Source organism: Salinimicrobium soli (assembly GCF_048323655.1).
Classification (GTDB): domain Bacteria; phylum Bacteroidota; class Bacteroidia; order Flavobacteriales; family Flavobacteriaceae; genus Salinimicrobium; species Salinimicrobium soli.
The window spans coordinates 460,206-575,548 of record NZ_JBLUWW010000003.1 but is presented as its reverse complement, the minus strand read 5'-3'; the positions used below and the strand labels follow the sequence as shown (position 1 = coordinate 575,548).

General features: G+C 40.1%; 109 protein-coding genes and 2 tRNA genes (2 of these 111 cut by a window edge). 29 read left to right on the top strand and 82 right to left on the bottom strand.

Annotated elements, in window-relative coordinates:
* Positions 1–934: the final stretch of an elongation factor G gene (locus ACNORC_RS12030; RefSeq protein WP_418335892.1), read on the top strand. It extends 1,184 nt beyond the left edge of the window; 934 of the gene's 2,118 nt are visible here — the last part of the coding sequence; its start codon lies beyond the left edge, outside the window; its stop codon occupies positions 932–934.
* A 41-nt stretch (positions 935–975) separates the two neighbouring features.
* A complete protein-coding gene (locus ACNORC_RS12025; RefSeq protein WP_418335891.1) occupies positions 976–1,524 on the top strand; it encodes a DinB family protein in 549 nt (182 codons plus the stop codon).
* Positions 1,525–1,540: 16 nt separating this feature from the next.
* On the opposite strand, the gene ACNORC_RS12020 is transcribed toward ACNORC_RS12025, so the two are convergent.
* Positions 1,541–2,272 (bottom strand): CPBP family intramembrane glutamic endopeptidase, encoded by a 732-nt coding sequence (locus tag ACNORC_RS12020; protein ID WP_418335890.1) that lies wholly within the window; start codon positions 2,270–2,272, stop codon positions 1,541–1,543.
* 150 nt (positions 2,273–2,422) lie between these two features.
* Between ACNORC_RS12020 and ACNORC_RS12015 the strand changes: the two genes are divergently transcribed.
* Positions 2,423–3,370 carry an EamA family transporter gene (locus ACNORC_RS12015; RefSeq protein ID WP_418335889.1) on the top strand — a complete coding sequence of 316 codons (948 nt, stop codon included), beginning with the start codon at positions 2,423–2,425 and terminating at the stop codon, positions 3,368–3,370.
* On the opposite strand, the gene ACNORC_RS12010 is transcribed toward ACNORC_RS12015, so the two are convergent.
* Both ACNORC_RS12010 and ACNORC_RS12005 read right to left on the bottom strand, forming a co-directional pair.
* Entirely contained in the window at positions 3,348–3,485 is a 138-nt protein-coding gene (locus ACNORC_RS12010) for a hypothetical protein (RefSeq protein ID WP_418335888.1), read from the bottom strand. The genes ACNORC_RS12015 and ACNORC_RS12010 overlap by 23 nt on opposite strands.
* A 175-nt stretch (positions 3,486–3,660) precedes the next feature.
* A complete protein-coding gene (locus ACNORC_RS12005; RefSeq protein WP_418335887.1) occupies positions 3,661–4,101 on the bottom strand; it encodes a DinB family protein in 441 nt (146 codons plus the stop codon).
* A 108-nt stretch (positions 4,102–4,209) separates the two neighbouring features.
* On the opposite strand from ACNORC_RS12005, the gene xth reads away from it, so the two are divergent.
* Complete coding sequence (gene xth / locus ACNORC_RS12000) at positions 4,210–4,983, top strand: exodeoxyribonuclease III (RefSeq protein WP_418335886.1); 774 nt, start codon at positions 4,210–4,212, stop codon at positions 4,981–4,983.
* On the opposite strand, the gene ACNORC_RS11995 is transcribed toward xth, so the two are convergent.
* Positions 4,980–6,071, bottom strand: coding sequence for a transporter substrate-binding domain-containing protein (locus ACNORC_RS11995; protein ID WP_418335885.1), 1,092 nt, complete (start codon positions 6,069–6,071; stop codon positions 4,980–4,982). The genes xth and ACNORC_RS11995 overlap by 4 nt on opposite strands.
* 444 nt (positions 6,072–6,515) lie before the next feature.
* Here ACNORC_RS11995 and ACNORC_RS11990 point away from each other — a divergent pair, with 444 nt between their 5' ends.
* Positions 6,516–7,409 carry a sulfotransferase domain-containing protein gene (locus ACNORC_RS11990; RefSeq protein ID WP_418335884.1) on the top strand — a complete coding sequence of 298 codons (894 nt, stop codon included), beginning with the start codon at positions 6,516–6,518 and terminating at the stop codon, positions 7,407–7,409.
* Here ACNORC_RS11990 and ACNORC_RS11985 read toward each other — a convergent pair whose 3' ends face one another.
* Positions 7,410–7,880, bottom strand: coding sequence for a DinB family protein (locus tag ACNORC_RS11985; RefSeq protein ID WP_418335883.1), 471 nt, complete (start codon positions 7,878–7,880; stop codon positions 7,410–7,412). It abuts the gene before it with no gap.
* A 41-nt stretch (positions 7,881–7,921) separates the two neighbouring features.
* Positions 7,922–8,428, bottom strand: a complete 507-nt coding sequence (locus ACNORC_RS11980; RefSeq protein WP_418335882.1) for a DUF4251 domain-containing protein — start codon at positions 8,426–8,428, stop codon at positions 7,922–7,924.
* 185 nt (positions 8,429–8,613) lie between these two features.
* On the opposite strand from ACNORC_RS11980, the gene ACNORC_RS11975 reads away from it, so the two are divergent.
* Positions 8,614–9,549: a cation diffusion facilitator family transporter gene (locus ACNORC_RS11975; protein ID WP_418335881.1), complete on the top strand. Its 936-nt coding sequence runs from the start codon at positions 8,614–8,616 to the stop codon at positions 9,547–9,549.
* A 33-nt stretch (positions 9,550–9,582) separates the two neighbouring features.
* Here the strand turns inward: ACNORC_RS11975 and ACNORC_RS11970 are convergent, their stop codons facing one another.
* Complete coding sequence (locus ACNORC_RS11970; protein ID WP_418335880.1) at positions 9,583–11,619, bottom strand: aconitate hydratase; 2,037 nt, start codon at positions 11,617–11,619, stop codon at positions 9,583–9,585.
* Between the two features lie 124 nt (positions 11,620–11,743).
* Here ACNORC_RS11970 and ACNORC_RS11965 point away from each other — a divergent pair, with 124 nt between their 5' ends.
* On the top strand, positions 11,744–12,355 hold the full coding sequence (locus tag ACNORC_RS11965; RefSeq protein WP_418335879.1) for a hypothetical protein: 612 nt from the start codon (positions 11,744–11,746) through the stop codon (positions 12,353–12,355).
* A gap of 158 nt (positions 12,356–12,513) precedes the next feature.
* On the opposite strand, the gene ACNORC_RS11960 is transcribed toward ACNORC_RS11965, so the two are convergent.
* The 13 genes from ACNORC_RS11960 to ACNORC_RS11900 form a co-directional block, all read right to left on the bottom strand.
* Positions 12,514–13,248 (bottom strand): hypothetical protein, encoded by a 735-nt coding sequence (locus ACNORC_RS11960; RefSeq protein ID WP_418335878.1) that lies wholly within the window; start codon positions 13,246–13,248, stop codon positions 12,514–12,516.
* A gap of 81 nt (positions 13,249–13,329) precedes the next feature.
* On the bottom strand, positions 13,330–13,911 hold the full coding sequence (locus ACNORC_RS11955; protein WP_418335877.1) for a 4'-phosphopantetheinyl transferase family protein: 582 nt from the start codon (positions 13,909–13,911) through the stop codon (positions 13,330–13,332).
* The gene (locus tag ACNORC_RS11950; RefSeq protein WP_418335876.1) at positions 13,908–14,162 is read right to left on the bottom strand and encodes an acyl carrier protein; all 255 of its coding nucleotides are present in this window, start codon (positions 14,160–14,162) and stop codon (positions 13,908–13,910) included. The genes ACNORC_RS11955 and ACNORC_RS11950 overlap by 4 nt, the downstream gene beginning before the upstream one ends.
* 32 nt (positions 14,163–14,194) lie before the next feature.
* Complete coding sequence (locus tag ACNORC_RS11945; RefSeq protein WP_418335875.1) at positions 14,195–15,460, bottom strand: beta-ketoacyl-[acyl-carrier-protein] synthase family protein; 1,266 nt, start codon at positions 15,458–15,460, stop codon at positions 14,195–14,197.
* Entirely contained in the window at positions 15,453–15,908 is a 456-nt protein-coding gene (locus tag ACNORC_RS11940) for a 3-hydroxyacyl-ACP dehydratase FabZ family protein (protein WP_418335874.1), read from the bottom strand. The genes ACNORC_RS11945 and ACNORC_RS11940 overlap by 8 nt, the downstream gene beginning before the upstream one ends.
* Before the next feature lie 10 nt (positions 15,909–15,918).
* On the bottom strand, positions 15,919–16,713 hold the full coding sequence (locus ACNORC_RS11935) for an enoyl-ACP reductase FabI (RefSeq protein WP_418335873.1): 795 nt from the start codon (positions 16,711–16,713) through the stop codon (positions 15,919–15,921).
* Positions 16,707–17,759 (bottom strand): type III polyketide synthase, encoded by a 1,053-nt coding sequence (locus tag ACNORC_RS11930; RefSeq protein ID WP_418335872.1) that lies wholly within the window; start codon positions 17,757–17,759, stop codon positions 16,707–16,709. Before ACNORC_RS11930 ends, ACNORC_RS11935 begins: the two co-directional genes overlap by 7 nt.
* 15 nt (positions 17,760–17,774) lie before the next feature.
* Positions 17,775–18,476, bottom strand: a complete 702-nt coding sequence (locus ACNORC_RS11925) for a methyltransferase domain-containing protein (RefSeq protein ID WP_418335871.1) — start codon at positions 18,474–18,476, stop codon at positions 17,775–17,777.
* Positions 18,473–19,594, bottom strand: coding sequence for an NAD(P)/FAD-dependent oxidoreductase (locus ACNORC_RS11920; protein WP_418335870.1), 1,122 nt, complete (start codon positions 19,592–19,594; stop codon positions 18,473–18,475). The genes ACNORC_RS11925 and ACNORC_RS11920 overlap by 4 nt, the downstream gene beginning before the upstream one ends.
* Before the next feature lie 57 nt (positions 19,595–19,651).
* A complete protein-coding gene (locus ACNORC_RS11915) occupies positions 19,652–20,344 on the bottom strand; it encodes a YiaD family glycine zipper/OmpA-like lipoprotein (protein WP_418335869.1) in 693 nt (230 codons plus the stop codon).
* A 3-nt stretch (positions 20,345–20,347) separates the two neighbouring features.
* Positions 20,348–20,824 (bottom strand): lipocalin family protein, encoded by a 477-nt coding sequence (locus ACNORC_RS11910; RefSeq protein WP_418335868.1) that lies wholly within the window; start codon positions 20,822–20,824, stop codon positions 20,348–20,350.
* A gap of 81 nt (positions 20,825–20,905) precedes the next feature.
* Positions 20,906–21,067, bottom strand: coding sequence for a DUF1328 family protein (locus ACNORC_RS11905; protein ID WP_029033028.1), 162 nt, complete (start codon positions 21,065–21,067; stop codon positions 20,906–20,908).
* Between the two features lie 128 nt (positions 21,068–21,195).
* Complete coding sequence (locus ACNORC_RS11900) at positions 21,196–23,205, bottom strand: alpha-ketoacid dehydrogenase subunit alpha/beta (RefSeq protein ID WP_418335867.1); 2,010 nt, start codon at positions 23,203–23,205, stop codon at positions 21,196–21,198.
* A 126-nt stretch (positions 23,206–23,331) separates the two neighbouring features.
* On the opposite strand from ACNORC_RS11900, the gene ACNORC_RS11895 reads away from it, so the two are divergent.
* The 7 genes from ACNORC_RS11895 to ACNORC_RS11865 all read left to right on the top strand — a co-directional run bounded on the left by ACNORC_RS11895 (position 23,332) and on the right by ACNORC_RS11865 (position 30,052).
* Complete coding sequence (locus ACNORC_RS11895) at positions 23,332–24,279, top strand: isopenicillin N synthase family dioxygenase (protein ID WP_418335866.1); 948 nt, start codon at positions 23,332–23,334, stop codon at positions 24,277–24,279.
* Positions 24,280–24,285: 6 nt separating this feature from the next.
* Complete coding sequence (locus tag ACNORC_RS11890) at positions 24,286–24,642, top strand: translation initiation factor (RefSeq protein ID WP_418335865.1); 357 nt, start codon at positions 24,286–24,288, stop codon at positions 24,640–24,642.
* A gap of 10 nt (positions 24,643–24,652) precedes the next feature.
* Entirely contained in the window at positions 24,653–25,588 is a 936-nt protein-coding gene (locus ACNORC_RS11885; protein ID WP_418335864.1) for a DUF1835 domain-containing protein, read from the top strand.
* Position 25,589: 1 nt separating this feature from the next.
* Positions 25,590–26,465 carry a nucleoside phosphorylase gene (locus tag ACNORC_RS11880; protein WP_418335863.1) on the top strand — a complete coding sequence of 292 codons (876 nt, stop codon included), beginning with the start codon at positions 25,590–25,592 and terminating at the stop codon, positions 26,463–26,465.
* 66 nt (positions 26,466–26,531) lie between these two features.
* Positions 26,532–28,583 carry a polyphosphate kinase 1 gene (ppk1, locus tag ACNORC_RS11875; protein WP_418335862.1) on the top strand — a complete coding sequence of 684 codons (2,052 nt, stop codon included), beginning with the start codon at positions 26,532–26,534 and terminating at the stop codon, positions 28,581–28,583.
* Positions 28,580–29,428: a substrate-binding domain-containing protein gene (locus ACNORC_RS11870; protein ID WP_418335861.1), complete on the top strand. Its 849-nt coding sequence runs from the start codon at positions 28,580–28,582 to the stop codon at positions 29,426–29,428. Before ppk1 ends, ACNORC_RS11870 begins: the two co-directional genes overlap by 4 nt.
* Positions 29,429–29,437: 9 nt before the next feature.
* Positions 29,438–30,052, top strand: a complete 615-nt coding sequence (locus ACNORC_RS11865) for a hypothetical protein (RefSeq protein WP_418335860.1) — start codon at positions 29,438–29,440, stop codon at positions 30,050–30,052.
* 2 nt (positions 30,053–30,054) lie between these two features.
* Here the strand turns inward: ACNORC_RS11865 and ACNORC_RS11860 are convergent, their stop codons facing one another.
* Positions 30,055–30,720 (bottom strand): uracil-DNA glycosylase, encoded by a 666-nt coding sequence (locus tag ACNORC_RS11860; protein ID WP_418335859.1) that lies wholly within the window; start codon positions 30,718–30,720, stop codon positions 30,055–30,057.
* 44 nt (positions 30,721–30,764) lie between these two features.
* Between ACNORC_RS11860 and ACNORC_RS11855 the strand changes: the two genes are divergently transcribed.
* On the top strand, positions 30,765–32,936 hold the full coding sequence (locus tag ACNORC_RS11855; RefSeq protein WP_418335858.1) for an endonuclease MutS2: 2,172 nt from the start codon (positions 30,765–30,767) through the stop codon (positions 32,934–32,936).
* Between the two features lie 13 nt (positions 32,937–32,949).
* Positions 32,950–33,363, top strand: a complete 414-nt coding sequence (locus ACNORC_RS11850; RefSeq protein WP_418335857.1) for a thiol-disulfide oxidoreductase DCC family protein — start codon at positions 32,950–32,952, stop codon at positions 33,361–33,363.
* Here ACNORC_RS11850 and ACNORC_RS11845 read toward each other — a convergent pair whose 3' ends face one another.
* The 4 genes from ACNORC_RS11845 to ACNORC_RS11830 form a co-directional block, all read right to left on the bottom strand.
* A complete protein-coding gene (locus ACNORC_RS11845) occupies positions 33,364–34,521 on the bottom strand; it encodes a peptidase MATCAP family protein (protein ID WP_418335856.1) in 1,158 nt (385 codons plus the stop codon).
* 85 nt (positions 34,522–34,606) lie between these two features.
* Positions 34,607–35,917 (bottom strand): dicarboxylate/amino acid:cation symporter, encoded by a 1,311-nt coding sequence (locus tag ACNORC_RS11840; RefSeq protein WP_418335855.1) that lies wholly within the window; start codon positions 35,915–35,917, stop codon positions 34,607–34,609.
* Between the two features lie 20 nt (positions 35,918–35,937).
* Positions 35,938–37,002, bottom strand: a complete 1,065-nt coding sequence (gene aroC, locus ACNORC_RS11835; RefSeq protein ID WP_418336167.1) for a chorismate synthase — start codon at positions 37,000–37,002, stop codon at positions 35,938–35,940.
* A 56-nt stretch (positions 37,003–37,058) separates the two neighbouring features.
* Positions 37,059–39,968 carry an FAD-binding and (Fe-S)-binding domain-containing protein gene (locus tag ACNORC_RS11830; protein WP_418335854.1) on the bottom strand — a complete coding sequence of 970 codons (2,910 nt, stop codon included), beginning with the start codon at positions 39,966–39,968 and terminating at the stop codon, positions 37,059–37,061.
* 136 nt (positions 39,969–40,104) lie between these two features.
* Here ACNORC_RS11830 and ACNORC_RS11825 point away from each other — a divergent pair, with 136 nt between their 5' ends.
* Complete coding sequence (locus ACNORC_RS11825) at positions 40,105–40,572, top strand: hypothetical protein (RefSeq protein ID WP_418335853.1); 468 nt, start codon at positions 40,105–40,107, stop codon at positions 40,570–40,572.
* Positions 40,573–40,620: 48 nt separating this feature from the next.
* On the opposite strand, the gene bshA is transcribed toward ACNORC_RS11825, so the two are convergent.
* The 3 genes from bshA to ACNORC_RS11810 are packed head-to-tail and all read right to left on the bottom strand — an operon-like array spanning position 40,621 to position 45,170.
* Positions 40,621–41,754 (bottom strand): N-acetyl-alpha-D-glucosaminyl L-malate synthase BshA, encoded by a 1,134-nt coding sequence (gene bshA, locus ACNORC_RS11820; RefSeq protein ID WP_418335852.1) that lies wholly within the window; start codon positions 41,752–41,754, stop codon positions 40,621–40,623.
* Positions 41,755–41,757: 3 nt separating this feature from the next.
* Complete coding sequence (locus tag ACNORC_RS11815; protein WP_418335851.1) at positions 41,758–44,685, bottom strand: serine hydrolase domain-containing protein; 2,928 nt, start codon at positions 44,683–44,685, stop codon at positions 41,758–41,760.
* Complete coding sequence (locus ACNORC_RS11810; protein ID WP_418335850.1) at positions 44,685–45,170, bottom strand: ABC transporter ATPase; 486 nt, start codon at positions 45,168–45,170, stop codon at positions 44,685–44,687. The genes ACNORC_RS11815 and ACNORC_RS11810 overlap by 1 nt, the downstream gene beginning before the upstream one ends.
* Before the next feature lie 153 nt (positions 45,171–45,323).
* Between ACNORC_RS11810 and ACNORC_RS11805 the strand changes: the two genes are divergently transcribed.
* Positions 45,324–45,845, top strand: a complete 522-nt coding sequence (locus ACNORC_RS11805) for a hypothetical protein (protein ID WP_418335849.1) — start codon at positions 45,324–45,326, stop codon at positions 45,843–45,845.
* A 63-nt stretch (positions 45,846–45,908) separates the two neighbouring features.
* Here ACNORC_RS11805 and ACNORC_RS11800 read toward each other — a convergent pair whose 3' ends face one another.
* From ACNORC_RS11800 to ACNORC_RS11785, 4 genes are read right to left on the bottom strand one after another with little or no spacing between them, the layout of a single operon-like run.
* On the bottom strand, positions 45,909–46,700 hold the full coding sequence (locus tag ACNORC_RS11800) for a (Fe-S)-binding protein (protein WP_418335848.1): 792 nt from the start codon (positions 46,698–46,700) through the stop codon (positions 45,909–45,911).
* Positions 46,701–46,738: 38 nt separating this feature from the next.
* Entirely contained in the window at positions 46,739–48,112 is a 1,374-nt protein-coding gene (locus tag ACNORC_RS11795; protein WP_418335847.1) for a 4Fe-4S dicluster domain-containing protein, read from the bottom strand.
* Between the two features lie 9 nt (positions 48,113–48,121).
* A complete protein-coding gene (locus ACNORC_RS11790) occupies positions 48,122–49,072 on the bottom strand; it encodes an MlaD family protein (RefSeq protein WP_418335846.1) in 951 nt (316 codons plus the stop codon).
* 54 nt (positions 49,073–49,126) lie between these two features.
* The gene (locus ACNORC_RS11785; RefSeq protein WP_418335845.1) at positions 49,127–50,263 is read right to left on the bottom strand and encodes an N-acetylmuramoyl-L-alanine amidase family protein; all 1,137 of its coding nucleotides are present in this window, start codon (positions 50,261–50,263) and stop codon (positions 49,127–49,129) included.
* A gap of 110 nt (positions 50,264–50,373) precedes the next feature.
* Here ACNORC_RS11785 and ACNORC_RS11780 point away from each other — a divergent pair, with 110 nt between their 5' ends.
* Positions 50,374–53,070, top strand: coding sequence for a putative LPS assembly protein LptD (locus ACNORC_RS11780; protein WP_418335844.1), 2,697 nt, complete (start codon positions 50,374–50,376; stop codon positions 53,068–53,070).
* A gap of 12 nt (positions 53,071–53,082) precedes the next feature.
* Complete coding sequence (locus ACNORC_RS11775) at positions 53,083–53,463, top strand: RidA family protein (protein ID WP_418335843.1); 381 nt, start codon at positions 53,083–53,085, stop codon at positions 53,461–53,463.
* A 12-nt stretch (positions 53,464–53,475) separates the two neighbouring features.
* Here ACNORC_RS11775 and ACNORC_RS11770 read toward each other — a convergent pair whose 3' ends face one another.
* Positions 53,476–57,846 (bottom strand): translocation/assembly module TamB domain-containing protein, encoded by a 4,371-nt coding sequence (locus ACNORC_RS11770; RefSeq protein WP_418335842.1) that lies wholly within the window; start codon positions 57,844–57,846, stop codon positions 53,476–53,478.
* 126 nt (positions 57,847–57,972) lie between these two features.
* On the opposite strand from ACNORC_RS11770, the gene tsaD reads away from it, so the two are divergent.
* From tsaD to ACNORC_RS11740, 6 genes are read left to right on the top strand one after another with little or no spacing between them, the layout of a single operon-like run.
* On the top strand, positions 57,973–58,995 hold the full coding sequence (tsaD, locus tag ACNORC_RS11765; protein ID WP_418335841.1) for a tRNA (adenosine(37)-N6)-threonylcarbamoyltransferase complex transferase subunit TsaD: 1,023 nt from the start codon (positions 57,973–57,975) through the stop codon (positions 58,993–58,995).
* A 4-nt stretch (positions 58,996–58,999) separates the two neighbouring features.
* Entirely contained in the window at positions 59,000–59,713 is a 714-nt protein-coding gene (locus tag ACNORC_RS11760; RefSeq protein ID WP_418335840.1) for a 16S rRNA (uracil(1498)-N(3))-methyltransferase, read from the top strand.
* A gap of 38 nt (positions 59,714–59,751) precedes the next feature.
* A complete protein-coding gene (locus ACNORC_RS11755) occupies positions 59,752–60,396 on the top strand; it encodes a DUF4159 domain-containing protein (protein WP_418335839.1) in 645 nt (214 codons plus the stop codon).
* The gene (locus ACNORC_RS11750; RefSeq protein WP_418335838.1) at positions 60,396–60,911 is read left to right on the top strand and encodes a TrmH family RNA methyltransferase; all 516 of its coding nucleotides are present in this window, start codon (positions 60,396–60,398) and stop codon (positions 60,909–60,911) included. The genes ACNORC_RS11755 and ACNORC_RS11750 overlap by 1 nt, the downstream gene beginning before the upstream one ends.
* 19 nt (positions 60,912–60,930) lie before the next feature.
* Entirely contained in the window at positions 60,931–62,019 is a 1,089-nt protein-coding gene (locus tag ACNORC_RS11745) for an AI-2E family transporter (protein ID WP_418335837.1), read from the top strand.
* A gap of 2 nt (positions 62,020–62,021) precedes the next feature.
* Positions 62,022–63,197 (top strand): class I SAM-dependent methyltransferase, encoded by a 1,176-nt coding sequence (locus tag ACNORC_RS11740; protein ID WP_418335836.1) that lies wholly within the window; start codon positions 62,022–62,024, stop codon positions 63,195–63,197.
* Here ACNORC_RS11740 and ACNORC_RS11735 read toward each other — a convergent pair whose 3' ends face one another.
* From ACNORC_RS11735 to ACNORC_RS11725, 3 genes are all read right to left on the bottom strand, one after another.
* Complete coding sequence (locus tag ACNORC_RS11735; RefSeq protein ID WP_418335835.1) at positions 63,198–64,304, bottom strand: glycosyltransferase family 2 protein; 1,107 nt, start codon at positions 64,302–64,304, stop codon at positions 63,198–63,200. It lies immediately after the preceding gene.
* A 573-nt stretch (positions 64,305–64,877) separates the two neighbouring features.
* Positions 64,878–64,952 (bottom strand) — tRNA-Pro (locus tag ACNORC_RS11730).
* 60 nt (positions 64,953–65,012) lie between these two features.
* Positions 65,013–65,097 (bottom strand) — tRNA-Ser (locus tag ACNORC_RS11725).
* A gap of 277 nt (positions 65,098–65,374) precedes the next feature.
* On the opposite strand from ACNORC_RS11725, the gene ACNORC_RS11720 reads away from it, so the two are divergent.
* Positions 65,375–67,021, top strand: coding sequence for an ABC1 kinase family protein (locus ACNORC_RS11720; protein ID WP_418335834.1), 1,647 nt, complete (start codon positions 65,375–65,377; stop codon positions 67,019–67,021).
* Between the two features lie 6 nt (positions 67,022–67,027).
* On the opposite strand, the gene ACNORC_RS11715 is transcribed toward ACNORC_RS11720, so the two are convergent.
* Positions 67,028–68,365, bottom strand: coding sequence for a capsule assembly Wzi family protein (locus ACNORC_RS11715; protein WP_418335833.1), 1,338 nt, complete (start codon positions 68,363–68,365; stop codon positions 67,028–67,030).
* Positions 68,366–68,462: 97 nt separating this feature from the next.
* Here ACNORC_RS11715 and ACNORC_RS11710 point away from each other — a divergent pair, with 97 nt between their 5' ends.
* A complete protein-coding gene (locus ACNORC_RS11710; protein ID WP_418335832.1) occupies positions 68,463–69,215 on the top strand; it encodes a tyrosine-protein phosphatase in 753 nt (250 codons plus the stop codon).
* Here the strand turns inward: ACNORC_RS11710 and ACNORC_RS11705 are convergent.
* Genes ACNORC_RS11705 through ACNORC_RS11675 form a run of 7 tightly spaced genes read right to left on the bottom strand, consistent with a single transcriptional unit; the run spans position 69,199 to position 77,979 of the window.
* Positions 69,199–71,595, bottom strand: coding sequence for a GumC family protein (locus tag ACNORC_RS11705; protein WP_418335831.1), 2,397 nt, complete (start codon positions 71,593–71,595; stop codon positions 69,199–69,201). The genes ACNORC_RS11710 and ACNORC_RS11705 overlap by 17 nt on opposite strands.
* A gap of 3 nt (positions 71,596–71,598) precedes the next feature.
* On the bottom strand, positions 71,599–72,408 hold the full coding sequence (locus ACNORC_RS11700; protein ID WP_418335830.1) for a polysaccharide biosynthesis/export family protein: 810 nt from the start codon (positions 72,406–72,408) through the stop codon (positions 71,599–71,601).
* The gene (locus tag ACNORC_RS11695; RefSeq protein ID WP_418335829.1) at positions 72,409–74,391 is read right to left on the bottom strand and encodes a polysaccharide biosynthesis protein; all 1,983 of its coding nucleotides are present in this window, start codon (positions 74,389–74,391) and stop codon (positions 72,409–72,411) included.
* A gap of 25 nt (positions 74,392–74,416) precedes the next feature.
* Positions 74,417–75,562 (bottom strand): DegT/DnrJ/EryC1/StrS family aminotransferase, encoded by a 1,146-nt coding sequence (locus ACNORC_RS11690; RefSeq protein ID WP_418335827.1) that lies wholly within the window; start codon positions 75,560–75,562, stop codon positions 74,417–74,419.
* Positions 75,549–76,163 carry an acetyltransferase gene (locus tag ACNORC_RS11685; RefSeq protein WP_418335826.1) on the bottom strand — a complete coding sequence of 205 codons (615 nt, stop codon included), beginning with the start codon at positions 76,161–76,163 and terminating at the stop codon, positions 75,549–75,551. Before ACNORC_RS11685 ends, ACNORC_RS11690 begins: the two co-directional genes overlap by 14 nt.
* Position 76,164: 1 nt before the next feature.
* On the bottom strand, positions 76,165–76,770 hold the full coding sequence (locus ACNORC_RS11680; protein WP_418335825.1) for a sugar transferase: 606 nt from the start codon (positions 76,768–76,770) through the stop codon (positions 76,165–76,167).
* Between the two features lie 42 nt (positions 76,771–76,812).
* The gene (locus ACNORC_RS11675; protein ID WP_418335824.1) at positions 76,813–77,979 is read right to left on the bottom strand and encodes a glycosyltransferase family 4 protein; all 1,167 of its coding nucleotides are present in this window, start codon (positions 77,977–77,979) and stop codon (positions 76,813–76,815) included.
* Positions 77,980–78,147: 168 nt separating this feature from the next.
* On the opposite strand from ACNORC_RS11675, the gene ACNORC_RS11670 reads away from it, so the two are divergent.
* Positions 78,148–79,128, top strand: a complete 981-nt coding sequence (locus ACNORC_RS11670) for a glycosyltransferase family 2 protein (RefSeq protein WP_418335823.1) — start codon at positions 78,148–78,150, stop codon at positions 79,126–79,128.
* Here ACNORC_RS11670 and ACNORC_RS11665 read toward each other — a convergent pair.
* The 38 genes from ACNORC_RS11665 to ACNORC_RS11480 all read right to left on the bottom strand — a co-directional run.
* On the bottom strand, positions 79,081–80,046 hold the full coding sequence (locus ACNORC_RS11665; protein WP_418335822.1) for a polysaccharide deacetylase family protein: 966 nt from the start codon (positions 80,044–80,046) through the stop codon (positions 79,081–79,083). The genes ACNORC_RS11670 and ACNORC_RS11665 overlap by 48 nt on opposite strands.
* 198 nt (positions 80,047–80,244) lie before the next feature.
* Entirely contained in the window at positions 80,245–81,147 is a 903-nt protein-coding gene (locus ACNORC_RS11660; RefSeq protein WP_418335821.1) for a hypothetical protein, read from the bottom strand.
* A 297-nt stretch (positions 81,148–81,444) separates the two neighbouring features.
* Complete coding sequence (locus tag ACNORC_RS11655) at positions 81,445–82,368, bottom strand: GNAT family N-acetyltransferase (protein WP_418335820.1); 924 nt, start codon at positions 82,366–82,368, stop codon at positions 81,445–81,447.
* A 57-nt stretch (positions 82,369–82,425) separates the two neighbouring features.
* Entirely contained in the window at positions 82,426–83,535 is a 1,110-nt protein-coding gene (locus tag ACNORC_RS11650) for a glycosyltransferase (RefSeq protein ID WP_418335819.1), read from the bottom strand.
* Positions 83,536–83,588: 53 nt separating this feature from the next.
* Positions 83,589–84,677, bottom strand: a complete 1,089-nt coding sequence (locus tag ACNORC_RS11645) for a glycosyltransferase family 4 protein (protein WP_418335818.1) — start codon at positions 84,675–84,677, stop codon at positions 83,589–83,591.
* 94 nt (positions 84,678–84,771) lie between these two features.
* Positions 84,772–85,998, bottom strand: coding sequence for a glycosyltransferase (locus ACNORC_RS11640; RefSeq protein ID WP_418335817.1), 1,227 nt, complete (start codon positions 85,996–85,998; stop codon positions 84,772–84,774).
* Entirely contained in the window at positions 85,991–87,052 is a 1,062-nt protein-coding gene (locus tag ACNORC_RS11635) for a polysaccharide pyruvyl transferase family protein (RefSeq protein WP_418335816.1), read from the bottom strand. Before ACNORC_RS11635 ends, ACNORC_RS11640 begins: the two co-directional genes overlap by 8 nt.
* A 131-nt stretch (positions 87,053–87,183) precedes the next feature.
* Positions 87,184–87,951 carry a glycosyltransferase family 29 protein gene (locus ACNORC_RS11630; RefSeq protein WP_418335815.1) on the bottom strand — a complete coding sequence of 256 codons (768 nt, stop codon included), beginning with the start codon at positions 87,949–87,951 and terminating at the stop codon, positions 87,184–87,186.
* A complete protein-coding gene (locus ACNORC_RS11625; protein WP_418335814.1) occupies positions 87,948–88,577 on the bottom strand; it encodes an HAD family hydrolase in 630 nt (209 codons plus the stop codon). Before ACNORC_RS11625 ends, ACNORC_RS11630 begins: the two co-directional genes overlap by 4 nt.
* On the bottom strand, positions 88,555–89,244 hold the full coding sequence (locus tag ACNORC_RS11620; protein WP_418335813.1) for an acylneuraminate cytidylyltransferase family protein: 690 nt from the start codon (positions 89,242–89,244) through the stop codon (positions 88,555–88,557). The genes ACNORC_RS11625 and ACNORC_RS11620 overlap by 23 nt, the downstream gene beginning before the upstream one ends.
* Positions 89,245–89,248: 4 nt before the next feature.
* Positions 89,249–90,787: an aldolase catalytic domain-containing protein gene (locus ACNORC_RS11615; RefSeq protein ID WP_418335812.1), complete on the bottom strand. Its 1,539-nt coding sequence runs from the start codon at positions 90,785–90,787 to the stop codon at positions 89,249–89,251.
* Between the two features lie 187 nt (positions 90,788–90,974).
* A complete protein-coding gene (locus ACNORC_RS11610; protein ID WP_418335811.1) occupies positions 90,975–92,789 on the bottom strand; it encodes an ABC transporter ATP-binding protein in 1,815 nt (604 codons plus the stop codon).
* A gap of 9 nt (positions 92,790–92,798) precedes the next feature.
* Positions 92,799–94,262, bottom strand: coding sequence for a capsular polysaccharide export protein, LipB/KpsS family (locus ACNORC_RS11605; RefSeq protein ID WP_418336166.1), 1,464 nt, complete (start codon positions 94,260–94,262; stop codon positions 92,799–92,801).
* Positions 94,263–94,276: 14 nt separating this feature from the next.
* Complete coding sequence (locus ACNORC_RS11600; protein WP_418335810.1) at positions 94,277–94,972, bottom strand: acylneuraminate cytidylyltransferase family protein; 696 nt, start codon at positions 94,970–94,972, stop codon at positions 94,277–94,279.
* Positions 94,969–96,021 (bottom strand): nucleotidyltransferase family protein, encoded by a 1,053-nt coding sequence (locus ACNORC_RS11595; RefSeq protein ID WP_418335809.1) that lies wholly within the window; start codon positions 96,019–96,021, stop codon positions 94,969–94,971. The genes ACNORC_RS11600 and ACNORC_RS11595 overlap by 4 nt, the downstream gene beginning before the upstream one ends.
* Entirely contained in the window at positions 96,021–96,692 is a 672-nt protein-coding gene (locus tag ACNORC_RS11590; RefSeq protein WP_418335808.1) for a PIG-L deacetylase family protein, read from the bottom strand. Before ACNORC_RS11590 ends, ACNORC_RS11595 begins: the two co-directional genes overlap by 1 nt.
* Positions 96,689–97,570 (bottom strand): methionyl-tRNA formyltransferase, encoded by an 882-nt coding sequence (locus tag ACNORC_RS11585; protein ID WP_418335807.1) that lies wholly within the window; start codon positions 97,568–97,570, stop codon positions 96,689–96,691. Before ACNORC_RS11585 ends, ACNORC_RS11590 begins: the two co-directional genes overlap by 4 nt.
* Positions 97,567–98,739: a UDP-N-acetylglucosamine 2-epimerase gene (gene neuC / locus ACNORC_RS11580; protein ID WP_418335806.1), complete on the bottom strand. Its 1,173-nt coding sequence runs from the start codon at positions 98,737–98,739 to the stop codon at positions 97,567–97,569. The genes ACNORC_RS11585 and neuC overlap by 4 nt, the downstream gene beginning before the upstream one ends.
* On the bottom strand, positions 98,736–99,740 hold the full coding sequence (gene neuB, locus ACNORC_RS11575) for an N-acetylneuraminate synthase (RefSeq protein ID WP_418335805.1): 1,005 nt from the start codon (positions 99,738–99,740) through the stop codon (positions 98,736–98,738). Before neuB ends, neuC begins: the two co-directional genes overlap by 4 nt.
* The gene (locus ACNORC_RS11570) at positions 99,737–100,360 is read right to left on the bottom strand and encodes an acetyltransferase (RefSeq protein WP_418335804.1); all 624 of its coding nucleotides are present in this window, start codon (positions 100,358–100,360) and stop codon (positions 99,737–99,739) included. Before ACNORC_RS11570 ends, neuB begins: the two co-directional genes overlap by 4 nt.
* Complete coding sequence (locus ACNORC_RS11565; RefSeq protein ID WP_418335802.1) at positions 100,350–101,492, bottom strand: LegC family aminotransferase; 1,143 nt, start codon at positions 101,490–101,492, stop codon at positions 100,350–100,352. The genes ACNORC_RS11570 and ACNORC_RS11565 overlap by 11 nt, the downstream gene beginning before the upstream one ends.
* Positions 101,492–102,688, bottom strand: a complete 1,197-nt coding sequence (locus ACNORC_RS11560) for a UDP-N-acetylglucosamine 4,6-dehydratase (RefSeq protein ID WP_418335801.1) — start codon at positions 102,686–102,688, stop codon at positions 101,492–101,494. The genes ACNORC_RS11565 and ACNORC_RS11560 overlap by 1 nt, the downstream gene beginning before the upstream one ends.
* 24 nt (positions 102,689–102,712) lie before the next feature.
* On the bottom strand, positions 102,713–103,924 hold the full coding sequence (locus tag ACNORC_RS11555) for a hypothetical protein (RefSeq protein ID WP_418335800.1): 1,212 nt from the start codon (positions 103,922–103,924) through the stop codon (positions 102,713–102,715).
* Between the two features lie 23 nt (positions 103,925–103,947).
* Positions 103,948–104,874 carry a glycosyltransferase gene (locus ACNORC_RS11550; protein WP_418335799.1) on the bottom strand — a complete coding sequence of 309 codons (927 nt, stop codon included), beginning with the start codon at positions 104,872–104,874 and terminating at the stop codon, positions 103,948–103,950.
* A complete protein-coding gene (locus ACNORC_RS11545; protein WP_418335798.1) occupies positions 104,868–105,269 on the bottom strand; it encodes a GtrA family protein in 402 nt (133 codons plus the stop codon). The genes ACNORC_RS11550 and ACNORC_RS11545 overlap by 7 nt, the downstream gene beginning before the upstream one ends.
* Positions 105,253–106,359 carry a DegT/DnrJ/EryC1/StrS family aminotransferase gene (locus ACNORC_RS11540; RefSeq protein WP_418335796.1) on the bottom strand — a complete coding sequence of 369 codons (1,107 nt, stop codon included), beginning with the start codon at positions 106,357–106,359 and terminating at the stop codon, positions 105,253–105,255. The genes ACNORC_RS11545 and ACNORC_RS11540 overlap by 17 nt, the downstream gene beginning before the upstream one ends.
* On the bottom strand, positions 106,356–106,898 hold the full coding sequence (locus ACNORC_RS11535) for an acyltransferase (RefSeq protein ID WP_418335795.1): 543 nt from the start codon (positions 106,896–106,898) through the stop codon (positions 106,356–106,358). Before ACNORC_RS11535 ends, ACNORC_RS11540 begins: the two co-directional genes overlap by 4 nt.
* Positions 106,895–107,311 carry a sugar 3,4-ketoisomerase gene (locus ACNORC_RS11530; RefSeq protein ID WP_386779802.1) on the bottom strand — a complete coding sequence of 139 codons (417 nt, stop codon included), beginning with the start codon at positions 107,309–107,311 and terminating at the stop codon, positions 106,895–106,897. Before ACNORC_RS11530 ends, ACNORC_RS11535 begins: the two co-directional genes overlap by 4 nt.
* Positions 107,286–107,705 carry a sugar 3,4-ketoisomerase gene (locus ACNORC_RS11525; RefSeq protein ID WP_418335794.1) on the bottom strand — a complete coding sequence of 140 codons (420 nt, stop codon included), beginning with the start codon at positions 107,703–107,705 and terminating at the stop codon, positions 107,286–107,288. Before ACNORC_RS11525 ends, ACNORC_RS11530 begins: the two co-directional genes overlap by 26 nt.
* Positions 107,702–108,565 carry a glucose-1-phosphate thymidylyltransferase RfbA gene (rfbA, locus tag ACNORC_RS11520; protein ID WP_418335793.1) on the bottom strand — a complete coding sequence of 288 codons (864 nt, stop codon included), beginning with the start codon at positions 108,563–108,565 and terminating at the stop codon, positions 107,702–107,704. Before rfbA ends, ACNORC_RS11525 begins: the two co-directional genes overlap by 4 nt.
* Before the next feature lie 200 nt (positions 108,566–108,765).
* A complete protein-coding gene (rffA, locus tag ACNORC_RS11515; protein ID WP_418335792.1) occupies positions 108,766–109,908 on the bottom strand; it encodes a dTDP-4-amino-4,6-dideoxygalactose transaminase in 1,143 nt (380 codons plus the stop codon).
* Positions 109,909–109,963: 55 nt separating this feature from the next.
* Entirely contained in the window at positions 109,964–110,125 is a 162-nt protein-coding gene (locus ACNORC_RS11510; RefSeq protein WP_418335791.1) for a hypothetical protein, read from the bottom strand.
* 11 nt (positions 110,126–110,136) lie between these two features.
* On the bottom strand, positions 110,137–111,396 hold the full coding sequence (locus ACNORC_RS11505; RefSeq protein WP_418336165.1) for a sulfate adenylyltransferase subunit 1: 1,260 nt from the start codon (positions 111,394–111,396) through the stop codon (positions 110,137–110,139).
* A 1-nt stretch (position 111,397) separates the two neighbouring features.
* Positions 111,398–112,303, bottom strand: coding sequence for a sulfate adenylyltransferase subunit CysD (gene cysD / locus ACNORC_RS11500; protein WP_418335790.1), 906 nt, complete (start codon positions 112,301–112,303; stop codon positions 111,398–111,400).
* Complete coding sequence (gene cysC, locus ACNORC_RS11495; protein WP_418335789.1) at positions 112,296–112,892, bottom strand: adenylyl-sulfate kinase; 597 nt, start codon at positions 112,890–112,892, stop codon at positions 112,296–112,298. The genes cysD and cysC overlap by 8 nt, the downstream gene beginning before the upstream one ends.
* 14 nt (positions 112,893–112,906) lie before the next feature.
* Entirely contained in the window at positions 112,907–113,359 is a 453-nt protein-coding gene (locus ACNORC_RS11490; RefSeq protein ID WP_418335788.1) for a DUF2061 domain-containing protein, read from the bottom strand.
* Positions 113,349–114,152: a 3'(2'),5'-bisphosphate nucleotidase CysQ gene (cysQ, locus tag ACNORC_RS11485; RefSeq protein WP_418335787.1), complete on the bottom strand. Its 804-nt coding sequence runs from the start codon at positions 114,150–114,152 to the stop codon at positions 113,349–113,351. The genes ACNORC_RS11490 and cysQ overlap by 11 nt, the downstream gene beginning before the upstream one ends.
* 76 nt (positions 114,153–114,228) lie before the next feature.
* A protein-coding gene (locus ACNORC_RS11480) for a UDP-glucose 6-dehydrogenase (RefSeq protein ID WP_418335786.1) crosses the window boundary here: on the bottom strand, positions 114,229–115,343 show its 3' portion. The gene runs 280 nt beyond the window's last position; only the last 1,115 of its 1,395 coding nucleotides appear in the window; the start codon falls outside the window, past its right edge; it ends in the stop codon at positions 114,229–114,231.

Here is a 115,343-nt window from a genome sequence, read left to right as displayed (position 1 = left end):
ACCGGCACGAATAAGAAGGGCTGTTTCTGCCGTAAACACGAAAGATGAGGAAAAACTCAGTGATGCCCTTAAAAAGATCCATGGCCAGGATCCAACAGCGGTGATCTCTTATTCCAAAGAATCCCGGCAATTGATACTTGAATGTCAGGGTGAGCTGCATTTGTCAACTATTGATTGGATCCTTAATAACATCTACGGAGTAGAGGCAAAATTTGAAAATCCGAAGATCTCCTTCCGGGAAACTATTCAACGTTCTTCAGCATCGAACTACCGCCACAAAAAACAATCGGGTGGTTCAGGTCAGTTTGGAGAGGTGCACATGAAAATAGAACCCTGGTATGAAGGAATGCAAGAACCGGAAGGTTTTAACATTCGTGGAAAAGAAGAAATAGATCTGCCCTGGGGAGGTAAACTGGTTTTCTATAACTGCATCGTAGGCGGGGTGATAGATCAGCGTTACCTGCCATCCATTATGAAAGGAATCTTGGAGGTAATGGAAGAAGGTCCATTAACAGGTTCTTATATACGCGATGTTAGAGTAATGGTCTATGACGGTAAAATGCACTCTGTGGACTCCAATGATATTTCTTTTAAAATTGCAGGAGCTCATGCCTTTAAAGAAGCATTTTTAAATGCCAATCCTAAGTTACTCGAACCTACCTTGGAACTCACTGTTAAGGTTCCGGAAGATGTGGTGGGGAACGTAATGACCGAACTGCAAACTCGACGGGCGATCATCCAGGGAATTGACAGTGCCAATAACTATCAGATCTTAAAATGTATAGCCCCTGAAGCTGAACTCTTCGGATTTTCAACAGATCTGCGCTCCCTGACCAAAGGGCGAGCCACTTTTAAAACTTCATTTTCTTCCTATCAACCTGTTCCGAATAATGTGCAAAACGAACTGGTGAACAAAAAGGAACTTGTGAAGTAAATTTTGTTTTAGATTTAGGTTGTTTTATAAGATCCTTCCACATGTGGAAGGATCTTTTTTCTTCTTTCTATGAGGATAGGGGAATTGTTTTTATCCGTAACTTGCTCCTCAATAATAAATCTATGGCTTTAAAAACAGGTGCGCTGCAGGCGCAATTACAAGAATTAAAAGAATATCTTCCTAAAAAGGAACTTACCAACCCCAAGGTATCAAGTGCAGCGGTAGGGTGGCATATTTCACACATCCTTCAGGTAATAAATAACATTTTTGACTCCCTCAAAAATTCGGATCCTGAGGATTTTAAAAGAGATTTCAGTTTTTGGAAGACTGCTGTTTTCATGTTCCGGAAAATTCCGCGGGGAAAAGCAAGGTCACCAAAAGTTGTGTTACCACCTGATGATATTGAAATGGAATTCCTTCAGCAGCAAATGGAAGAAGCCCAGGCAAATATTTTGCTGATCAATAATTTTCCAAAAAAGGCACATTTTGCACACCCTTTCTTTAATCATCTCAACCGGAATGAAACAAAAAAATTCCTCGAGATCCATACCGAACATCATTTAAAGATCATTCGGGATATACTAAAATAGACTAAGACTGGCTTGTTTAGTGAACAGCTCCCAGTGCCACAGCTAAAAAGCCAAAAGCACCAAATACGGCGTGTACAAGAATACCAACGCTGGTGTTTCCGGTTCTTTGCACTACTGCTGGTAAAACAAAGAAGATAGGAAGGGAAGCTATAACAAGCCCAAGGCCCATTGGCAAATGCCACAAGGCCCAAAAAAGTCCCTGAACAATATATGTTAGTTTACCATATAATACTTCCTGACGTGGTTGCAGGTATCCTCTCCAAAAGAATTCCTCTCCAAAAATGTTGAAGAAAAAGAAAATGGGCCACAGGTAAAGAATGAAGAGTGTCTGATGATTGAGTGGAAGGTTCCGGAAGAAAAAAGGGGTAGCGTCTAGCCCTACAAGCGGCATTAGAACCTTAGCTATAAGAAAAGAGGCTAGACAAAGAAAAATAAAGGAACCAGTCGCCCATTTTAGGTCTCGGGAATTCAATTTCTTAACCCTCATTCTTGTCAATATACCGGCCAAATCACCTGTTCTAGCTTCCCTTTTACTCAAAATCAACGACAACAAAAACATGGGTAACAAAACCAATCCTCCCACACAGAGAAAATATATGACTTCGATCAATAGATCCGTATGCTCTTCTAAATACGGAATAGCTATTCTACACGCGAAATAATTGGCAAAAATTGCCAGTCCTATGATCCAGTATTGTTTTTTAAAGGAAAAAGGTATTTGAGTTTCAGAATTTATTTCTTTCTGCACCTGTATTTAATATTTAACCGGACGAATATATAATTAATTCCAGTATACGATCATCGATTTTCAAAAGTTAGGTGCCTTGACTAAAAGAAATTGAAATTCTGAGGAGTTTTATTTCTAATATTGCAGGACCTTTTGAAACGGCCTTTTGCTATGAGTCAAGCACCTAAAACAGCCCTGGTCATTCTGGCCTTTTTTGCGATCTATGTGATCTGGGGTTCAACCTATTTGCTCAACAAAATAGCGGTGACCGAGCTTCCTCCATTCATGCTGGCATCTATACGCTTTACCACAGCCGGAGTTCTCATATTCATTATTTGTAAAGTACTGGGAAAGAAGATCAGCATCACCCGAAGGCAATTCTTAAACACCGTAATTGCCGGATTTCTTTTCCTGGCTTTCGGAAATGGGGTTGCTGTTTGGGCCTTAAAGTATGTTGACAGTGGATTTGCCGCCCTTGAACTTTCAGCTCAACCTCTGGTGGTTTTGATTCTCATGAGAATACTGGATGGCAAAAAGATCAAACCCATGTCAATGGTAGGAGTGGGACTGGGAATCATTGGAATCTACCTCTTGGTAAGTCAGAAAACCATTACCTCACAGGATAATTCAGTGATAGGTATGATCATGTTGTTCGCTTGCCTGCTTAGCTGGGCCTATGGAAGCCTTTTTGTTTCAAAAGCTAACCTCCCTGCCAATTATTTTGTAAATACCGGGTACCAGATGCTTACCTCGGGATTCCTTCTCTTTATTGGGAGTTTCCTCTTTGGAGAAGAATGGAGTTCACCCTTATCCTGGACTGCACCCACTCAATACTCCTTAATTTTACTGATTCTCTTCGGAAGTATTGTAGCTTTTACAGCCTTCAATTACCTTCTACAAGTTGTATCTCCGGAAAAAGTCGCTACCTCGAGTTATGTAAACCCAATTATTGCTCTAATTCTGGGATGGTATTTTCTGGATGAGCAGATCACTTTTCAGTCGGGAATAGCCGCACTGGTATTACTTACTGGCGTCTATTTTATCAACACCAGTAAAAGCCTTGCCATTCCTTCCCGTTTCAGGAGGAATAAGAAGATCATTCCAAGGCCGCGGATCTAAAAATCAAGTATTTTTCGTTCTTGTAGATCTTTCCATCTTTCATCACGAACTGCACCTGCTTCATAGTTGAAATATCTTCGGAAGGATCTCCGTCTACCGCGATAAGATCGGCCAAAAAATTACTTTTTACCAACATTTATATTCCCCGTCAAAAACGCGGTCAGGTTTCAGTAAAATCTATACCTGAAGTGTGAAAACGGAAAGTAAAAGAAGCGTGAAGCTTATAATTTTCATAGATCGATATATTTTTAAAGTGCATGAGATTAACAAAGCGGGTAGGGGAGGCAGGTTCACCGTTTATAGAAAATATAATCAGTGACAGGCGGTTCTATCTCCTGTTGCCTGAGATCAGAAATTAACTGCCCTTTATGATGTGTGGAGTGATTGGCAATATGGAACAGGATCTCCTGAACTGAATTTTCAAATTTGTCCCCCTTCGAATTTCGATACTGAATTCGATTCATCAGATCGAATTCATCGAGGATCTTCAAGGTGAGTTCAAAATTTTCATCATCGAGCAATTTGCAGTCATCCAGGCTGTGTACTTCCTGAACTTGGAGAGTTTTCGTATTCAGTATTCTGGAATTCCATATCTGGTGGGCGTTCAACACGTGAGAAAAAAGAGGGATCGTACGGGTGCTGAGCCTGTCCTGATTTCTTTGGAATATTTTCAATAATTCCTGATTGAAATGATGATGGTAAGTGAATATATCTATAAAAAAATCTTTCATATTTACTTCTTGACTATAAATATAAAGGATTTTCTAATCAAGATGAAAGGAAGTGGATTTCAGAAATAGCCTCAAAAAACGTAACTTTTGGAGTACTTAACCAAAGACATGAAAATAGCTACCTATAACGTCAACGGAATCAATGCGCGCTTACCTGTTTTGTTGCGCTGGTTGGAAACCTCAAGACCTGATATTGTTTGTTTGCAGGAGTTGAAATCTCCCCACGAAAAGATCCCGGAAAATGCCATTTCTGAAGCAGGATACAATGCCATCTGGCATGGTCAAAAGAGATGGAACGGTGTGGCGATCCTCACCCGCGGACTTGAGATAGAGGAAGTGAGCAGGGGACTGCCGGGAGATCCGGAAGACGAGCAAAGTCGCTATATTGAAGCTAAAGTTAGTGGAATTCGAATAGGATGTCTTTATCTACCGAATGGTAATCCGGCTCCGGGACCAAAATTCGATTATAAACTGGAGTGGTTCCGTCGCCTCCAACAGCACGCTCAGGATCTTCTGAAAAGGGAAGAACCGGTAGTTCTTACCGGCGATTACAACGTCATGCCCACAGAAAAAGACGTGTACAAACCGGAAAGGTGGGTCGATGATGCCCTTTTTAGACCCGAAGTAAGAACCGCCTTTAAAGAACTGCTCGACCAGGGTTGGACAGATGCGATCAGAAAATTATATCCTGACGAAACTATTTATACGTTTTGGGATTATTTCAGGAATGCATTTGACCGGAATGCGGGCTTAAGAATTGATCACTTCTTACTGAATCCAAAGCTTGAAAACCGGCTGAAAGCAGCAGGAGTGGACCGGGAGGTAAGAGGCTGGGAAAAGACCAGCGATCATGCACCGGTATGGATCGAACTAAAGGATTAATTCTCCGGGACAAATCGTTTTAATTCCTGCTGCCAGACTTCAGAGCGAAGGATCTTCAGCAGGGAACTATTGATCTTTTCCCGGAATTGGTTGTTTGAAGGAAATCCGAAGGCGTAGAGCTTTTCAGGAGCTTGAACAGATCTGGCCTGCAGCGAATTGCCTGACCCGTTGCTCAGTTCAAACCGAAGGGAGGGTAAACTGTGAAATACCAGGTCCTGTTTTTTGCTTTTTACAGCCTCAATGGCAGATGCCGCATCGGGAAATTCGTCGGCTGAGATTCGTTCCATTTTAAGATATTCCGCAGCATCAGAATTTTTTACCACAGCAACTTTTTTATTCCGAAGATCATCGGGAAAATGAATGGTTTGATCAGAAGACTGTCCAACTACTGAAACAAGGGAGGCAGTCAATACAGCAGTTACAGCCATTGCTACCAGCATCCACAAGAGGGCAATGGCCCGACCAAAAAAAGTAATAGGTGCTTTATCCCCATAACCAATGGTGGTCATGGTCACGCCTGCCCACCAGAATCCGGCGCCAATTCCGTGCGCGATCGAACGTTCTCCACCAAAATTATCCTCATTTTTCCGTCGTTCAACAAAATAAATAATGGTACCCACAATAAGAAGAAGAATAGAAAGTATACCCACTATGTACCAGAAACGCTTGGTAAAAAATCCCTTCGCAATAGCAGAGAGACTCAGGTCACCCGAAGAGGCTATACCGGGCCTCGATGTATAGTAGACATGGCTAAAATCTACGATTTCTTCGGCTTCTGCTGTAACTTCACCTAAAAGAACAACATCAGCTTTACCGTTTTCCAGAGCAGAAATGTTAGCGTCTTCCGGAAGTTCTACAAATTTATAATTAAGGTTCAGATCCTCGGCAACGGTACGCCAAAGACGAATACTTAAGCCATCCAAAACTCCTTTTTCTCCCTTATAAATGAAAGGTGGTTGTAGATTTACTCCAACACGCAGTTCTTTTTGAGAAAGTGGGGAAAGAGTATCGGACTGTGCTTGCAGAGGTCGAGAAAGAACTCCACTTAGCAATAGAATAAAGAATATTAGTCCTTTAATTAATCGCATATTTTAAAATGTTTAATCTTCTGATTCAGAGAGGTTAAATTCGTAGATCACGTGAAGGCTGCCCATCCAATCTGAACTAAGCATCAGCAGAAATAATTGGAATTTTTTCATATTACAATTTTTGTTGGAAGTTTCTTTTCATAAATGATAGATTCTAAATTAATGTTTTTGAGACTTTAGAGATAGGTCTTTCAGTTTCCTTTAACGTGAAAGGGCTGTAAAGCTGCAATTTTTTGGTATTCTCTTAAGAGAGAAACTGAAATTGGTACTCCCCTTGAAATTATCAGCATAACATCATTTGCACTATAATTTATATTATGTAAAATAGAATATTTAGAAATACATGAAGTTTCTATAAATGATTCTACCTATATCTTCCTTAAGGCTTCCCTCCCAAAATTCCTTCAGGAATTACTATTTTTAAGAAACAGCAACTCCTCACTTATGAAGGTTTTACAAATTGGTGTACCTAAGTCCGGAAATTTTTGGCTTTACCAGATCCTTGAAGAAATTTTCAAGAGATCGGGAAACTTGCAGCCCAGCTTCATTCAGCAGCATCCCATCCACGAACTGGCCAGGAATTGGGAATTAAATTATCCCACGCAGGCCGACATCGATATGGTCAACATTACAGATCTCCAGGTCATTTATAGAATAAGCAGCATATTCCAAATGCCCATTGAAGATTTTTCTAAATACATCCAAAAGACCAATCATGTGTGGACACATTCTCCCATCTGTTCCAAAAGTGAGGAAATTTTTCGCTTTTTTGACAGGAAAGTCTATATCATTCGCGATCCGCGGGATGTGGTTATTTCAGCTTCAAAGTACTATTGTTCAGATTACATGCTGAAATATTTTCCGCAGCAAGAAAGTGATCCGAAGAAATTCCTTCAACAGAATTTGGACCAACTCCTCTACAAATGGGTTTGGCACGTATGGGACCACTTAAGACTTCGGAAAAAATTTAATATACATATCAGCTTTTTTGAAGGCTTCAAAATGGAATTTCAGAAGGAGTTATCACTCCTCCTCCAATACCTTGATATTGAGCTTTCTTCCGAAGAAAAAAATGAACTGGAACAGGCAGTTAGTTTTAAAGAACTTAAAAAAGAAAATCCGAAGCATCTCAAAAAAGGTGAATCCGGTTACTGGATGGAGCAACTTACTGAATATCAGGTTAAAAAAACTAATCTAATTACAGGGCCACTTCTGAAATATCTAGGGTATCCTGAAAGGGAGGAAAAAATGCAATTTTCCAGAGAGCTTCCCTCCTGCGACTTTGAAAAACTAAAAAATGAAATTATTGCTTCTCAAGAACAACTACGACATTTTTGATCACCACACCCCTAACTGCCTGCCAATCGTCTTCAATTGACCAATATGATATCCCGTGTGGTGTAAAAGCGTGAGTGCGGCCCAGGAGATCGTCTTTCCATTCTTACATATCTTAAAAAGCGGCTTTTTTGGGTCTTTTACCAGGTCTATTACCTTGTTAAGGTCCTTTTCATAGGATTCTATTGCAGTTTCCCATTCCTGACGTGACTTCGGTTCATAATTTTCGGGCCAATGCCCTTCCGGCCACACCTCAGGATAACCATCAGGATTTCTCATAAAATTGTAAAGTACCTGCTGTCGCGCATGAATATGCCCCAGAAGGATCCATGCTGAAAAATGTAACCCATCCAAAATAATTCCTGCTTTCTTGTGGTCAAACTCCCGTAAGAGGATCACATTTGGGGCAAAACCACCTTCCAGCAGCTCTACCAGTTGCTGCCTTAATAAAAGTTCCTTGTCGATATTCTGCATTTTGATTTAAAAGTATTCTACGGAAGCCCTCTACTCTACTGCTATTCAGATTTCGATGCAGTAATCTCACCCCGGTACGAAATGGTGGACCTTTGAGATGAGTTGACTGAGGTGGTGGTCTTTCCGTTAGGAAAAAGGGTCATTATAAAATTATAATTTTCTGATCCCTGTTGTCCCTCAAATTCCAGGATCATACTATTCGCCTTTTCACTTACCTGAAAATTCCTGGCAGGTCCCTCATAACGTATACCGCCTTCGGTATTATAACCGCCGGAATAGCGTTCTCCAAAATATGGTAATGCGATCTTTACGCTATCCCCTTTAAAACGAATATAATTGGGATTTCCAATAAGGTTCACGTTACTGCCAGAAAGTGGAACTGCCCAATCGTTTTGCACCTCAAAATCCCTGTTCGCAACCAGGTTTTGAAGATCATTCATGTCTCCTTTCCCAGCTGTATCTCTGCTACTGCCACAACTTATTAAGAACAGCATGAAAAAATTGAGTAGAAAAAAACTTTCCAGAATTCGTTTAATTACAGGTTTCATGACTATGGCGTTTGAATGGTTAATCAAATAATTTACGAATTTTTACAGAGCCTCCGGAACAGGAAAAATTAATTATTTCTGAAAATTTCCCGGAACACTTCAGGATTATTAAAAAATTCTAAAACTATCTCCTTTGCTCCTCCTGTTCCTTCTAAAAATTGTAATTTTCATTAAAACCCGTATTTATGGCTGCAGGAGGCTCAAATATTGCCATTTATAGTGCCATTGGCGCTAATCTTTTAATTGCGGTTAGCAAGTTCATCGCTGCATCATTTACAGGAAGTTCTGCTATGATCTCTGAAGGGATACATTCCATGGTAGATACCGGAAATGGTCTTTTGTTACTATTGGGCATCAAACGTTCCAAACAACGACCCGATTCCCTTCATCCTTTTGGGTATGGAAAAGAGGTTTACTTCTGGAGTTTTGTGGTAAGCGTTCTTATATTTTCACTTGGAGGTGGCTTTGCTATTTACGAAGGAATTCATGCTTTGCAGGACCCTCACGTTATTGGAGATGCAACCTGGAATTATGCAGTTCTCTTTGCTGCAATAATATTTGAAAGCATTGCACTTTACCTGTCACTCAAGACCTTTAATAAATCCCGAAAAAATTCCCGCAATCTGATTTCGAACATTATTAAAAGTAAAGATGCTGCAACCTTTGCGGTAATAATAGAAGATACTGCTGCATTAGTAGGTTTAACTATTGCTTTATTCGGGGTATTTCTGTCACAACAATTACAAAACCCGTATATAGACGGAGGAGCTTCTGTACTCATCGGACTGTTACTTCTGGTAGTAGCCACTTTCCTCGCAAGGGAAAGTAAGCACCTGCTTCTTGGAGAAAGCGCAACGCCCGAAACTTTAGCGAACATTGAAAAAATACTTTCTGAAAATAATAAAGTAAAAGAATGGTGTGTGCCACAAACCATGCATTTTGGCCCCGACAATATTTTATTAGTAGTAGAACTGGACCTGATCGATAACCTGGAACTGGAAGAGGCCGAAGAAACAATGGACCAGCTGCGGAAGGATATCAAAGAAAAACAACCCAAGATATCACAGGTTTATATTCAAACCCGAAATTTGACTGAATCAAAAAAGGCCGCTGCTAAATAAGCCCCGGCCTTTTTTCAGACTTTCTGGAGTCTTCTATTTTATCTGTTGCCTTTCATTATCTGTAATGGTGTTTTTATCTACGGCATGCACATCCTGATTTCTCAATCGTTCCTTGAATTCATTGATGATCCCACCCTTCAGTAATATTTGGATCTGCCGGTCACTAAGACTGTGTTTAGTCTCAAACTCTATTGGCTTCGCTCCTTTTTCCGCTTTTTCGACCATCACCCGAATGTTATTTCGGTTTTGCACATCTTCCCTTAGATTTTTAAAGCAAACAAGATCGCCTTGTTCAATTTTGTCGTAATCGGCAATATCAATGAATTCCAACGGAAGTATTCCGAAATTGACCAAATTCTGCCATGCAATTCGGGCATACGAATTGGCAATCACAGCCACTTGTCCCAAGTATTTAGGAGCAAGTGCCGCGTGTTCCCTGCTCGACCCCTGTGCGTAATTGTCTCGGGCTACCACGATATGTCCGCCAGAATCTGTTTTGGCTTGCTGCGCCCTATCGTAGAAGGTATCATCAATAACTGAAAAAGAAAATTTACTGATCTCTGGAAGGTTACTACGGAAAGGCAGTACCTCTGCTCCTGCTCTTAAAATTTCATCGGTCGAAATATTATCTCCCATTTTTAGGAGAACCGGAACATTATAGCTCTCCCTTAAAGGCTCGATGTACGGAAGAGACTTAATATTCGGACCTTTTTTGAGTTCCACCTTGGTACCGTCTTCGGGAGGTTTTACCAGCATCATGGTGTTGATGATCTCTATTTCGGGATACTCATATCTCGGATATTTCATATCGTACAACTTCTCCAGGTCCCGCGGATCTGTGATCTTTCCTGTGAGTGCCGAAGCAGCAGCCGTTTCAGGACTGCATAAATGTACCCGGTCATCCTCGGTTCCCGAACGACTGGGGAAGTTACGGGGCATCGTCCTAAGGCTTATAGTATCTGATGCCGGGGCCTGTCCCATTCCTATACAACCCATACATCCGGACTGATGAAATCGTGCTCCTGCGGCTATAAGGTTTTCAAAACCTTTATTATCTATCAGGTTTTGTATGAGCTGCCGGCTAGTTGGATTTATGTCAAAAGAAACTTCCTCCCGGGTGGCTTTTCCCGCTACTATAGCTCCAGCGGTCCAGAAATCCCTGATCCCCGGGTTTGCAGATGAACCTATTACCACCTGCCCAATTTCCTGCCCTTCGACTTCCCTTACCGGCACCACATTCCCCGGACTCGTAGGTAAAGCTATTAGAGGAATGAGGTCGTCAAGAATGATCTCATCTTCAAGGTCATATGTGCAGCCTTCATCGGCAATCAACTCGGTCCAGTCCTCTTCCCTCCCCTGACTTCTCAGGAATCTTTTGGTTTCCTGGTCACTGGGAAATACTGTAGTGGTAGCCCCAAGTTCGGCGCCCATATTGGCAATCACATGTCGGTCCATGGCGCTCAACTCTTTGAGACCGTCTCCATAATACTCAATTACCTTACCCACCCCGCCTTTTACATCATAGCGCCTAAGCATTTCAAGGATGACATCTTTAGCACTCACCCAGTCCGGTAACTTTCCGGTAAGTTTTACTCCCATTACCTGGGGCATTTTTACGAAATAAGGTTGTCCGGCAATGGCTGCTGCCACGTCCAGACCACCGGTTCCAATAGCGAGCATTCCCAATGATCCCGCTGCAGGAGTATGACTGTCAGATCCAACCATTGTTTTCCCCGGCTTTCCGAAGCGTTCCATATGGACAGGGTGACTTACTCCATTTCCCGGGCGGCTGTACCAGATCCCAAAGCGTTGGGAAGCTGACAACAGGAATGCATGGTCATCTGCGTTCTTGAAATCTGTTTGAAGAAGGTTGTGATCCACGTATTGAACGGCTACTTCTGTTTTGGCCTTATCCAGGCCCATGGCCTCCAGTTCGAGTTGTACCAAAGTTCCTGTAGCATCTTGTAGAAGAGCCTGGTCTATTTTAATTCCTATTTCCTTTCCGGGAGTCATTTCTCCCTTTAGTAAATGGCTTTTAATCAGTTTTTGGGTAACATTGAGTTTGGACATGATCTTTAGCTTTTCTTTCCTTCAAATTATCAAAATTCGGATAGACCTTTGGGCGGTTTAACAATATCTTATAGTAATTTAATAGAGAAAGATTTAACTTCAGAATTACCAAAAATTCGAGTCAATGAATCTTATCGTTAAACGGGCAATTGCTGGTGGAGCTGTATCTACAGTAATTTTGGGAACCGCTACCTATATACTTGGGGAAGTTTCCGGTTACCACGCAAAAGAATTGCTCACCTCTTCCCTTTCCGGAATAAACATTTTATGTAATACGGTGATTTTAGGAGGATCAACTATTCTTGCCTTAATGCTTACTCTTATAAGCCTTAGCCGATCGGCAAAAACACGGCTTTCCAATGCTCATTATTCACACGTACTTACTGTAGCGAAGTCAGATACCATCCTGATTGTTGCCGCCGTTCTTACCTTTCTGGTCCTAAACCTGCCCATTACCGAATCTGAAGAGGTACCGCAGTCCTGGTTCTCCATTATTTATTATGTGAGCCTTACCATGTCGGCTATTTTGGGAGGTGGTTTTATTGCTGTCATCACAATGCTCTACGGAACTATAGCAAATGTGATAGAGATTGTAGGCTTCAAGAAGACCGATCATCCTTTAGTAGATAGTGATTCTCAAAATGAAGATCCAAATGAAAGCCAATCTAAAAATAAAGACAGAGAACAGGAAGAAAGGGTAAAAAAAGCCGAAGAGGAAGTGAAAAGCGATCAATAAACAGAAGAGAGGCTATCCGAAAAGCAAATTCTAATCGTTACCCGGAATTTTCTTTCCTAAAAGGAATCAACTATCAAAAATTGGGAATAACGTAAACTTACTTCAGGAATAGCCCTTTTCAAGATCCTCAAAAATTAGATTTCCGGGATATAGTATTCCTATAAATTTGGATTGCTACCACCGATGCTTTCTGTACTTCCCAGCTTCACAATCAGGTCTTTTTGTTGCCCTTCAGAAAGGTTGAATTTTGGCTTTCCCCTGTAGGGAAATAAATATCTAAACTCTCTCATATAGGTTCTCCAACTTTCGGAAAGGCTATAGTTCTTATTTTCACTTTTCAGGTCAGGCTTTTTGATCTCATTCCCTTCCTGGTCGTACGGAGTAGCTTCAACACTGTTTCCGGCAAAGATCATTCCCTCATTGATCTCAGAATACACAACGGCAGTTTCTCCTGAAACCGAAGGAAAATCGGTGAGCGAAACAGAAAAGTGCTCAAAAATGTCATTTTTGGCATTGATGTCCCGCACGTTAAAACTGGAGTCTACATTATTTACCGGATGGCTAAAAATAGGTGCTCCCCCGGCATCTTCAGAAATAGTCTTCAAAGGAGCGTAGGTCTTTTGAAGCGCCTCCTTATTCGTGACCAGTATTCCTTTGATCTTATAACCTTCTTCCACCAGGTGCTTAATACCTTTGTCAGCTCCTTTTTTAGTGGTATCAATAAGAAGCATATCCTGCCTGTTCAGGTGCCGAATTGCATAGCCCTGAGTGCCATCTTCCATCTTAATAATAAAAGTATCGGGGATCATCTTCAGGAACTTACCTTCTTCCCCTTGTTGAATAAATTCAGCCGACTGGCTGCTTATCACTTGCTTCTTATCTACTTCCTTCATTGATTTTCGTTTTTGGGTTCATTTTAAATATACAACCACACCTAAATCCAGCCAAAGCATTTAGGAGTGTTTAACTGGGCTTTAGCAGTTCATTAACGCCCGGCTAAAAGCAGCATATTTCCCGTGGCTACTCAGTGAAAAAGCAGTAAAAAAAGGATGATTTTTGTAGTATATTGTTGGAATCCCTTCGGAATTTTTCTGCAGGCACAGAAGCTCTAATTCAACAGAAAAATCTTTGCTGATATCCTGGAGGAATTTTTGTTTCATTACTTCTGAAGAGGCTTCAAAAATGAGCTTTTTAGAACCTCTTTCTGAAGGATCAATAGCAGTGGTATGGATGTAGTGTTGCGTGACCTCTGAAAATGTGTAATAAACTTTTCCCAGGTGCTCCACTTTTCCTGTAACCTCTCCCCTTTCGTTCTTTTCTACGAAACAGATCAGATCCCGCCAGGACAGCCTTCTGGGAAGATCAAACTTTCGCTGGTGGGCCTTGTAGACAGCTTCTTTCATGCTCCACAGCAGCCACACCATTTTGTGAGGATCTTCAGAATTTCTGATCAATGCCTTCTCTTCCGAAGAAAAGACCTTTTCCAGAAATCCTTTCCGGCTCCAGTTACTTTGTTCGGCGGCCACGGCCAGATCTACCACATCGTTGCCTATCACTGCTCTTTTTGCTTCTGTTTGATAATATGAACAGCATCCTGCACGGTGAGCATACTATCCATGGATTCATTATCTATGGCGATATCAAATTCATCTTCCACATCCAGAACAATATCTACCAAATTGGCAGAATTGATCTCGAGGTCTCTCACAAAATCTGTATCCTTTCCAAATTCCTGAAAAGCCAGGTCATTCTGAACATATGGTTTCACGATCTTTTTGAGGCAGTAAATAATTTCTTTTGTTTCCATATCATAATTATTTATTTGGGGTTCATCCATGTTTAAAGGCTTCTAAAAACCACGACTCCGTTGACGTCACCAAAGCCGAAACTGGCTTTAATGACTGTATTGACTCTTCTAAAATGTGTTTTTGTCGGCACATTTCTGCGCCCGGTAATTGCTTTAATGTCGGGATGCAGGTCCTCACAGTTCGCATTCCCAAAGACAAAATCATTTTTGATCTGCAATACTGCAGCCACGCATTCCATACTTCCGGAAGCACTTAACCCATGGCCGGTCCAGCCTTTAAGGCTATTTATTAGTGGAAAATCATTTCCTTTTCTCTGCAGCGCCTCGCTCCAGTTCCTGATCTCGGTAGTATCTTTTCCAGTGGCCGTAAGATGCCCGTTGATACTGTCTATTTCTCCAGGAGAAACTCCTGCTTCTTCCATAGCTTTTTGAATACAACGCACCACCGCTTCTGAATTTGGGGCCGTCATGCTTCCACCATTCCGCTGGCCTCCGGAATTTAAATGGCCGCCCAGAACCTCAGCATAGATCTTTGCTCCCCGCTTCCTAGCGGATTCATATTCTTCCAATACCAATGCCCCTGCTCCACTTCCCGGAACAAAACCTGCAGCTGAAGCACTCATTGGTCTAGAGCTCTCCTGCGGCCGTTCATTGTACTGGTAAGGAAGAATGCGCATGGCATCAAAACCGCCCCAGATGTATGGGCCACTTTCGCCACAACTTCCGGCTAAGATCCTTTTCGCTTTTCCGCATTTTATCCGTTCATACGCCTGTATCACTGCTTCTGTTCCTGTAGTACAGGCCGAAGAATTGGTGGTGACCATATTTCCGCAGCCGGTCTTACTGTTCAAATAAGCGCTTATTCCGCTGGCCATGGTTTGCACCACACTGGTACTACCCAGGCGACGGGTATTCTTATCATCAATTAGATGAATGGCTTCCCTGAATTTATCCACACCTAAAATGCCCGTACCGAAGATGATCCCTGAGTCGTAATCTGTTTCATCACTATCTCCTTCCAGGCCTGCATCCCTCCAGGCTTCCATACCTGCCAGAACTCCATATACTATTCCGCTGCTGTTTAGATCTTTGAGTTCCAGTGAGGTGAAATTGTTTTGCAGCATCTCTTCAGTCACTTGCGGTCTTCCGGCAACCTGGCATCTGAATTTAAGTTTTTCCAGTTCAGGCTCTTTTCTAATTCCGCTAATCCCTTCCTTTAAAGCTATTTCAAAGGCCGGTAAACCTATTCCATTCGGGGCGGTGATCCCCATTCCGGTAATAACCACTCTTCTATTCATAGTTTCTGATCATTCCTGAGATCTCTCCGCGTCCAACCAATTTTCCGGCTGCGTTCTTCATTTCAACTTTACACTTCAATTTTTGAAACCGGAAATATTTCTTTTCCGAAGTCACCCAAACCTTCTCCCCGGGAAATACCGGCAGGTAAAAATGTACATCAGTATGAGACAAAGCGACCTGTCTTTCTTCAGATTCTTCAGCTCTGAGTAAATAAATACCCAGAGAAACCAGTCCGATCTGGGCCATACATTCGGTCAAAATCACCCCGGGAGTTACCGGTTTATCCCGAAAATGTCCTTTGTAAAAGAATTGATCAGGGGAAAAAGTGAAAGTACCGGTCACTCCATTATCATGCACCTCTTCCAGTTCATCTACAAACAAAAAAGGAGATTCATACGGGAGCTGATCGATTATTTCCTGGTGCATTCTGGGAAGTTCTGTCGCCATAGAGTTGATCCTATTTGAGATGTTCTCCACCATTCACGGGTATCACGGTTCCGGTGATCCAACTTGCCTCATCCTTGCTAAGCAAATACACGGCATTACCAACGTCGGCAGGAGTTGTAAGCCTACGGAATGGATTTCTCTTCAGCGCATGCACCCTGAGAGTCTCATAACCCGGAATCATTTGGAAGGAACGGGTGACAGTAACCCCGGCTTGAATACAGTTGGCCCTGATACCTTCAGGAGCAAATTCCAGGGCAATGCTCCTGGTTATTGCTTCCAGGGCGACCTTGGCAGCTGAAACCGCAGCGTAATCTTTCCAGGCCTTTGTATTGCCTTCACTCGTAAAGGAAAGAATTCTACCGTCTTTGGCAAAAAGACCGTGATCAAATACAAGTTTGGTCCAATCATAGAGACTGATGGCCATGGCATCTATGGTTTGCTGAAAGTCGTCATTCTTTAAAGTAGGCTCGTCTCCCAACATGGACTTCAAATTACCCTTTGAGATGCTGTGCAAAAGTGTCCTTATTTTCCCTTTTTCACCCAGGATCTCTTTCATTTCATCAACGATCTCCTCTCTACGTTCCCGGCGTGTGGCATCCACGTTAAAAGAATGAACCAGTACACCCAGATTCCTAATCTCTTCAAAAGATTCCTTGATCTCGGGGAGATCATCTTTCCTGTCGCGGTGAACGATTATGATGTTCATTCCGTGTTGCGCGAGTTTTTTGGCTGAGGCGAAACCAAGGCCACTACTGCCTCCGAGGACAAGGCCCCAGTAATCTTTTCCTTCAAATTCTTTTACCATTGCAAGAGTATTTTTTGGGCAGAAAATCCCGGGCCAAAGCTCAGCATAAAGCCCTGTTCCCCTTTCGGGATTGGTTTTTCCATGAAACGTTCCAGAACATAGAGTACAGTAGCGCTGCTCATATTGCCAAATAACCGCAGTACCTCTTTCGTGTCATCTATATTCTTTCCTAAGTTACCAAAAAGATCTTCAACCGTTTGCACGATCTTCTTTCCACCGGGATGAAAAATTAGATGATCTACTTTTTCAATACTGCTGCCATACTTTTCCAGGAACGGGTGGATGATCTCCGGAAAATGTTCGGCGATGGTTTCTGGCACTGCAGGATCCAGGATCATTTTGAGACCGTTGTTGGTGAGGTCAAATCCCATAAGATGTGTAGCATCAAAAAAGTGATACATGTCGTGACCAATTATTTCGGGCCCTTCAGCGTTTTCTTCCGAAGATAACAAAGTACACGCGGCACCATCTCCAAAAATGGCGGCGCTCACCATATTGGCCATAGAAAAATCATCGAGTTGTAAAGTGGCGGTGGGACTTTCTACAGCCACCACGGCTGCTCTTTTCCCTTTGTGAGCTTTTAAAAAATTACTGGCATAAATAATTCCGGAAATTCCGGCTGCACAACCCATTTCGGTCACCGGTAAACGAACAATATCCCGTCGCAATCCCAGTTCGTTGATAAGATAGGCATCCAGTGAAGGGATCATGATCCCGGTACAACTAACCGTAATAATATAATCCAATGAATCTGCTTCCCAATTGGCTTTTTTAAGTGCCTTCCGTAGAACATCAGTTCCCAATTTCTTTGCTTCCCTACAGTAAATGGCATTCTTTTCTTCAAAAGAGGTCGCAGTAAATACTTCTTCGGGAGCCATAATGGAATATCTTTTGTCTACTGCAGCCCCTTCAAAAATTTTAATCACTTTTCTTCGGAACCTTTCCTCCTGCCCTTCCAACCAGGTTTTCACAAAGGGAATAACTTCGGGAGTCTCACGGGAATATTCCGGAACCTGTTTTGTCACTTTGGTAATTCGTACACTCATAAACCGGGGGATTATTTACTTCCACAATATCCATTGATAGCGAAAAGCCCATTTCCAGGAGATTTTCTGTTTTCTTACCTGCAGCCCACGCCCAAATTCCTTAAGCTCCCCTCTGCGGAAGGCTTTTTGGATAGAAGTGAGACCGTCTTCACGTGCTATTTCATTCCTGATGAACACTGCACAAAACAACTGAAACAATAGGTAGGCGAGCCTGCTTCGCTGCAGGTCATTTACAACGATTCCCATTATACACATATCCGAAAATCGCTGCATTAAAACTTTGATCTCGTTATCTTCAAAATGGTGCAGCGTTAAGGTACATAAAATTATATCAGGTCTTTGATTGGCAAAGGTTTCGGTGAAAATATTTTGTGTCTCAAATGTGATTTCCGGAAACTCTGTGCAATTTTCCTTCGCTATTTCAACGGCATGAGGATTGGCATCAATTCCTTTCAATTGCATCGCAATTCCTTTCCTTCTTCCCATTTGGGCAACTTCCTTCAGAATACTACCATTTCCGCAGCCCACGTCCAGAATGTTTACAGGTTGTGCAAAACAGGCACTGCTGAAGATCCTGTCAATTCCGTCAAGAGTGATCTTATTTCCACCCAGCCATTTATTGACCCGGTCAAGATCATCCAGTGTTTTCTTTAACTCCGGCCCCTGCAGGTCAAAGTCATCCATGATCTCGGTCTGTCTGCTTCGGTCAGCTCTCATACCACCAATTTTCCGTGGGTTTGTTTAATAATAGCAGGTAGCAAAAAAGGCATTTTTGAGATCAATTTTTGGGACATCTCTGCCAGGGAATCATTCAGAAGAACCTTCTGCAGCCATTTTCCGGCTGTCAACCTTCGGTGGAATTCCCTGTTCCATTTTTTGGTGTACTGCTGTTCTAAAACTTCCCGGTCCAAAGTACCAGATCCAAAAGCATTAATAATACTTTCCGAAGCCAGTTTAGCGGAATGTATTGCCATAGCCATTCCGTTGCCACATAAGGGATGTATGAGGCCTGCAGCGTCTCCCAACATCAGCACATGGTCCTGTACCGCATTTTTCCTACTAAAGGATATCTGCGCAATGGTCAGCGGTTTTTTAAAAAGCTGTTCTGATTCCTCAAAAAACTGCTTCAAAAAAGGATTTTTTTGAAGCACCTCTTTTTGATGAGTATCGAGGTCTTTAGCAGCCTTGAAACTTTTGTAGGTGGAAAGGTAACAGCAATTTACAGCACCAGATTCCGTTTTTGAGAGGCCACAGTAACCACCTTCAAAATTGTGAAGCGCAACCAGATCATTGGGAAAAGTGTCATTTTTAAAATGGCTTTTCACGGCCACCCAGGGTGCCGGTTCCTTAAAGAACGGCCGCTCCAGTTCGCGATCCAATCCGGATCTTTTGCCATAAGCTCCCAGAACTATATATGCAGAATAATTACCTGCAGTGGTGTTTATTTTGAAACCATTCTCCTCATAAGACACCTGCAGTACTTTTTCCTGCAACACCTCTACTCCATTTTCTAAAGCAGTCTGGAAGAAAAGATTGTCGAGGGCATACCTGCTAACACCCAAGCCTCCCATGGGAAGTTCAGTATCCAGGGAGCTCCCGTTCACGGTGCTAAACTGCAGCCGATTAATGCGCACCGGGTTCAAAGCCTCCAAAGGAATTTTCAGATATTCCAGGTATGGCAGTACTTCAGCAGACAAATATTCCCCGCACACTTTGTGGTGAGGATAACTTTCCTTTTCAAAAACAGTTATTTTGTGGCCAGTTTTGGACAAATGGATGGCAGCAGTTAAACCTGCCAATCCACCACCCACTATAACTATTTTTGGTGTTTTCAATTTAAATTGGATATAAAAAAACCCGGCAAGCCGGGCCTTTTTCAGTGGTTATTTCTCTTAGTTTCCGGCTTTTTGTTTTGCCTCCTCGATTAATTCTTCATTAGCTACAATAGCTAATTCCACTCTTCTGTTCTTGGCTCTTCCTTCAACAGTAGAGTTGTCATATTTTGGCTGACTTTCACCGTACCATTTTGTGGTGACACGGCTTCCGGAAATTCCCTGTGCAACAAGGAAATTGGTAACTGCCTGTGCACGATTCTTAGAAAGCGTAAAGTTATATGCATCGCTACCTGTGCTGTCTGTATGACCTTCCACAAGGATATTGGTCTTTGGATATTCTTTAAAAATATTTGCCAAAGACATTAAAGCCTCACGGGACTGTCCTTCAATAGCATATTTATCTGTAGCGAAATAAACACCACTCTTTTCATCAAAGGTGACGTTGATACCTTCCCCTACACGTTCTACTTCAGCTCCGGGGATCTCTTCCTCTATACGTTGGGCTTGTTTGTCCATTCGGTCTCCAATATAGGCTCCGGCAGCACCACCTACAACACCACCAATAATGGCGCCTAAAGCAGTATTTCCTTCTCCTACCTGGTTTCCAACAACACCGCCAATAACGGCACCACCAGTGGCACCAATAACGGCTCCTTTGTCTTTATTACTTGCGTTTTTGGCCGCATCACAGCTAAATAAGAGGGCTGCAGCAAAAAAGATTGCAAAAATTCTGTTTATTCTCGTTTTCATAGTTTAAAGTTTATTAAAGTTCATTCGAATTGTAAAGGGCTGTCCTTCAAAAGTGATGGTTTGTTCCCAAACCATTTGGGTTGCCGTAAGGTTAACAAGATTGATCCTGTATCCTTTATTGTTCATCGTAGAATCATAATCGGCATCAGTAGGTTTTAGCATAAGGTCATAATTCCCTGCAGCGGCATCCATTTCTGTAATGGACCATATAAAGAAGTTTGGTCCACTGGTACAGGACATACCTGCAGGTTCGTAGGAACCTGTATTATTACTGGTTCTAAAGAACCATTTACTGTTTTCCAGACATTCCGAAGGAACGTCATTAAATAAAGTAACATCAAGGTTTTCTTCATTGCCCGGATAATTAATACTTGTAAGGCGCCAATCACCTTTCATTGTTTGGGTGGCTTCCTTTACAACTGCACTGGTTCCACAGGATACCAGGAGCAGACTTATAAGGGCTACAACAATTCTTTTCATATTTATTTTTTTTAATATTTAAAAAATCCAATGTCAATACGGATCAATAACCCTCATATCAACATTGGATGTGATGTTCAATTATCTTCTAAAAAGTCGGCTAATCAAAGCGATGACAAGCAGAACAAGGAAGATGTAGAAAATGATCTGGGCAATATCCGCAGCACCTTCTGCAATTCCTCCAAATCCGAAGATGGCAGCAATAATTGCAATGATTAAGAAAATTACGATCAGTCGTATCATAATGTAAGTTTTAGTGATTAGTTGGTCTAATTTACATTCCGACTGTCCGCTAAACAAAAGATTATTACTTATTTAACAATAAATTTGTAAAGAAATACTAACAAGCTGCTCCTGAAGCTAATTCTTTCTTAATAATGCAATAAAGAAAGGAGTTCTTTCTCAAAACGGGCCTTTGGAAGGTATCCTTCTTCTAAAGCTGCTGAAAAAGGTACCGGCGTCTCCAGACTTCCTACCCGCTTCACAGGCGCATCAAGGGATTCAAAGCATTCATCAGCGATCAAGGCAGCAATATCTGATGCCAGACCTCCAAAAACTGAATCTTCCTGCAGAATGATGACTTTTCCCGTCTTTCTAACCGATTCAAAAATGGCTTCAGTATCCAGCGGCTGCAGAGTGCGAAGATCCAAAAGGTCGGCGTTTATATCGGGATGGTTTTCTAAAGTTTTCAACGCCCAATGCACTCCGGCGCCAAAAGTGACAATTGTGATATCGCTTCCCTCCCTTAGCTTTGCGGCTTTTCCGAAAGGAAGTGTATAATAGTTCTTCGGAACTTCCTGCCGTATACTCCTGTACAGGGCTTTGTGCTCAAAGAAAAGCACCGGGTTGGGATCATTAAAGGCTGTATTTAAAAGGCCTTTGGCATCATATGGAAAAGCAGGATAAACAACTTTAAGGCCAGGAGTCTTGGTAAACCAGGCTTCATTGGTCTGACTATGGAAGGGACCTGCCCCCACTCCTGCCCCACAAGGCATCCTGATGACCACATCTGCACGTTGTGCCCAACGATAATACGATTTGGCGAGGTAATTCACTACCGGATTAAAGCCCGAACTGATGAAATCTGCAAACTGCATCTCCACCATAGACTTCATTCCCTTAATAGAAAGGCCCATGGCCGTTTCCACTATTCCCGATTCACAAATAGGCGTATTACGAACACGATCTTTCCCGAATTCTTCCAAAAAACCTTCGGTTATTTTAAATACTCCTCCATATTCCGCAATGTCCTGCCCCATCAGTACCAGGTCCTGGTGACGCTGCATAGACTGTCTCAACCCCTGCGAAATAGCATCTATCAAACGTAATTCTTCAGTTTCAGATTCAGGCGCAAACTCCTGATATTCAAAACCTTCAAAAACATCATTTAACTCATTCCTTTCATCGAATTCTATAATAGCTTCGGAATTTACCATTTTTAAGGCCTCTTCGATCTCCTCTTTAATTTCCTTCCTGTATTCCTTGTCAAGCTCTTCGGAAAGTACACCTTCCGAAAAAAGGAAATTCTGATAGTTATCTATTGGATCCTTTTTAGCCCATTCTTCCATTAATTCCGCAGGAACATATTTAGTACCACTCGCCTCTTCGTGACCACGCATTCTGAATGTCTGAAACTCCAGAAGCACAGGTCTCGGATTTTCCCTCATGCTTTCTGCCAATTCGCTCACCGTTTTGTATACCTCTAAAATGTTATTTCCGTCTATAATATGTGCTTCCATTCCATAACCCTTTGCACGGTGAGCCAGGTATTCGCAGCGATATTGTTCAGAAGTGGGTGTTGAAAGTCCGTAGCCATTGTTCTCTATACAGAATAATACAGGAAGATCCCATACCGAAGCTATGTTCAGGGCTTCATGAAAATCTCCCTCGCTGGTTCCTCCTTCTCCTGTAAAGACAGCAGTTACCTGCTTTTCCTTTTTCAGTTTAGAAGCCAGCGCGATACCATCGGCAACTCCTAATTGGGGACCCAAATGGGAGATCATTCCAATGATCTTGTATTCCTGGGTTCCGAAGTGAAAACTACGATCCCGTCCTTTGGTAAAACCCGAAGCCTTTCCCTGCCACTGGCTAAAAAGTCGGTGTAATGGAATATTCCGGTTGGTGAACACTCCCAGGTTGCGGTGCATTGGTAAAATATACTCATCATACTTCATTGCCAGGGTCACACCGGCTGCAATGGCTTCCTGTCCAATTCCGCTAAACCATTTAGAGATCCTGCCCTGTCTCAGGAGCACCAACATCTTTTCTTCAATAAGCCGGGGCTTGAGCATAGCCTTGTAAAGTTCGAGCAAACGGTCGTTCGAAAAATGCTGTTTTTGATATGCGATCATTTCTGAAGGTTGGGGGGAATGTGTGTTCATATTTAAAATTTACCACCTCAAATGTACTTAAAATAGCCTTCCTCTTTATTAAGAAATGCATAAACCGAAGCTAACTCCTAGGAATTTCTTTAACTTTGTTGTTTAAATTAATTGAACCGTATGGAGATGCAAAATATTCCAAGCGTAGATCTGGCTGATTTTCTGTCAGATGATCCGCAACGCAAACAGAAATTCGTAAACGAGATTGGGAAGGCTTATGAGGAGATAGGGTTTGTTGCCCTTAAGAACCACTTTTTAAGTGATGATCTTGTGGACGAATTGTATAAAGAAGTAAAATCATTCTTCGCTCTGCCCCTGGAGACCAAGAAGAAATATGAAATCGAAGGTCTGGCCGGGCAGCGTGGATACATTTCCTTCGGAAAAGAGCACGCTAAAGGAAAAAAAGAAGGCGATCTCAAGGAATTCTGGCATTTTGGACAGGAACCTACCAAAGACGCTAATTTAACCGAAGAGTACCCTCCAAATGTGCAGGTTGAAGAACTGAAAGATTTCAACCATACCGGGATGGAAGCCTACAGAATGCTGGAAAAGACCGGTATCTATGTGCTTCGCGCTCTTGCTCTTTACATAGGACTGGATGAACATTATTTTGATCATTGGGCCAGCAATGGAAACAGTATATTAAGACCTATACATTATCCTCCAATTACTGAAGAACCTAAAGGAGCCGTACGTGCAGGTGCACACGGAGATATAAACCTTATCACCCTTTTGATGGGAGCTTCTACAGGTGGTTTACAGGTACTGCGTAAAGATGGAGAATGGATTGATGCCATTCCAAAAGAAGACGAACTGGTGATCAACGTGGGAGATATGCTCGAAAGACATACCAATAACAAACTGCGTTCAACCATTCACCGCGTGGTAAACCCACCAAAAGAAGAATGGGACACTCCACGATATTCAATTCCGTTCTTTATGCACCCTCGCAGCGAGATGCCGTTGAACTGTCTTGAAGAATGTATAGACGAAGATCATCCAAAGGCCTATCCTGATATTACTGCAGGAGAATTCCTTCACCAGCGCCTTGTAGAAATCGGTCTGAAAAAATAATCAGCCATGGCAAAGAAAAAACTCGGACTGGAAGACCTGGGAGGATTTGTTTTTTCTACAAATGATGGTTTTGATCCCGATCAATATAATGAGGCCGATCAGGATGAAACCCTAAAACCTTCTGAACAGCTTCTCGAGGCCCACTACAGTTCCAAAGGACGTGGTGGAAAGACCGTGACTGTGGTCAAAGGTTTTATTGGCTCTCAGGAAGACCTTAATGCACTTGGCAAAGAGCTCAAAAAAAAGTGCGGAGTTGGGGGCTCGGTTAAAGATGGTGAGATCATTATTCAGGGTGATGTAAGGGATAAGGTGATGGCCCATTTGAAAGAAAAAGGTTTCCGCGTAAAACGAATTGGCGGTTAAATAACACTCCATGGAAGAAGTAAAATATTTGCATATCACCAACGGCGACGATCTTACAGATAAGATCCAGGGCCTTGATATCAACGGTGATCTAATCACCTGGCGAGAAATGTTATGCGAAGGACCTGCTTCTATGGATGTGGGAGATGAAGAATTCATTAAACTGCGGAAGACTTTCCTCAAAGAAGCTTACAACATTCCGAAAAAGGAGTATGACGAAAAGTTTGTGGCGCAGCTCAAAAAACTGGCGGCCTTAAACAATTATGAAGAGATTGTTCTATGGTTTGAATTTGACCTCTTTTCTCATATGAATATGCTGGCATTGATCAGTTTTCTTCAGCAGAACAAAAAATTGCAGCCATTATCGCTCGTTTGCAGCAGGAAACTTAAGGGAGAAGATGAAATGTCACCGCTCTCAGAACTTTCCGGAAAGCACCTTATGCAACATTACGAACACCGTATCCCTCTGAGCGAAGATGATGTAAGCACCGCGCAGTTGATCTGGGAATTGTATTGCAGTAAAAATCCGAAACGACTGGCATCTGAGATCAAAAGGACCACCAATTTTGAATACCTCTCCAGTAGCATCCGTGCTCATATTGAAAGATTCCCCAATGCGAATACCGGATTGAATTCCCTCGAGGTGAATGTGCTGAAACTTATCCAAATACACGAAATCACTTCTGTGCACCACTTGCTTGGTTATGCTCTGAAATACCAGGGCTACTACGGCTATGTAGATGTGCAGATGCAGCGGGTGATCCATAAATTGAGACCTTTCTACACTACATCGGCCAACGGAGTGAGTATTAATAAGGATGGGATCAAAGCACTGGAAGGCACCCAAAACTTCTACCAAATTTTAAAAGACAATGAATATTATGGGGGCGTACGGAAATATGACTTCCTGTATGACTCCGAAAATCACGACCTACTAAAGTTATAAAATGAATCATTTAGCAGCTTCAGAATTAATTCTGAATAAAGATGGAAGTATCTATCATCTTGCCCTACGACCCGAACAAATTGCAGATACAATAATAGTTGTTGGAGACCCTGACAGGGTTGATAAACTCACCCAATATTTTGACAATGTAGAACACGTTGTAAAAAAGCGTGAATTCCATACCCAGACAGGAACCTACAAAGGGAAGCGCCTTACAGTACTCTCCACAGGAATTGGAACCGATAATATTGATATCGTTCTCAATGAACTGGATGCACTGGTGAATATTGATTTTGAAACCAGGCAGATAAAGGAGAAAAAAACCAGCCTCAATATTGTTAGAGTGGGAACCTCGGGATCCATTCAAAAAGATATACCCGTAGATGCAATCGTATCCAGTAAACTTGCAGTGGGATTTGATACGGTTCTGCATTTTTACCAAAGTGACGATGTGCAGCTTCATGATTTCAATAAAGCCCTGGAAGAACACCTTGATCTAAATCCTGCAAACAGTAAACCTTATGTGGTGGAAAGCGATCAGGAATTTGCCTCCATTTTCAATTCTCCAGAAGTCTTTGAAGGATTCACCGGATCCAATGTTGGGTTTTATGCTCCACAGGGACGGGTTCTAAGACTTCCTTTACGCGACCAGAATATGAAAGAGCGGCTTTCAAGCTTTGAGTTCAAAGGAAAAAGGATCACGAATTTAGAGATGGAAACTTCTGCCATTTTTGGACTCTCAAAATTATTAGGACATAAGGCTGCTTCTCTTAACGCGATCATAGCTAACAGGGCTACCGGTAATTTTTCAAAGGATGCTGCAAAAGCCATTGACAACCTTATTCGGTATACACTGGATAAGCTGGCCGCCTCGTAAATTCATTTAACAGAATATTAAAACCGGAAGTACCTCATATTTGTATTTTTGGGTAAATCCCCATATATGCTAAAGCCTGAAGAAATACATTTAAGGCACCGTGATCTAAATTGGTTAAGTTTTAATGACAGAGTACTTCAGGAAGCAGAAGATCCCACTACCCCACTTTACGAAAGGCTGAAGTTCCTGGCGATCTTCTCCATGAACCTCGATGAATATTTTCAGGTAAGGGTTTCCCAGTTAAGGCAAATTAAAAGGGTTAAGAAAAGTATCCGGAAGAAACTGGCTCTAAAACCCAGTAAGACCGTCAAGGAAATACTTCATGAGGTGAAGCTGCAGCAGGACAAGTTTGGGAAAGTCTATAACAGATCTATCCTTCCTGAACTCGAAAAAAACGGGATCTTTCTAATTCACAGGGAGCAGTTTTATGAACACCAGGAAAAGTTTGCTGAAAGATATTTCCGGAAGATCTCTAACTGCATAAAACCAATCACCGTAAAATACGAGGAGGGCGGCGACCTTTTTTTGGAAAATAACCGCCTTTATTTCCTGGTTACCTTCCGAAATGAAGACAATTTTGGTGTAGTAAATATTCCAGTGGAGGAATGTGGCCGGTTTGTTTCTTTTTCTTCAAATACAGAAGAGCATAAAATCACTTTTTTGGATGATCTTATCAAAGCCCGGGTTCCGGAAATATTTCCTGAACATGAGGTGGAAGGGATATTTGAGATCAAGATGTCCCGCGATGCCGAGCTATATATAGATGATGAGGTAGACGGGGTTTTGGCAGAGAAGATCTATGAATCTTTAAAACAGCGCACCGATGGACAACCTACCCGGTTGTTGTACGACGCCGAAATGCCTGAGAAGGATCAAAAGATCCTGCGAAAAACCCTCGGACTTGGTAAAATTGATATGATGCCGGGAGGGAAATACCACAATTTCAGTGATTTTTTCTCCTTTCCCGATCCTACCGATAATCCTAAATTGCATTTTGAACCCTTGCCTCCAATCAAACACAAGGTTCTCGAGCATGCTGATGATTATTTTGATGCCATTTCTAAACAGGATCTTTCCCTGCACTTCCCATATATGTCATTTGATTATGTGGAACACTTCCTGGAAAAGGCTGCTGAAGATAAGCTGGTAAAGGAGATCAAGATCTCCATCTACCGTATAGCTGAGGAATCCAAAGTAACCTCTGCCCTACTCAAAGCATTGAAAAATGGTAAAAGTGTAACCGTTTTTATTGAAGCCAAAGCACGCTTTGATGAAAAGAACAATATTGACTGGGGTAGGAAATTCGAAGAAGAAGGCGCAAAAGTTATTTACAGTTATCCTCGAATTAAAGTTCATTCAAAGATACTTCTGGTAACCCGTGAGGAAGCAGACGGGCCAAAAGGTTATGCCTACATCGGGACCGGGAATTTTAACAGTAAGACCGCTGCTATCTACTGCGACCATGCACTTTTTACAGCTCATGAGAAGATCACTTCAGAACTGGGCAGGATCTTTCAGGTGCTGGAAGGAGAACTGATCATCCCTCGCGGAAAACATCTCTTAATTTCACCTTTTTCGACCCGAAAGGTATTTTCAGATATGATCAACAGGGAAATCGAAAATGCCCGACTGGGTAAAAAGTCCGGAATTACGGCTAAGATGAATAGCCTGGAGGATCCGGAAATTATCGAGCTTCTATATAGAGCAAGTAATGAAGGCGTAAAAGTGAGACTTTTGGTACGCGGATTTACCTGTTTGATCCCCGGAATAGAAAAGATGAGCGAAAACATCTATATTACCAGCATCGTAGATAGATTTTTGGAACATGGGAGAATGTATCTTTTTGAGAATGACGGGGAAGAAGAACTTTATTTTGGAAGTGCTGACTGGATGACCCGTAACCTGGACAGAAGGATTGAAGTGATCGCTCCGGTATATGACCCGGAGATCGCTGAAGAATTTAAACACATACTCCAACTGCAGCTCGATGATAATGTCAAAGCGAGGATACAGGATGCTGAGGAAAAAAATGAATTCGTCCATAGAAAACCAAATGAAAAAGCCATTAGGTCACAATACGAGATCTATATGTATCTAAAACAAAAACATTCTGCATGAAAACTATAAGAGTGGCCGGCGTTCCCGAGCATTTCAATTTGCCCTGGCATTTGTGTATCGAAGAAGGTAAGTTCAAGGACAACGGATTGGACGTGAAATGGAGGGATTATCCCGATGGCACCGGGGCTATGTGTAAAGCTCTTCGAAATGGCGATGTTGACGTAGCGGTTATTCTTACAGAAGGTATTGTCAAGGATATTCATAACGGGAATGATGCCAGGATCGTTCAGGAATATATTACTTCCCCGCTAATATGGGGAATTCATGTAGATGCTCATTCTAAATTCCGCAGTCTCGAAGACCTTAAAAACACCAAAGTGGCAATAAGCCGGTATGGTTCAGGTTCTCATTTAATGGCTTACGTAAATGCGAAAAACCTGGGTTGGGATCCAAACCAATTGCAATTTGAAGAGGTAGGTACTATAGAAGGCGCTATAGAAGCCTTGAAGGCCGGAAAAGCGGGCTACTTCTTGTGGGAACATTTCACCACCAAACCTTTTGTAGATAAAGGTGTGTTTAGAAGGTTGGCCGATTGCCCAACTCCATGGCCCTGTTTTGTCATTGCAGTGAGAAAGGAATTCCTGGAAAATTATTCTACCGTTCTTCTGATGCTAAAAATCCTGAATTCTGTAACTCAGAATTTCAAAGAAATTCCGGGTATTGCAACGGCTTTATCCAAAAAATATGATCAAAAAAAGACTGATATCCTTCAGTGGTTAAAAATCACTGAATGGAGTCAGAAACAGATATCAATAATGGAAATCGACAAAGTACAGGAGCAACTTCTGGAACTGGACCTCATTCCAAAAAAACTTGAAAACTCACATTTTCTCTTGAACAATTAAAACCCTCCCATGAAAAAACTATTATTCGTTTGCCTCCTTGCCAGTCTTCTTCCATTTTCAAACCTTAATGCCCAGGAAACCGAAACTGAAACTGAAACTGAACAGACTCTTTATCCAAGACGCACCTCCTACAATGAATTAAGTCTGAACGTTTTGAACGTACTCGTTTTTGGTGCTCTTGACGCTTCATATGAGCGGGTATTGAACGAGAACAGCACTGTAGGTGTGGAAATATTTTCGAAGGTTTTTAATAAAAATGAAGGGGAAGATGTAGATCTTTCTAAGGTTTATGCAAAGGACCTTTCCATAACCGGAAAGTTCAAATTCTTTTTTGAAGAAGGGAACAATGCCTGGGGCTTTTATGCCGAAGGTTTTGGAATGCTCTCTGACGGCACCAATGACAAAGATGTCACCAGGGAAGATCCTTTAACGGGCAATAAAATAACTACGGAAGAAGAATTGGATTATACCGATTTTGCTTTAGGTTTTGGTGTCGGCGGAAAATTTGTCGCGAAACAGGGCTTTTTGATCGATGTCTCTTTTGGCCTCGGAAGGAACCTGTTCAACAAAAATTCCCCAGACCTGGTCATTCTTCCGGCAGTGAATGTTGGTTACCGTTTCTAGAATTACCAGTCTATAGGCTTTTTTCCGACGGAAACCAGGTAATCATTGGTCTTGCTAAAATGCCTGTTCCCGAACCAGTAGCCCCGGTTAGCCGATAGCGGAGAAGGATGACCGCTGGTAAGCACAAGATGCTTGGAATGATCTATTTTGCGTCCTTTTTTTTGTGCAGGACCACCCCATAGTAAAAACACAAGCTGTTCGCGCTCTTCAGAAAGCTTTTTGATAATAGTATCTGTGAATTTTTCCCATCCCTTCCCGTGGTGAGAGCCGGCCTCTCCTTTTCGCACTGTTAAGGTGGTATTGAGCATCAATACTCCCTGTTTTGCCCAATGTTCAAGGTTTCCGTGGATTGGAATTGGTTTTTGAAGATCGCTTTCCAGTTCCTTGAAAATATTCACGAGCGACGGCGGAACCTTCGTTTCCGGTTGTACCGAAAAACACAATCCGTGAGCCTGCCCGTAACCGTGGTAAGGATCCTGCCCTAATATGACTACTTTGGTGTCTTCAAAGGGAGAAAGTTCCAGAGCTTTAAAGATATTTTCGGGTTCGGGAAAACATTCTTTTTCAGTGTATTCTTTCTCGACAAATTCTAAAAGTTCAATAAAATATGGCTTTTCCAGCTCATCATTTAACTTTTTTTTCCAATTAGGCGCTATGAAGTCGGTCATAATATTGAGTAAATTGCGACACCTCAAATGTAGGTTTTTTATATATGATCAAAATAACAGCAAAAACCCTTACTGATCTCGAATTTACGGCTGTCTGTGAGCAGGTGAGTCAGTTGACGGTTACAGCTCCGGGAAAAGAAAAAGCCCTCAAACTGGTTCCTTATTCTTCCTACGATAAAACTCTTGTTGCCCTTAATCAAACCGACGAATATGTTTCTTCCCATCAACAGGAAAGCCGTATTCCCAATCATGGATTTGACCCAATAGACCAGGAAATAAGATTCCTCGGAATTGAGGATACCATGCTCGAAGCCACTGCTTTGAGAAAAATAAGTTCAGTTTCAGAAACCTCCAATACCCTTATCAAATTCTTTGATAAGCACAGAGAATTATATCCTAATCTAAATCAAAGAACTTCAGAAGTAGAATTTACCAGTGTTATCATCGATAACATCAACAAAGTTATTGACCGTTATGGCGAGGTAAAAGACGAAGCTTCCCCCCTGCTTCAGGAGACCCGAAGAAAGATAAATCATGTAAAAGGGCAGATCAACGCCAGTTTTGGCAGTGCTTTGACCCATTACAACAATTTGGGATACCTGGATGATATCCGGGAGACCGTAGTAGAGAATATCCGGGTGCTGGCGGTAAAAGCCATGTACCGCAGAAAGGTCAAAGGCGGAATTCTGGGGAATTCCAAAACAGGAAGTATCGTATATATTCAGCCGGAAGCAACTTACATGCACACCCGGGAGCTGAATAACCTGGAATATGAGGAAAAAGAGGAAATAAAAAGGATCCTGAAGGCTCTAACGAATCTCATCCGCCCGTATCGTCTGTTGTTGAAGGAATACCAAGAGCTGTTAAGTGATATAGACGTGATCGCCGCGAAGGCAAAATACGCCATGAGTATTAATGCGCTGCTTCCGAAGATCTCCAAAGAACGGGAGCTCGAGCTTAAAGATGCCTATCACCCCTTACTGCTGGTGAGCAATCGCAAAAAGAAAGAAAAGACCTATCCGCAGACGATTAACCTTGATAAAGCACAACGCATTATTGTCATTTCCGGCCCTAACGCGGGTGGAAAAAGTATTACTCTAAAAACCGTAGGTCTGCTACAGGTGATGCTGCAAAGCGGGATGCTTATTCCGGTGCATGAATACAGCAGAGTGTGTCTTTTCAATAAGATCCTTACCGATATTGGTGACAACCAAAGTATTGAAAATCATCTGAGCACTTATAGTTACAGGCTGAAGAATATGAATTATTTTCTTCGGAAATGTGATGAAAAAACCCTCTTTTTGATAGATGAGTTTGGGACCGGAAGTGATCCTGAACTGGGAGGGGCTCTGGCCGAAACCTTTCTGGAAGTTTTTTACGAAAAAGAATCCTTCGGAATTCTCACTACTCACTACGCCAACCTTAAAATGCTGGCCAATGAGCTGCCGCATGTCACCAATGCCAACATGCTATTTGATTCCAAGACTTTGGAACCTCTCTATAAACTACACATGGGAGAAGCCGGGAGTTCCTTCACTTTTGAAGTAGCTCAAAAAAATGGCATTCCGTACAGCCTTATCAACCGGTCAAAAAAGAAAGTAGAACGCGGCAAGATCAGGTTTGACAAGAGTATTGCAGACCTTCAGAAGGAACGCTCCAAACTTCAGAAAACTACCACTTCCTTAAAGACCAAGGAGCAAAAAACGGAAACTGAAAAGAAAAAGCTGGAAGAGACCAATGCAAGGATCCAGCAGAAGTTGGAGAATTTTCAGGAGTTATATGACAGTAATCAACGCCTCATCTATCTTGGCAATAAGATCAATGACATCAGTGAAAAGTACTTCACCAACAAGCGCAAAAAGGAATTGATCGCCGAATTCATGAAAATTGTTGAGGTAGAAAATTCAAAACGGAAAAAACAAACTGCCAAAGAAAAGAAAGCAGAAAAGGCAAAGGAAAAGAAAGTAGAAGCCGAGGCTATAAAACAGGTTGAGGAGATCAGAAAGAAGAAAAAGGAAAAGCAGGAAAAAGAAAAGAAAGAAGATGTTGCGAAGCCAAAGCCTGTTCTCAAAGTAGGCGATAAAGTACGGATGCAGGACGGGAAAGCAGTGGGCAGTATTGACAGTATTGAAAAAGGGACCGCAAAGGTCAACTACGGAATTTTTACGACTTCGGTATCTGTAGACCAACTTGAGCTGGTGCAACGAAAAAAATAGAAAAAGAAAAATTATGGTTAATTTTCCAGAGAATAAAAAGATCATCCTCTTTGACGGGGTTTGCAATTTGTGCAATTGGGCCGTACAGCTGGTGATCAAAAATGATAAGAACGACACCTTTCGCTTTGCACCTTTGCAAAGTGACATCGGGCTTCAGATCATAAACGAACGTGGTATTGACACTGCTAACCTGGATTCGGTGATTTTGATTGAGCCCGGAGTAGCTTATTATCACAAGTCCACAGCTGCTATTGAGATCGCGAAACACCTGAAAGGATATTCCTGGTTACGTATCTTCAAACCACTTCCGGAAGGGCTTAGAGACAGTATCTATCAATTCATTGCACGCAACCGCTACAAATGGTTCGGCAAAAAGGACAGCTGTATGATCCCCACTCCCGAGCTGAGATCCCTGTTTCTGAAATAATTATTTAAGGTTGCTCAACAGGAACAGCAATTTCTCATTTGTGTTCCTGTTCTCGTGGAAAGAATGCGTGTGAAATTTATTCTTTTCGGCAAGACCCATTTCCTGTAAACGCTTAATTAGATCAGCATCTTCAATGGCTACTTTACCGGTGAGCAAGATTCCCATATCCTTTCCTTCGGAATAATAGTCATAGACTTTCTTGAGCCCTGACAGATACTGGTAATCTTTTGTAAAACCTCCACCACGATGTGCCCGCAAAGTAATTGACCAGGCAGTTTCCTTATCGAGCTTATACTGGCTGTACAACAGGTCAAAAGTGTCGCTGAAGGAATAACCTTTTATTAGACTGTCTGCCGCCAGCACGCGATAGGCCAATTCTTTTATGCGCTTTAGGGTCAAACTGTCACTCATATACTCACTGAAGACAGCTAATCCTGCCTGAGTAAGGTAATTGTTGGAGAATCCGTGGGAGAAAATTCGCAACGGCTGATTTAATCCGTTGAAGGTGGTGAGCATGTTCACCCCGATCTCGTGGTTCGAAAGGATCTTTAGATCATTGTCACTGAATTTTCTGTTCTTTTTGACAACCAGTGTTTTGGTGGTTTTCAATGCCATGGCAGCTGCAGTTATACTGTTGCTTTGCCTGATCTTGAACTTAAAAGGATATTTCTCCCCAAAAGCCTGAAAATAAGCCTGTGCCTGATCTGCATTATACCTGGGCACCATTTCTTCAGCATCTTCCTCTTTGTGAAAATGCAGGATGAATTTGGCATTTTTGACATCCTTTTCTTTGGGTGTTCCAAAAACTCTAAGAGAATTATAAAAGAATTTTTTCTCCTGCCCTACGGAAGCCACACATTGCACCAATCCTGAATACTCATAAATGGCATCGTGATACAACTTCTGAATGTCGTCATCGGGAATGTCTTCCAACCGCTGACTGAAGAATTGCCGCTGTAACCAGAAAGGATCAAATTTCACCTTACGGTACTTAAATACCGGATCTTCCGTAAATTTTGAAGAAAAGAAACGTTTCTTTTCCTGCTCAATGTTCAACGGATTCAGGTAATTCAGGACATCAATTTCTCTGACCAGCCGGTCGAGATTTTTGTCAATTTCAAAAAGTGCACTGTAGGGGTTTTGCTCTTTTTCACTCATCACGTTCTGCTCTCTTATTTTTCCTCAGACTTCGGTGGCAAAGACAGGAAAATAATTTAATCTGTCCAAGCTTCTTTTGCTAAAATTAGCTGCCGGTCTTTTTCAAATTGTCATCCCACTCCTTGGCGTGTGGCTCGCCAAGCCTGTCAACAGATTTAGCTACTATCATTGAGACAGCTGCATCTCCTGTGACATTCACACTGGTGCGGCACATATCAAGTGGTCGATCAACTGCAAAAATAAGGGCAAGTCCGGCTTCCGGAATTCCTGCCTGTGCCAACACTATTACCAACATTACCATTCCTGCACCGGGAACGGCAGCAGAACCAATAGATGCAAGAGTAGCCGTGGCAATAATACCAAGTTGTGCTCCAAATGTGAGGTCCATTCCAAAAGCCTGGGCAATAAATACGGCAGCCACAGCCTGGTAAAGACTGGTTCCATCCATATTGATTGTTGCTCCAATAGGAAGAACAAAACTTGCCACCTCCTCTTCTACCCCAAGATGTTCCTCCACCCTTTCCATAGTTACTGGAAGAGTAGCGGCGCTGGAACTGGTGGAAAAAGCAAGTAATTGCGCAGGAGCTATACCGTTCTCAAAAAATGCCGGATTCCTTCCGGTAAAGATCCAGACTATAAGAAGATAAACCCCAATCATTAAGATTAACCCCGCCAGTACAGTTACTGCGTAGAGGGCAAGAGCCTGAAAAAGATCGGCACTGGGTGATTCCACTACCAAAGCTGCCAGCAAAGCAAATACGCCATAAGGAGCTGCCAGCATGATTATATCTATCAATTTTAAAATAACCTCGTTAAAGCCATCGAAAAAGGCCTTTACGGGCTTTGCAGTTTCTTCCGGAATAAGAATTAAACCAATCCCGAAGAAGATCGCGAAAAAGATCACCTGTAACATATTCGCGTTGTCTCCAGCCGCAGCAAAAATGTTACTTGGAACAATATCTTCAAGCGCCTGTAATGGACCGGCTTCCTTCTGCTTTGCAGCATCGGCGATACGCACCGAGGCATCACCCTCATAGCTGGTGATGAGCTCATTTCGTGTATCTTCAGAAATAGCATTTCCCGGTTTAATTAAATTCACCATCCCAAGGCCTATGGAAACCGCAATTACAGTAGTAACAATATAGATCGCTATTGTTCGCGTTCCCATTTTACTAAGCTTGGAAATATCTTTAAGATCTGAGATCCCTTTGATAAGAGAGGCCAGGATCAAAGGCACTGCGATTAACTTGAGGGCATTGATAAAAATATTTCCAAAAGGTTTTATCCAGTCTCCGATAAATTCAGCTCCCCAGGAAAAATTGGTCATGAGGAGTGCAAAGACCACCCCGGCAGCCATTCCTATCAAAATTTGCCAATGCAGTGCGAGTTTTTTCATAATTGGTTTATCTGTGAAATTTAAATTTTTGAAGTTTTGTCCAGTAAATAAAAGTCCGCTAATACAAGCGCCGCCATTGCTTCTACAATAGGAATCGCGCGTGGCACCACGCAGGGATCATGTCTTCCTTTGCCCTGCATTTCCACCTTGTTCCCTTCAGAATCAATAGTCTCTTGCTTTTGCATCAGCGTTGCCACAGGCTTAAAAGCTACTCTAAAATAAATATCCATACCGTTGGAAATTCCTCCCTGTACTCCGCCGCTAAAATTAGTGCGGGTACTTCCATCCTCGTTAAAAAGGTCATTATGCTCACTCCCTTTCATGCGACTCCCGTCAAAACCACTTCCGTATTCAAAGCCTTTTACAGCATTAATAGAAAGCATTGCCTGGCCCAGCCTGGCGTGCAGTTTATCAAAAACCGGTTCTCCCAGTCCCGGCGGTACATTCGTGATCACACATTCTACTACGCCACCAACCGTATCACCTTCTGAACGGATCTTCTTAATGTAAGTCTCCATTTCCTCTGCTTTTGCGGGATCTGGACACCTCACCGGATTTTTTTCTATTTCTGAAAAATCCAGCTCCTTCAGCGATTTCTGAAGTTCGATCTCACCCACAGCAGCTGTGTAGGCAGTGATCTTAATATCTTTAAGCAGTTGTTTGGCTACTGCTCCGGCAGCAACCCGGCAAGCAGTTTCTCTCGCCGAAGAGCGCCCTCCTCCCCTGTAATCACGGTTACCATACTTTTGATCGTATGTGTAATCAGCATGGCTGGGACGGTAAACATCTTTGATATGAGAATAGTCCTTTGACTTTTGATTGGCATTTTCTATGAGGAAGCCTATTGGGGTGCCGGTGGTTTTGCCTTCAAATATTCCGGAAAGGAATTTTACTGTATCCGGCTCCTTGCGTTGAGTAACGATGGCCGACTGGCCCGGTTTGCGCCGGTCCATTTCCAGCTGTATCATTTCAGCATCTATTTCCAGCCCGGCAGGACACCCGTCAATAATTCCTCCTATAGCTTCTCCGTGAGATTCTCCAAAAGTGGTCAATTTAAAAAGGGTTCCGAAGGAATTACCGGCCATAGGATCGATTTTGAGCAAATGTAATTTTTTAAGCCAAGATTTGAAAATGTTATTTCCTACCCAATAAGGGCGTCAGCCATAATTTGTACGGGATGCAGGGCCTTTTTTCCGGTTCCGTCATATATCTGGTGGCGGCAGCTGGTTCCCGGCGCGGCAATCACTGTTTCTGCGGAAGCTTTTCGTACCGTCGGAAAAAGCGTTTGTTCCCCGATCTGCATACTCACCTCAAAATGCTCTTTTTCATAACCGAAAGAACCAGCCATTCCACAGCATCCCGAAGGAATGACGGTTACCTCATAATTCTTCGGAAGGTTGAGCATAGCAAAAGTGTTTTCTACATTCGAAAGAGCTTTTTGATGACAATGCCCGTGCAGTTTTATCTTCTTCTTTTCAGAAGTAAAGGAAGTCGCCGAGATATTCCCCGCCAGGATCTCCTTCTTGAAAAATTCATCGAGCAAAAACACATTTTTGGATAGCTTTTCAGCCGCTTCTTTGTCGTCTGCCAGTCGAAGGTATTCATCCCGGAAACTCAACACGGCCGAAGGTTCCAACCCCAGCAAAGGATGATCTTCAGAAATAATTTCTTTAAATATTTCGATATTTTCATTGGCCACTCTCCTGGCCTGCTCCAAAAATCCTTTGGAGATGAAACTCCTTCCGCTTTCCGGATGTCTTACGATCTCGACCTCGTAATTCAGTCCGCGCAATAATTTTAAGGCTGCAACCCCTACTTCTGAATCGAGGAAATTGGTGAATTCATCATTGAAAAGATAGACTTTCCGCAGAGGCTTTGCCGGTCTTTCCTGGTTTTTTGAATAATAAGCAGCCACAGTTTGTGTTGAAACCAAAGGCATTTTACGCTGCGGCGCTATTTGGAGCAGATTTTTAATGATTCCCGAACTCCATCCACTACTAAAAATCGCATTCGAAACATGCGGAAAATGTGCCGCCAATTGATTCAACTTAGTGTTGTAAGCAAAAGCACGACTCCTAAGGGAGCTGCCATTGGTTTTCTGGTACTGGTATTCAAATTCTGCCTTGTAGGCAGCCATGTCCACATTTGAGGGACATTCACTTTTACAACCTTTGCAACTAATGCAAAGCTCCAGCACTTCCTTTAATTCCTTATGATCAAATTTGTTCTCCTTCTCTGACCCGGTGAGAAATTCCCGCAGGGCATTTGCCCTGGCGCGGGTAGTATCTTTTTCATTTCGGGTAGCCCTGTAACTGGGACACATAGTACCCCCTGCGGCTGCCGGCTTTCGGCAATCGCCGCTGCCGTTACAGTTTTCGGCGCCGCGCAAAATTCCCAGTGAATCTGAAAAATCCATTAAAGTGGAAATCTCCGGCTCCTGTCTTCCCGGATTGTAGCGAAGGTCCTCATCCATAGGAGGAGCATCGGTGATCTTTCCCGGATTGAAAATATGCTGCGGATCGAATATGGTTTTAATTCTTTTTAGTAGCTCGTAATTTTTAGTACCTATCATGAATTCGATGAACTCCGCCCGCACGCGGCCGTCGCCATGTTCCCCGCTCATGGATCCCCCGTATTTCTTGACGAGTCCGGCGACATCGGCAGTGATCTTTCGAAAAAGAGCAACATCTTCTTTCTTCTTCAGGTTCAGGATAGGCCGTAAATGAATTTCCCCAGCCCCGGCATGAGCGTAATAAACAGCCTCCTGCCCGTAACCGGCCATTACAGCAGAGAACTCTTCAATATATTCGGCCAGATCATCAACAGCTACTGCGGTATCTTCAATACAGGCTACGGCTTTTTTATCTCCTTTAATATTTCCGAGTAGACCGAGTCCGGCTTTTCTGAGTTCCAAAGCAAGATCTATGGTATCGTTTTGAAGTACCGGTAAGGCATAAGCAAGTTCGGAATCAGAAAGGGTTTTGATCAAGGCAGCAGTTTGATCTGCCAGATCAAGTTCTTCATCGGCACGTAACTCCAGCATCAGAATAGCAGCCGGATCTCCTTCTATAAAGAAACGATTCTCACGGTACTTGAGGCTGTTTTTTGTGCAGTCCAGGATCACCCGGTCCATCATTTCACAGGTGAACAGTGAATGTTGCATTGCCGGCACCACCGCTTTCATGCATTTGTCAACGCTGTCAAAATGAGCGGCCACCATAACTGCATTTTTGGGTGGTAAAGGATCCAGCTTTAAGGTTATTTCGGTTGTAAAAGCCAGGGTTCCTTCACTTCCACAGAGCAGTTTGCAGAAATTGAACTTATCTACCGAATCCGAGAATATTTCCGAAGTTATCAAGGAATCTACAGCGTATCCTGTATTTCGGCGGTGAATTTCTTCTTTCGGAAACTTCTCCAGGATCTCCTTCTGAACCTCTTCAGGTTTTAGTTCTTCCAGAACCGATCTATAAACAGTCCCTTCAAAGGAATCCAGTTTTAGTTTTTCCTCAAATTCTTCCGCAGTAAGCTCTCCAAAAACAACTTCAGACCCATCAGCCATCAGAACTTTTAACTCCGTCACTTTATCGCGGGTAACCCCATACTTGATGGAAGTAGTACCACTGGAGTTATTACCCACCATTCCGCCAATCATACACCTGTTGGAGGTAGAGGTATTGGGACCAAAGAACAATCCGAAGGGCTGCAGAAAGCGATTAAGATCATCGCGGATCACTCCCGGTTGCACCTTTACGGTACGTGCTGTTTCATTGAACTCAAGGATATTGGTAAAATACTTGGAAACATCCACCACTATTCCCTCACCTACACATTGTCCGGCCAGGGAAGTACCAGCCGTACGCGGAATAAGGGAAGTATTATTTTCTCTCGCAAACGCAATCAGTTCCCGGATATCTTCTGAAGTTTTAGGGTAGGCCACCGCAAGGGGCAAAGACCGGTAAACCGAGGCATCTGTAGCATAGATATGGCGCCAGAGCTCGTCGTAATATAATTCACCCTGAAGCCGGGAAGAAAGAACTCTTAAATTCTTCATTATTTAGTTGATAGAGAGGTGATTCGCTGTAAAATCAGGGCTTTTCACCCAATATTAACAATATATTAGCAAGAGCAGTGTCCGGTGCTACCTCAGAAACTCTAATTTTGCTTAGAACAAATAAAAAGAAAAAGATATGAAAAAATTGATTTTATTGACCTTTTGTGTATTTGGATTTGCTTTGACCTCCCAAGCCCAGAGCATTGCTGATAATGCTCTAGGACTAAGGTTAGGAGATAATGATGGTTTTGGAACTGAGATTTCTTACCAGCGAGGATTATCTGACAACAACCGTTTAGAGTTTGACCTTGGATGGAGAAGCAGAAACAATACAGATGCATTCAGACTTACTGGACTTTACCAATGGGTTTGGAATATCGAAGGTGGATTTAATTGGTATGCCGGTGCAGGTGCCGGAATTGGATCTGTTGACAATGATGATGACAGCGATTTCTTTGCACTTGTTGCAGGAGATGTGGGTATCGAATATGACTTCGATTTCCCGTTATTGATCTCTCTTGACTTTAGACCAGAAATTGGATTCAACGATTATAATGATGACCTGGGATTTGATATTGCACTTGGTGTGCGCTACCAGTTCTAATCATCCTTTTCTATTAAAAAAATAGCCGCAAAGAAATTTGCGGCTATTTTATGCGTTGATCTCTTCAAATGCCTTTTTATAAAGGTCTTCGTAAAGAGGTACTACGGAGTAAATGTCAAAATTATAGCTCTGGTTTCGCGCGTTCTCTTTGAACTTCTTAAGAGTTGCTTCATCCTCCAGGATAGAAATGGCTTTTTCTGCCATTTCAGCAACTTCACCCACTCCGCTAAGGTAACCTGAATATCCTTCTTTATTTACTTCCGGCAGACCTCCTGTATTAGTGGAGATCACGGGAACTCCGTTGACCATTGCTTCCAGGGCAGCCAATCCAAAACTTTCACTTTCCGAAGGCAATAAGAACAGATCTGAAAAACTCAACACTTTATCGATCTCATTGGATTCACCCAGGAAAAGCACCTTGTCCTCTATTCCCAGTTCGGCAACAAGTTCTTCGGCCATTTCCCGCTCAGGGCCCTGCCCTACCATCACCAGTTTGGATTTCACCTTTTTCTGAATATTATAAAAGATCATTATCACATCATCAATGCGCTTCACTTTTCTAAAGTTACTCACATGAGTAATGATCTTTTCAGAACCGGGAGCCAGCATACTTCTATGACAATCACTTACCGAATTCGAATACTTGGAAGTATCTATGAAATTAGGAACTACTTCGATCTCCTTTTTCACCTTGAACAGCCTAAGAGTGTCAGATTTCAGACTTTGAGATACTGATGTCACCACATCACTATTATTGATACTGAAGGTCACTGCCGGTTTATAAAAAGGATGATTTCCGACCAGGGTAATATCAGTTCCGTGGAGAGTCGTCACCATGGGAAGTTTTATTCCTTCTTCCTCCAACATTTTCTTGGCCATGTAACCCGCATACGCGTGCGGTATTGCATAATGCACATGAAGGATCTCAATTTCGTGTAGCTTCACCATATCAACCAACTTACTGCTTAAAGCAAGTTCATACGGTTGATAGTGAAAAAGGGGATATTCGGGGACGTTTACTTCGTGGAAATGGATATTTTCTGAAAGTTGTTCCAGCCGTACCGGCTGTTTATAGGTGATAAAATGAACTTCATGTCCTCTTTTTGAAAGAGCCATACCAAGCTCTGTGGCAACTACTCCACTACCACCAAAGGTGGGGTAACAAACAATACCAATTTTCATTTTTTAGCGATCTATAGCTTCGTAAATTAATTCCTGAATTTTCGTACGAACTCCTTCCTGTAGAAGTTTCTTATTCTCTGCGGAAGGATTCACACGATTGGATAAAAATACGTAAACTATTTCTTCGGAAGGGTCTGCCCAGGTTAAAGTTCCTGTAAACCCACTGTGGCCAAAGCTTGTCATGGAAACACAACCACAGGTAGGACCCACTTCTTCCAGCTGCGGCTTGTCAAATCCTACACCTCGGCGCACGTCTTCAGAACAGTAATAGCAACGGTTGAACTTGTCCAGGGTTTCCTGATCCAGATATTTTTTTCCGCCATATTCTCCTCCGTTGAGATACATCTGCATGATCTTGGCAACGTCGTTAGCATTCGCAAATAAACCGGCTTGCCCTCCAATTCCGCCGAGCATTGCGGCTCCCTGGTCATGCACATACCCCTGTAGCAATTGTTTTCTCCAAACCTTATCATCTTCAGTGGGGATGATCCTCTCCTTCGGAAATTTATTCAAAGGCAAATACGTAGTGTTGTTGGCACCTAGGGGCTTGTACAAATGGTCCTGAGTGAGATACTGAAGGGAAGTTCCGTAGATGTCTTCGAGATAAACTTTAAGTAAATAGTAAGGAAGATCACTGTACCTGTACTCCTTCTTCCGAAGCAATTCACTGTTCTTGATCACTTTTACTATAGTGTCTCTAATGTCATTTCGAACATACATTCCTTCGGCAATAATAGTATTGAATCCGGGACCTTCCTGTTCACGGACATATCTCCTGTCCAATCTTTTAGTTTCCTCATCAATGGTGAGGCTGTGAAAGGGAATCCACGGAGTGAAGCGTGCATAATGCGACATCATTTCCAGAATGGTAATTCCCGCTTTATCTGTTCCGCGGAATTGAGGCAGGATCTGCCCCAGAGTGGAATTCAGATCCAACTCATTTTCCTCTACCAGTTCCATTACGAGGGGCAAAGTAGCCAGGATCTTGGTTAGCGAAGCTACATCGTAAACATCTGAAGCTTTTACCGGCAATTTTTTATCGTAAGTATGGTATCCGGCATTGTTCTCATAGATCACCTTGCCTTTTCGCGCCACCAGAACCTGCATTCCAGGAGCCATTTTTTGATCGATGCCAGCCTGAACCACAGAATCTATTTTACGGAGCTTATAGGAATTCATACCCACACTTTCCGGAAGTCCATAAGATAATCTTCCAAGATCTCGGGTTCGGTAGCCGGTTCCTTCGGGAAAATCTTCTCCGGCAGAGACGGGTAATTTACCCTTTGCTTCCAACGCACCAAAGATCACCTGTGCAGCCTTTTGCTGTGCCAGTTCGCTGTTTTGATACGCTACCTGAATTCCTTCAAAGTTTGCGGTAGTCGTAAGATCCAATAAGCTGTAAGGGCTCGAAAAAAGGTTAAAGATAACTCTGTTCTTCCGGGCGATCTCATAAAGCCAAACCTGCTCTCTATCTGTAAGGTGGTAATTTGTCCAGGGCGACCTGTTTGACTGATGAAATCCTATGATGACCAGGTTATAATTCTTTAGCGTATCCAGAACTGCGTCCAGAGTTTCTCCCGAAACTGAATCCACTTGCGCATAGCGATTAAGCTGCTCAAAAAAGGCATTTCCGTCGCCCTCTCCGAAATTCAGGTATGCGATCTTACTCGTTTCAAGATTCCGAACAGGGATCATTCCCCGGTCATTTTTAACAACAGTTAAAGCATTTTCATACAACTGGTGATCCAGCACAGCATTTCTAATACTGTTGAGATCTTCAATTAAATAATCGGTATCTACCGGTGTATAATCATTTAATCCGGCCTTATATTTTGCGTAGAGTATTTTCCTGACGGAATTCTTCAGGCGAACTTCAGTAATAATTCCGGCGTTATAGGCCTCAATGATCTTGTCTACTGCTTTTGGTACATCTTCTGAAAAAAGCAGAATATCATTTCCAGCTATGAAAGCCGCGAGATCAATTTCGCCGGGTTCATCAAAATTGGCCACGCCTTTCATGTTGAGGGCATCGGTAATAACGAGTCCGTTGAAATCCAGGTCTTCTTTCAGGATTCCTGTTACGATCTTATGCGAGAGTGAGGAGGGAAAGTTTTTCCTCATTTCCAATGCCGGCACGTTCAAATGTCCCACCATGACACTGGCAAGCCCACTATTTATCAATGTTTTGTAAGGATACAATTCTTCCCTGTAGATCCTTTCCGCAGAAAAATCGATGGTTGGGAGTGTTTTATGTGAATCCTGTTCAGTATCTCCGTGCCCCGGAAAATGTTTGGCGCTGCTAAATACGTTCTCCCGCTGCATTCCGCGGATAAAAGCTGCAGATTTACGAGTGACATTATCTTTGTTCTCGCCAAAGGAACGATTGCCAATAATAGGGTTTTTGGGGTTGGTATTGATGTCTACTACCGGAGCAAAATTGAGATGCACTCCCAATCTTTTAGCCTGCTTCGCAACTGCAGCTCCTACTTCCTCCACCAGTTTATCATCCTGAATAGCTCCCAGTGTCATATTCCATGGGAAGGCATAGGTGGAATCGAGCCGCATGGCCAGTCCCCATTCGGCATCCATTCCTATTAAAAGCGGAACTTTAGCAATATTCTGAAATTCATTATTCAGCCGTGCCTGCCTTACAGGACCACCGGTTGAGAAAATTATTCCTCCAATGTGATACTGCTCAATTAGTTTTTTAATAGAATCGGCTTTGGCAGGTGGATCAGACGAAAAAGCATCGACCATGAACAACTGCCCTACTTTCTCTTCCAGAGACATTTGATCATAAATGCTGTCCACCCATTTTCGCTGCAGCTCATGATCTTCGGCAATGAGAGGCCTGCTTTGAGAGAACGCATTCTGAAGAAAGAATAGGGATACCAGTAAAAGACTTAAAAAGGGGCTTTTTATCAACTTCATTAATTCAGGAAACGCTTGTGCCAGCTTTCAGATGCAGGAACCTCCCAATCTGAAAGGTATTCGGCTTTTGTATTTACCAGGTTATTAAAAACTATTGTTTTTGGAGAAACGGCCTTCTCTTTTGCCATTTTTCGGAATGCAGTAAGCTCTTTATAAGCAATATGTTCACCTTGCTTGTAAGAAACATTCATCTTGTCCAGCAGGTCAACGTTGTATTCCTTTTCCAGTTGCTGAATAAAGTGGACAGAGGCATCAATAGAGCAACCTGTAGCCACGTTCATCTTTTGATCAAGACCAAGGATGATGAATCTTTTATACTTAAGCTCGAAGGAAGCTTTGAGGTCTGCACCGTGTGCCGTCCAGCTTTCAATAAATTCCTGAAGTTTTTTTTCTATTTCCTGTTGCTCTTGTTCTGTGAAAGAGCGGTTAGCCTGATAGATCCATACGCGGGATGAATCCGGCAAATTCTCAAAAGGGACAAACATGTAGTGGGATTTTTACTTTGCACAAAACTAACTGATTTCAACCATAGCTTCAAATAAGGAAGAGTTAAAGTTCGCTTTATATACTCCTTAAAAAAGCTATTTAAAGCTGACATTTGTCATAGCACCAAAATAGCTGACTGTTAACTTTGTAGTATGGAGAAGGAATTGATTAAAGCAGCTGCATCTTTGGGCTATAAAGGTTCAGAAAAAGACCTTTACGAGCTGCGCGACTGGCTAAGGGAAAAACACCAGATTCATGTAGAAGTTGGTAGCATCTGGGACGAAAAGACGAATGTCGTCGAATCCTATTTTTATACGGTAACCGCACCCATTCAAATTTATTATACTGAACCTGAATACCAGGGAGGTGGCACTACTCATTCGCGAATGCTGGTGGCAGGAGTTGCAAAAGGCTTGTCCTGGTTAGAAACCTATAAAAATCAGAATCATTCTCCGGTAACTGATGATGAACTTATCATTGCTTATTTACGCGGGTACGGGGAGAAAAAGAAACAAACTCATACGCTGGAACAGTATTCCGCCAATATTCTGAAATATGCTTATAAACTTGGCCGGCAAGGAGATTATATAGAAGAAGGCCTTACCGATGATGATATAGTCGCGCTGGTGAGAAATGAAATTCCGGAAGAAGAAAAACTCAGGTTGGAAAACTGAAATCACTCTAAACTAAAACAGGCTGCCAATTGGCAGCCTGTTTTTATATAGTTATAAAAGATATTACAGATCTTCTGCATTGGCGATCATTTCAGCAATGTCCATGACCGCAACTTTATCTTCTTTGTTCTTACTTTTCACTCCGTCGGTAAGCATAGTATTGCAGAAAGGGCAACCTGCAGCGATTACCTCAGGCTTCACCTCCATAGCCTGTTCTGTACGGGCTACATTCACATCTTCTTTTCCAGGTTCGGGTTCCTTAAACATTTGAGCCCCACCGGCACCACAGCACATGGCATTTTGCTTACAACGTTTCATCTCTACCAGCTCCACTTCCAGTTTCCTCAACAGGTCGCGCGGTGCTTCATAAATTCCATTCCCTCTTCCCAGGTAACATGGATCGTGAAAAGTGATCTTTTTGCCTTTGAATTTCCCGCCTTCTACTGTTAACCTGCCTTCTTCAAGTAAGGATTTCAAGAAGGTTGTATGGTGCATGACCTCATAATTTCCACCCAGGCCCGGATATTCATTTTTAATGATATTAAAACAATGAGGACAAGTGGTCACGATCTTTTTGATCTCATACCCATTCAGAACTTCTATGTTTCCGGCAGCCTGCATCTGGTAAAGAAATTCATTGCCGGCTCGTTTTGCAGGATCACCTGTACAACTTTCTTCGGTTCCTAAAACTGCAAAATCTACGTTCGCCTTATGCAACAACTTCACAAAAGCTTTGGTGATCTTTTTCGCCCGGTCGTCAAAACTTCCGGAACAACCAACCCAAAAAAGGACTTCAGGCTTTTTGCCTTCTGCCATATATTCTGCCATTGTAGGCACTTTGATAGAATCTGCCATTGTATATTCTTTAAAAGCCAGCGGCTTTTTATTAATTTTTAGTTTTCAGTGGCCCAGTTAAGCCTGTCCATTTGGTTATATGGCCATGGAGCACCGTTGTTCTCGATATTAGAAAGAGCATTGTTAAGATCTGAGGGTCCGGCACTTTGCTCCATCATCAGGTATCTTCTCATCTCAACAATGATAGACATGGGGTCGATTCCCACAGGACATGCTTCAACGCACATATTACAGGTAGTACAGGCCCAGATCTCTTCTCTCAGGATGTAATCGTCTAATAGTTGCTTCCCATCAGGTTGGAAAGACCCATTCTTGGTGATGTTCTCCCCTACTTCTTCCAGCCGGTCGCGGGTATCCATCATGATCTTTCTCGGCGATAGTAATTTTCCTGTATTGTTTGCGGGACATTCCGAGGTACACCTACCACATTCGGTACAGGTATACGCGTTCAGCAACTGCACCCTGTTGAGATCAAAAACGTCTGAAGCCCCGAATTTTTCAGGTTCTCCTTCTTCTTCTCCTTCCGGTTCGGCGGGTGCCGCAAAAGGATCTGCATCGGGATCCATCATTAACTGAACTTCTTTTGTTACAGCATCAATGTTATCAAACTCACCTTTAGGTCTGATCTTGGAAAACCAAACATTCGGGAAGGCCAAAAGTATATGAAGGTGTTTTGAATAATAGAGGTAGTTAAGGAAGAAAAGTATTCCTAAAATGTGCAACCACCAGGCTGTTCTTTCGATAATGATCAAAGTAGAATTACTTACCCCTTCAAAAATGGGCAAAAACCAGCTACTTACAGGAAAATACCCTGCACTCACATAATGAGCTACACTTTCACTTACCGGAATTCCTGCCTCGAACATTTCCTGGGCATTCAACTGTAACTGGTGATCTGCTGCGTTCATGGTAAGGAAAAGCAGCATAAGCACCATTTCAAAATAAAGGATGTAATTAGCGTCATTTTTCGGCCAACTGGTCATTTCCCTGGCCATGAATCGGTACACGTGCAGAACATTCCTCCTGATCCAAAAAATAATTACTCCCACAAATACAAGGAGAGCGAGAATTTCAAAAGAAGCAATAAGGAAGTCGTAGGCTCCGCCTGCACCAGCGAATAAACGGTGCGTACCAAACACTCCATCCAGGATGATCTCCAGGACTTCAATATTTATAATAATAAATCCGAGATATACAATGATGTGAACGATTCCGGATACCGGTCTTCTAACCATTTTATATTGCCCCAGTGCCAGCTTGGCCATTTTTCCCCAGCGCTCCCCGGGATTATCTGACCGGTCAATTTTTCGGCCTAACTTGATATTGCGCGTCAAACGGCGCACATTACGTACAAAAAAGCCAATTCCCGCTATGAGAGCGAGAACGAAAGCTACTTGGGCAACGATTTGCATGGTTGGTGGTTATTTTAATGAATCTTTTGGCTTGGAATACGGACCCGGATTTTTTCCGAAAATAGAGAAATGTACGTATCGCTTCGGATTAAGCTTGACATCCTGGATGAGTTCATCCAACTGTCTTGTGGCTCTCTCGAGATTGTTATAAACTGAAGGGTCATTGATCAATCTTCCGGCTGTACCTTCTCCGGAATTTAGTTTATTGGTCATTTCCTCAAAACTCGCTACTGCATTTTCAAGATCATTCGTCATTTTCCTTAGATCTACACTTGCCAGAGTATCTGAAAAACTATTGAGATTTACCGCCATTTCATCCAAATTGGTAAAGGTACGGTCTATGCGGGGTGCGTTTTTAGAAAAAATTCCGTCTGCTGTTCTGGCTGTATTCTTAAGTGAAGCAACTGTTTTACTTAGATCTTCAATACTTCTCTTCAGGTTCTCCCGTGTCTGGGGATTCATTACTTCGTTGAAGGAATTAATAAGGGAGTCTGTACTTTCGATAGCTCCCTCCACTTTTTGTTGCAAAGGAGTCAGTCTTTCATTCACCAACTCAAGCAGCCCTTCTTCGATCTGGCCGGGAAGAGTATCTCCTGACTGTGCCAGATTACCTTTTTCATAATCCGGTATAATGGCAAGGGATTTTCCACCAATAAGTCCGCCTCCATAGACCTGTGCTATACTGTTCTTAGAAAACGGAAACTCATTATCAACAGTAAAGGTAACCACCAACCTCCCCGAAGTATCCAAAAAGCCGATTTTGGAAACATTTCCAACTTTCAATCCATTAATGGTAACAGGAGAAGAAGGAGAAAGTCCTTCAACATCATTATAAACAGCATAAAAAGTACGGCTGGAATCGAACCAGTTTTTACCTTTTAAGAAGCTGTACCCAAAAATAAACAGAAGAATAGCAACAAGTGCCAATAGGGCGGTTTTTACCTCTCTAGTATATTTCACAAAGAATTTTTATTGGTGAAGGACAAATTTAAAAATAAATATAGAAAAGAAGCTCTAATTCATTTTTGTTTTTAACGCGTCATTAACGCTGATCTTATCGTTATTCCTGAATGCGACGATAAAACACGAATTATATCCTTTTTTCCTGGCGATCTCCTGAAGCTCTTTGATCTGTACATAACTGGAAGTAGCTCCGTAATAGTACTTGTATAATTTCCCCTCCTTATTCCTGAAAATTCCATCCAGTCCTTTAAAGTTTCGCGGACTGGGATCTATCTTTTTGCCTGTGGCGGCCAATTGCACCGGGAAGGTCACATCCCTGTATTCATCTGAAGCAACTTCAGCAGACTTTGTATTCACCTGTACCGGCGGATCTTCTGCAAGGCCTTCCAGGATCTCGAGGTTGATACGATTCTTATAATCTTTAACTGCGTCTACAATAGCTTCAGACATTTTTCCCTGCCCATTGCGGCTGTTTAGGAAAGATCCTTCACTGTTATTGGTGAGAAATCCGGTTTCTATCAACACGCTCGGCATATACGTCTGCCTTAGTACCAGGAATCCGGCTTGTTTTACTCCCCTGTCAACACGATTCAATTTATGGGTAAAGTTTTTCTGAATCAGATCTGCCAGAAGAATACTTTGATCCAGGTATTCTTCCTGCATAAGGGTAAGCCCAATATAGGATTCAGGAGAATTCGGATTAAATCCGTCGTAAGTGACCTCATAATCTTCCTCCAGGAAGATCACCGAGTTCTCGTTCATTGCCACTTTTAAGTTATCTTCATTGCGGTGCAGTCCCAGTACAAAAGTTTCTGTTCCCGCAGCCTGTGAGCGGTGAGCATTACAGTGTACAGAGATAAAAAGATCGGCTCCCGCGTCATTAGCAATTTCGGCACGACCGGCAAGGGTCACGAATACATCGGTTTTTCGGGTGTAGATCACCTTCACATCGGGCAATTTTTCAAGTTCTGCGCCAATACTCAAAACGATATTGAGTGCAATATCCTTTTCAAAAAAACCATTCCCCCTGTTGCCCGGATCCTGACCACCGTGACCGGCATCAAGTACAACCACGAACTTCTCCCGTGGCGGCTCACAATCTGAAGCTACGGCATTAAAAAAAACTGCGGAAAGCAGAAATACAAAAAAAGTAAGTAGGTTCGTTCTCATATGGGAATAACGATTCATAAAGGTGGTTATTTTATTTTTTGGTAAACCGAAAAGGTAGCTTAAAAAATATATGTAATTTTGAGACTTCAAAAATACTGCCACACGTTACAAAAATAGCATATCTAGCATTGCGAACAAACATACTTTACATACTTTCCTGCTGTCTTTTTTTGGTCGTATGTGCCTCAAAGACATCAGCTCAGGAAATAAAGACTAAAGAAGGTGTTCGCATTCCTGCAGAACGGGAACCTGCTGTACCTATGCAGGACTCTATAGTTATTTCGGCGCCGGTTCCCGATATCAGGATAACCCAACAGGATTCTGTAAAACCTCGAAATCAATTTCTCACAGATCAGGTGGTTTATTCTGCGGAAGATTATATGCGCCTTAGTCCAAAAGAAAACCGGATTTATCTCTACAACAACGCAGTTGTCACCTACGGTGATATCAATATTACTGCCGGAAGAATTATTCTGGACAATGCGAAAAATGAAGTTTACGCCTTTGGAATAGTAGATTCAACTGGAAATTATACTCAAAAACCCATTTTTATCCAGGCTCAGAATGAAGTTAGACCCGACTCAATCCGGTTCAACTTCAAGACCGAAAAAGCCCTGGTATTTAATTCCCGAACAGAACAGGGAGAATTTAAGGTTTTTGGAGCGGTAACAAAAAGAGAGAACGATTCGGTCTTCTACATGAAGAATGTTCGGTTCACCACCTCAAATGATGAAGAGAATCCCGACTATTTCTTCTACGCCCGAAAAATAAAGTTCGTTCCGGACAAAAAGATCGTATCAGGTTTGGTGAACATGTACATTGCTGATGTCCCTACTCCGCTGGGATTACCTTTCGGATATTTTCCAATGACCGATGAGCAAACCTCCGGATTCATTATTCCCACTTTTGGAGAAGACAATAACCGCGGTTACTATCTGCAGAACGGAGGTTATTATTTTGCCATTAGTGACTATGTAGATCTCACGGTCCTGGGAGATTACTACACCAATGGAAGCTATGGATTGCGAACGGAATCGTCCTACGCTTTACGTTATCGTTTCCGGGGAAATCTGAGTTTCCGGTATGAAAAGATCCTCAATAGCGAACGGGGATTTCCTGATTTTTCGGAATCTTCTATTTATAACTTGAGATGGTATCACACGCAGGACCAGAAAGCCAATCCAAGCTCCCGATTTTCGGCCTCTGTGAACCTTGGTAGTAGTGATTATTACCAGGCGTCCACTAACAATATGAATACAGGGAACAGACTTACCAATACCCTGAGCTCTTCGATCTCTTACCAAAAGACCTTTAATTTTGAACCTCAGGTAAACCTAAGTATCACTGCCACACACAGCCAAAACACCAATACTCAGCAGATCAACATGACGCTGCCAACTGTGCAGGCAAGCGTCGACAGGATCTATCCTTTTGAACCAAAAATAGGTGCCAAAAAAGGCATTATTGAGAACATTAATTTCCAGTATTCTGTGAGAGGTGAAAACCGTTTCACAACAACCGATTCGCTTTTTTTTACCCCTGAAATGTTCAGGAATGCGACTACGGGAATCCAGCATTCTGTACCTCTTACCACCAACTTCAAGTTATTTAATTACCTCAGTGTTTCTGCCGGAGGTAATTATACCGAAAACTGGGTTTTCAAAACTTTCGAACGCTCTTTTGATGAAGAGCTGCAACAAGAAGTTGTAGATACCATTAGCGGTTTTGATTCATTCCGAACTTATAATTTCAATACAAGTATTGGAACCACGATCTACGGAACCAAGAATTTCAGCGGAAATGGCAAGATTCAGGCTATACGGCACGTGATGCGGCCATCCATCAGTTACAACATTAATCCGGGCTTTGATTATTACTATGACAGTTATTTAGTTCCGGAAACTTCAGATGGGAGACCGGAAAGAGAGGTAGAATATTCCCGTTTTCAGGGAACTTTGTTTGGACCTCCGGGGAAATTGTTTTCAAGTTCTATAGGAATGTCCTTAAGCAACACTTTTGAAGCCAAGGTCAAAGATTCGGCAGATGCAGAACCACGAAAGGTTAAATTACTCAACAACCTCAACATTTCCACTTCGTACAATCTGGCAGCAGATTCTCTCAACCTCTCTCCTATCAGTATACGGGGAACCTTACCAGTTATTCAGAATAAACTGGACGTGAACTTTGGGACGAACCTGGATATCTATGCCCTGAACAACGACAATCGTCGCATTGACAAGCTGAACATCAATAACGGCGGAAGCCTTTTCAGAATAACCAATGCCAACGTGAGTTTTGGTTATTCCTTCTCGAGCTCAGATTTTACCGGTGGAAAGGAAAATGTGAACCGATTAGAGAACCAGACCTTCAGAAATGGAGGAAGACCCGATGATCTCTTCGGAAAGGACATGGACCTCGACGGAACTTTTTACGACGAAAAAGAAGAAGATGTTGCAGATGAAGATCAGAAGGAAAATGAATGGTATAACTTCAATATTCCCTGGGATCTGCGTTTGGCCTATACCATGAATTACACGAACACGGCAAGGCAAAATCAGATCTCCTCTCATTCCTTAATGTTCTCGGGTGATGTAGAACTTTCTCCCCGCTGGACAGTGGGAGCCTCTTCGGGTTATGATTTCGTGAACCAGGGCTTCACTCACACCCAACTTCGATTTGCACGGGATCTGGGTAGCTGGCGTATGACCTTCAACTGGACTCCATTTGGGGTTTACAAGCAATGGAATTTCTTTATTGGGATCAAATCTTCCATGTTAAGCGATATCAAGTACGAAAAACGCAGACAGAGGGACCGACAACTTTAAAAACCAGAACTCATGAAAAAGATCATTAAAACAGACGACGCACCTGCACCGATTGGCCCATACAATCAGGCAGTTCTGACCGGAGACACTTTGTACATTTCAGGACAAATAGCCATTAATCCTGTGAGTAATGAATTGATGACTTCGAACATTCAGGAGGAAACAGAACAAGTCATGAGAAACTTGAAGGCTATCCTCACGGCTGCGGATATGGATTTTTCGAATGTCGTAAAGAGCTCGATCTTTATTAGCGACATGAACAACTTCGCACAGATCAATTCAGTCTACTCCAAATATTTTGATGAGGAAACAGCTCCTGCACGGGAAACTGTGGAAGTAGCGAACCTTCCGAAGTTTGTAAATGTGGAGATCAGCATGATCGCCCTGAAATAGAAAATTCAGGGGTTAATTTTCGTCACCAGGGAACCTGATATAATCAGGTGCCAAACTTTTTTGTTTCTCCTCTTCGGCAACTTCCTGCTTGGTAGAGGTGGATGCTACTTCCTTGTTGACGATCTTCCGCAGTAATTCTTTAAACGTATCAAAATCCACCTGGTAAGAAAGCCCCACTCCCTGGGTAAAGCCTAACTCCTCACCTATATATTGGATATTATTTTCACGGTTGAAGATCTTGGCCCGCAGGTTTCCTTCTTCGTTCAACAGGAATTCGATCTCCAGATTTCCTACGATCACAGTTTCGGTAACACCACCAACCGGCACCCCAACCTGACCATTTATCAACACCCTTTCGCTGATCTGCGTAGAAAGAGTGACTCCAAAGCGATCTGCAGTGGTTTGTTCCGGCGTACGTGCTCCCTGCTCATAATTTAGACCCACCTGGAATTTTCCGCTGTCATCTGACAACAGATTGTTGAAGAATCCGGAAGCGCTTTCAAATAAGTTCCCCGCCCAAAGGTTTGAATTATTTCCTGCAAGGACATTTTCCGTATAGAACTGTCCGAGGGTAATTAATGAAAATGCCTGTATCTCAGTATTTGTCGAGGTTTCGATCTTATATTCCAGCTCTGAACGCACGGCTGAAGTCACGTTAGGATATTCCAGATTAAAGGAGATGTCAGGCTGTAATAGCTCCCCTTGCAGGTTGATCACCACATCTACCGGTATCCTTCGGCTTATCCCCGGATTTTCGAGAATAACAGCCGGATTTGCATGCGCCTCATAGACCGCACTGATATTCAGATCGGCCAGGGCAGGGTTTCCACTCCAGTTGATACTTCCACCGGGCCTTACTTCAAAACGTTTCTGAAGGGCACCATAATTAAATATATACTCACCGCTGTTCGCAATAAAGTCACCCCACATATTGAATTTTCCAAGAGTATTGATCTCGATAAGCAAGGTACCTGCTCCCCTTCCGCGTAGAATACTTCCGTCGATGTCGATCTCCACGAGAGCATCACTCGTAACATCAAGGTCAAAATTGAGCTCGAGACCTTTGACTTCTTGCAACTCGATCTCTTTTCCCGCCAGGCGAGCCTCTTTCTCCTCGGGACTCAAAAAGTGAATAAATGAGTTGTCTCCTATGCTTTCAGTGTCGCTAATAGGAATTTTAAAGACCGTTCCGCTTCGGGTAGTTCCAAGTACATCTATAACAAGCTCGGAAGTTGGTCCATAAATAGAGGCATTTCCCCCCATGAATCCGGTTCCGTAGTACAGAGCATCTTCATTTGCTTCAGTATCTAAAACCAGTAACCGGTCTGTGGAAATATTCAATCCGAGTATCCATTTGGAGAAATTCTGGTGCGAAATAGTTCCGTCAAGAATTCCGGTGGTTCCATACTTCGTATCCCGGATCCGGATATTATCAAAACTGAATTGCTGTTCCGAAAGGTTCACAGCGGCACCATCCTGAAAAGCATAGTCAACCGCCAAATAAGGAATGCTGAGGCCGGCTTTATTTAACTGAAGCTTTCCGGAAATATCGGGATTCTTGTAATTACCGGTAACATCGGCATCTCCTGATACCAATCCCCGGATATTGGTTATGACATCTCCCCCAATTGGGCTAAATGCGGCCATATTAAAATTCCGCAGACTAACCTCGAGGTCAATCTCGGGCGTTTCACTATCAACTTCAATCTCACCTATGGCTGAAAGAGATTCGAGACCCTTGTTCCTCAAAGTGGCATTTACATTATAAAACCTAAGATCCTTATCCCCCATTACATCCAGGTTCAGGTTTCCTAAAAATTGGTCATTTATTTCCAGATTTTGCACCGTAAGCGAAGAACTTGGATAATATGCTCCATCCCGTTGCACCAGATTAAGGGAACCATCTACGGTACCCCTCATCAAAAGCTTATCTACATCGGGTGTTATTTTGTACAGGTCTACATTATCAAATTCCATTTCGAAATTCTTATAAGTAGAATCCCTCATCTGCCCGGCCAGACGTATCTCCTCGTTCTCATGACTTAGAACCAGAGAATCTATCCTCACATTCTGAAATCCTTTGTCAAAGATCACCCGGTTGCTCTTATTGTTCTGCTCATTCATGTGCCAGATGCTTTCTTTGAACTTAATGTCTGACTTCTGAAGGCCTACCACCGAATTGTTATTTTCGTTGATGGTGTGGTACATGTTCAGGTTGAAAACATCATCGTTTTTAGGCCCTCCCGTAAATTCTGAACGAATGAACAAGGTGTCATTCAAGGTTACGTTAATCAGATTAAAATCGGAAACGTTGTAAAAACTGGTGGCTACACTGTCTATTTCTACGTAAGTATTGAAAAGCGGGTTGGAGTTATCAACCTGGATATTCACCTGCTCAAAAAGGTTATTAAAGGCATCTATCTTTGGTGACTTGAAAGCCAAACGGAATTCAGATTCATCACTTTCAACACTTCCTCTTATGAAAGTATTTGGAGCAAGGGTGATCTCAGGGTAAAACACCTCCACTATCTTATTATAGATATCAAAATCAAAATTGAGATATTGATCTGTAGTGATCTTATTGGGTTTATAGTTGGTATAGAGGCTCCCCAGGGCATTCTCCACGAGGGCAGGAACTTCAGTAATATCAAAAACCCCTTCCACTGTTCCATTGATGACATCGGGAGAAATAACTTCAATAGTCCGCACCGGCCCATCAAAACTGGAGGTGATCTTCAGATCGTTAAAGACGTATGAATCATTTTCATTTCTGTAGGATGTATTCAGTAACAGGATCTCTCCGGCGAAATTATTCACATTGGTCCCCTTCATATTCATGATCACATCTCCCTGAAAAATGGCAATACTGTCTCTTTTTACAAAATTGAGAGCCTGGAGGTTAGCATACTGCACTGAGGCTTCAAAATCATACACACTGGTTTTTGAAGAAAGATCTGCGAGACCATTGAACTCCATTTGGAGGTTAGGATCCTGAGAAATGAGATTTCCGTTGAACACAGGTGCTTTTAAGGTACCTCTTACTTTCAGATTATTGTAAGCATAGCCATTATAGGTCAGTTTTGAAACTGCTCCCCTTACTTCGGTATTTAAAGTTTCTGAAGAAAGTCCTCTTCCGTTGAAAATGATGTCAAAAGTGGTCTTTCCGAAGGCTTTGGAGTTTATAAGTTTACCAAGGTTGAAATCCTTTGCTTTCAAATTTCCACGGTAGGTAGCGAGACCGGTATCATTAAAATTCTCCATCAGGATCTCAAGATCTGCGGCTCCCAACTGAGAGAAAAGCAAGGCATCTGAGGAAAGGGAGTTTTCCGAAACAAATATTTCTCCCCGCAATTGCACATTTCCCAGTTCCCGAAGCTCTACCGGAAGTTTATCGCGCAACAAGCCGGGTAACAAGTTTACCAGGTCGTAGTAGTTGGTGGCAATCTCATCAACATTTCCTTTTAAGGAAAATACCTGCCCCTCTTTGGCCAAAACATTCTTTAAATGAAGATCTCCCCGTAACCTGGTTCGATCAAGGCCGTCCATATCAAGATCGTGAAGAACAAAATCATTAAGGGTCCCCTCTAGTCTGGTTGAAAAATTGATCTTTTGCCCCTTCCCAAACTTATCATAGAACAACTCAAGATCTGTAGTTGAAATAGTAGAATTTTTGAAATTCGCTTTAATCGGCACCACGTTCTCGAATTCACCGAACCCGTTTCTGATATCAAAGACGATATCAGCGTTTATATCAGAGTGCGAATTTTTAAGCTCGAGTTCATCCAGCCTCATCTCTTCCTTCGTATAGGAAAATTCGGTGCTCAAAAAATTAATATTCAGGCCTCTTCCTTCTTTCGCCGAAAGTTTTTCAATTCGTGCATATATTTCAGACCCCTTCACCAGAAAGTCCTGCACGTTCATATTTAGATCCTCCAGAACAAGGATCTCCGGATTTTGCAAATTTTCATTCACATAACTGAACTTTCCGGCAAGAACTTCCAGTTCACTCGCCCTCAAAATAAATGGTGAGGAAGATTGCTTTTTTTGAGACTCCAGCTTCTGAAGAAAAATATTCAGATTATCCTGAGTTTCACCTTCATAGATCTTAAGGTCCAGCTGAAGCTGATTAGCTGTAGTGTTTCCTAAGGTGGGCGAATTATTGAAAATGCTCGAAAGACTGGTAACAGAAGTTTTTACCCTATCCGAAAAGATAAGCGTATCCTCATGATGGTCACGGATCAACACATCTCCCAGCCGAATTTTCCCGCCGTAGGTCAATCCAACACTTCCAATGGAAATATTTACGTTTTTATTCTTGTTAACAGAATCTGTTACTTTTTTAGCAACATAGGTTTGAACAGAAGGAATAGAAAATACTATCAAAAGTATGATAAAAAGCAGCAGCAGAGCCAGCAGCGTTTTTCCAAGTATTTTCCAGAATTTTTTGATAGTATTTTATGTAATATCTTTGCGAACAATATTAACAATTTTCAGGCCTAAATCATAAGGATGGCAGCACAAAATATATATATTCTCGGCATTGAATCTTCCTGCGATGACACGGCCGCAGCCGTTCTTCACAACGGCAGGATTCTTTCTAATGTCGTAGCTACTCAGGAGATCCATAAAAAATACGGCGGAGTGGTACCAGAACTGGCTTCCCGGGCGCATCAACAAAACATTGTTCCGGTCATCCATGAAGCTTTAAATCAGGCAGGTATAAAAAAGGAGCAATTATCGGCCATTGCCTTTACGCGGGGTCCGGGTCTTATGGGCTCTTTGTTAGTAGGAACTTCTTTCGCTAAATCTATGGCTTTAGGGCTTAATATTCCGCTGCTGGACATCAATCACATGCAGGCTCATATTCTGGCCCACTTTATTGATGAAGAAGGTTTTGAAAAACCAAAATTCCCTTTTTTGGCCTTAACAATAAGCGGTGGCCATACCCAAATCGTGAAGGTTTCCGATTATTTTGAAATGGAAGTAATTGGTCAAACCCTGGATGATGCCGTGGGTGAAGCATTTGACAAAAGCGCAAAAATTCTGGGTCTGCCATACCCGGGTGGACCGCTGATCGATAAAAATGCTCAAAAAGGAGATCCTAAAGCTTTTGACTTTCCCAAGCCCAAAGTAGGTGATCTGGATTTCAGTTTTAGCGGACTTAAAACATCCATTCTTTACTTTGTCCAGAAAAAGCTGAAAGAGGATCCGCAATTCATTGAAGAGAATCTGGAAGACATTTGTGCCTCAATTCAACACACCATCATTAAGATCCTGATGGATAAGCTGAAAAAAGCGGTGAAACAGACCGGGATAACACAGATCGCCATTGCAGGAGGGGTTTCGGCTAATAGCGGGATCAGGAAAACACTTAAAGAGGCTGAGCAAAAATACCAGTGGCAAACCTATGTTCCCAAATTCGAATACACCACTGATAATGCCGCAATGATAGCTATTGCCGGACATTTTAAACTGTTGACAGGGGAATATGCAAGTATGAGCACAACCGCCAAAGCCCGCATAAAAATGTAATTCTATGCAATTATTTTTTCACAGTGAGATCAGGGAAGGTGACCGCGAAGTAGTTTTTTCCCGCGATGAAAGCCGGCACATTGTAAAGGTCCTGCGGAAGATGGAAGGAGATAAGCTTCATTTGACCAACGGAAAGGGCTGGTTATTCGAGACTGAGATCATTGCTGCCGATGTAAATAAATGCACCGCCCGAATTATACATGCTGAAAAAGAACCGGCTCCGCCTTACCGTGTCCACCTCGCTGTGGCACCCACCAAAATGAACGATCGATACGAATGGTTCCTGGAAAAGGCTACTGAAATAGGTATTCAGGAAATAACCCCGGTCATTTGTGATAACAGTGAAAGAAAAATTGTAAAGATCAATAGATTTGAAAGGGTGATTCAAAGTGCCTTGAAGCAGTCTCTGCACACTCATTTTCCGATCCTCAACGAACCTGTAGCACTCAATGACTTCCTCAAAGCCGAGTTCGAAGGGCAAAAGTTTATCGCCCATTGTGAGGAAGATCAGCCAAGGATGCTGCTGTCTAAAAGCGTTCATATAAATTCAGATGTTACTATTCTTATTGGTCCCGAAGGAGATTTTTCTCCCCAGGAGATCAAAACTGCTTTAGAAAATGGCTGGAAACCGGTTAGCCTTGGCAACAGCAGGCTGCGTACAGAGACAGCCGCAATAGTTGCTTGCCACACGGTGGCTCTAATTAATGAGGAGGAATAATTTCGCCGGCAGCTCCTTTTTTTCCTATTTTTAAGAACATGAAAAAAGTGATTTTCTTGTTGTCATTTCTAGGAGGGCTGGTATTTGCAGAGGCCCAGGAGATCGCCGTACTAAAGTATAAAGGCGGCGGTGACTGGTATGGGAATCCCACCTCGGTTCCTAACCTTATAAAGTTTTGCAACGAGAATATTCACACCTCCCTGGAACCGAAACCGGCGACTGTAGAACCTTCAAGCACAGATATTTTCCAATATCCCTTCGTTCATATGACCGGCCACGGAAATGTCTTTTTTGACGAAGAAGATGTCGAAAACCTGCGTACTTATCTTCTCAGTGGCGGCTTTCTGCATATTGACGACAACTACGGAATGAATGAATATATTCGTCGGGAATTGAAAAAGGTCTTTCCTGATAAGGAATTAACAGAATTACCATCCTCCCATCCTATTTTTTCCAGTGCTTTTCCTTTTCCGAATGGGCTTCCAAAAATCCACGAGCACGATGCACTAAAACCTCAGGCCTATGGTTTATTTGAAAAAGACCGCCTTATCTGCCTTTTTACATATGAAAGTGATCTTGGCGATGGTTGGGAAAATGAACAGGTACATAACGATCCACCTGAAGTAAGATTGAAAGCGCTGCGGATGGGTGCGAATATCATCAAATACGTATTTGAAAACTAATGCAGCTGACTCATTCCGACACTGAATTTTCTGAAAAGAAATTTCCTATCATTATTCTTCTGGACGGTATAGCAAGTCCGGCAAACCTTGGCAGCCTCTTTAGACTTGCCGACGCCTTCAACGTGGAAAAGATAATTTCATGCGGAAGTGTAGGAATTGACCTTGGTAGTAACCGATTGAGAAGAACTGCGAGAGCGACCATAGAAAAAGTTGCACTTGAGGAAAGAGAAGAGATCCTGGAAGTTCTTACAGATCTTCAAAAAAGGAATTATTTCACTCTGGCATTGGAGATCACTTCTGACAGCATTCCCGTGGAATCGCTGGATTATAGCCAGTTCAAAAAAGTAGCTCTGGTGCTTGGGAATGAACGTTCGGGGATAAATGAAGAGGTGCTGAAAAAGGTTCAGCAGAAGATCCACATTACTATGTTTGGCCGCAATAGCAGCATGAATGTGGCACAAGCTGCAGGGATCAGCCTTTTTGAAATTACTAAAACTCTGCCTCCAGTTCTGTAAGAAATAATATATTTACTCCGTGAACGCAAAAGAACTATCCTACGGAATACTAAGGGCTATTGCCATTTTGGTTGGCGTTGCCTTTCTCCTCTACTTTTTATACGAGATCCAATCTGTTCTGATTTACATCGCAATTGCCGGAGTTATTTCCCTGGTGGGAAGGCCGGTTGTGATCTTTCTAAGGAATCGGATGAAGATCCCCAACAAGATCGCCGTGGTGATCGTGTTGCTGTTAGTGCTCTGCAGTTTCATTGGGCTCATAACGATATTTATTCCTATTGTCGTAGAACAAAGCAAAAACCTGGGTCAGATCGACATGGATGCCTTTACGCGTGATCTGAACGAGCTGAACGCACAGATAAACAATTACCTGGGGGTTGAAGAAATAGACATCATAGAAGGAATCAAACAGACCGAATTTGTTCGCAACTTCGATATTACCACTATTCCGCGCTATCTCAATAGCTTTTTCGGAATTTTAGGAGCCATTGCAATTGCCATTTTTTCAATCATCTTCATTTCCTTCTTCTTTTTGAAAGACAGCAAACTGATGCTAAACAGTTTCCTGGTATTTGCAAACCAGGGACATGAGGAAAAATTCCAGCGAGTTTTTAATAAGATCAAGATCTTGCTTTCCCGTTATTTCGTGGGACTAACCCTTCAGATCACTGTTCTCTTTGTTCTCTACAGTATTCTGCTTTCCATATTTGAAATCAACAACCCTATTGCAATAGCCTTTATTTGTGCATTCCTGAATATCATTCCTTACCTTGGACCAATCATTGCGGGAATTTTAGTCGCTCTTTTCGTGATCTCCAGTAACTTGGGAGCGGATTTCCAAACCATCATCCTTCCGCAGTTGGCATACGTGATGGCCGGCTACGGAATTTGTCAATTGATCGACAACTTTATCAATCAACCACTTATTTTTGGCGCCAGTGTACGTTCTCACCCGCTTGAGATCTTTCTGGTAATCCTGGTAGCAGGCCTCACGATGGGAATTATAGGGATGGTTGTGGCAGTACCTTTTTATACTGCTATTAAAGTGGTGGCAAAAGAATCCCTCAGCGAGTACAAGATCGTAAAAAGACTCACCAGAGACCTCTGATCTTGAACAAAGCACTTTTAAATAAAGAGGTTCAGGAATTTCTGGAAAAGAATTACAAAAAAGACATTTCAGGAATTATTCTGAAGGGAAGCCCTTTTTCGGAGGTTAGTCCGCAGGAATTGGCTATTCAGCTCACCGGTAAAAGAAAGGCTGAAAAAAAGTTGCCAACCTGGTTTAAAACTCAGGGCATCATCTACCCTCCCACTCTCAATCTGGAACAGACCTCTTCTGAAATAACTGCGGAATACAAAGCTTCTCTTGTGGAAGGAAAAACGTTGGTGGATGTCACCGGCGGTTTTGGAATCGATTCTTTTTTCTTCAGTAAAAGATTTGAGCAGGTTGTCCATTGCGAATTGAATGAGGAACTTTCTGAACTCGTTGGTCATAATTCCGAAGTGTTAGGCGCCGATAATCTGCAAACGTTCCATGGTGATGGAATAGAGTTTATTAAAAGCAGTCAAAAGAACTTTGACTGGATCTTTATTGATCCTTCCCGGAGGGATGAAGGCGGAGGAAGAGTATTTCACCTTTCTGATTGTCTTCCGGATGTTCCGGCTGCGCTTCCTTTGCTTTGGCAAAAAACGGATAGTATACTGCTCAAAACCTCTCCCCTTCTGGATTTACAGGCGGGCATTCAATCTCTGGAACATGTAAAGGAAATCCATGTAGTTGCTGTTGATAATGATGTAAAAGAGCTGGTGTGGGTTCTAAAAAAGGGATTTTCAGGAGAAATTAAACTTCACTCCATTAACTTCAAAAAAGCTGAAAAAGAAGTCTATTCCGGTTATTTCGGGGAGCAGCCGGAATCAAAATATAGCGAACCACTCGATTATTTATACGAACCTAATGCAGCTATCATGAAGAGTGGCCTTTTTGATACAGTTGGTCGTGATCATAAGGTTCTGAAATTACATCCCAATACCCACTTATACACTTCCAAAGAACCAAGAGATTTTCCGGGAAGAAAATTCCGGATCCTACAGTCTCTTCTCTATAAGAAAAAAGTGATCAAGAAAGAACTTGATCTCCAAAAAGCTAATATTTCAACCCGCAACTTTCCGGAAACAGTTGAAGCCCTTAAAAAGCAATTTAAACTCAAAGATGGCGGCGAGTATTACCTGTTTTTTACCACCCAAAAAGACAATCAAAAGATCCTTCTTGTTTGTCAAAAACTCTAATTAATCCATCGGATAATTAGTATCCGAAAATGGCTTTTTTGGAACCCCTTCCAAATCCTTTTCTTTAAGTAATTTCCTCAGAAGATTCCGGGGGTAAATGTAGAAGAAGGCGGCAAAGACGAACCAGATATTGAGAAGGGTAATTCGAACTACATCTTGAAAAGGCCTGAAATGAGTAACCCTTTCTTCAGGATCATAAAGAACTTTTACCGGAAGATTTTTTACATCAACTCCCTCCCACGCAGCCTTTACGATCACTTCAATTTCAAGTTCAAAGCGTGAAGTAGTGAGGTTTAGATGATTTACGGTGTTTAAGGGATATAAGCGGTAGCCGCATTGCGTATCCTGAAGATCCACACCCGTTTCTACCTGGAACCAAAAACTGGAACAACGGTTCCCGAAGCTACTTTTGTCCGGCACACTGGGATGATCCATTTTTCGGGAACCTATTACAAGAAGATCCGGGTCAGTTGGTTGTCTTTCTTCCAAGGCATCTAAAAACACAGGGAGATCATCAGGAAAATGTTGACCATCAGAATCCATTGAAATAGCATAATTATAGCCCATCAGCTCAGCTGCCTTGAATCCGAGGCGCAGGGCATTTCCTTTTCCTTTATTTACAGGGATCTCCAATTTTTCCACACCCGAAAAATCCTCGAGAATTTTAGAGGTGTTATCTGTTGAACCATCGTTGATCACCAGCACATTTTCTGTATACCCCAGTACTTCGCCAACCACTCTCTTCAAGGTCCCTGCATTGTTATACGTGGGAATAAGAATACAGCACTTGAGCTTATCAAATCTGTCCTGGTATTTTGGAAAATCTTTCAAGAATTGAGTTTCAGTAAAGTTAATTAAAATGGAAGGGACTGCCTTGTAAACCAGGTATTGATTATTACCTGTAGCAGCTGATCCTTGGGTGTCAAAAATGTCATTTTGGAGAACTTTTTTTGGAAGGAATCTTTGTTCGTACTTCCCACTTCGTCCTTCTAACTTCAGGATTACCTCCCTGCGGTCGGTGATCCTTGAGGGTGGAACTAAAATAAAGCCTGCAGGCTGGCGCCTGCACGGTCTTTTTTGTTGGCCCTGCGGCCTCAAAAATGTCATTTGGGAGAACTTTTTTTGGAAGGAACCTTTGTTCGTACTTCCCACTTCGTCCTTCTAACTTCAGGATTACCTCCCTGCGGTCGGTGATCCTCTGAGGGTGGATCTAAAATAAAGCCTGCAGGCTGTCGCCTGCACGGTCTTTTTGGTTGGACCTGCGGTGTCAAAAATGTCATTTTGGAGAACATTTTTTTGGAAGGAACCTTTGTTCGTACTTCCCACTTCGTCCTTCTAACTTCAGGATTACCTCCCTGCGGTCGGTGATCCTCTGAGGATGGAACTAAAACAAAGCCTGCAGGCTGACGCCTGCCCGGTCTTTTTTGTTGGTCCTAAGGTGTCAAAAATGTCATTTTGGAGAACTTTTTTTGGAAGGAACCTTTGTTCGTACTTCCCACTTCGTCCTTCTAACTTCAGGATTACCTCCCTGCGGTCGGTGATCCTCTGAGGATGGAACTAAAACAAAGCCTACAGGCTGACGCCTGCCCGGTCTTTTTTGTTTCACCCTTCGACCTCGAACAAGTTCGGGTCTCGGTTAAAACAAAAAAGCCCTGCACTTTCGTACAAGGCTTTATTTTGTCGGGGTGGCAGGATTCGAACCTGCGGCCTCCTGCTCCCAAAGCAGGCGCGATAACCGGGCTACGCTACACCCCGAAGCAATTCAAAATTCAAAATAATCTTGAATTCAGAACTCTGAATCTTGAATTCACTTAGCGGAGAGTGTGAGATTCGAACTCACGCGACAATTGCTCGTCGACAGTTTAGCAAACTGCTCCATTAACCACTCTGGCAACTCTCCTCAGCAAAACAATGAACTTGTAAATATTTTGCGGTTGCAAATGTATGTTTAAAGATACTTTCTTCCAAACCTTTTTTCTGTTTTTTAGGTCCCTCCTTCCAAAGGAGTTTAGCCTCAATACCTTATGTCTAGATAATTCTTTCTTATTCTGTGTTTCCTTTCTGCAGCTGCTGAAGGTTTTAAATATTCCTTAATAAAACACCCATTTCAATTCGATTCAAAATGAATTATATATCTTAGAATAGAATATTATTTCTTTTCCTTCAAACAGAAAAATATGTCCTTTCTCCCCGAAAATCTCGTACGTTACCAAAAATTTCTCAGTTTCATGCTAAAATACTGGAACAGTGACCTTTTACATGAAACTGCTCTCAATGCCATTGAACAGGAAAAGTCTGAAAAAATTTCTCAATTTGATCAGACTCCTGAAGAATTAGTAGAAGACCTGAAGAAAATGGGACCTACCTATGTGAAACTGGGGCAGCTTTTATCTACTCGTCCAGATCTCTTGCCGGATGACTATTTACAAGCCCTTTCCAGTCTACAGGATGATCTACCCACTATTCCTTTTGACGAAGTAAGGGAAGTCGTGGAATATGAAATAGGCAACAGGATCTCTAAAGCTTTTAATTACTTTGAAGAAGAACCTGTCGCCAGTGCTTCTATCGGGCAGGTTCATATCGCTGAACTTCGATCTGGTAAAAAAGTCGCAGTAAAAGTCCAACGGCCCGGAATCAGAAAAAAATTCCTTGAAGATCTGAACACCCTGGAGGAGGTTACCGCACTAGCGGTTAAGCATACAGAGGTTGGTAAGAAATATGCTTTAAATGATGTCATGACTGAGCTTCGGCGTATCATGCTTCAGGAATTAGATTATTTGAGAGAAGCCAACAACCTTGTCACCTTAGGCACAAATTTGAAATCTTACCGCAGGCTCATCGTCCCTCAACCAATACCCGACTATACTACTTCCAAGGTTCTCACCATGGAGTATGTAAAAGGGAAAAAAGTCACAAGTGTTTCTCCTTTGAAAAAAACAGAAGAAGATTATAAGGCATTGGTGGACGAATTTATCGAGGCTTATTTGCAACAAATTGTTTCAGATGGATTTGTACATGCAGATCCCCACCCGGGAAATATTCATCTCCTGGAAAACGGGAAAATAGCCCTGATAGACCTGGGTATGGTCGCTCAGTTTTCTAAGAAGATGCGGGAGAATCTTTTAAGACTTTTATTGGGCCTCAGCAAAAATAATGGAGAAGAGATCGCTGATACGCTGCTTCAAATGAGTGAAAGAACAGAAAAAGCAACTGTAGAAGCCTTCCGAAGAAAAGTTGCGGTAATGGTAGACGAAAACCGGAACAGTACTGCAAAGGACATGCAAACAGGCAAATTACTGATTCAGATGAACCGTAGTGCAGCAATGAATGGAATTCACTTACCGGTAGATGTAAATATTCTTGGAAAGATATTATTGAATATGGATCAAATAATAGCCTTTCTCGCTCCTGAACTGGATTTAAGAGAATCGGTCACCAAATATCTCAATAAGCACATGCAGACCGAAATGCTCAAAGATTTTGCGCCAGAGGAAATATTTTCTGTTCTGCTGGAATCAAAGAACCTGTTGGAACATCTCCCTTCCCGTATCAATAAGGTGACTGAAAATTTAGCAAATAATAAATTCAAGATGCAGATCGATGCCATAGACGAAAAAAGCCTCACAGACGGTTTTCAAAAAGTGGCGAACCGGATCACACTCGGATTGGTCATAGCAGCGATGATCATTGGTGCGGCCATGTTGATGAGTGTTCCTTCTGCCTTCACCATTTTCGGCTACCCCGGACTGGCAATTATATTCTTCCTCCTGGCCGCGGTGGGCGGAATTTACCTCAGCTATGTTATTCTATTCAAAAATGAATAAAACCTCTTAAAATAGCTGCTTGCTCAGTTTTAACCCTGCTCCAAAGATATTAGTGCTTGAAGAGTGAAAATCTGCTCCTAATTGCAGGTTTACATCCATAAATTCCTGCCATAGTTTTACATCAAGCATTCCGGAAAAAATTTCATCATTCGGCGTGGAAGTACCACCTTTAGCTCCGTAATTCATACGGTAACTCGCAAGAAGCTTATATGGAAATCGTGAAAACCCATTTCCTGCGATCCCCAGATGATGAGCCACAATATTATTATCTCCGATTCGCTCCCTGTCAGCATCCATCAAAATAAATGGTAACCCAAGGACCCGGTGTTCATAGGTCCAACCAGACCTGTAAAGGTTATTATTAAAGTAATTATCCTTTCCATCAGTAGTTGGAAAGTTTTTACTTTGATTCCGGGTATAGTAATATTCATACATAAAAGCTGAGATCCATTTATTCGATTCCCGATCCTCTATGTATACTCCGTACCGCCCATCAGGGGTATTTCGAAGCATCAATCCCGATTTGTCTTCAAAAATTGTGTTGTAAAGGAACTGTACATCATAGTGAGAGATCGAGGTATTCAAGTAAATCTCATAACTTCCCAATTGATTTCCAAGTGCATTAGCTTCTTCACCTGAAACGTCATTTTGCCCTTCACGGCCAAGGATTACCTTTAAATAATCATTAAATCCTGAAGGTAATTTTCCATAGTCCGGAGAATTCCCTCCCCACTGGACAAAGTGCTGTACTCCTACAATAAGTTCTATATTCTTAATTCCGGAAAAGACAAGATGGAAACTTTTGTGATGCACCCGCAGATCTTCAACATAGCGCTCATCATCGGTCAGAAACTCTTCCCATTCTGCTTTAAAACCGAGTCCGGCTTCTTTCCAGAAATAAACAGGACGAATTGTTCTTATACCAGCTCCCGGAAGAGGCCGTGCATTGAGGGACCAAAGAATGTTTTCATTTGTTGCACTTAATCCTTTGTACAGCTCCTCCCTATGCTTTCTTCCAACATAAGTTTCTAACCAGGAATTTCTGAACTTAATATAATAGTCGTCTAACTGTACTTCATCGCTATACCCGTTTTGGTAAAGAACTCCAGCACCTGCTTCCAAAAAAGACTCAGAAGTTAGATAATATTTTCCGGAAACATTTCCCCAACCCGCAAGATCCGTCATTTCATCAATTCTTCCCCGTTGGTTGGTGTATAACCAAAAAGGATTACTTTCTTCAGAAGAAATAATGCCTTCTAAGGTAACAGATGCAGAATAATCTATGGTTTGAGAATTGGCGTTAAGGAGGACAAAAAAAAGTAGAAAAGGTAGTTTTTTGATCATGCCTGAAATAATTGGTCAGGTAAATGTAATATATTATTTACACCGCCGGATATAGCAGAATAAAATATGTAATTTTATAATCCAAAATACAGCTTAAATGTTCTCCATTTTTAAGAAAAAATCTTTCCTCAAAGATGAGCTTGAGGGATTTTTAGATATTCATAATCATATACTTCCGGGAATTGATGATGGTGCAGCTACCTTAGAAGATTCTTTGAACCTTCTGAATAAATATGAAGAATTGGGGGTGACAGAGTTCATTGCAACTCCGCACATAATGAATGATTATTACCCCAATAATCCACAGACCATTGGTGAAGCATTAAAAAAGGTAAGAACAGCTCTTGACGAAAGTAATAAGCCCTACATAAAAATCAAAGCTGCCGCAGAATATATGATGGATCAGTTTTTTTTGGAACTAATGGAAAAAGAAAAATTACTTTGCCTGCATGAAAATTATGTACTTGTTGAAATGTCGTATTTCCAAGCACCCATAAACCTAAATGAAATATTGTTCAAGCTACAAACCCAGCAGTATCGCCCTATTTTGGCTCATCCCGAACGATATGTTTATATGCACAGGAAGACAACTCAAAAATATGAAGAGTTAAAAGAAAGAGGGTGTTATTTCCAGTTAAACCTGTTAAGTATTCTTGGCCATTATGGAAAAAACATTCAACAGGCAGCTTTTCATTTGCTGGACAACGAGTTGATAGATTTTATAGGAAGTGATACGCATCAGTTAAGGCATTTGGAAAAGCTTGAATTATCCAAAGTGTCTCATAAGCGAATCGATCAAATAAAACCTCTTCTAAAAAGAAACAAAGAAGTTCTTAAACCTTTTTCTTAAAAGGCTTTTTTAGACGATTAATAATAGAGCCTTTTTCTTCATCTGCTCCATACCCATATCCATACCCGTAAGCATACCCATACTTTGCACCGTAGGAGAACTTTGAATAGTCCACATCGTTCAATACGATAGCAAGGCCTTTAAGTTTTCCCTGTTGTTTGAGTTCTTTTGGAAAATCAAGCAATTTTTTTTCAGTATAGTTTGCACGGGTCACATAAATTGTGGTGTCTGCCAACTGACTTATAAGCAAAGTGTCTGTCACTATCATAGTAGGTGCAGTATCTACTATAACAAAATCATAATTCATTTCCACACCTTTTAGAAGAGCTTCCATACGATCGTTCATTAGCAATTCGGCCGGATTTGGAGGAATAGCTCCTGAAAAAATGACATCGACTTGAATATTGTCCTGATTAGTGGAATTAATAATATCTTGGGGAAGTACATCATGATCATATAAATAATCTGAAAGGCCTTTGGTATCTACAGTTTCTTCAGAATATTTATGAAGCTTGGGATTCCTGACATCTGCTCCAACCAGTAAGATTTTTTTCCCGGTACTGGCAAGTGTCCTTGCAAGGTTAAAGGACACGAATGTTTTTCCTTCACCTTTTATCGTAGAGGTAACAAAGATCACTTCCGCCTTTTCCTTGTTTCTCGACTGCACGAGATATGCCAGGTTCGTTCGCAATATCCGAAATGATTCGGCCAATGGTGATCTGTCGTTGATCTGTATTACCTCATTTTCTTCGGAGGTCACTCTTGGAATTTCCCCAAGAAAAGGAATATCTTTTATAAGTGGCTGAAGATCTCCTTTATGATGGACCTTGGTATCCAGAAAATTGATTGTAAAAATTACTATTAACGGGATGAGAAAACCTATAATACCTCCTCCTGTTAAAATAAGCCAGGGTTTTGGATCAACAGGTTGATTGTAGGTATACGCCGGATCGATTATCTTCGCCACAGGAGAAGTTGCTGCAAAAGATATTGCTGCTTCTTCCCTTCTTTGCAATAAAAAAAGATAAAGCTGCTCCTTAATTTGCTGCTGTCGTTCTATACTTCTTATACCTTTTTCAAGCCCGGGGAAAGTACTGAATTGGCCCTCAGCCTGCCTTTCAAGTTGGCTTAATTCCCTGATACGTATCCTGATAGTGCTTTTAGTTTGCTCAATATTCTTAAGAAGGCTATTCCTTAAAGAATCCAGTTGCTCAGTGATTGTTTCAACCACCGGATTTTTACTGGTCCCAGTCTTTAAATAGGCATTCCTTTGAAGAATAAGATCATTATACTGGGTTATAGACCCTCCTATACCACCTTCTTCCATACCTAAACCTTCAGGTAATAACTGGTATGGTTCAGCTGAAGAAAGCGTCTCCTCTATACCATTGATGACCAGGAGTTGAGTTTCAAGTGTAAAGATTTCCTGTTCTGCCATAGAGGATTTCGCCAAATACTGGCCTGCGCTACTCCCCACATCCATGATCTGGTTCTCCTTTTTGAAATCTGCAATTCCTCCTTCTACAGAATCTAATTCCTGAGAGATCAGCTCAAGACGATCCTGGATAAATTTTGCAGTACTTTCTGCCACTTGTCTCTTATCTGCTACCCCATCAGCATTAAAGTGAAGCATTAAGGTATTTAAAAAATCCTGGGTCTTTTCAGGAACCTCTCCGGTCAAAGACAAGGATAAAATGTCTTTTGCCTGTCCTTTTGGAGAAATATTCATCCTCCAGATAAAATCAGCAGCCACATCCCGTAACGGCCAAAGTCGAATATTTATAGTATTCTGAGCCTCAATTTGAGAAACAGTAGGGGTGATTTTGAATTTTATACCTCTCACACCAACCGGTTCTCCAAATTCATGAACTTCAGAGTATTCCTCTGACTTTCCTTCTAAAACATAAGTATTCGATGTTTTTGGTGTTACATAAAAATCCAGAAGGGAATTATTTATAACTTCCGGAGAGGATAAGAATTCAATCCTGACAGGAGATCTTTTATAGGCCTCAACAGCAATGATATTGCCCTCCATGAAGTAAAAAACATTAAGATCCAGAGAATCCACTACTCCTTCAACAAGCCGTTTTGATTTTAATTTTACTATCTGGTTGTCTAATGAATTCTGGCCTATAGCCAATATTGAGCCCCCGCCGGAGGGCAAAGCACCAACAATACTATTATCCTCATCACCGAGGATCATCATAGATGCCTCTGTATTAAACTTAGGGATGGTGTACCTGTTATAAAGAAACGCAACCATTAATCCTAAGAATGCCCCCAACACCAACCATTTCCAATGTGTCAGATACTTATAGATCTCTGCCTTCAGGTCAAAATTCGATTCTTCTTTTTCAGAAAAGTCCTGTAATTCTTCCATGGATTATCGGCTAAATAGTATAAACAAACTGAATGCAGTGGTCAAAATGGATACCAGCCCCTGCCAGCTGGTAATAAACCCTGCAGATTTTACTTTGCGATAGGTGGGTTCCACATATACAATATCGTTCTGTTTTAAATAGTAGTAGGGATTTTGAAATATAGATGATTGAGTAAGATCCACCCGCTCATAATTTAATTTACCTTCATGATTCCTTATAACCAGAATATTATGTCGTTTTCCATCATAGGTAATATCCCCCGCCATGGCAATAGCTTGCGGAACAGAGATCCTTTCATCGGGAACCTGAATTACCTGACTCCCTGTTTCACCCAGAATGGTTATTTTGAAATTTACAATCCGTACTCTTACAACCGCATCGGTAACATATTCTTTCAATTTCGAAGTAAGTAAGTCTTCCACTTCTCCTCTTGTCCGCCCTCTTACCTCAATTTCACCCAATACCGGAAAATTTATAAAACCTTCCTTGTTAACCAGGTAACCGTTAAGAGCAGCATTGTTCCCTCCACTACTACCTCCGCCGCTCTGGGAATTAATATCCATCTTAAACGGTTCCACAAGTTCATCATTAAGTGAGGAGACATCTATTCTTAGAACATCATTCACCTCAATCTCAGGAACAAAATCTTCGGGAGCATCCATTCCCTGGATCCTTTCAATATTTTGAAAATATAAAATCTCTTTTTTAGTAGAACAGCCGCTCAATAGGAGTAACAAAACTGTACAGAAAAGAACCGGTTTAAATAGAAATCCTAATGACAAAAAATAGGGGGGATAAATTGGTTTTAACATCTAACTGATTTTCTTCTTTTGATCATGCACCGGAGAAGCCTTATCCAGCTTTTCAAATGCTGAATTATTACTTTTAAATTCCGGCACGAGTTGTTTTAGCTCTCCAACAACCCTATGCCCTTTTAACTTCGTTGCAGATCTGATTATCTTTTCAATAGCAGCATTGATCTCTTCATAATTTCCCGGAAGATCCTCTGCTATCATAATTTTTTTATGATGTGTAGGCAAGGTTTTACTTTTGTCACTTAACAATTCCTCGTATAACTTTTCACCCGGACGCAGACCAGTAATCTTGATCTTTACCTGCTTGTTCGGAATGTATCCGGCAAGTTTAATCATTTTAATGGCAAGATCCATAATTTTTACCGGTTCTCCCATATCAAAAATAAAAATCTCCCCTCCATTTCCCATGGCTCCTGCTTCCAACACCAACTGACATGCTTCAGGAATGGTCATGAAATAACGAATGATATCAGGATGAGTTATGGTAACGGGACCGCCCTTCTCTATTTGCTTTCTAAAAAGAGGAACTACAGACCCATTGGAACCCAAAACATTTCCAAATCTGGTGGTGATGAATTTCGTTATTGCACCATCCTTTTCACAGGAATGGTAAAGGGATTGAACATACATTTCTGCAGCCCTTTTTGAAGCTCCCATAACATTGCTTGGATTCACCGCCTTATCGGTTGAAACCATTACGAAATGTCCCACATCATATTTGACAGCAAGGTCAGAGAGGTTCTTAGTTCCCAGAATGTTTACAAAAACTGCCTCATGTGGGTTTTCTTCCATTAATGGCACATGTTTATAAGCTGCCGCATGATATACCACATCAATTTCCCTTCTTTTAAAAAGCAATTCCAAACGCTTCTTATTGCCTACATCACAAATAATACATTTGAAATTAAGAGACGGAAATTTAGTCTGTATCTCCAATTGTAGATTATGTAATGGAGTTTCAGCCTGATCCAGGATTAGTAATAATTCAGGTTTGTATTCTGCCACCTGCCGAACGATCTCACTACCAATAGAGCCTGCACCTCCTGTAACCAGGATAGTCTTACCCGTTAGTTGTTGCTTTTTATTCTCCTTATTAAGCAAAATAGGCTCCCTGTCGAGAAGGTCTTCTATTTGAAGGGATTTCACTTTATGGGATACTGATTGTTCATCCTCATAACTGGAAACAATAGGAGCATTAAAGACCTTAATATCATGCTCAAGACAATCTTCAACTACTGCAAATTTTTCTTCCGCGGTGAGGGTGTTTTCAGATAGAATCAGGGCGGTTGCACCTAATGCAATAGCTTCCTGGCTTATTTTTAAACCATTATAAATAACAGGATGACCTAAAATCCGAATGTTCCGACGGGAATTGTCGTTCGTAATAAACCCTTTGATCTCAAATCTTTTAGGATGTTCAATTTCCAGGGCTCCTGCAATTGAAATCGCATTTTCATCAGCTCCAAAAATTACAGCTTTTTGAAGGTTCTGGTTTTTTTGAGTGTTTTTGAAGTATTCATAGACCTGCTTGACTGTAAGCCGGAACAAAAATAAAAGGGCAAAAGAAACTAGAAAGTAAAATATGAGACCTGCAACCAGGTATATTTTCTCTCCAATCAAAGCATAAGTCCCATAATTGATTGCCAGAAGGGTACAAAAGGTACTAAAACAGGCCAGCATGATCTTTAAAGCATCAACATAAGAGGAATGCCTAATAAGACCAGCATAGGTTCTAAATACAATAAAATAGACAATATTTACACCTAACGCGAGCCCCATACGTTGTGGTGCAGACAAGAAATCATAAAAATTATCGGTAAGGTCCTGCAGTGCTAATATGGTGAGAACATCAGCAACCATGATAATGAAAATATCAATGGCCAAAATCGCCCAACGCGGCAAATATTTAATATTCCGAATATCCAATCTGCTTTCCGAAGAAAGGATCTGCTTTAGGGCGTAATTTAACCTCTTACCCATAAATTCGTATTTGGAACATTAAATTTTAAGTTAACTCAAAAAAATCTTTGATAGCTGTCCTTATCCTGCTTTTCTCTTTTTCTCCAAGGTTAGAACCTGAAGGCAGGCACAACCCTGTTTTAAAGGCCTTTTCTGCTACACCATTCCCGTAGAACAATTCTTTTTCAAAAACGGGCTGCAGGTGCATAGGTTTCCATAGCGGCCTGCATTCGATATTTTCACTTTCCAGATACAATCTCAATTCCTCAAAATCGACCGTTCCGTCTGAGAGAACAATTGTTAACCAATGATTACAAAAATACTCTTTTTCGGGTTCTCTTTGTACTCTCACCCCGGGAACATTATCAAATAGGTCCAGGTAAAAGTTATGCATTTCCCTTCTCAGGATTACGTGTTGATCCAGTACCTCCATTTGACCTCTTCCTATTCCTGCAGATATATTACTCAACCGGTAGTTGTAACCTATTTCGCTATGTTGATAATGTGGAGCCTCATCTCTGGCCTGGGTTGCAAGAAAGACAGCCTTTTCCTTGAGTTTCCTATTTCTGGTTATAAGAGCACCTCCCCCGGAGGTTGTAATGATCTTATTTCCATTGAAAGAAAGTATCGACATATCTCCTAAAGTGCCACATTTTTGACCATTATAGGAGCTTCCCAGAGCCTCAGCACTATCTTCAATAACAGGGATATCGTAAGTTTTCGCTACCCTGTTTACTTCATCTACTTTATATGGCATTCCATATAGGTGAACTGCTATAATAGCTTTCGGTTTTTTACCATTAGCTATCCTGTCTTTTATTGCTTCCTCCAGAAAAATTGGGGAAATATTCAAAGTCTCCTCTTCACTATCTATAAAAACAGGGGTTGCTCCCAAATAGGTAATGGGATTAGCTGAAGCGGCAAAGGTTAGACTTTGACAAATGACCTCATCTCCTCTCTTCACTCCTGCCAATATCAGTGCCAGGTGTAGAGCTGCAGTCCCGGAGCTTAATGCGGCCACCTCGCCATGGGAAAATGAGTCTGAAAAAAGATAGTTCTTTATATCCTCTTCAAATCCATTGACATTAGGACCTAATGGAGCAATCCAATTGTCCGTAAACGCCTGCTCCACATATTTTTTTTCAGTTCCGCCCATATGCGGTGAAGAAAGCCAGATCTTATCTTGTTTCATACTGGTCTTTAAATTTAATGATCTTTCCGGGATTTCCAACTACTGTAGCATAATCAGGAATATCTTCTATCACCACAGCACCTGCACCAATGGTACACCATTTCCCAATTTTGACACCCGGAATGATTACAGCTCCTGTTCCAACCTGAGTGCCTTCCCCAACCTGTATTCCTCCGGCAAGAGTAGCATTAGGAGAAATATGAACAAAATCTGCGAGTAAGCAGTCGTGCTCTATCACCGAACCCGTATTAACGATGCAATGTTTTCCAATAATTGTATCGGCATTAATGGTGGCATTGGCCATGACCACTGTGCCCTGACCGAGTTCCACGGTAACGTCTACTACAGAGGAAGCATGGCTTATGGCCTTACTTATTGAGGAATTAAGTTTTTCAGAAACTTTTTTCCGGATCTCATTATTACCTATCGCTATAATAGTCTTTCTTCTCAAAACATCCGGTGTAAGATTATGTGTAACCGGATAATTATAAATACCTGTTATCGCTTTATTATCGTCAATAACATAATCTATACTCTCCATACGTGAATGGATAATACCTATAATGACTTTTGCGTGTCCGCTTGCCCCATAAATGTTCATATCAATTCTTTCCGTTAAAAGGTTCGGTAGTTGCCATATTGGAAGTATTTATACCTTCAGATAATATTACTTTTTTAAAGGTTTGGAATAAAATTTTTAGATCCAGCAGAAAAGAGACATTCTCTACATACCATACATCAAGCTTTAATTTCTCTGTCCAACTAATAGCATTCCTACCATTAACCTGTGCCCAGCCAGTAATTCCTGGCTTAACTTCATGCCGCCTGCTTTGATCTTTTGTATACAAAATCAGGTATTCTGGTAACAAGGGCCGGGGACCCACAAGGCTCATATCTCCTTTCATAACATTGATCAATTGCGGAATCTCATCAACAGAAGTTTGCCTTACCAATTTTCCGACAGGTGTTAACCTTTCAGAATCCGGTAAAAGATTCCCCTGCATATCTTTTTCATCTGTCATCGTCCGGAATTTAATGATTTTGAAGATCTCCCCTCCCTTTCCAGGCCTGTTCTGGAAAAAGAATGGTTTTCCTTTATTGGCTATTGACAGTAGGAAAATAAATATTACCAATACAGGACTCAAAACTGTAATTCCAATGAAAGCAATAACAAAATCTATAAAGGGTTTAAAATATCTTCTATACATGCTTGCTTCAGCGGAATTTTCCTTCAATTATTGTTGGCGAAGTTAGGATTTCAGTTTTTGAGATTCTAATTTTTTATATTCTCTTAACAGTTCCCTCCAGAATTCTTTTCTTTCATACTTTCTTACAATTTCCTTTCGGGAATTAAGAGCCAATCTTCTCCTCAACTCCGGGTCACGGGCCAAAGTGTTCATTGCCCTTAGTAAAGCCTCTTCATTTTTAACCGGAATAATAATTCCGTTCTTCTCGTCCCCGACCAATTCATTACACCCTATTATATCTGTGACAATAGCCGGTAGCCCCATTGAGGCCGCTTGCATTACCACGTTTGGAAACCCTTCGCGATAACTTGGAAAAGCTAATACATCAGCTACTGCAAGAAAAGGCCTCACATCTTCCTGATAGCCGGTCGTTCTAATTTTGGGATGCTCCTCAATAGCCTGAATATTCTTATTATCAAGGGGATCAAGTTCATGTTCAAAGGAGCCCACCAGTAATAGAGTTAAATTCTCCTGTACTTTTTGGGCCTTTATAAATGCCTGAACCAGTTCGTTTATTCCTTTATCGGATACCAATCTACCAATAAAGATAAACACAATGTCATTTAAAGGTATTTTTAGCTCTTGTCTTATTGACATTCTCTTGTCCCTTGAGAACTTCTGAGGGTCAAAAAAATCGGTATCTATCCCATTGGAACTCCCTTCACCAAGGACCTGAATTTTTCCCGGGTTGACCAGCTTTTCCCTGGTCAAGAAACTTTTCAGGCCTTGAGAATTAGGAAACACTTTTGTTGCACAGGAATATGTCAATTTTTCAACCTGTAATAGGATCTTTCGTTTTATACCTTTGGTTTCCATGAGAGGCATTCCGGCCACAGTATGAAGTCGGATGGGGACATTCGCCATTCGCGCAGCCAGCATTCCAATTATTCCTGCCTTTGGAGTATGTGAGTGTACTATTAAAGGCTGTTCTTTTTTCAGAAAACTGTAAAACCTCCAGAGGGCCTTGATATCTCTAACCGGTGTAATTTCCCGGGTCATCTCAACATGAAAGGTTCTCACCCCGTTGTTCAGACCATATTTCTCCAGCCTATCCTTTTCAGCAGAAACTGCAATCACATCATAATGATCACTCATATAGGTAAGTTGACCTTCCAAAAGTTTTTCAAGAGACAGAGGGATTGTTGTGACGCGAATGAGTTTTAAAGGCATAATGATAATTTAGGTAAAAGTACTTTTTTTCCATATCATGTAAAACTTTACCATGGGCCAGTCCTACTATATTCGGAGAGAAGAGCAGATTTTATTAAAAAAAAAGTGAATACTCATTTTCAAATTTTATATTTGGTGTTATTATACTTTATAAGGCCATTCCAATAAATGAATTTCCAAGAATTTAAAAGGGTTTTTGAAAAAAAAAAAGTTATAGAATTTCCGAATAAAACCCCTGAATTTCCGCTACTTAGCGTATGCATCCCAACATTCAATCAAGTAGAATTTATTACCGACTGTTTAAATGGAGTTCTAAAACAAGAAACTGACTTTCCTTTTGAAATTCTTCTAGGAGACGATGGCTCCTCAGATGGAACAAGAGAGGTCTGTATCTCTTATGCAGAAAGGTATCCAGAAAAAATAAGACTATTTTTACATTATAGAGAAAATAACATAAAAATAGAATCAAAAGCCACCTCTATTTTTAACGCCCTATATAATATCTATTCAGCAAAGGGAAGATTTATAGCCTACTGTGATGGAGACGATATTTGGGCAGATCTCAGCAAAGTTCAAAAGCAAGTGGATTACCTTAGCTCCCATTCTGAAACAGTCCTCTGCTATCATAAAGTAGCTATAATCGATGAGGGGAAAAAAAACTTACCCACTCCTCCATACATGGACAGATGGAAAAAAAACTTTTCTAGCGAAGAATTACAATGCGCGAGGGAACAACCTCCTATTTCCACCTGGTGTTTTCGAAATGTAATAAAGGAGTTTCCTATAGAATTTTTCAGTGTTTTTAATGGAGATAATTTTATTGTTAGCCTACTAGGAAATTACGGTAATGGAAAATTTCTGGAAAATATAAAACCTACACTATACCGTAAACATTCAGGCGCTATGTGGAGTTCTGAAAATAAAATTTTTCAGTTACGATCCAAATTCAATACCTACAGAACCCTTAGTGAATATTATGAAAGAACTTACCGTAATGAACTTTCGGGTCACTTTCATAAAAGAGCCCAAAACTACGCAAAAATGATTCTGAAACTCCTTTTTAGTCAAAGGCAAATTTTCTATTTTTCAAGATTTTTTGCATCAAATCTTAAATTTTTTCTGAGCTACAGTAACCATATTCAGAGATGAGAAATTATACCTACATTTAAGTTTGATATAAAACTTAAGCAAATTTTCAAGCTCCTCCAGACCCTTTTCAGGGTAAGTACCAAAATTGTGAGGATGCCACCACAAATGATAGATCTCCTTCTTGAAAGCCGCTGAACTCATCTCTGATTTTACTCTTTTCAAACGTGCTTTATCCAGTAAAATTTTCCCGCTATGAGGTCTCAGTAATCTGCTTGCCTTCTGCCCGAAAATCTCTGGATGGATATCTTGAAATTTTTGGTAAGATCGATTATTGAAGCCAAGGTAGGCATCCGCTGTTCTAAATATTTTTTGTTGCAGGCTTTCCTGCTGCGTATTTTTCCAATACCAAACATCCGGGTTAGTTCTAACTGCACGTAAACCCATATATTTACATTCATCCAGATAATCCTCATTGTACTGATTCCTGGGAAAAACCAGAGACTTAAATTCTATACTAAATTTATTGGCTAATTCTCTGGCTTTTACAAGATCAGCCTTAAAACTAATTAGGGTCTGACCCGGTTCCAGGCAGTAGTAGTGGGAATAAGTATGTGTACCTATTTCCTGCCCCGGGGTTTGCCTGATCCTTTTTATAAGATCAGGAGCAAAACATAATCCCTCAGTTTCTTTACTCTGAATGGTTTTACCATAGCTATAAGCAGAAAGTTTCTCATTATTGTAATCTGGTAGTACTTTTGGTATATTGTAGTTCCACTCATCCCAGTTTTCATTAAACAACATGCCTACGGTTGCCCAGGTACATGATATCTCATATTTCTCAAACAGGTGCAGGATCTCCGGAATAATTTTTCTTGTATTTTGAAAATAACCCTTCTTCTCTCTCCAGTTCACCTTATCAAATACACCCCAAAGAAGTTCAAAATCAAGTGAAATTACTAAAGCTCCATTATTATTCATGTTTGAATTTCGCGATTCGTTAATTCGTTAATATGGAAATCGAGAAGTTCCAATATCTGATCACTGAACACTTTTTCCCCAGTCCTCTTGTCTCCACGTCTCCAAAGTTAATTCTCTTATCACTAATTTCCACAATCTCCTTGTCCCCTATCTCACAGTCTTCCAGTCACCTTGCCACCTCGTCTCCCAGTCCTAATGCTAAACATCCACTTCCATCTCCCTAATTCTCCGCTCCCTCAATTTCCGCTGTCTAATAAATCTATCATATTTGTTTTGCGCCAGAAAATAATATATTACAAAAAACAAAAAGTACATGACCATCGATTTTTGACGCATAATAATACCCAGGTTGGACATCACAAATGCCATTGCCAGGGAAGCCAGGAAAAATGTGGTTAAACTCATCTTTACACTAATTGGTGCTATTTTCAGAAAACGAATAAATTTCCCATTTAATATTTTAAAAAATAGAAGCAAATAAATAAGATTTTCTACAGAGACTATAAGACCTAAAACTCCGGGAGCATCAAGAAATAATGGTCTGAACCAAAAAGTAAACAGTTTCAAGGGAAGAGGATAATTGGCCATACTTACTCCTGACCCCGATGAACTTAATTTTCCAGCTTGTTTTTCAGAAAATTCAGAAAACCCTTCCACTAAATCTTCAGATTGGTCTAAACCAGCTACTCCTAAAATTGTGTCCTGAACCATTATTAATCCTCCAATCAATATTGTATATATTAATATTTTTCTTCCAAAGGAAACTTTTTCTTTCCCGGTCATGTAGCCCAATACTGTTCCTAAAGCTATAAATAGAAAAACATGAGGTCTTATATAATAAATTATTAAAGAAGAAACCAATAAGATACCCCACCTCGATTTGGGTTTGCCTATACCATACGCAAACATCATTAAGCCCATGAAAATAGGAGCTCCTTTTCCTAGCGAAGCAGTCCAAAAATGCATATTCGGAAGAAAAAGGACCAGAATTAAAAAATCAACATTAAAAACGTTGATTTTTATTGGTATATTCTCCCTAAAGAATAGATATGCATACACAAATCCCAGAAATCCCATCCAGGTGAAAAGCACCATCATCATCTCATAATTAAAATTTAAAAGATTAATGAATGGCCATGACATAAAATCTATAAAGGTAGTACTGGTACCAAAAAAGGACCACCAGGTATCACCGGACTGAGGTCTACTGAAATAGAGTTTTGAATCAGAATTATTGAATAAGGCGTAAGTATAGTATACGGCGCCAAAGAAAAAATGGTACAAAAATAAAGAATTCATCAACTTCTTGGAAAACCATTTATGCTTCTTCCAAAAATGATTAAATAACCCCTGACTGAGGAGAAAAAGAAATAGTATTAAAACAAGCGCACCAACCATTTAAAAAAGTTCTAGATCACCCAAACTATAAGCCCATGAATCTAAATTCAGGAAGTCGGACTGAGAGAGAGTAACAGATTTATAAGTTAAAGCAGGCCCAAAATTTCCTGTAATTCCAGATTTAAAATGTATGCCTGTATCGGGAGATATACTTAATATCATTGCTCCTGAGGATTTTGCCAAATTAAGAATAGCCGATTTAGCTGTTTTTTTCGCACCTCGTGCAATTATAGCTTCCGATATCCGGAATTCTTTAAATTTATTCCGTGGCTTAACGTAACCGGCAATAAAATAATTTTTATCTATTAGTACCTCATATTTTTGCAATGGATTATTTAGATAACGCCAACCTAAATACAGCTTATCTTTAGGAGTGAAAAGTTGATCTGAAGTTTTCCGTTCCTCATAATATGATTTTAGCAGCTCTTCGCAATCATCCAGTCTGCCTGAAACTCCATAATCTATCTGCTTATCTTTTAACGAAAATATTTTAGTAAAACGTAAACTAACTTTAATCTCACCAACTTCTTTCCATCCCATTTTAAGGTATCCCGGTTTACTTTGAGCATTCGGGGTGTTAAACACAAAATGATCTCCCCGTTCCTTCCCAATTTCAAGAGCTTTCAAAGTTAATTTTTTAAAAATCCCCTTTCCCTGGTGATTGGGATGCGTGGCTGTGTCTACTGCTCTGAAAGCGGAAAAGGTTTGCTCTCCCTTTTGCCATTTCCATCTCATAAATGCCCTCACTCCTACTACTTCTTCAGCTTCTTCAGCGACAAGCACAAGAGATTCCCCAAAGGGATTATTCACATGTTTATATCGCCAGACCTCTCCTGTCTTTTTGGAAGAAGTCTCTCCCAGACTCGCCTTTAAGACCCTTAGAATTTGAGGAATATCATGATGACTGGCTTCTCTAATGGTCATTTGTTATGAGAGTTAATTTGTTAATCTGTATATTTTTAATTCCAACTCAGCATTTCATCACTTCGTCACAAAATCGCTATAGATTATTTCCAATTCATCCACCATTTTAGTGAGACTAAATTCCTTTAAAACTCTTTCTCTGGCTGCTCTTTTAAAGGTTTTTAATTTTTCGGGGTCATCTATTAGGATTTGACAAAGGTCAGAAAGTTTTTGCCAATCTTCAACTTTGCAGGTCAAGCCGTCCTCTTCATTCCTGATCACCTCCTTTATTCCCCCGGCACTAGTAGAAACAACAGCGCACTCCATGCTCATAGCTTCCAGCAAAGCTATTGGCAAGCCCTCAAAAGAAGAGGTCATCATAAAGATATCCAAGGCTTCAAAATAGGATTTTACATCTATCTTCAGTCCGGGTAAAAAAACTATGTTTTGCAATCCGCTATCCTTCCACTCCATTTTGATCTCCTTTTCCAATGGTCCTGCTCCGACTATTATACCGTATACATTGGAATTCTTCTCCCGTATACGCTTTATCACCTGCAGCCATTCCACAAGTCGCTTTTGAAACCTGAATACAGCCACGTTTCCAATGACAATAGCATCTTTAGGAATACCCAGTTCTCTTCTAATATGAGAGTTACATGATCTTTGAAAGGACTCCGTGTTAACCCCGTTTAATAGGGTGCGGACCGGAATGTTCGGTTTAATATTTTCCTTAATCGAATCGGTCACATCCTGAGACACCCCAAGTGCAAGACTCTGTGAATTAAAACTTATTTTATTAATACTCTTTGTTGCAGGATGATAACGCTCCTGCATATTGTGCTCAGTGTAGAGCATCGGAATTCCGGTTTTTTTATGGACCCATCTTCCTAAGAATCCTGCCCAGGGAAGATGACAGTGGATCAAATCTATTTTGTGATCCTTACAATACTCAATAGTTTTTTTATACTGAAGTAATAAGCGAATGTTATCTTTCGCTTCCAAGCATGCTACCCTTCCTCCAGCTTCTTCAAGGGAACCAACCATTTGGTCTTTCCAAGGAAGAAAATAGATGTAATGAAATTCAAATTTATCTTTATCGTGAAGCTTCAGGGTTTCGGGAAGTAACATTTCTGCACCACCTCTTCCTAAAGATTTAATAATATGCAGAACTTTAATTTTAGTCATCTCCGGTAATTTTCGGAACAAATAATTTGGCTAATTTCAAACTTTGAAAAATATTAATTCTTCAATTCATTATAAATGGATAAAAACCGTTTAGATATAATAGAATTTAGGAAACGATCATGGATCATTTTATTCGCATTTTGTATTTTTTTAGCAGATTGACTATCACTATTTAAGACCTCTCTCAAACTATTAATAAAAGTTTCTTCATTATTCTTTTCCACTAGCCAGCCAGTATCATGTTTTACAACTTCTTTAATTCCTCCTACATTATATGCGATGACAGGAGTATTGCAGTACATAGCCTCTAAAATCACACCAGGAAGCCCTTCAATCAAACTAGGAAGAACAAAAGCATCTGAATGTGAAAGTATTTCCAACACATCATTCCTGTAGCCTAAAAAATGAATTTTATTTTCCAGATTTAAACGCATTACTTCCTGCCTGACTGTTTCTTCCAACTTTCCCTTCCCAATTAATAACAGTTGGGCATTTGGATATTCATCAATTATTTGCTTAAATATATTAACAAGCCTTTGATGATTTTTCTCAGGAACATATCCTCCAATATGCGTGATGATCTTATTATTATCATGCAGAAAATCCAAATCGTGAATGTCTCCACTAATATCCTGGTCCTCAACTCCAATTTCCACGGTGTCAATCTTTTCATCGGGAAAATTAAATATTTTCTGAAAATCATTTTGACATTCCCTACTAACGGAAATAACAAAATCTAGCTGGCTTACGTAAGCCTTATTCAAAAAGTATTTAATTTTGCTATCGACAAAATCTCCCATTTTATTAGCATTCCTAAAAATTATCTTCGCATCAAAAGGATAAAATATTTTAGAACTTACCATAAACTTTAAAGTATCTCCTGCATTTGCCTGGACTATATCTGCCTCAAAATCCTTAACCAGTTTACTGAATTTTTTCCATCCATACGGATCAAAAAATCTTTTATTCGGAGGACGATCTAGTTTTACTACTTCACCTTGGAAGGGGAGTTCTGCATCTCCGGGAAAGATACTTACAACCAATAACTCATGGCCTTGTTCCTGCAAATGGTTGGATAGCTGACAGGCAAAGATTTCTGCCCCCCTTAATTGAGGTTTCTGTATAATTTGTAAGATTTTCAATTAAATTTCAATTTTGATAATAATGCTATTTTATTTCATTTAACTAATCTGGCGAAAGGAAGTATTTAAATTACTTAATAGACTCGTTTAACCTTCAGTTTTTAATACCGAAATAGTCTTCTATCATTAGAATTTGCTTGGAGATACCCATTTCTTCTATTGAGTAGCTTCTTGCCTTTGAACCTGCTTCATTTATTGATGCTCGATCTCCCTGGATTTTTTTGATCATTTCGACTATCGATTCTTTAGAGCCTGGAGGCACTAACCAGCCACCATTGCTCTCCTTGATCACCGTTTCAACATCGCCTACAGCTGATGCGATCACAGGTACGCCAGCAGCAAAAAATTCACGAAGTTTTAAGGGTGAATAATGAAATCCTTCTTTGGATTGAGAAGGTAAGACGGCCAGGTCAAAACTACTTATATATGAATGAATTTCGCTGTGAGGAACGTTTCCGGAGAATATCACTCGATTGTTTAAGCCGTAGCTTTCTACCTTTTCTTGCAAACGAATACGTTCAGGACCATCCCCAACTAACAATAATTTCGCTTCTGACATAGTAGAGGAAACATCCAAAAAGGCTTCAACTAATAAATCTAAGCTATGGAATTTACGAAAACTACCAACCCATCCTATTACAAAATTATTGTTTAATTCAAAGGTTTCGCGTACTTCACTACCTTTAGCCCCATCAAACATTTTTTGTGATACCGTACATGGTGTGATAAGAATACGACTTTCAGGTATCCCAAGATCCATAACCGCGCGCTTTACATCTTCACTTACAACCAGAATAAGGTCAGCTTTTTGGCAAGGAAATGCGTCTCCCCGACTTTTCGCAAACCACTCCCACCCAAACCGTTGTACTCCCCACTTTTTGGACTCCCAAACATATGGAGCGTCTACAAAAAGAACTGAGGGTACTCCTAATCTTTTTGCGAGCTTTAACCCTTTTGTTTGAAAAAGATCATGGTGCTGCCATACAAATGGTGCATTCTTGAATCTCTCTAAGTTAATGGATAATGCTTTTTGTTCCTCATGATACCAGCGTAAATCCTTAGCAAACATTTCAAAGAGCTTAGCTAAATAGGTATGGCGAAACCAATTCGGTTCCTTTTTTTTAGTTTTTCCAGTGTCAGAAGGAAAACATCTTGCCCTGATCTCCTCCGCAGAATACGATGATTCGCCTGCTATCACCTCTGCATTTCCATAATGATCTTCAAAGCCATCTGCCCAGTTAGCAATAGTTACCCATACAGCATCTGCGCGTAATCGATTAAAACGTGGAGCTACAAGTGGTACTGATACCATTTTAGTCATTCTTATTATTTTTTTCTATGATATCAAGTGCTTTAGATACTTTAGCCCCGATATTGGACTTATCATTACCAACATAAAAGATAGCTTCTTGTTCTGACTCAAAGCAGTCTATATAATTCCCAACCTTCCTGTAATGATTATCAAGAAGAACTTGGGGTTTTCCTATAAGTGTAGAAACAATGTGGCCGTGAAGTCTATCAGTTAAAACAACTTTCCCTCTACATAAAATTCGAGTCCCTCGATTAAACCTTCTCTTGGCAAGTAAATCAAAAGAAGCCGCATTTATGCTCCAGAAATGGTCCCTAATTAATTCGGAATTCCGGAAAACACTTTGAACAATGCGTCGGATTCGTACTGTAAACTTAGGACTGAATTTAGAATAGAATCTGCCAGGCTCACCTGTAAGCCAATCTAATTTTTCGGTTTTGAAACTGAAAGATTCGCTTTTCTCACCCGTAGATTCATGATCGGTTCTTGATAGCCATACAACATCCACTACCGGTCTTTCGCTTTGAGCTACTGGTCCCATAGCTAATGCCATATCTGGACAAAGTTCCACATTCAAATTCAGCTCCTTTAAAGTACGTAGGCTGGCATGGTCGCGCATGAGAATATGAAGATCTTTATGTGCTCTCCCTATTTGTCCAAACCTTGCTTTTTGAGTATCATCATCAAAATGAACACTCTGCGGCAGTTGTATAATTTTCTTGTCCGGGAATAATTGAATTATTCTTTCTCGAAACATTTGATGTTCCGGCCAAACTGAGCCCAAATTACCACCGCCATGAAGCAAAACAACACCTTCTTTTCCTAAACGCTTCCGAAGCGCTTTTTCAGAAAAACCATATATATCACATTGATATACAACATTTACTCCCATTTTTTTTAAAGCGGCTTTTTCCCCTAACCATATAGCATTATCACCAACATTATTATGGTTCGGAAAATCAAGTAAGGCTACTTTTGTTCCCTTAATCAACAACCGATCGAGGCAGCCGTAAAGTAATTTTTGCTGATTTTTTATATTATTTATAAAAATATTCTTCTCACTCATATAACTACATCATTAATATTGAAAAAGTAGTGGCTGCTTCTTACAACTCATACTTTCAAATTTGAAAATCTTGACTTTTATATTTGGAATTTTAGAATTGACCAATTAGCAAAGATTTCGTTCGATTAAATTTAAATTTTCCTTACTTTTTGGATTAAATCTGGTGAATCATACTTTAAAATGTTATAAAGTTTTTCATCGACGGTTATTCTTTTAACGGGAGACTTCTTTATTAGCTTAAGAAAATGTTCATATTCCAAATCAGGATTATGAAAACCCTGATTTTGTATATGCTTGTAATTGTCCTTAAGGTCCCTCACATTATCTCTATATCCTTTGGCATAAGGTGTTTTAAAAAAGGTAAAACCGGTAATAAATACTTCCTTGCAGTGGGAAGTAAGCGCTGAGTAAAGCACAAAAAAACCCCTCGTAGGAAAATAGCCATCAAACATGTTCGAAATCTTTTGGTTGTCGCTGTAGGGTAGCGTATAGATTGTCTGTTTCGTATTCAAATACTTTTTGAAATAATTGAACATCCAATGCCAGCCCTCTTTATCAAACCGGGGCTGTATAAGGTACTTAACACCGAACTTCTTAAAAAGATTCCAATCCAATGGCCCTCCTCCTCCGGAATGCATATTTTCATGAAAATTGTGAATTAAAATATCTGTTCTGGCACCCAAATACTTTTCATTAGCCGGATTCCAGGTAATCAATGCTTTGTTCATCCGAATAACAAGATCATAACTGTCTATGATGCGTCCATTCTCCTGTTCATAAGCTGAATCTGCCGGTCCTACAACCGCTAGCCGTTTATTATAAAATACCTTATTCGGCCTAAAAACCCGGACTCTTAACGGCATGATCAATAATCCAAGGATTGCTTTAATTATTTTCATAATTTACTGAAAGAGGTAATATAGAATCTTCCCTTATTTCGGAGAGCAAGCTGATTATAGCCCATAAAATCAATTTTATTACTACTTGCCGCTTCATAATCATTAATAGAATCTCCTATTAACACACATTTATCCTTTTCATAATCGTGCTTTAATAAAAGCCGATTCACCAGTTCTGTTTTAGCAGTGGGAGAACCATGAACAGAGGAAAAATATCGAGCAATCCCTATTTTACCACATAAAAACCTTAGCTCATCCTGGTCAGAGCCGGAAACAATATGCATTTTATAATTAAGGTGGTTTTTTTGGATAAAATCTAGGCTATCGCTAATCAATAAAGAATCATCTACCAATAATTTTTTCATGATAATAGAGAATTCAGAGGCCAATTCCTTAATCTTTTCTTCCGACACAATTTCTTTTCTGATCTCCTCAAAGAAATATCGAAATTTTACATACCTCGATAATCCACCATTTTCCAGATGAAACTTAATCAAATCATCCACCTGTGCCTTAGGGAAATCCTTTAAGACTACTTCAAAACCTTTATTTCTAACAGGCATGGAATCCATAATTACCCCATCAAAATCCCAAAATATCACTTTATAGCTTTCCAAATTTCTCATATAATGCTTCTGCAATTTTAAAATCTTCTTCCCAATCTACATCTACTGAAATAAGCTTATCCATTTCAAACAAATTAGGATTCTTTCCTACCCTGTCGTTATTATTTTTATAAATCTCTCTTGGACATATAAAGATTGCACTATTGATCTCATACAACACGTCCAGATCCTGGGTTTTCGGCCATCGCTCCTGTCCCTTTCGATTAATAATGTCGTTCAACTCTTTTTTCCATAAAAAATTTTGAAAAGCAGTCACAGACATTAAAGAATCAAAACCATTTTCCAGGCCTTTATAAAAATCTTTTATGCTATCTTCATAAACTTTCGTACTAACCATTGGAGAAGTGACGTGGGTCCAGAGGATATTTTCAGCACTGGTTACTTTAGGAACATAATCAATTAAATCGCTTAAACTGGTTTTGCTTTGTGCTAAATAGTCAGGACGGATATCAATAGTTAATTTCGGAAAGTAACTTTGAAAACTTTTACCTACCGCTATTGATTCCTCATCATTTGTGGAAAGAATAACTTCATCAACATTTAATTGAGCCAATTGTCTCAACTTTAGCTCCAATAAACCTCCTTCAAATTCAGCAAATTTTCGTGTATTTTTATTTTTAATTCGTTCACTCCCCTTACGGGTGGGTAAGAATACCGATATAGACATAATTTTAAATTAAAGCAAAAACAGATTGAGGTTCAAGGTTATCATATAATGTTGGAGTAATAGAAACAGGTGTAACCTTACCATTCTTCTTTAAGCTTTTAAAAATGTATTCGTTTTCATTGAATAATTCCAGTTCCTGAGTTTTAATTTCTCCCAAATAACCATCGTAACCGGCAAAATATAATTTTTCAACTCCCAACGTTAGGGCAGTTTCAATTGCCAGAGAGGTAACTGATTCATGGAATTTATCTGTAAAATTTATTGCCTCTAGCTGAAAAGCTACCTTTTCAAGTTTTTCCGGGATATAGGTTCCCATAGATCGCGGGTAAGGAGGTAATATTGCAAGCTTGTCTTTTATGCTCATATCAATGTAACTATCCTCAAGGCGATGACCTTCATTCCCTGCCAGACAATGAATCTGTAAAGTACTCACATCTTTAAATTCCTGGGAATTTTTTGAACTGGAATGAATAATACAAATACTCTCTTGCTTTTCAATAAATTCATTGATCGCTTTGGAATGTTTTTTCCCACTGGGACCACCTCCAATAATTATCGCCGATTTAAATTTCTTTTCCTCATCTAAATTCTTTAGATCAACATTATCTTCAAGCCCCCTGGACTGGTTAGAAAGGGCGCGAATAATACTATTTAGAGAATAGTAACGTTTGGTGACCCATGACATCACCTCCTTTTGCGGAAGGGAATTAGCTCCTGAAACCATATAAGGTAAATTCGTTCCCCAGCCGTATTCTTTCTGCATGGCTTCAAAGGGAGCTACTACCTGACTCAAAGCATTAAAATCAAGGTCAATTTCTCCTTTCCCATTTAGGGCTGTTAATAATAGTTCGGTTTGCAAATTCCCGGCACCACGTCCCATTCCGGTTACTGTAGCATCGACGATGGACACTCCGCAATCAATAGCTGTTAATGTATTTACTAATGCCAATTGTAAATTGTTATGACCGTGGAAACCAATTTTTGTATCAGTTTGATTTCTAACTATGTCAAAGGTCTTCTTAACATCTTCGGGATATACTCCGCCAAACGAATCAACCATATAAAAGTAATCGGCGACTCCATTCACCTCTTTAATTTGCCCTAAAAACTCTTTTTCATTTTCCCAGTTTGACATATACATTACATTAAACCCTACCTCAAAACCAAGTTTCTTCACAGCAGCAGCCAAACCTAATGCTCTTTTAAAATTCTTAGGATCTATAGCTATTCTCACCATAGAAATATAACCAATACACGGCTCTAGTAAGTTAGGAACATGGTCTTCCCTTACATCTTTCTCATTTAAAATAATAACTAGTTTCTTAGTACTTTTACTCTTAGCTTCTTCAAGAACATAAGTGGGACAGTAAAAATACTCTCCGAGGTAAGATTTCATCGGGTTTGAACGATACCCAATTTCCAGGTAATCAACCGGTAAATTATTAAATGATTTGAAGTAAGTCTCTACTATATCCTTATCAAAATCCCAATTGGTGTAGTATCCTCCATCGCGAAGGGTGCAGTCTAGTAATTTAAAATTCATAGTTTTTAAATTTGAATTTTTGTTATCGTTAACAATTTCTTCTAATGAAGAGTCAAAAAGGGATGATTAAAAGTTCTGAAGCGAACTTTTAATCCAGGAAAGGTCCAATTATGAAGCTAAAAATCCGATTAAACATTGTCATTTATTCTATTATTGGTAGTCATTTTATTTTTTATCACCGCCATTTCTATACTTTTTCTGTGGACATACCTTGTAATTGTATCATGTCTTGAAAAACACGTGAAGTTTGGGCTAACTCCTTAAAACTACCTGCACTCTCGATTGTGCCCTCTTTCAGTACTATTATTCTGTCCGCATTCTTTACTGTAGCTAATCTGTGCGCTATCATTACAATAGTATATTGCCCTTTCAATTTGTCAATGTTCGACTGTATTGCAGCTTCAGTTTCTCCATCCAAAGCAGAAGTTGCCTCGTCCATAAAGAGAAAATCAACATCTTTATATAACTCTCTGGCAATCGATAAACGTTGTTTTTGTCCACCGCTAATGTTGATACCATTATTACCCAATATTTCATTTTCCTTGTCCTTCAAAGAATAAATAAAATCATAAAGAGCAGCCTTTTTAATAGCCTGGTTAAATTTCTCAATATTCTCTGGATTCTTTTCTGCCCAAAAGGTTATATTATTGAAGACGCTATCATTAAAAACAGGAGCCTCCTGAGCAATATAGCCAATCTTTCTTCTATATGTAACAAGATCTAATTGATTTATAGGTACACCATCTATTAATACTTCCCCTTTATCAGGTAATAAAAGACCCGACAGAATATTCATTAGGGTAGATTTACCGGAACCACTCTCACCAACTATTGCAATGGTTTCATTCTTATTTATTTCCAAATTTAAGCCTGATAAAACCGGGGTATTATTAAATTTGAAATGAAGGTCATCAATTTTAATCTTTTCTTGAAACCCTTTGAAATTTAAACGACCATTTCTATCCTTATTTCTTTTTAATTCCTGAGTAAATTCTGTCATATTCTCTAGGGAGCCGGAGACACCCAGGAATTTGTTCCAATGCTCCTGTAGTGCTAATAAAAAAGTCAAGGCCCTGTAGAGAAATAATAAACTGAGAATTATGAGGCCAATGTCTGAATCAAAATATTTCACCTGAATTAAGATTGCTATTACCACTACTAAGATGGTTAATGGTTCTCTAAGTGCTCGAAGTAAAGAGTCTACAATGCCCAAGTCCTTTTGAACTTCTTCTAATTCTGTGATATTGTCATTTAATTTATTCCCATATCTAAAATTTAAACCCGAAGCCTTTAAATATTTAAAATTAGCTACGTGCTGAATCAATAAACCTTGAAAACCATGAGCACTCCTAGTATATTTTGCCGATAACTTTTTTGTCTTTTTAAATAGCCACTTAAATAAAGAATTCGTTAGAATTCCACCTAGTGCAACCAGAATTGCAAAGCGTGTATTTGCAGCAAAGGCAAAGGAAACATATACCAAAACCAGAACACCATATTCTATAGCTTTAAAATAACTTTTATAGGCAATATTTACTCGGCCTACTTCCGCACTAAAGGTATTTTGAATTTTACCTACATCGGATTTAACAAATTCACTAAACTTAAAGGTGTTGAGCAACCTGATATTACTTAACCTTATTTCACGCATGAATAATTGCTGGTAAGTCACCCGGGTATATCCTTCTAAAAAAGCTACAATACCCTTAAAACAGAAAAATGTAAGAATGATAAGTAATATATTCCTGATATTAAGGCTAATCCCAATACTGTTTAAAAACTCAGGTAAGAAACTTAAATTACCAAGACCATCATCCTCCATGTCTTCTGAACCGGCGGAGGACATTTTTAAGAGAGGTATAAACATCGCCAGCCCAAAACCATCTAATACTCCCCTTGAGAAACTTAAACTAAAGGCGATAAATAGCCGGTACTTAAGATAACTGTAGAAATAGAAAAAGTATTGAAAATTGTTCCGCATTAATTTCTTCAAAGCAATCATAAAATTGTATTATTTAACAAATATTCTTATTCCAAAAAGCCTATTTGCCTTCTCAATAATTTTGGAAATAATTATTTGTTTTGCACTATAAAAGTAAAGTCGTCTGCCTTTGAAATATGTTAGACCTTTATTATCTCTATTATAAAAATTAGCCTCTGCTCCTCCTTTAATTAAATAAAAACCGAATTTCAATGATCCGGTTTTAGGTTTTGGAGCTAAATTATTTTTTAAAAGCCCTTCCAAATCGTCAATTTTGGAGGGCTCATAAGCAACATTCATACCGGAAAAGAATGATTTCCCTAACATTATTACAGGCTTCTGCCAAAAAGTTGCTTCAGTAGTAATACTCGAACCGAAGGTGATCACTTTATCAGCCACATCTAACAAAGCATAAGAATCTACTTTACTATCAGGCTCTACTAAATGGACATTCTGATACTTTCCTTTTAGGGCATATATTTTTTTAGCATAATCAAAATCTACTCCTGCAAAATTTGGATGTATTCTAATTATCAAATTTTGATCGGGAAATTTTTCATGAAATAATTTCGCAACATAAAACAACCCATCATTCTGATCTTTGAAATAAGGATTAGAGAATTCTTCGCCAATTGCTGCAAATTCATCATCTGAACTTGTATATAATACAACTGTATTCTTTCCATAATCCACATCTTTTGGTAAAGTATTTTTGTGTTGATCTTCGGTGAAACTTCTAGCATTTACTTTGGTTCCTGACCTCCGTTTGATAAAATATTCAGAAGCTATATTAATTTTTTCTTCTTCAGCTAACTTTGAATTCGCCCAGGTCTCATTAAATAACTTCTGTTTATACAATATTGTGTGAGGTAATACATTTTCAAAATGTTCAACTGCCCCCCCGACTCGAGGTAATTCGACATTAAATATGGGAATTCCTGTAGCTAGTCCAACATCCATAACTGCTCTATTATAGATATGTCTACCATTGAAATTATATATTACATTAATATCCTTACTCTCACAAAATCTTTTGAGCGCAATGTAAAGACTTACACCGTTATAAATTAATTGTTTAACGAAACTATCTTCAACCAACTCAAGATCTCGATCCCTAGTTGTGGAAATATAAGTAGAAAGTGCCGATTCACCGACCTTAAAATTTTCATACCTGAGATCAAATTTTACTTGGGTAATATTGTTAACAAAGTATTTCGATTCTCTCTTGTCTTCATTTCTTAGTAAATCTTCGATTTTTATATGCTGAAAATTCCCCTCAATTAAGCTTAAACTATTTATTTTACCTTCTTTGCATAAATAACAGATTTCAGGTTTTGAATAGGGATTGAAATAGCAGGCATTAAATGTATTGGAACAGGTCAAATAGTAAATTTCCGCTCCAGGTTTTTCATTAATAAGGTTTTGAAGTTCTTCCAACATTAGTCCTTTTCCGTAGGAACCATATCCGATTATTTGAGCCACTAAGATTTTCATTCTTTCCAATACCTTTAAATTTTATTACCACACTTTATATTTTCCTTCATCAGAGTTTCGGCAATTTTCCAATCATATAAATTGTCGATATCATGGGAACAAAATTGGTCCATCACATATTTTTTAACCTTAGTAAAATCAGAGATGTTTTTAGCTTTCATTGACTTCACATTTATTATATATATTGCTCCGTTCAATTCCCAAACCTTTGGACAATCTTGTCTCCTGATAAAATTTCCTTTTTTAGAATTCTCTAAAAATCCCTGACTATTTTCCTCCTTTAATATATAATATGGATTTGATTTAGCTTCTTTAACAGAAACTACCATATCTAAATCATTATTATACAGTTTCAAAGCTTCGTTAATATGAGTTGCATTTCTAAAAGGTGAAGTTGGCTGAAGTAAAATCAATATCTGTGGAAAGATTCCTTTGCTTTCTACAAAATTCAAGGCATGCTGTAAAACTTCTTGAGTGCCAGATTTATCTCGGGCAAGTTCTGCCGGGCGTATGAAAGGAACCTCGAGACCTAAACTTTCAACAATTTTTTTAATTTTTTCACTATCAGTACTTACAATAATATTCCTATCTTCAAAAACCTCTTTAGCTGCATCAATAGTATATTGAATTAAAGGTTTTCCTTCTAATTCTTTGATATTTTTTTCGGGAACTCCTTTAGATCCTCCCCTAGCTGGTATTATCGCTATCATTTTATTATATGTTTTACAAATTCCTGAGCTTGTTGATAATCTAAAGGTTTACCAATATCAATCCAGTATCCCAAAATGGGATTATGAACTAGCTTACCTCCTTCAATAGAAAGCTTCTCCATTAAATCAGTAATGTCATAGAACTCATTCCTCGGGATTTTTTTTATCAAGCTCCTTTTTAAAATATAAATTCCGGCATTTGAATGATAGACATAAGTTGGTTTTTCCTTGAAATTTGTAACCATATTATTATGAGTTTCAAAAACGGCATACGGGACGGCAATCTTATATTCGGTAGAGGCCACTGCCATGTCAGCATTGTTTTTGATAAATTCCAGATACAGATCTTCAAAATCTACGTCAGTAAAAAGATCACTATTCATAAGAAGTATTTGGTCTGTTTGAAAGTTATCCACTAACGCTAATGCACCGGCAGTGCCTAAAGGTTTTTCTTCCCATATATATTCAATCTCAATTCCTTTACTTTTGCCATCAGCAAAATACTCCTGAATTTGTTCCCCAAGGTATTTTACGGAAATGTAAATTTTCTTTACTCCAAAAGAAATAAGCCTATCAATATTATGTTCAATAATTGGTTTTTCGCCTAAAGGAAGCATGGGCTTTGGTACTGTATCCGTAAGAGGACTGAGCCTTTTTCCGCGGCCACCGGCCATGATCATACATTCCATGGGAAGGACAGATTTGGTCCTATCCAGATCAATAATCCTCACCAATTTTTTTTCTTTATCCAGAATTGGTAAAATTTGTATATCCTTTTTCCGGAACGATTTCAAATCAAGAAAACCCTCAGTTTCATATTCAAAGATGAAATTTTTATTGCAAATCTCCCCGACTTTCTTATTTAGATCAGCATGAGAAACCAAGGATCTTCTTACATCACCATCAGTAAGAGACCCAATTATACTATCATTAGAATCTTTTACAAATAATATTAATCTGCTTACATCCCGAATATTATTAAGTTTTTTAAGACCTTCTATTACTGACTTATCCTCCTTAATAATAATATTGTCTAGGTTGAAGTTCATTACTTATCGATGTATTTTATGAGTTGAAATGCTTCAGCATATTCTGCTCCAATATTAGCTCCTCTATAAGTAGCAAGCGCTTCTATATTTCTTTCAGACCTCGGGAAAGGATGTTTCCCAAGTTCAGATTCATAAATTCTCATAGCTTCTATTTTTTTCTCCATATAGGCCGAAATATCTACAAAATAATTAGGAATAAATACTTTTTCGGGTAAAGCAGGTGCAAATTCTGTCTCAGAAATACATTCATACATCAATACCTGTTTGATAAACGGATATCGGAAAGATTTGGTGCAGGCCAGAACTGCATCAAAAGTAATTCTATGGTCAGAATGGGCATCTGATCTATTCATGCAGTACACTACTTCAGGTTCTATTTCAAAAAATATTTCTGAGATTCTAGGAACCATAACAACGAGATCCCGTGAAGAAAGTGACATAGTAGGGAAATTCAGGAAAAACGTCTTTGAAATTCCTACTAACTTTTCAATTTTTTGAATTTCCTCTTGCCTGGACTTCACTCTTTCTTTTGTAAAACCTTGTTTTTCAGCAATATTAGTAGTAATCAACCAATATACTTGATCTCCCTGGTTAATATGCTTAAATAAAGTCCCGCCAGCACCCAAGATTTCATCATCTGGATGAGCAGATACAACTAAAACTTTTTTCATAAATATTCTCCTTTTAATGGCATTTTCTGGAATTCATGACAGAGGATTTTTATGGCACCGTCATAGGTCTTTACAAGTATTTCTCCTTCCTCTACATTTAATATCTTCCCCGGTTCAATATTATTGCCTGAATAATCTTCTTCCTTAACTTTCCAGATCTTCACTTCTTTATTATTATAGTATAAATGTGCACCGAAATACGGTTTAGTTAATGCCCTTACAAGATTGTAAATTGCGCGGGAAGACATTCTAAAATCTATTTCCCCGTCTTCAATGTCCCTTTTACGCCAAATATTCCCCTTTGTATGATCTTGTTTAATCCTTTGATAACTTCCTTTCTTTAGTTTCGGGATAAATTCTTCTATTTGTTCCAGGGCACTATGCTCCATCTTTGAATAGACGGAAGCAGCATCATCTTTATAATTTATGGAAAAAGTTTTTTGTGACAAAATATCTCCATCATCTGCACCTTCCTCCATAAAGAAAAAGGTAGTAGCCCCTTTCTCAAGACCAAGAAAAATGCTCCAGATAAGAGGATGTCTTCCTCGGTTCGCAGGCAAGGCAGTAGGGTGAAAACCAACAATGCCCAGGTTTGTTAGTTCTAGCAATTCCTTCTTTATAAGACTTGACCAACCAAAGCAAAAAATAACATCAGGTTTTAAACTTTCTATCCACTCCAAAACATGTGGAGCATTTATATCTTTTATATATTTAACCGGAATACTATTTTTTTCGCATATCGGAGTCAAGTCTACATGATCCGCATTAAATGCTGATTTTGATTTTGTTGCTACGCCAACTATTTCAGCGTGGAGAGATAATAATTTCTCAAGGCTCTTTTTTGAAAATGAAACAGTACCTATAAAAAAGATTTTCATTCTTTTATTTTATAATTAATATCGTAGAATTTTTTTTTCAAAATATCAGAATAATCAAATTCCTTCAATATTTTAATGATCTTTTCTGATGCTCCACCTTCTCCATAAGGATTCTTGACGGAATGTAGCTTTTCTTTAAAATCTTTAGAAAAAGCAGTTTCTATAGCTTGCCGAATTGACCTCTCCTCTGGTTCACAAGAAATTACACTCATAGCCTTCAGTCTTCCCTTTTGCCTGTCTCCTATATCTATAGTCGCAATTTTGAAACTAGGTGCTTCTGTGAGCCCACTCGAAGAATTCCCCAGTACTGCGTCAACATGCTTTAGTGCTGATAAATACCTCAACTGCCCTAAAGAAGTAAAGGCACATGCTTTTTCTGGATTTTTTGCGACGTAACTGTCAATTAAGTTAATAATAATTCTTCCGTTAGTGTCGGAGTTAGGTTTAGTAAAGATCAGATTAGTCTCCTCCAACCCGTCAACAGCTATCAGTAATTCTTTAAATTGTCCTTCTGCAGTATTACTCTCCAGAGTAACCGGGTGGAAAGTAATCAAAAGATTTCTCCTGTTAAGCTTAAAGCCAATAGACTTTTCTAAAGACGCTCTATCCAGCAAATCCAGCTTATAAATATTATCTAAACCAGGAGTACCTACATTAAAAACCCTAGAAGGATGCTCTCCCATTTGGATCACTCTTTTTCTATATACTTCAGTGGCAGTAAAATGAAGGTGAGACATCTTAGTTACAGAATGTCTGATTGGTTCATCTATTAACCCTTCAGTAGCTTCTCCTCCATGTAAATGAGCAACCGGTACCTTACCAATCATTGCGGCCGCAGCTGCAGAAAAAATCTCGAATCTATCTCCCAGAAGTACTACGATATCCGGACTTAAATCCTGAAAGGCTTCAGAAAAGCTTATCAGAGCAAGACCCATCGATTTGCAAATACCCACCTCAGTATCTGATGACAGAAGTATTTCAATCTTCCTTGAAATCTTGAATCCCTCTTTTTCAATATCTTTATATGTCAATCCGAATTCAGGAGAAAGATGCATTCCTGTCACAATAATTTGCAGCTCTAAATCCGGATCTTCATCAAGGTATTTTATTAACCAATACATGAGACCGAACTCTGCTCTCGTTCCGGTCACTACACAAACTTTCTTCATATTATATCATCTATAACATAATCTTTTTTGGCTTCTGTACCAATAATCCTATCCCACATCATAGGACTTAAACCTGTACCAGGACGTTTTACGGCCAAATTTTCTTCTGAAAGAACTTCTCCTTTTTGAATAGCTTTTCCAGCAACTATGCTTTTGCGCACAATAGGTTTGTTTTTCTTTTCCGAAAAAGAGGGCTCTTTAATACCTGATCCCGAAATGGCCTTTTCAATGTTACGAATAGCAAAGACCATATTTCTTAATTCCTTAGGCTCCAAAGATGCTCGATGATCAGGTCCCGGAAGATTTCTATCTAGAGTAAAATGCTTTTCTATTACTTTGGCTCCCAATGAAACAGCAGCTATAGGAACTTCTATTCCAAGGGTATGGTCCGAATATCCGATATTTACTCCAAGTTCCTCAGCTATGAAATTCATCGCTCTTAAATTCACATCCTCCATTGGGGTTGGGTATTCTGTGTTACAGTGGACAATAGTAATATCCTCTTTCTTTAGTCCTCCCGAAATCAACACCTCAAAAGCGTCCTTTACCTCTATCATATCCGCCATTCCAGTTGACATCACGACAGGTTTTTTAAATTCGGCTATTTTTCTAAGGTAGGGAAGGTTGGTGATTTCACCTGAAGGTATTTTAAATAGCGTTATCCCCAGCTCATTAAGGAATTGAAGACTTTCCAAATCAAACCCCGTAGAAAGAAATTTTATTCCCTTGGATTCACAATAAACAATTAATTCTCTATGCGCCTCTTCAGACAATTCTAATTTTTTGAGCATGTCATATTGTGAGTCTTTATTTTGAGTGTTAATATCCTGATAGTTGGCTCTTATAGCCTTTTTGGTAACAATCTTGTCCGCATTAAAGGTCTGAAATTTTACATAGTCAACACCGGCATCAGCGGCAACATCTATTAATTGTTTAGCCAATTCAACACTTCCATTATGGTTGACTCCTGCTTCAGCAATTATTATTACTTTATTTCTCATATTTCTCTTCCTGGATTTCCTACTATTTTCACATTATCTGCAACGTCATCAATTATAACCGACCCTGCTCCTATAACAACATTTTTACCGATTCTCACCCCTTCTTTTATTACAGAATTTGCTCCAATAAATGTATTATCACCTACTATGACTGCTCCAGCAAGCACGGCTCCGGGTGCTATGTGAACGGCATCTCCTAATCTACACTCATGGTCCACAATAGATCCTGTATTGATTATACAATAATTACCTACCGTTACCTTAGCATTTACAGCGGCATTATTGTTCACAAAAACACCTATACCTAAATTCACCCATTTTGACATAAAGGAATGCGGATGAATAATATTGACCAGTTCTTTACCTCTTTTCAGGATTGTTTCTGCAGTTTTTCGCCTAATTCCATTGTTCCCAATAGCCAGTGCATATCTATATTCCTGGTTCCAAAACTTAAATTCAGGATCGGCTTCGAATCCCAAATATTTAAGATTAAAGGGGTTTTCCTCCACAGGTTGCTTATCTGTATAAAACATGACTTCAAGTCCCTGCTCCAGAGCAGCATCGGCAACTACGATTCCATGTCCGGAAAATCCAACTAAAACAACTTTTTTATTTGACACTACTAGGTATATTTACAATCCTTTCTTCCAGGTACTGCGCATTAATTTGTTCATCCCTGTAACAGGATTCAAACATTGGCAGCTTAAACATCAACTGCCAGATTGGACGTGTCATTACCCCGGCTTCATTAGTTTCGGCTAGAAAACGATCCCTGTCTTTCCTGTTTTGAAGTTCTAAACACATTAACCAATAATTGGCGCTGGTTTCGGGAAGCTCTTCCCTAAACCGCAGCCCTGTATTTTCAAAAAATAGACGATACTTTCCTGCAAGCTTCTTTTTTTTCTTCAGGAAAATATCAAGATTTTCCAACTGGGCACAGGCCAAAGCGGCATTAATATTAGGCATTCTATAGTTGTAACCAATCTCGTCATGTATGTACTCATAGGAATGAGGCTGTTTGGCTGTAGTGGTTAAATGTTTCCCTCTCCTCCCAAGGACCTCATCATTCGTGACTATTGCACCCCCACCCCCACTGGTCACAATTTTATTGCCATTGAAAGAAAAAACCCCAAGTTTGCCAAAGCTCCCTGTGGGCTTTCCTTTAAACTCACTTCCAAGAGATTCAGCAGCATCTTCCACCACCGGAATATTCCAGGACTTGCAGACATTAATAAGTTTATTGATGCGCACCGGAAAGCCAAAGGTATGCATGGGTAGACAAGCAGATATTTTATTTCCTGTCTGCTTATTAAAACATCCATCCTCCCTGAGTTCTCCATGTTCTTCTAAAAAAGCTTCAACGGCATCGGGAGATAATCCCATCGTGTCCCGATCGACATCAAGAAATATCGGGTCTGCTCCATTATAGACTATAGCATTTGCGGTGGCTATAAACGTAAGGGCCTGGGTAAGCACTTCATCCCCTCTTTCCACTCCCGCCAGTCGTAGGGCAACTTGTAAGCCAGAAGTACCATTAACAACCGCAATAGCCCTGGCGGTTTGGGTTCGTACCTGCATAAATTCTTCGAAACGATCCACATAGGTCCCTACTGAAGAGACAAAGGTGCTGTTGATCGTATCAAGCACATACTCCTTTTCCCTCCCAGAGAAATTGGGCTCATGAAGGGGTATAAAGTCTTTTGATCCAAAGATTTCCCGAACAAATGATATGGTTTCGTTTATATAACTCATTACATTTTGGAATCTAAGTATTTCCCTGTCTCTTTATGTCCAAAATCAGGGATAATCTTGAAGAAAAGATCTACAATCCTGTCTTTTTCCCATACTGATGACTTCCTCATTTCCTGAATCTCCCTTTCAAAAAGATAGAGTTTTTCTTCCTCAAATTTTAATTCATTCTTAATCACACCCAGATTCCGGAACCGTTCCATATCCAGCAGCTCCTGTTCAGTGAAAAATTCTTCAAAATCCTTTTCACCGGTGGTATCACTACTTGTAAAAAGGCATGGCCATTTCTTTTGATTTGGTAAAGTCTTTACAAGCTCCCTGGCTTCCTCTTCAGTTTCGCACAAATAAGGTTCGTATTCTAACTGCTGGAGGTATTTGATGGCAACATCAGCAAAAGAGATGAGATGAAGATTTTCACTGAGCTTAGGAAAGAAAATATCCCTGTTCTCTCCGAATATGCAGGACATAAGGCAGAGTTCACCGCTTTCCTGCGGTGTGACAAAATATCTTTTCACATCATTGGGAGCCACGATAGGATGTTTTTTCTGAAGTCGTTGATTAAAACTATGCAACAGGGAACCGTCTGAAAATGCAACATTTGCAAAACGTGCAGTAGAAATAGAAATCTCCCGGCTTCGTCTCATAAGGAACATTTCCATGATCCTTTTTGATGCACCCATCATATTTACCGGATTTGCTGCCTTATCCGTAGAAACGCAAAAGTATTTTTTGGTTCCGTTTTCTATACTTTGACCTAATGTCTTATCTGTATTAAAAATGTTCACATCAATCATCCGCATCAGTGTATAGGGATCCTTCTCACTGCGCACGTGCTTTAAAGCAGAAAGATTTAACACGTAATCATACTTTCCATCATCTTTTATAAATGCATCATATTCTAAAGAACCAATATCTAGAGCATAAGTTTTAAAGTCTCCATCAATATAACCAAATGAACTGCGTATATCCCTCACCAGTTCTACTAAATTATTTTCACTAATATCTACAACATGAAGTTTTTTGGGATTCCTTTTAAAAATTTCCTTAGTCACTGCCTGTCCTATGGAACCGGCACCGCCTATAATTAAAAAGGAAGAGGAGGATACATTTTTTAAAAGCTCCTTTTCATAATAAAGAACGTCCTCTTCGAAAAGAGGTTTTGTTCTGCCTATTAAGTTTAATATATTTCCCAGTTCCATCGGCTAAAAATTCTTTTTTTATTGTTAATTCGAAGATATTACTTCATACTTCTTTCTAAAATCATCATCAGGATGAAAAGAGTAATCGTATCCCACCTGCTTCAGCACAGGGTTCTTATAATTGTTCAAAATGTAAAGGTATCTTATAGGTCCAGACAAAAACACTGTAGACCCTACCGGATATTCAACTCGAAATTTGACTGCCTCGTCCATCTGCTCTTCGTAAACATTTTTATACCTCAAAATCCTTAAAAACAACATGAGGCAAATTACAGTCAATGATATATTTGAAACATATAAGAAATTCTTACTAATATCCTGACCGTTTCGTACCATTAACATAAAAATATAGGGGAAGGTAAGAATGAAATAATGAGGAAATACCTGAACAAGAACAGGAATAAGATTCACAATTATCCCTAAAATTAAAATACCAGTGACTTTATCTTTAAAGGGTTTTATTTTAAGAAAAAGTAAAGGAATAAGCAATAAAATGAAGACTTTAGAACCTATTATCCAAGTAAACAGTGATCGCGAGCGCGAAATATTTCTCTGCCCATAACCCCTGCCACTTAATTGATCTACCAGTGCCGATATAGTAACATCATTTAAAACAACATAATATATCAAAAATAGAATAACTGGTACAGAAGCACCAAAAAAGAATTTGATAAGATTTCTTTTGCTGTATCCGGGTTGAAAAAAGATTAAAAGAAAAAAAGGAATGAAATTAAAAACCCCATATTGTTTAGCAAAAACACTCAGAGACACAAAAGTACCAACTAAAAAAAACTGTTTTTTTTCAAGAAACCAAAAGGACAACATGACGCAAAGTAGCACATAGACTTCAAGATTAATATTAATTCCATCAGAACTTAAAATGGCTAATGAGAAAAACAGACTTAACAAGATCGATTTCTGGTTATTCAGATTGAATCTTCTGGCTAAATGGTACAATAAACCCGCAGAAGAGAATATTACAATGTACTGAAAAACTAAAAAGTAATGATATCCAGGATCCTCAAAAAGTAAGTATAAAAGCGAGTTGAGATACATCATTAAAGGAGCATATAGGCTAGTGATATCCTTATACGGAACAAAACCGCTTGAAATATCTCTGGCAATAGCCAAATAATATGGGGCGTCATAGCTTATATACGCAAAATATAAAGCCAGGCCTGTTAGTAAACAAAGAATAGAACCCCATAAACCAACAGAAATATTCAATAACCTCATTACCAATTTTTTTAACGAATTCGCTACTTCTTCTTAATTATAAAACCCGGCCGATCTTTTACCTCCTCATATATTCTCCATATATATTCAGCTATTACTCCCAGAGAGAATAGGATTAATCCGCTAAAAAAGGAGACAATGACAATTGTAGAAGTCCAACCCGGCATAGTCGATCCCCAAAATTCCGGATTTCCAAAAAGTTTTATATAGGAGTAAAAAATTATGACGCCTAAGGCAAAAAGAGAAAAAATTAATCCAAGGTTAGTAATTATCCGAATTGGCCAGGTGGAGGAAGAAAAGAATGTATCTTTAAACATTTTAAACTTTTTCCTGAAGGTCCATCTGCTTTTTTCGTTTATCCCCTTTACTCTCTCGTATGGATAATATTCCGGTGAGAAACCCAGACGGAGTACCTCTATAATACTGGTAGTGTTTCTGGGATGGATACGGTTATTTATTATGTCAACAACTTCTCTATCTATAAAAAAAAGGTCTGCACCTCCGGGAGGAAATTTCACATCTGAAAAACTATTGATGATCTTATAATAGGTGTTGGAAAACAAATCATTCAGAAATCCATCATTCCTTTTCATACGATTCGGAATAATGACTTTTGCCCCTTTTTCCCAAAGACGATACATTCCCACAATGCTGGAATACGGTTGCTGTTCATCATCTGGTATTGGCATGGCACAATCACCCTCGCAAAGGCTCAATCCAGCGAAAATGGCATAGTTAGAAGTGTAGTTCCTACTTAGCTGGAATGCTCTTACGTTAGAATACTTTAGTTCAAGTTGTTGAGCAATTTCAAAAGAATGATCAGTTGAACCGTCATCAATGACAATAAATTCGAACTCTATATTTTCTTTCCTTAAGAGCTCGGAAACTTTATCATAAGCTATTGTAATCCTTTCTCCACTGTAATAGGAAAGTAAAATTAGACTTAACATGAATGCTTGTTATTAAAAAGTTTATACACTAAAATAAAATTCCAAATCATAGTTATAGGAAGAACTAAATAAGCCAGAACAAAATCATCAAAAGGTAAGGTAAATTCAAAAATCCGTAAGACAATTACGCCTAATATCATCCCGCTTAAATATATTACAAAGTACCTGACAGCCTTCCTTTTACCAAGTGAGGACTTGAAAACAAAACAGGAATTCAGAAAATAGGATAATAAAATTGTCGAAAAATAAATTGCGGCATAAGTTGAAATCAGGGGAGTTTTTAAAACTTCTATAAAGAAATAAATCGCTCCCAAAGATAAAAGTGTTGTAAATACTCCAACTCCCGAAAAACCTGCAAATAAAGAAATTAGTTTTCGACTATATAGAAAATTCATTAAGACAGTTTATGATTTTGGAAACTTCAGAGCTCTTAAGAGTAGGTCCTATGGGCAAACTTAAATTAGTTCGATGCATGTTTTCAGTAATTGGAAAATTCAAATGACTCCATTCCATATAAGCCAATTGTTTGTGGGGTGGTATGGGATAATGAACTAGAGTTTGAATTCCATTTTTTTCCAGATAATTCTTCAACTTATCTCTTTCTTCTGTTTGAACAACAAATAAATGCCATACATGTTCCTTATCGTCATCAGGCGATGAAGGCAAAAGGATATGGGGATTTTTTATTTGCTGAATATATTTCTTGGCCACTCCCTTTCTATACTCATTTTCTAAATCGAGGTATTTTAACTTGACAGACAAAAAGGCTGCTTGAATTTCATCTAGCCGGCTATTGATTCCTTTGTAGATATTTTCATATTTCCGATGAGATCCATAATTTGCCATAGCCCTTACAGTATCCGCAAGGGTCTTATCATTAGTTGCAACTGCCCCTGCGTCCCCAAGGGCGCCCAGGTTTTTTCCAGGATAGAAACTAAACCCTGCTGCATCACCCAATGCCCCAGTTTTATTTGCTTTCCAGCTCGCACCGACTGCCTGAGCATTGTCCTCGATAATTTTTAAATTGTTCTTCTGAGCAATTTTTTCTATTTCTTCTGACCAACAAACACGACCATATAAATGAACAACCATTATTCCTTTAGTACGGGGTCCAATAACCTCCTCAATCTTAGTCAAATCGAGGTTGTTTGAGTTCTGTTCTGGCTCAACAAGAACAGGAACTAGTTTATTCTCAGTTATTGAAAGTATAGAAGCTATGTACGTATTAGCAGGAACAATTATTTCGTCCCCCTCTTTCATTACTCCCATTTCGATGTAACCTCTAAATATCAAACGCAAAGCATCTAATCCATTTGCAACACCTATAACATGATCTACTTTGATATAGGAAGCCAAACTATTTTCGAACTTCTGTACATTATTACCCAATATGTACCATCCCGAATCAATGACTTCTGAAGCTACCTTTTTTAGATCAGCAGAGTACTGGTGATTGATTTCCTGAATATCTAGAAATTTAATCATATTTTAATTGGTTCATTATCTTGTCCAAGTCTATAAATATGGCCATACGTATCTTGTAGCCCTTCGGTTAATATTGTTCCATCTTTTGTTATGTAGCCTTTCTTGACAGCGGGGTTACCATACCAAACAGTAAAAGGGGGAATGTTTTTAGTGACTACACTGCCGGCTCCTATTAAAGCATACTTCCCTATTGTTTTACCCGCAACCACAGTGGTATTAGCACCAATCGACACTCCTTCTTCAATTATTGTTTTTTCTGGTTTAGATTTGTACCTCTTTGACCTGGGCACCAAATCGTTCGTAAAGGTGGCATTGGGACCAATAAAGACCTTATCAGATATCCTTAATCCATCCCATAATTGTACGCCAGATTTCACCGTTACGTCATCTCCTACAACGACATCATTTTCAATAAAAACATTGCAATTAATATTACAATTCCTTCCAATCCTGGCACCCTCTAGAATTACACAAAACTGCCAGACATAGGTGCCATCTCCAATATTCTTCGTTAGAACTTCCGCTTTAGGATGTATCATTTCATTAATTGTTGAAAATCACTATATTCTCTTATATAATCTTTCTCATCGTACTTTAAGGAAGCCATTACCATACAAACTGCTCCAGATGTAAAGTCCATAAGCTCTCTCCAAATTCCAGGAACAATCATTAATCCAAAATCAGGACGATTCAGCCTTACAACTTTTTTATTCCTGCCGTCATCTAGAAGAATATCGAACCCACCTCCTACAGCTACGATGATTTGATATAATTCTTTATGAGCATGACCTCCTCTACTTTCACCTCCGGGAATATCGTATAAATAGTAAACCCTTTGGATATCAAATGGGATACCAGTATGCACCTCAGCTATAGTAATATTCCCCGCCCGGCTATGAATTTTATTCAAGGGAATAACAGGGCAATCATAAACAGAATTCTTCCCTATCATCTTCTTTAAAATTTAGAAACTTAGAATAATCCCTGATATAATCCTCTTCAGAAAATTTGGTGGAACTTAATACCATTGCAACCGAATTTGTAGAAAAATTTTCCATCTGTCGCCAAATACCATTACCTATATAAAGTCCATAAAAGGAGCGGTTTAAAGAAAAAGTTTTTTTTGTTTTTCCATTGTCTACTATTACATCAAAGCTTCCTGACAGAGCGACGATAAATTCCTTCTGTTCCTTAAATGCATGTCCACCCCTAATCTGCCCCCCTGGAACATCGTAAATCCAGTAAATTCTTTCCATCTTAAAGGGAATATGATTTCCTTCTTCAATAAAGGAAAGGTTTCCTCTTGGATCTTCAAATTTTGGAAGGTCTATTATTCGAACGTTCATGGGGCTAATAAGGATTGAAGATACTCTCCATATTTACTTTTTCCGTATTTCTGTACAGCTATTTCAATCTCACTTTTATTAATAAATTTATGGAGATACGCTACTTCTTCCACACAACCAATCATTTCACTTTGTCTGTTTTGTAAAACCCTTATAAATTCCGTGGCGTCATCTAAAGACTCAACAGTACCAGTATCGAACCAGCTCATTCCACGAGTCATCACTCCTACTTCCAACTTCCCCTTATCAAGATACATTTGATTGAGGGTAGATATTTCTTTTTCACCACGAGCGGAAGGTTTAACTTTCTTAGCTAATTCCACAACTTGATTATCATAAAAGTATAGACCTGGTACTGCATATTTTGATTTTGGTTTTTGAGGCTTTTCTTCAATAGTTATTGCTTTATTCTCCTCATTAAATTCAACAACACCATAGCGCTGAGGATCTTTAACAGGATAAGCAAAAATTGAAGCTCCATCTATATTGATCTTACCTCTTAAGAGAGTCCCAAGGCCGTTCCCATGAAAAATATTATCTCCAAGGGCCAGGGCAACTCTATCATCCCCGATGAATTCTTCTCCTATAATAAAAGCTTCGGCGAGACCATTGGGCTCTTCTTGTACTGCATATTCAAACTTGCAACCAAGATGAGAACCATCTCCAAGAAGTTTCTCAAAAGATTTTTGATCATGAGGGGTCGTAATAAACAATATTTCCCTTATTCCAGCCAGCATTAAAACAGATAAAGGATAGTAGATCATGGGTTTGTCGTAAACAGGTAGTAACTGTTTACTTACTGCAATTGTAATTGGAAAAAGCCGCGTTCCGGTTCCTCCTGCTAATATTATGCCTTTCACTTTTATATAAATTTAAATTTTATTGGTACATAATAGAGGAAACATCTTGTTGAAATTACTTACAAAGTTAAAATTGCACTACTGGAAAGGTATTAAAGAAAGGTTAAAGAAAAGGAAGAAAGCCTTTTTCCTATGATTCCCAAAACACACTGCACTGAAAACATGATTCTTACAAGTAAAATAATGACTCCACTTATTTTTTAGAATTGAGTTTTCACAATTTCAGTTATATGTTGTATTTCATTTTTGCTCAAAGTGTAATAAAACGGTAGGCGAAGTAAGTTTTCGGAGTATCTATCAGCTTCAGGCAGAATACGACCGTCGTGTTTAGAATTAAAAAAAGGACTCTTATGGAGACTTAAATAATGAAAAACAGCTAGAATGTTTTTCTCCTTCAATCGATCAATTATTTTTTGCCGTTGGTTTTCTGACTTTAAAACCAGATAGAACATGTGTCCATTTCTGGTAGTATATTGAAGTTGTATAGGTAGATTTATTTTTTTTTCAAAAGCCCAATTTTCAAATTTTTCATAGTAAGTGTTCCAGTGATTTAGGCGCACCTTCTGAATATCCTGAAGATTTTCTAATTGTGCCCACAGAAAGGCAGCTAGAATTTCCGAAGGCGCGTATGAGCTCCCTAAATCCAACCACTCATATTTTTTCACTTCCTGCCTAAATAAGGAAGAACGATTAGTCCCCTTTTCCCATATTATTTCTGCACGGTTCAGGTATTGTGAATCATTAATGACCAACATTCCTCCTTCCCCAGAAGTAATGTTTTTTGTCTCATGAAAAGAAAAAGTAGCAAAATGACCTATTGATCCCAATGCTTTTTTAACTCCGTCTTTACCAATATAGAAACTGTCTATAGCATGCGCAGCATCTTCTACAACGATTAACTGATATTTTGCTGCCAGAGCCATTATTTTATCCATGTCACAGGCAACTCCGCCATAATGAACCGGAACAATGACTTTAGTTTTGTTAGTGATAAGATCTTCTATTTTATCTTCATCAATTCCTGGGTGGTCTTTTCGACTGTCTACAAAAATAAGTTTAGCCCCACGTAAGGCAAAAGCATTTGCAGTACTTACAAAGGTGTAGGAAGGAAGAATCACCTCATCCCCCGGTTTAATAGAGATCAGAAGGGTTGCCATTTCTAACGCGTCTGTACAGGATGTAGTCAGGAAACATTTTCCAAACTTGTATCTTTTCTGAAAAAAATTCTGACATAATTGGGTATACTTCCCATTAGATGAAATTTTTCCCTCACGAACAGCGTCTTGAACGTAAGATAATTCGTTTCCTGTGAGATATGGCTTATTAAAAGGAATCCAATCCATTAATACATTATTTTTAGTTCATCTTTTTTCCAGAGATAATTAATATAGTGTGAATTTAGATCAGTACATCTGAAGCCATTTCTTTTGTGACCGACTTCTCGAGCCAAATATTATACATCTCATAAACTTTTGATTTCTGAATTTTTTCATCAAAATAGAACCTACTACTTTCTGCTACCCTTTGAGAAAGCTCATATAATTTTTCTGACGTCTTCATTGCACATGAAATCAACCTATTACCATTCCTGCCGCAACAGTTTCATTCGTACTTTCATCTATAAGGATGATACCTCCTGTGCTTCGGTTTTCTCTGTAGGAATCCAGCATGATGGGTCGGTTACATCTTAACCTGACTCTTGAAATATCATTCATTTTCAAGATTTTGTCATCACTCAACCTTTCATAGGTATTGATGTCAACCTTATAAAGAACTTCCTTGATCAATGCCCGCTGCTCATTGGAGGTGTGCATAATGATATATTTCGCCCTGGGTTTAGCAGGTAGATCATTCAACCAGCAAAGCATTACGTCAAATTCCTGAGTGGGCTCCGGCTGATTATTTATCCGCACTATCATATCACCACGGCTTATATCTATTTCATCTTCAAGGGTCATTGCCACCGACATTGGAGCATATGCCTCTTGCAGTTCAGTCTCCCCTGCATTAATAGATTTTATCCTCGAACTAAAACCCGAAGGTAACACAGCGACTTCATCTCCCACCCGATAGATCCCACTGGACACTCTTCCCGCATATCCCCTATAATCACGGTGTTGCTCGCTTTGTGGACGAATGACCGTCTGAACAGCAAATCGCGCATCAATTTTATTGATATCACTACTAATATGAAGGGTTTCCAAAATATTCAGCAAAGTCCCACCCTGATACCATTCCATGTTCTCCGATCTATTGACGACGTTATCTCCTTCTAAAGCGCTGATAGGAATGAAACGTACATCCTTCATTAGTAGTTTTGATGAAAACTCCTCAAACTGCCCAATAATTTCACTAAATTTTTCTTCGGAATAATTCACCAGGTCCATTTTGTTTATACATACTATGAGATGTGGGATATTCAGCAAAGAAGCGATAAAAGAATGCCTTTTTGTTTGTTCGATAACTCCGTGGCGGGCGTCAATCAAAATTACGGCAGCATTTGCTGTAGATGCCCCGGTTACCATGTTCCTGGTATACTGAATATGTCCCGGGGTATCTGCTATGATAAATTTTCTTTTGGGAGTAGTAAAATAACGGTAGGCTACATCAATAGTTATCCCCTGCTCTCTTTCATCCCTTAGACCATCTGTAAACAAAGCCAGATCAACACCATTGTGCCCTTTTTTGGCGCTTGTAGCACTAACTGATTCAAGCTGATCTTCAAATATTGATTTCGAATCGTAGAGAAGCCTACCAATCAACGTACTCTTACCATCGTCGACACTTCCCGCTGTCGTAAATCTTAATAATTGGTTGTTGTATATTTCCATGTTAAAAATATCCTTGCTTTTTTCGATCTTCCATTGCCGTTTCACTCCTTTTGTCATCAGAACGATCACCTCTTTCTGTCTTTCTCATAGCCGAAACTTCCTCAACTATTTTCTCCAAAGTATCTGCATCAGATTCTATTCCGCCGGTGATGGTGATGTCTCCAAGGGTTCGAAAACGTATTTTCTTCTTATAGGTTTTTTCCCCCTGTTCAAGTCTCAAAAATTCGGAAACAGGTATCCAGGAATTGTTCCTCCATACTACTTCCCTTTCATGAGCGACATAGAGAGAAGGAATTTTGATATTCTCACGTTTGATATAATTCCAAACATCCATCTCAGTCCAGTTACTAATAGGAAAAGCCCTGAAATGCTCTCCTTCAAAATGTTTTCCGTTAAGCAGGTTCCATAGCTCGGGGCGCTGATTCTTGGGATCCCACTCTCCAAAATCGTTTCTATGTGAAAAAAAACGCTCTTTTGCCCTTGCTTTTTCTTCATCCCTTCTTCCTCCACCAATGGCGCAATCAATTTTATGCTCTTCAATCGTATCAAGGAGGGTGGTGATCTGCAAGGAATTCCTAGTAGCATTTTTTCCTTTTTCCTCTGCTACCCTTCCATTATTTATAGACTCCTGAACGAAACCCACTATTAAATTAACCCCCAATTCATTCACCAGATCATCTCTGAACTTAATAGTTTCAGGAAAATTATGGCCGGTATCAACATGAAGAAGGGAAAACGGTATTTTTGCCGGATAAAAGGCTTTTTTAGCAAGGTGAGTAACCAGAATAGAATCCTTTCCACCTGAAAAAAGGATTACGGGATTTTCAAATTGAGCCCAGACCTCTCTTAGTATAAAAATAGCTTCAGATTCCAGTTCATCCAGATAATTCAGAAAATATTTACTCATTAAATTTTATCTTTTGCTGCAGCAAATCAAAAAGCCGTTCTACTGCTTCCTCTGCAGATTCTTCTATTGTTTTAATCTCAAAATCAGGATTCTCAGGAGCTTCATAAGGAGAACTTATTCCCGTAAAATTATCAATTTCACCTGCCCTGGCTTTTTTATAGAACCCTTTTGTATCCCTTTTTTCACAAACAGAAAGAGGGGTATTAACAAACACTTCCAGGAAATTTTCTTTCCCTAAAATTTCTCTGGCCTGGTCGCGATCCTCTTTTAGAGGTGAGATAAAGGCTGTTATAGTTACCATTCCGGCGTCTAAGAATAGTTTTGCGACTTCTGCTATTCGCCTGTTATTTTCAAAACGATCTTCACGGCTAAAACCTAAACCTTTGTTTAAACCGCTGCGAATATTGTCTCCATCTAAAGAATAAGTGTTTATATCTTCCTCAAAAAGACGCTTTTCGAGTTTGTTTGCAATTGTAGATTTTCCTGATCCGGAAAGACCTGTAAACCAAATCACTAAAGATCTATGCCTATTTTTTTTATTGCGATCCTCTTTAGATATAGTGTAATCGTGTTTTACAATGTTCGCCATTTTATCTTTTTTTATCAAAGGATACTGATATTCGAGCTTCGGCCATTCCTTTTATCTGCAATCCCATAATCGATCCTGTACCACATTCTTTCATGAAGATAGTATAACACCATTTTGGTTATGACCTCAGCCAAACCTATTTTTAGACCGGTGGTCGGATTTCCAGTTATAATCCATGCAAGGATCATAGTATCAAGTGTCCCTACTATTCTCCAGGAAATTGCTTTTATGCCATGACGTTTTCTACTGTTCCATTTACCCGATGGAATTGACAATTCTCCTTTGAACCATAGCCTTTCGTGTAAATAATATAAGATCATCTTGGTAATCACTTCTGCCAGACCAATTTTAAACCCGGTAAAGGCATTTCCTGAAATAAGCCATGCGAGAAGTATGGTATCGACAGTACCTACAACCCTCCAAGTAATCGCCTTGGCAATATGTCTTTTATGAGACTTATCCTTCATAAGAAACACAAAAATTACCATTCCGTAAATTTTCCCGGTTATAGGTTATTCGGGCTCCGGTATCGGAATACTTACAAGATACCCCTACGGCCTGACAAATAGCCTGACCTGCCGCGGTATCCCATTCCATTGTTGGTGCAAAGCGGGGGTAATAGTGAGCCTCACCTTCTGCCAACAGACAAAATTTTAATGAACTCCCTTTGGAAACTATTGTTATATTATTCCCATGAACTTTTTTTAGATCTTCTATGAATCCCAGGGTGTCATCATTCATATGTGAACGACTACCAACGACCTTTACTCCCTTACCGGGTTTTGTCGGTCTTATCTCCAGGGCATGTTCTAAGGTGTGGTCCACATCCCAGTCTTCCGGATCAATTTTGTATTTATAAGCTTTTTCTTCTGAAACTAATGAAAAATACAAATCTCTGAGAGCAGGAGCATAAATCACCCCGAGTACAGGCAAACCTTCTTCCACCAACGCAATGTTGACCGTAAATTCGTCATTTCTTTTAATAAACTCCTTGGTACCGTCTAAGGGATCAACAATCCAGCACTTAGCCCATTGTTTTCTTTCGCTGAAACTAATTTGTTGATTTTCTTCACTAATAATAGGAATATCGTGAGGAATCAGCAGGTTGTTGATAATTTCATTTGCCCTTTTATCTGCTATAGTCAATGGAGAATTGTCCTCCTTATTTTCAATCTCAAAATCATCTTCTCCGTAGATTTTCATTATAGCCTTTCCGGCAATAACAGATGCTTCTATTGCTGTGGACAAATATTTTTTCACAAGTTAAAGATATTGAAAGTATCAGAAAAGCAGGAACCTTTTCCTGAGTTTTGAATCCAATAAAAGAGAAATTCGTTTAATTTCCTATCGCATAAAAATCAAAACCAATTTTTTTCTTCGTTTTTGGCTCGAGCAACCTTCTGCCATCAAACAAGAAAGCCGGTTTCAACATATCGTCATAGATCTTTTGCCAATCCAGTTCCTTGAATTCATCCCACTCGGTTACCACTGCAATGGCATGAGCTTTATGGCAGGCTTCCATGGGATCATTCACGACTGTTACGGCCTGCCGGTTAGCGTCTCCGCTCCTGCTACCTAAGTAGTCCAGATCTGAATATATTTGCTCTTCCGTAACCTTTGGATCATATACCACTATCTCGGCCTGTTCGTTCAGCAGGTAATCTGCCACATGAATCGCAGCCGATTCCCGGGTGTCGTTAGTATCTTTTTTAAATGCCCATCCCAGTAACGCGATCTTCTTTCCTGCAACAGTATTGTACATCCTCCTCACCATGTTGGCTGCAAAGCGCTTTTTCTGATGGTCATTCATTAGGATCACCTGCTCCCAGTAATCTGCCACCTCCTGCAGATTAAAGCTGCGGGCAATGTATACCAGGTTCAAAATATCCTTTTGAAAACATGATCCACCGAAGCCTACTGAGGCCTTTAAAAATTTTGGGCCTATCCTGCTATCCATTCCCACTGCCTTGGCCACTTCATTGACGTCGGCGCCGGTCTGTTCACAAAGCTCAGAAATGGCATTAATGGAAGAAACCCGCTGCGCAAGAAAAGCATTGGCAGTAAGCTTCGAAAGTTCAGAGGACCAAACATTTGTGGTAAGTATCCGTTCCCGGGGAACCCAGGAAGCGTAAATATTTACTAATGCATCTATTGCCTCTCTTCCTTCTTCAGAATCTATATCTCCACCTATCAGTACTCGATCCGGATTTCGAAGATCTTCTACAGCAGTTCCTTCAGCAAGGAATTCCGGATTTGAAAGTATTTGATATTTAACTCCGTTTCCGGTACTGTCAAGGATCTCTTTTAAAGCCGCCGCTGTACGCACAGGTAAAGTGGACTTCTCTATAACGATCTTATCTGATTTAGAAACTTCGGCAATCTGACGGGCACAGAGTTCGATCCACTTAAGATCTGCCGCCATTCCTTTTCCAACTCCGTAAGTCTTGGTTG

Coding starts and splice junctions, on each gene's coding strand:
- ACNORC_RS12025 (WP_418335891.1), top strand. CDS start 976: ATGTGGAAGGATCTTTTTTCTTCTTTCTATGAGGATAGGGGAATTGTT.
- ACNORC_RS12015 (WP_418335889.1), top strand. CDS start 2,423: ATGAGTCAAGCACCTAAAACAGCCCTGGTCATTCTGGCCTTTTTTGCG.
- ACNORC_RS12005 (WP_418335887.1), bottom strand. CDS start 4,101: ATGAAAGATTTTTTTATAGATATATTCACTTACCATCATCATTTCAAT.
- xth (WP_418335886.1), top strand. CDS start 4,210: ATGAAAATAGCTACCTATAACGTCAACGGAATCAATGCGCGCTTACCT.
- ACNORC_RS11995 (WP_418335885.1), bottom strand. CDS start 6,071: ATGCGATTAATTAAAGGACTAATATTCTTTATTCTATTGCTAAGTGGA.
- ACNORC_RS11990 (WP_418335884.1), top strand. CDS start 6,516: ATGAAGGTTTTACAAATTGGTGTACCTAAGTCCGGAAATTTTTGGCTT.
- ACNORC_RS11985 (WP_418335883.1), bottom strand. CDS start 7,880: ATGCAGAATATCGACAAGGAACTTTTATTAAGGCAGCAACTGGTAGAG.
- ACNORC_RS11980 (WP_418335882.1), bottom strand. CDS start 8,428: ATGAAACCTGTAATTAAACGAATTCTGGAAAGTTTTTTTCTACTCAAT.
- ACNORC_RS11975 (WP_418335881.1), top strand. CDS start 8,614: ATGGCTGCAGGAGGCTCAAATATTGCCATTTATAGTGCCATTGGCGCT.
- ACNORC_RS11970 (WP_418335880.1), bottom strand. CDS start 11,619: ATGTCCAAACTCAATGTTACCCAAAAACTGATTAAAAGCCATTTACTA.
- ACNORC_RS11965 (WP_418335879.1), top strand. CDS start 11,744: ATGAATCTTATCGTTAAACGGGCAATTGCTGGTGGAGCTGTATCTACA.
- ACNORC_RS11960 (WP_418335878.1), bottom strand. CDS start 13,248: ATGAAGGAAGTAGATAAGAAGCAAGTGATAAGCAGCCAGTCGGCTGAA.
- ACNORC_RS11950 (WP_418335876.1), bottom strand. CDS start 14,162: ATGGAAACAAAAGAAATTATTTACTGCCTCAAAAAGATCGTGAAACCA.
- ACNORC_RS11945 (WP_418335875.1), bottom strand. CDS start 15,460: ATGAATAGAAGAGTGGTTATTACCGGAATGGGGATCACCGCCCCGAAT.
- ACNORC_RS11940 (WP_418335874.1), bottom strand. CDS start 15,908: ATGGCGACAGAACTTCCCAGAATGCACCAGGAAATAATCGATCAGCTC.
- ACNORC_RS11935 (WP_418335873.1), bottom strand. CDS start 16,713: ATGGTAAAAGAATTTGAAGGAAAAGATTACTGGGGCCTTGTCCTCGGA.
- ACNORC_RS11930 (WP_418335872.1), bottom strand. CDS start 17,759: ATGAGTGTACGAATTACCAAAGTGACAAAACAGGTTCCGGAATATTCC.
- ACNORC_RS11925 (WP_418335871.1), bottom strand. CDS start 18,476: ATGAGAGCTGACCGAAGCAGACAGACCGAGATCATGGATGACTTTGAC.
- ACNORC_RS11915 (WP_418335869.1), bottom strand. CDS start 20,344: ATGAAAACGAGAATAAACAGAATTTTTGCAATCTTTTTTGCTGCAGCC.
- ACNORC_RS11910 (WP_418335868.1), bottom strand. CDS start 20,824: ATGAAAAGAATTGTTGTAGCCCTTATAAGTCTGCTCCTGGTATCCTGT.
- ACNORC_RS11905 (WP_029033028.1), bottom strand. CDS start 21,067: ATGATACGACTGATCGTAATTTTCTTAATCATTGCAATTATTGCTGCC.
- ACNORC_RS11900 (WP_418335867.1), bottom strand. CDS start 23,205: ATGAACACACATTCCCCCCAACCTTCAGAAATGATCGCATATCAAAAA.
- ACNORC_RS11895 (WP_418335866.1), top strand. CDS start 23,332: ATGCAAAATATTCCAAGCGTAGATCTGGCTGATTTTCTGTCAGATGAT.
- ACNORC_RS11890 (WP_418335865.1), top strand. CDS start 24,286: ATGGCAAAGAAAAAACTCGGACTGGAAGACCTGGGAGGATTTGTTTTT.
- ACNORC_RS11885 (WP_418335864.1), top strand. CDS start 24,653: ATGGAAGAAGTAAAATATTTGCATATCACCAACGGCGACGATCTTACA.
- ACNORC_RS11880 (WP_418335863.1), top strand. CDS start 25,590: ATGAATCATTTAGCAGCTTCAGAATTAATTCTGAATAAAGATGGAAGT.
- ppk1 (WP_418335862.1), top strand. CDS start 26,532: ATGCTAAAGCCTGAAGAAATACATTTAAGGCACCGTGATCTAAATTGG.
- ACNORC_RS11870 (WP_418335861.1), top strand. CDS start 28,580: ATGAAAACTATAAGAGTGGCCGGCGTTCCCGAGCATTTCAATTTGCCC.
- ACNORC_RS11865 (WP_418335860.1), top strand. CDS start 29,438: ATGAAAAAACTATTATTCGTTTGCCTCCTTGCCAGTCTTCTTCCATTT.
- ACNORC_RS11860 (WP_418335859.1), bottom strand. CDS start 30,720: ATGACCGACTTCATAGCGCCTAATTGGAAAAAAAAGTTAAATGATGAG.
- ACNORC_RS11855 (WP_418335858.1), top strand. CDS start 30,765: ATGATCAAAATAACAGCAAAAACCCTTACTGATCTCGAATTTACGGCT.
- ACNORC_RS11850 (WP_418335857.1), top strand. CDS start 32,950: ATGGTTAATTTTCCAGAGAATAAAAAGATCATCCTCTTTGACGGGGTT.
- ACNORC_RS11845 (WP_418335856.1), bottom strand. CDS start 34,521: ATGAGTGAAAAAGAGCAAAACCCCTACAGTGCACTTTTTGAAATTGAC.
- ACNORC_RS11840 (WP_418335855.1), bottom strand. CDS start 35,917: ATGAAAAAACTCGCACTGCATTGGCAAATTTTGATAGGAATGGCTGCC.
- aroC (WP_418336167.1), bottom strand. CDS start 37,002: ATGGCCGGTAATTCCTTCGGAACCCTTTTTAAATTGACCACTTTTGGA.
- ACNORC_RS11830 (WP_418335854.1), bottom strand. CDS start 39,968: ATGAAGAATTTAAGAGTTCTTTCTTCCCGGCTTCAGGGTGAATTATAT.
- ACNORC_RS11825 (WP_418335853.1), top strand. CDS start 40,105: ATGAAAAAATTGATTTTATTGACCTTTTGTGTATTTGGATTTGCTTTG.
- bshA (WP_418335852.1), bottom strand. CDS start 41,754: ATGAAAATTGGTATTGTTTGTTACCCCACCTTTGGTGGTAGTGGAGTA.
- ACNORC_RS11815 (WP_418335851.1), bottom strand. CDS start 44,685: ATGAAGTTGATAAAAAGCCCCTTTTTAAGTCTTTTACTGGTATCCCTA.
- ACNORC_RS11810 (WP_418335850.1), bottom strand. CDS start 45,170: ATGTTTGTCCCTTTTGAGAATTTGCCGGATTCATCCCGCGTATGGATC.
- ACNORC_RS11805 (WP_418335849.1), top strand. CDS start 45,324: ATGGAGAAGGAATTGATTAAAGCAGCTGCATCTTTGGGCTATAAAGGT.
- ACNORC_RS11800 (WP_418335848.1), bottom strand. CDS start 46,700: ATGGCAGATTCTATCAAAGTGCCTACAATGGCAGAATATATGGCAGAA.
- ACNORC_RS11795 (WP_418335847.1), bottom strand. CDS start 48,112: ATGCAAATCGTTGCCCAAGTAGCTTTCGTTCTCGCTCTCATAGCGGGA.
- ACNORC_RS11785 (WP_418335845.1), bottom strand. CDS start 50,263: ATGAATCGTTATTCCCATATGAGAACGAACCTACTTACTTTTTTTGTA.
- ACNORC_RS11775 (WP_418335843.1), top strand. CDS start 53,083: ATGAAAAAGATCATTAAAACAGACGACGCACCTGCACCGATTGGCCCA.
- tsaD (WP_418335841.1), top strand. CDS start 57,973: ATGGCAGCACAAAATATATATATTCTCGGCATTGAATCTTCCTGCGAT.
- ACNORC_RS11760 (WP_418335840.1), top strand. CDS start 59,000: ATGCAATTATTTTTTCACAGTGAGATCAGGGAAGGTGACCGCGAAGTA.
- ACNORC_RS11755 (WP_418335839.1), top strand. CDS start 59,752: ATGAAAAAAGTGATTTTCTTGTTGTCATTTCTAGGAGGGCTGGTATTT.
- ACNORC_RS11750 (WP_418335838.1), top strand. CDS start 60,396: ATGCAGCTGACTCATTCCGACACTGAATTTTCTGAAAAGAAATTTCCT.
- ACNORC_RS11735 (WP_418335835.1), bottom strand. CDS start 64,304: ATGACATTTTTGAGGCCGCAGGGCCAACAAAAAAGACCGTGCAGGCGC.
- ACNORC_RS11720 (WP_418335834.1), top strand. CDS start 65,375: ATGTCCTTTCTCCCCGAAAATCTCGTACGTTACCAAAAATTTCTCAGT.
- ACNORC_RS11715 (WP_418335833.1), bottom strand. CDS start 68,365: ATGATCAAAAAACTACCTTTTCTACTTTTTTTTGTCCTCCTTAACGCC.
- ACNORC_RS11710 (WP_418335832.1), top strand. CDS start 68,463: ATGTTCTCCATTTTTAAGAAAAAATCTTTCCTCAAAGATGAGCTTGAG.
- ACNORC_RS11705 (WP_418335831.1), bottom strand. CDS start 71,595: ATGGAAGAATTACAGGACTTTTCTGAAAAAGAAGAATCGAATTTTGAC.
- ACNORC_RS11700 (WP_418335830.1), bottom strand. CDS start 72,408: ATGTTAAAACCAATTTATCCCCCCTATTTTTTGTCATTAGGATTTCTA.
- ACNORC_RS11695 (WP_418335829.1), bottom strand. CDS start 74,391: ATGGGTAAGAGGTTAAATTACGCCCTAAAGCAGATCCTTTCTTCGGAA.
- ACNORC_RS11690 (WP_418335827.1), bottom strand. CDS start 75,562: ATGAAACAAGATAAGATCTGGCTTTCTTCACCGCATATGGGCGGAACT.
- ACNORC_RS11685 (WP_418335826.1), bottom strand. CDS start 76,163: ATGAACATTTATGGGGCAAGCGGACACGCAAAAGTCATTATAGGTATT.
- ACNORC_RS11680 (WP_418335825.1), bottom strand. CDS start 76,770: ATGTATAGAAGATATTTTAAACCCTTTATAGATTTTGTTATTGCTTTC.
- ACNORC_RS11675 (WP_418335824.1), bottom strand. CDS start 77,979: ATGCCTTTAAAACTCATTCGCGTCACAACAATCCCTCTGTCTCTTGAA.
- ACNORC_RS11670 (WP_418335823.1), top strand. CDS start 78,148: ATGAATTTCCAAGAATTTAAAAGGGTTTTTGAAAAAAAAAAAGTTATA.
- ACNORC_RS11665 (WP_418335822.1), bottom strand. CDS start 80,046: ATGAATAATAATGGAGCTTTAGTAATTTCACTTGATTTTGAACTTCTT.
- ACNORC_RS11660 (WP_418335821.1), bottom strand. CDS start 81,147: ATGATGATGGTGCTTTTCACCTGGATGGGATTTCTGGGATTTGTGTAT.
- ACNORC_RS11655 (WP_418335820.1), bottom strand. CDS start 82,368: ATGACCATTAGAGAAGCCAGTCATCATGATATTCCTCAAATTCTAAGG.
- ACNORC_RS11650 (WP_418335819.1), bottom strand. CDS start 83,535: ATGACTAAAATTAAAGTTCTGCATATTATTAAATCTTTAGGAAGAGGT.
- ACNORC_RS11640 (WP_418335817.1), bottom strand. CDS start 85,998: ATGACTAAAATGGTATCAGTACCACTTGTAGCTCCACGTTTTAATCGA.
- ACNORC_RS11635 (WP_418335816.1), bottom strand. CDS start 87,052: ATGAGTGAGAAGAATATTTTTATAAATAATATAAAAAATCAGCAAAAA.
- ACNORC_RS11630 (WP_418335815.1), bottom strand. CDS start 87,951: ATGAAAATAATTAAAGCAATCCTTGGATTATTGATCATGCCGTTAAGA.
- ACNORC_RS11625 (WP_418335814.1), bottom strand. CDS start 88,577: ATGAGAAATTTGGAAAGCTATAAAGTGATATTTTGGGATTTTGATGGG.
- ACNORC_RS11620 (WP_418335813.1), bottom strand. CDS start 89,244: ATGTCTATATCGGTATTCTTACCCACCCGTAAGGGGAGTGAACGAATT.
- ACNORC_RS11615 (WP_418335812.1), bottom strand. CDS start 90,787: ATGAATTTTAAATTACTAGACTGCACCCTTCGCGATGGAGGATACTAC.
- ACNORC_RS11610 (WP_418335811.1), bottom strand. CDS start 92,789: ATGATTGCTTTGAAGAAATTAATGCGGAACAATTTTCAATACTTTTTC.
- ACNORC_RS11605 (WP_418336166.1), bottom strand. CDS start 94,262: ATGAAAATCTTAGTGGCTCAAATAATCGGATATGGTTCCTACGGAAAA.
- ACNORC_RS11600 (WP_418335810.1), bottom strand. CDS start 94,972: ATGATAGCGATAATACCAGCTAGGGGAGGATCTAAAGGAGTTCCCGAA.
- ACNORC_RS11595 (WP_418335809.1), bottom strand. CDS start 96,021: ATGAACTTCAACCTAGACAATATTATTATTAAGGAGGATAAGTCAGTA.
- ACNORC_RS11590 (WP_418335808.1), bottom strand. CDS start 96,692: ATGAAAAAAGTTTTAGTTGTATCTGCTCATCCAGATGATGAAATCTTG.
- ACNORC_RS11585 (WP_418335807.1), bottom strand. CDS start 97,570: ATGAAAATCTTTTTTATAGGTACTGTTTCATTTTCAAAAAAGAGCCTT.
- neuC (WP_418335806.1), bottom strand. CDS start 98,739: ATGAAGAAAGTTTGTGTAGTGACCGGAACGAGAGCAGAGTTCGGTCTC.
- neuB (WP_418335805.1), bottom strand. CDS start 99,740: ATGAGAAATAAAGTAATAATAATTGCTGAAGCAGGAGTCAACCATAAT.
- ACNORC_RS11565 (WP_418335802.1), bottom strand. CDS start 101,492: ATGAGTTATATAAACGAAACCATATCATTTGTTCGGGAAATCTTTGGA.
- ACNORC_RS11560 (WP_418335801.1), bottom strand. CDS start 102,688: ATGGAACTGGGAAATATATTAAACTTAATAGGCAGAACAAAACCTCTT.
- ACNORC_RS11555 (WP_418335800.1), bottom strand. CDS start 103,924: ATGAGGTTATTGAATATTTCTGTTGGTTTATGGGGTTCTATTCTTTGT.
- ACNORC_RS11550 (WP_418335799.1), bottom strand. CDS start 104,874: ATGTTAAGTCTAATTTTACTTTCCTATTACAGTGGAGAAAGGATTACA.
- ACNORC_RS11545 (WP_418335798.1), bottom strand. CDS start 105,269: ATGAATTTTCTATATAGTCGAAAACTAATTTCTTTATTTGCAGGTTTT.
- ACNORC_RS11540 (WP_418335796.1), bottom strand. CDS start 106,359: ATGATTAAATTTCTAGATATTCAGGAAATCAATCACCAGTACTCTGCT.
- ACNORC_RS11535 (WP_418335795.1), bottom strand. CDS start 106,898: ATGATACATCCTAAAGCGGAAGTTCTAACGAAGAATATTGGAGATGGC.
- ACNORC_RS11530 (WP_386779802.1), bottom strand. CDS start 107,311: ATGATAGGGAAGAATTCTGTTTATGATTGCCCTGTTATTCCCTTGAAT.
- ACNORC_RS11525 (WP_418335794.1), bottom strand. CDS start 107,705: ATGAACGTTCGAATAATAGACCTTCCAAAATTTGAAGATCCAAGAGGA.
- rffA (WP_418335792.1), bottom strand. CDS start 109,908: ATGGATTGGATTCCTTTTAATAAGCCATATCTCACAGGAAACGAATTA.
- ACNORC_RS11510 (WP_418335791.1), bottom strand. CDS start 110,125: ATGAAGACGTCAGAAAAATTATATGAGCTTTCTCAAAGGGTAGCAGAA.
- ACNORC_RS11505 (WP_418336165.1), bottom strand. CDS start 111,396: ATGGAAATATACAACAACCAATTATTAAGATTTACGACAGCGGGAAGT.
- cysD (WP_418335790.1), bottom strand. CDS start 112,303: ATGAGTAAATATTTTCTGAATTATCTGGATGAACTGGAATCTGAAGCT.
- cysC (WP_418335789.1), bottom strand. CDS start 112,892: ATGGCGAACATTGTAAAACACGATTACACTATATCTAAAGAGGATCGC.
- ACNORC_RS11490 (WP_418335788.1), bottom strand. CDS start 113,359: ATGAAGGATAAGTCTCATAAAAGACATATTGCCAAGGCGATTACTTGG.